The following is a 113,232-nucleotide window of genomic DNA, read 5'->3' as shown; positions in this document are numbered from 1 at the left end:
TACTTTCGTCGATACGCTTTTACGCACAGATTTCGCCATACGCAAGTATCCTAGCTACGCGGGGACTTGGCTCCTCCCGCGACCGGACTTTCACCGGCTAGAAGATGCGTGCTTAGCTGGGCACGCCGGAAAATAAAAAAACACCGACCGAAGTCAGTGTTGTGATCTTGTCCGAGCCGTTCAAGGCTCGATGATTTCATCCAGCTCGGAATCTTCCCGATTAGCCTCGGCGATGACGCTGCGATCCAACTCGCTTGGCCCCTGCATAGCCTCGGCCGCCTGAGCCTGGTTGTTCAACTGCTCCTCCGCCTGCCCTATGCCATGGGCTCCTTGATGGTTTCGGCTTGAAGACATGCTGACCCTCCTCTCCGGTTGAATGCTTTTACTTTTTCCTTTTATGGCATGAATTATGAATAGGGAGCATTCCGCCGGACTATACATACGGTTGGGTGAATGTGTACAATGGATGGGAGATTTCATTGAACCAAGGAGGAGCCATGACCTCTAGAGAGATTTTATTTGCAGGCTTGTTTATTGCAGTCTGGGCCCTTCTGGCCGTCGTCTTCGCTTTTACCGATCTGGAGATTTCCCGGGCGCTTGTCGATCCGAGATCAAGCTGGGCTCATTTTTTCGAAGTCTTCGGTGAACATCCGGCACTGCTGCTTTTATTTGCCGGGGCGAATTTTTTGTTTCATACGGCACGAACCTATTCGCCTGCGATTCGATCCACCCTGATGATCATCAGCGGATCGGCCGCCGTCCTTACAGGCTGCGTGATCGGCTATTTAACAGTCCATCGGTGGTTGGGAATCGAGCTTTCCTTTTCCTCCTTCCCGATCATCCTGCTCATTGCCGGTTTGGCGATGGCCGTCATTCAGCTGCTGCTTCATCACGTCCCGCAGCAGCGGCTGTTAAAGCATCGGAAAGCCGTCTGGATCACACTTGCGCTCATTATCGGAGAACTGCTTCTCGTTCATGCACTAAAGCTGTCTTGGGGAAGAATCCGGTTTCGTGATTTACTGCCCGACCATTCCAATTTCATGGCATGGTATGCTCCGCAAGGTGCCGAGGGGCACCGGTCGTTTCCATCAGGGCATGCGGCCAATGGATGGGTGCTGTTATCCCTTTTGTTTTTCGTACCGCTGAGACAAAAGCTCTGGCGTACGGTCGTTCTTGCCGCCGCCGTAGGATGGGGGGTACTGACCGCCTACAGCCGGATCGTAATCGGCGCCCATTATGCTTCCGACGTCCTCTTTGGCAGCTGTTTAACCGTCAGCTTGTTTTATATTCTGTACCAGTGGTCGTTCGCCCCGGTTCAGCCCGGCAAGCCCGCTTAGAGCATCTGCCGCCCGTCCGGCTTGTCCCCATCTTGTCTGATAGGTACGATAGGATTATAATCGTAAACGTGAACGGCCTTTTCTTAATTTGCATAAGGGTTGTGATTATTGTTTCAATTTCCACATTTTGATTTATAAACTTGAATATGTATGCCATAAATGATTTGCCCCATAAGCTTTTCATGCAGCATTCTGAAAGAACACCACTTGGAGGGGTTTCTGTGGCCTTTGGCGCTCGAGTATTAAAAACAGGTATCGCCGTTACCCTATCTATATTTCTTAGCGGCATGTTCGAAATTACGCCTTCGGTGATCGCTGCGGTCGCGGCTATTTTTGCCATGCAGCCTTCCATCTATCGCTCATGGCGCCACTTATTGGAGCAGATTCAGACCAACACGCTCGGAGCAGCACTCGCCCTGCTCGCAGGCATGTTCTTCTCCAGCGAACCGATTGCCATCGGTCTCGTGTGCATCCTGGTTATTATGATCTGCCTCAAAATGAAAATGGAAGAAAGCATCGGACTGACCCTGGTCACTGTCGTAGCGGTCATGGAAGCTTCAGGACATTGGGAATTCGCGCTCAACCGCTTCCTTCTTATTTTAGTCGGAATCGGCTCGGCGTCCTTAATCAACATCCTGTTTTTCCCGCCTAAGCCCCGAGAGCAGTTCCTTGCTCAAATTCAATCCGTATTTACAAAAATGTCGCTTCTGCTTAGAACCGCGATCTCCGATGAAATCAAAGAGAATGTGTTTCGCGATGAAAAGCAAGGGCTGGAAAAAGCCATGAAGTCGCTGTCGGACAAATACCAGCTTTTTGAAGAAGAACTGAAGAAGCTGCGCCGCGCGAAATACAGCCAGACACGCAATCTCGTCATTTACAAACAGATGCTGTATACCCTTCATAAGGGAATGGAAGTACTCGATGTGGTGGAAGAACACTATTTCCCCGCCGCCCGGACACCGGAGACCGATCAAGCCTTCGATCAGCATTTGGAACGACTGATTAAGTATCATGAGCATGTACTGCTGAAGTTCGACGATAAATTGAAACCGGAGAGTCTTAACGGCTCCGAGTTCGAAGAAGCGAACGAGGGATTCATGAACACGCTGATGGAACGTTACGCGGAGCATCGGGAAGGCAAGCTCCGATTGTCGGTTGTGGCGGGAGCCATGTACGACTACGGATATCAGACGGGCAGGCTGGATAAGCTGGTGGAGCAGTACAAGCGCGGAACTGACGATAAAGAGCCTTTGGAGGCATTAACCGGATGGATGAAGAGGTAAGACTGCAAGCTGCATTGGCCTATCCTTAAAAAAGACACCCGCTCGGGGTGTCTTTTCCTATAACATCAGAAAGTATACATTTGAATCGAAGGTTCACCTTTCTGATATTTCAAGAAAAGCTTCCGCTAAACCAAGAATGTATCTTCTTCGCAAGGGCTTCGATCAGAAGCTTTTCTTCTATTTACCGACTCAGCTCATCCCCTTAGCGGCCAATCGTTCGCTGATTCGTTTCAATTTCAGGTGATATCCCAGCAAATCCTGCCTGGCTTTCTCCGCGTCGCTTCGGCTTGGCTGCAGTTTATCGATGCCCCACACCTGGATCAGATGATCGAAGACTTGATTGAAGTAAGCTACCGGACCATAACCGGCATCCTGGGCAATCGTATCCATCCGGTCTTTAAATAACGGCATGTGCTTGCCCGGCATGGCAAAGCTGGTCATCGCTTTATGGATATAGTACACAAAGTTATGATCTACGCCCAAATACCCCTTGACCACATCGCGATAAAAAGCAAAATGCAGCGTCTCATCCTTAGCCACTCTGCGGAGAAGTCTGGCTAAATCCTTATCGTAAGGGCTTGCCGACTTCGCTACATTATAATAAAAGACCATCGTTGCGAGCTCTTGAACCGCCGTGTAAACCATCGTTTCCATAGCCGTATCAAAATCAGGCACGAAACCGCCTTCAACAACCATTTTGCGTAACCGGTGCAGCTCGTTCGGATCCGCATTTCTGGTAATGATCAAATAGGTTTCTAATACGGAGGAATGCTGGTCTTCTTCCGAAACCCACGTGTGCACAAAATCCTGCAGTACCTGTAACGACCCTTTAAACGTAACCGCTAAATGATGATAGAAAAATGGCAAATTAACTTCCGTCAAAAGCGAGGTTTCCACCGCGGTATAAATAGGGTCAGGAAGCTTTCTTTGCTCAATGGACCATGGGAGCTCTTTAAAGCTGCGGCCTTGTTCCCAGGGGATATATTCGTGGTAGCTCCAATCGATTTGCGCAGCGCGCTCCCGGTGCTGTTTGTATAAATCCGTCAGATACGGCTCTAGCTTGGAGTCAAACACATTCAGTTTGTAATTTTCTGCTGGCATAATAACCTCCTATGCACTAATTCTGATGTGCTATTGCTTATAAAACCAATAAGTCGATATTCCACCTCTACTATAATCGCAATTTTTATGCTATAATAAAAATTCGTATATAATAAGACTTTATATCTCATATTATAATAAAGGAAATGGGGACCCTTCTGCAGCTACACATGTGAACGATCTGCAACAAATTCCCTTCATAGAACTGTCCTGAAGGGCGGTTTTTTTAGTTCAAGCCTGATAAGCCAAGGAGGAACAAGCATGTATTTTTCCAAACGGGGCCTAGAGCCTCTGCAACAGGATGAAACCGCGGTTTGGACGTGCAGCAAAGAAGGGTGCAGTTGTTGGATGAGAGATGATTTTTCCTTTGAGGATCAGCCTGCCTGTCCGTTTTGCTCTTCATCTATGATCCGCGACACCAGGATGCTCCCGGTCCTCGTCAACAGTTATAAAAGGTAAAACCTTAAAAACAGCTCTCCGAATGACCATTGGAGGCTGTTTTTTTTATATCAGCCTTCACTACCCTTTTTCCAATCGTTTCATGAAATCTTCTGCAGCGCTGTAGCCCTGCTGACGGAGATACCAGTTATTGGCCGCCGCCTCCACCAGTCCCGCCACATCTCTTCCCGGCTGAAGCTGAATTTCGATATGAGGAATTCGAATATCCATATATTCGGTGTATTTCGGCTCCAGCTCCAACTCGTTGTTCAAAGCATGCTCCTGCCATTTCGTCAGTTCAATATCAAGAACAATGCGGGTCTCATCCTGAAACGCTTTGCGCCCATACAGTCGGGAAACATTGATCAGCCCGATACTGCGAAGAGCCAGAAACTCCCTCGTTTTGCCGTCATGCGTACCCAAAATCGTCTCCGGACCGATTTTTTGCAAAACGACGATATCATCGGCCACAAGCCGGTGCCCTCGGCGAATCAGCGTATGAGCGGTCTCGCTTTTGCCGACTCCGGATTTGCCGCGAAGCAAAATACCGATTCCGGATACATTGACACAAACGCCATGGACGGCAATTTGCGGCGCCAACGCTTTGGCCAGGTATGCATCGACCAGTTCAAGAAAACGGAATGTGGGCTCATGCGTGCGAAGCAGCGGAATTCCCTCTTCTTCACAATATTTCAGCAAATATTTCAGCCCTTCCTGACTGCGGGTGACGACAAAACAAGGCGGATGATATTTTACGATATTTCCGATGCGATGATTTCGTTCGTGCTCAGTCAGTGTATGCAAATAATTGATTTCTTTTCGACCCAGCACTTGAACATGTGCATGAGAAAAAAAATCGAAATATCCTACAAATTCGAGTCCCGGACGATATGCCCGCGGTTTTGGGATGGTCCGATGCAATTGCGACTCCCCTACAAGCACTTCTAATGAGAAGCGATCCACCAAATCTTTTACTGTGACTGACTTCAACTCGAATCTCTCCTCTCTCACCTTCTACAACCTTCGAACGGTCAGCAGATGAACTCTTCGATCTTTTGTGACTATGCCATATTAATTCTACATGATGACTCGTTTCCCTTCTGATTGCAGATGCCTAGGAAGCATAGAAGTGACGAAATTAGTAAAAATAGCTTGGACTACCAAGGCCCCCACGATTTTAAAGACCAGGGACCATTACTACACCGGCAGGTTTACCTGAAAAAAGGTGAAAAAAGAGGCGAGGGAAGAATGAAATGGGGAGCTTTATGCGGAGTTACACTTGTCGCGGCTCTCATTGTTTTGTATGAATGGCGGAAAATCAATCCTGATCAAAAAAAGGAAAAAGCGGCCTTAATTACGCCGGCTGCTGCCGGATGGGCGCTCGCCGCTCTGCTGATTCTCCCCCCTGAAATCCCGGGTCTTACCCAATGGACCGAAGCTCTATTCAGACCACGGGGTAAGCTTCTTGAAAAGTAAGCATCGTGTGAACGCTTCAGATTCATCAGCGCTCTCTCCTGCTTGCTTTTTGCGCCTGATGCTCCGGCTCCATACGGACGGCATTCAAATAAAGCATCCTCGTTAAAACAATATCCAATAGTTCGGTCTGATCTTCGGTAAATACCCCAGAAATCAGATTGTTTTCCAAATAGACCGCTCCCTTGAAATGACCTGGATAATGAATGGGCATACACAGGATCGACTTGGGCTGTTTTCTTTCCATGTACGGGTCGGATGCAAATAACTCATAGGAGCCTTCGCTTAAAAGCACGGACTCCTGTGTGCGGATCACATATTGAACCACCGCCTTGGAAAAATGACGCCCCTTCTCAAAATCCGCCAAGACACGACCGTGTTCCTCTGGCTCCCATGTTTTATCCAGCTCCGCCAGCACCCTAAATTCCCCGTTGGTATCCTGAAGTATATATCCTCTTTCAGCGCCCGCATAAACCATGGCCAAATCCAAAAATGGCTCCAGAATATTTCTTTCGGCATTTGGGGCCAAGGTTCTGGCTTGGAGAATGGTATTTAAATCAAAATTCCGATTGATGATGGAGACTTCGCTGGATTCATTGGTTTTGATGATTTCCTTTAAGGCGGGAGCATTCCCGCTCGCAGGGCTCCCCTTTCCGGCGATATGCTCATCCAGAACCGCGGCCGGTAACAGCTCAGGATAAGCTTCTCCTAAAGCCTTCACTTTTTCCGTCGCTCCCCAAATACGGTATTGACGAGCGGATTCCTGCATATAAGCCTTAGCCAGCGCAGCATTCCCCCCCGACAAATAATATTTGGCGGCAAGTTCGCTTCCCATCGCCTCATATTGAATCAAGCCTTCTTCCTTTGCAGAAGCTATGGCCAAATTGTACCGCTGCTGTGCCTTAAGATCGTTTCCTTTTAACCGCTCCATTTCGGCATCCATCAAATAATATTTGTGTAATGCGCTTTGAGGACAGCGGCGGGCCCAACGTTTCATTTGTCGAAGCTGCTTTGCAAGCCTTTTTCGCCAGGCACGCTTTTGTTTCCAGTCCGCTTGGGGATACTGGGCCGTGAGAGCCAGAAAATGAAAAAGCCAAAGCTTGTGAATCATGACGGGAGTATACGTTTTTTCGCTTTTGATCTCCGATTCCTTGGCCCAAGCCATCGCTTCCTCGTAATAACCAAATAAATAGCAAACCTCCGTCTTGCAAGCATAATAATAAAAATACTGCTTCTTTTGCGTTACGCTGACCTCCGCTTCCTTAAATAACGATGCCTCGTCAAAATTTTCATTGCTGAAGCTCGTTCGGTCCCGGGTCAATCCTTGAAGCGCTGCAATATATTGAGTTACGATTTGAAGATGTCTCATGATCATGGAATCCAAAAAGCGGGATGCCGTTTCAAAGTATTCCTTGCACAAGACCTTCAGTTGATTCAAATCGCCGGAAGCATTATTGGCAAGCAGGGCCATAGAGAACCCGACATAATTCATATCTCCGGCTTCCAAGCCGTACCGGCTTGAGATTTTAAAATGCTCCACAGAAGCTTTGGGGTCTTGATATTGCAAAATCAGACCGAAAATAAAATGAATTCTGCTTTTCACTTTGGGATGTTCATACGTTTTGGACAGCTCAAGCGCAATCTCCGCTAACCGGTAGCCCGTCTGATACCTTCCGAAGCCTAGACAGAGCACGGTAGCATAAGAACCAAGGATGAACGGGAAGGCTTCTGTTTTCCCGTGGTTCAATCCATGCATCACATAGGATGCAAACAGGATAACCGACAATTCAGGGTCTTCAATCACCGCAGAGGAAGCCACAGCCATCGTCAGCTCAGCCAAAACCTGCTGATAGGGATCCTGGCTTTTCGGCAAATCAGCAAGCTGATCTTTTTTCTTTTTCAATATAAAATTCGCTTGGATGACCTTCCAAAGGACCGAGGCCTTTGCCGCTTTGGCAGGAATATGCAAGCCGAGCTCACTCATGGCTTTCAAGCCTGCTGTCAAGGCTTCTTTTTTCTTCAGATACGCATACATTTCAACTTGAATCAGAGCCACCTTCGCCCGGTCCAATGGATCCGCGGCGCGCTCAAAAAGCACCGCAATCGTCGCTTCCGCCTGTTCAATATATCCGCAAAAGTATTCGCATTCCGGTCTTTCGATCAATAGACGGAAGACTAACGATGCGTTGGCTTCTGCGGTTTCTCCATGCAGGCATGCCATGCCCGCCTGGAGATGACCCAAGGCCGAAGCATAGGCAATAGAGGCTTTGGCCTTGATGGCGGCCTGAAGGTTGAGCCTGGCCAGCTCGTATTTTTCATTAGCATCATGGATGAATTCGCTGCCTTTATTCAAATGATACGCCAGTTCGAATATCCGCTCCGTTTGTTTCTCCGGACTCCAGCTTTGCTGAAGCGTACGGCCGATGTGCAAATGAAGGCGCTTTTGCTCTTCCTCGTGCATCAGGTTGTATACCGCTTCATGAACCCGATCGTGCAAAAAGGTATAGATTTGACTCTGCTCTTCCCATACCCGATCCGTTTCATGGCCAGCTGCTGAATCCGAGCCCCTGACTGCCAAGAGCAAGCCTTCCTCCAGCGCCGGCAAGACATCCCCGGAGGTTTTTTCCACGTCTTGAGCACAGATAAGAGCGAGCGTCCTCACATCAAATGTATTTCCGAGCGTTCCCGCCAGATTCAATACGCGAAGCGTATCTTCGGGCAGCTTATACAGCCTTTCCAGAATCAGCCCAATGACATCATCGCTCAAATCCCGTTCCTTCATCCGATCGAGGTCCCACTCCCATTCCCTTTTTTCCATATGAAACCGAAGAAGCCGATCGCTATAAACGGAATAGAGATATTGTGTGAGATAAAAGGGATTGCCTCCCGTTTTTTGAAACACGATTTCCGCCAAGGCTTTGACCCTTTCCCTGCTCTCCTGCAAGGTGTCGGCCAGCATGTGGGTAATGCTCGATAAGCCTAAAGGATCAAGATGCAGCTTTTGAATACCCGCCTCGATTTCGTTCTGAAACTTGTCCACCGCTTCCTCTATCATAGGGCCCTCTTCCCAAGAGTTCACCCGCCCTACTCCAATCAAAGCTATGTAACGGCTGCCCGGATCTGCGGCAAGAAGCTTAATAAAATCGAGCGAGGCTTGATCGGCCCACTGCATATCGTCAAAGAAAAGAACCAGCGGCCGTTCCTTATCTATAAATACCTTGATAAACCTCATAAAGAGAAATTTAAACCGGTTCATCGCATCGACGGATGGAAGAGCCTCCAACCGGTTGGGTTCACCTAAGAGGAAAGCCGCTTCCGGAATGACCTCCGTGATCACCGTTCCGCTTTTACCCAACGCTTCTTTCAGCTTCCTTTTCCACTTAAGGATCCGTCCCGGGTCCTCACTTAACACATGGCGAACCAATTCCCGCAGCACTTGAATAATCGGAGTGTAAGGGATTTCTTTTTTCATTTGATCGAATTTGCCCGAGATGAAATAGCCTTTATGCTGGACGATCCTGGATTGAAATTCCTTGATGAGCGCCGTTTTTCCGCTGCCGGAACGTCCGCTGATATACAGTAATTCCTTGGAGCCATTGCAGGTCCGTTCAAATAAGGCAAGGAGCTGTTCCAGCTCAACTTCCCGTCCATATAACGTCTGCGGCAGCTTAAACCGGCTTTTTTCGTCCAATTCACCTAAAGGAAAAGGAATAATGGCGCCGGATTCATTCCATTCCCTGCTGCATCGCTGCAGATCAAGCTTGAGACTAAGTGCGCTCTGATACCGCTCTTCCGCATTCTTTGAAAGCAGCTTCATGACCAGTTTACAGACAACCTTTGGAACATCGGGACGTATTTCCCAAAGCGGTTTAGGACGGACGGCCAAATGCATATATACCCATTCATTATTATCCTTGGCTTCAAAAGGGAGATGTCCCGCGAGTATTTCATAGAAGGTGATGCCTAATTTGTACAAACCGCTGCGGTGATCGACATAACGTCCGATCCGGCCGGTTTGCTCCGGTGATATGTACGCATCCGGGCTTTTTAAGCTCAAGTCGATCACCTCTATCTGTCCGGATTGCGGATCATACGATATATTCTCCGGACTCACGTTAAGCTGATCAATGCCTTGCTGATGAAGTCCTCCGATCAGCGCAGTCAGCTTAAGCGCTGTTTGTAAAAAAAAGGGCATATCCACTTTGTTAGATGTTAGGTACAATCCAAGTTGAATGGGAGCCATAGCAGAGGATCCTCCGTAACAGATTTTTTCTACCCACATCATACTATGAAGTAACATAAAATGAAATTAATATTTTAATCTATTAATTATTACTCAAGCTAAATGCATATGTTCCAAAAATAAAGCCGCAAAAGAAAAAAAGCAGTCATCCAGAGGCCTTCTCTGCGATCACCGCTTTATCTGATGAATGTCGAATTTATCATCCTTGCAGCACTAGATCTTAACCAGCGTTCTACCTTGCGCACGGCCCTTTAGAATGCTTTGAACGACGTCAGGAATTTGCTCCAATCCGATTTCCGTATACATGCCGTTCAACATATCCGGCTTTAATTCCGAGGCCAAGCGATTCCATATGCGAACCCGTTTGTCCATCGAAGCCATGACGGAATCGATGCCTACCAGTCGTATGCTGCGGAGGATAAAGGGAAACACGGTCGTTGCCAGCTCTGAGCCTCCCGTTAAACCGCTGATGGCTACCGTTCCGCCATAACGCGTGCTGCTGAGAATATACGAAAGCGATTTCCCGCCGACACAATCGATAACGCCGGCCCACAGCTGTTTGTCCAAAGCCCGAATCTTCTCGGGAGCAAGCTCTTCCCGAGGAATGACCCGCGCAGCTCCCAATTTCATCAAATGCTCTTGTTGGTCGGCTTTCCCTGAACTGGCTACAACTTCGTATCCGAGCTTGGCAAGCATAGCCACAGCCATACTCCCTACTCCGCCTGTAGCTCCGGTCACCAGAACCGGACCTTGGTCAACGTTCACGCCGCCATCCTGCAATTCTTGTACCGATAAAGCGGCCGTAAAGCCGGCGGTCCCGAATATCATCGCTTCTTTGACGGAAAGACCCTGCGGTAATTTTACCGCCCACTTGGAAGGGATTCTGGCATATTCGCTAAAGCCTCCGTAATGGCTCACACCCAGCTCATATCCCGTAACCAGCACCTCGTCTCCCTCTTGAAACCGGCCATCTGTACTGGACTTTACAATACCCGCAAGATCGATACCGGGAATAAAAGGGTAATTCTTGACAACGTTTCCATTTGCGATGCAAGCCAATGCGTCCTTATAGTTGATACTTGAATAGACGACTTGAATCAGAAGTTCACCTGACGGCAAATCCTCGATTGTCAAATTGCGGATAACGCTGGTTACCTCATTGTCCGATTGCTCCACAACCAATGCTTTGAACGCTGAAATCGTAATCACTCCTTAAGCGACGGATGTCCTTTTATTATAATCCTATTGGCCTCAAAGAAAAACAAAACTTTTAGCCTGCCAAGGACAGGTCTTGGTGAGTTAAGCTCAACAGACATGCATAAAAGGAGCCCGTCTTGAGCTCCCTTCCCGCAACTGCTATTTAAATGCCTCCGCCTTCATCGTTCATTGCACGCCTTTCGGCCTGCACGGTATCATAAAGGCTTTTGACCCCTATTATAGAAATGAACACGGCCACCATCACGACCAATAGATACGGCTCCGGCTCCATAAACAGCTTTACCATCGTGAAGGAAACTACAAGGGAAAGCAGTGGAGATACCAGCCAAACCTTTAATATTTTCACGACAATGCCTTTTTGCCATAATCGAAAACCATGGTCCGCCGTACCTATGCCCATAATGGCCGTTGTTGTAATTTGTGTAAGCGGTACGGGAAGGCCAAAGAGGGAGGCAATGATGACCAGCGTACCCCCCGTTCCGGAAATAACTGTTCCTTGCAGCAAAGACATCCGGGTAATCTTTTTTCCATTTGTCTCCAGAACCCTTCCTCCGAGGAGAAGAGCTCCCGCCGCAACGAAAAGTCCTCCCCAGAACACCCCGTTTCCTACGCTCATCAAGCCTGCGCCTACGAGAGGGCCTACGGCATTTGCAACGTTATTCATGCCGGCTGAAAAAGCCTCGATAAATCCGGCGGCAAGCACAAGGAGCATAAGGCCCTTCTTCCACCAGCCGTCCCCTTCGCCTTTCCATCTGGCATCACGGCGCTCCAGCCCCCGAATGACATATCCCATGCCCCAGGCCAGGAGAAAGGCCACAATCGGAATAATGATCCAGAACGACACGATAACGAGTATGTTCTTAACATACAGCACCTCGTAGGCAACACCCACTCCCACGACCGAACCGACGGTGACCTCGCTCGTGGATAACGGGATTCCCATCAAGTTTGCGCTAAATAACGTGACGGTAGCTGCCAGCAAGATGATAATGACCAAATGTACATTCAGCAGATCCGATGGAATAATGCCCGAACCCAACGTTTTGACGACTTCACCTCCGCCGAGATAGGCACCGAGGAATACGCCGACAGCAACCAAACTAAGCGCGATATATTTCTTCTTGACCGCGCCGCTGCCGTAAGCTACGCCCATCGTCGCCGCCGCGCCGCTTGCCCCGATATTCATGGCAAAAAACAATGCAATCGCAATAGCCACTATAGTAATTGACAAAGAAATCCCACATTTCTCCCCGAATTTATATCCAACTATTTAGGTGTGTTTTATTGGTTATGTGCTCATTGTAGCTTAAGCTTGCATATCCGTCAATCCTATTTCACGGCAGCTTGGGATACAATTACAAAAACACCCCAAGCCACCGAAGTGGTTTGAGGTGTTTGGCTTTAGGGGCAATCGTTGTTAATCCTCGTCGTTGTCGTCATTGTCGCCTTCATTGTCGTTCTCAAACTCAGCTTTAACCTTTTTGCCGCTTGAAAATTCGATTTCCAGCTCGAATTTTTTTACATCACTTTCCTCTGCTTGGAGGTAAGTGAGCATGTTTTCTTGAATTTCACTTCGGTCCATCATGTCAGACAGCTTCGCTTGTTCGAAAAGCTCGTTTATCGCTTCGATGGCTTGATCTCCGGATACGTTCTCTTTATCCTTTTCCACTTCGGCTTCGACTTTTCCGTCATCGTCTTTATATTCGAGCTTTAATTTCTGCTTATCGGACAGCTCGACCTCCAGCTTCAGCTTTTCGATCCCGTAAGCATTCGCTTCTTTTTCCGGCCGCTGTCCCTTGTCTTCATTGCCTCTATTCTCTCTATTGTCTCTTTCTCTATTCTCTCTATTGTCTCTTTCTCTATTCTCTCTATTGTCTCTTTCTCTATTCTCTCTATTGTCTTTACGGGACTTCTCTTCTTTGTCGGACTTTTTCTCAGACTTCTCCTCTTCGTGTTCCCATTCTACTTCAACTTTACTGCCGTTAGCGAACTTAATTTCGATTTCCAGCTCTTTTACCTCGCTGGACTCGGTCTCCAACGCTGCTAATACTTGATTGACGATCTCTTCCTTCGTCATTTGAGGCGTAAGCCCAGCCTGCTTAAGGACATCATCTGCGGTTTGAACCGCTTCGTCACCCTTTTGCTTTTCCTTGCCTTTTTCACCTTTGGTTTTCTTTTCAACCTCGGCACGGATCTGGCCATCCTTATTCTTATACTTTAATTCGATCTCACTGCCGTTCTTAAACTCGATTTCCACATTAAACCCATTGATTCCAGCTGTCTTTTCATCGACCTTTTCTTTGTTGATGAAGCTTGCCTCCAACACAACGTCATTCTCAACAGTCAGAGACACCACATCACCTACAAGCAGCTGGGATGCCGGAATAAAACGCTGGTTGTACGCAACGGCCAGGTCCGGCGAAATGCTATAGGTGAACGAATCTTGATTAAAGGTTTGAACCGTTATCGACCCATACGTGCCGGAATAGACGCTGTCCGTCACATTACGGTCGAAATTCAAGGCCGTGATGGTTCCTTTGACGGTAATCGCTCCGGATTGCTCCAGCAAGTTGTCATTGGTTCTTACAAGCAGCGCAGCCATCTCCGCGCGTGTAACGTTATTATTGGGCTTGAACGTTTCATCCGGGTAACCGCTGACAATACCCTGCTGAACGGCTACGTTTACATATCCGACCGCTCCGGCAGGAACATCTCCGGCATCTTTGAAATCCGGCACGGCCGTCATTTGGCTGAGAGCCTCTTTTTGCAGCCCAAGAGCTTTTACCAGCAGGCCTGCTACCCAAACTCGGCTGGCCGGCGTACTCGGTTGAAGCTGGTCTTCCGCAGTATCAAAAAGTCCCTGTTCCAAAGCAACGATGATGTACCCTTTGGCCCAGCTGTAGTTATTGTCGATAACCGATGCGTCTTTAAAATGCAGCTTGCTGTCGCCCGGCTTCGCTTTAGCCTGCTCCTCCAATCCCATGAGCCGTACAGCCGTAACCACGGCTTCTACTCGACTGACAGGCTGATTAGGACGGAAGCTGCCGTCTTCATACCCGGACAATACATTTTTGGATTTCATCTTCCCAATCGATTCGGTTGCCCAAGCCGCTTGTTCCGAGTCATTAAAATCAAGGTCTAACGTGGTGCGGCCCGTATTGGATTCCGCCCCTTCGGATTGGGCAGCCAACCCCGGCCCCGCCAAACTGAATACCAGCAATAAAGTCATGAATACATGCATTGCATAACGAAACTTTCTCATCATACGCCTCCTTTTGAATAGAAACCTTTAAAAACACAAAAAAGCTTATCTTTTCCAGCGCAAAGATAAGCCTGTGTTTTAAGCTTCTCTTGGCAACTGGCTGGCATAGTTTAAAACCTTAGCCCCTTTAGCTTTGCGTCATCACCTTTCGATGATTTTGCCTTTATCAAGTTTTATTAACAATAAAGAAAGTATACAATTTCAGCGGAGCTGAACACTTTCTTTATCTCAAGAAAACCTGCCTATGAATCACGGTCGCTCATCCATGAATGGCTTCGTTAAAGGTTTTCTTATAAAAGCAGCTTCTAGCTAATTATATCAGAATTCCGTAATTTGACAACTAACGACATTTTTTCTGCAGCGCGCTGACTTAGCCCGTATGCAAAAAGCCGTCCCCGCAGGCCCGGCTTTGGCATACTATTTTTAACGCGAATGAAGTTACCGCTGCATTAACCTTGCCGCGCTTGATTTATCCAGTATCGGCTCACTTGCAGTTCCGTGTCACTGCGGCGGGTGACGGGCAGGTGGGACGGAACCGTAACCACTTCCAGATCATACATACCCCTCAGCTCCTCCGCCTTTGTTTTCATCATTTCTATTACGCCTATAATTTGCTTGTATAAACCAAGCAGCTTCTGGACAGTCATTGCGGCCTGATTCCCTTCGCTCAAGGGAATATGTTCCTTTGCCTCAATCGCCTGCCTCAGGCCGTCATTGAATTGCCGGCCTTCTATTATGCGTCCCGTAAGAGGATCTATGAAATGGATCCGGTCGTCCGCTACAATATAATCTACGTCACGCTGCATCAGTACCTTGGCTTGAAGGCTTACCAATAAATAATGATAGACTGTCGTATGGTCGAGCTCATACAGGCTATTGTCCTTCAAAGCCGCTTCGATTTTCTTAGCTTTCGATGGGGTAAACATCACTTGTTTGGATTGGCGGTCCACTTCATAATCGCTTACTTCCTGCATTCCCCGTACAAATTTCTCACAAACAGAGTACAGTTTAGGCGCTGCTTTCACTGGATCCGAGATCATGAGCGGGGTTCGCGCTTCATCAATCAATATACGGTCCATTTCATCCAAGACGGCATAGGCAAACCCTCTTTGAATCCGCTGTTCCGGATGCAGTATCCTCTGATCGCGCAAGCAGTCTAACCCAAACTCCGTATAGGTCCCGTAGGTAATATCCTGTTGGTAGGCCGCTTTCTTCGCTTGAGCCTTCAACCCGGCAAGATTTAGCCCTACGGATAAGCCAAGAAGTTGAAATACTTTACCCATTTGCTCGTGTTCGCGTTTCGCTAAATATTCATTCACCGTGTACATATGTACACCATGATCCTGTAAACCAAACCAATAGGCCGGGAGCAGATGAACGATCGTTTTTCCTTCTCCTATCATCATCTTGGGAATTTTCCCTTCGCATAATAACCAGCCTCCAATCAACTGAGCGTCATACATCGTGATCCCAAACACTCTTCTTACAGCTTCCTTCACTAAAGCAAATGCCAGAAAAAGAGAATCCTGACGATCCTCACCTTGACGTATTCTTCTCCGCAGTTCAATGCTTACTTTATTCAAATCACTATCATGTTTAATCCGTTGGACGTATTTGTCGATTTGGGGCAGGATCGTCTTCCGGATTTTCTTGATTTCTTGATCATCTCTTTGGGCTATCCATTCCTTAATCTTAGACAGCATGCATTCCTCTCCTCTCTTAATGAGGAATGTTGGAGTAATTGAATTCTTTCTCATAGGTAGTAAATACGAGAGCTAAATTCATTAACCGTCCGTTGCCCTCCAGATTGGATGCGTACTCCAAAAAGCTTTCGTGGACAAAAAACAGGGAGCCACCGTCCGGATGGAGGCGGCCCCCTGTTTTATCAAGCTTAAAAATACGGACTCAAAGCATTCTAATCCTTATTTGGCCTGAGCCAAATCCTGTATTCCCGTGTTCGCTTTGACTAATATTTCGTCATACTTCACATCATCCCGCTTCGCGGAAAGGAAGGTTCCCAGGAACGCTCCCAAAAAGCCGAGCGGAATGGAGATGATACCCGGATTCGTAAGTGAAATGAGCGGCGTACCGACGAAAATCGCTTTGCCTGCTACCGGGTCCCAAACGTTAGGACTGACCGCCACAAGAATGAGCGCGCTGAGTACGCCGACAATCATGCCCGTAACCGCTCCGGCGGTATTAAATCTTTTCCAGAATACGGTGAACAGGAGAACAGGCAGGTTGGCGCTGGCTGCGACGGCAAACGCCAAGGCAACAAGGAACGCAACATTCAGCTTCTGTGCAAACAAAGCAAGAATGATTGATATGACGGCTACACCGACGGAAGCCAGCTTCGCTGCCTTAATCTGCTCCTTCTCATTCGCCTTGCCTCTGCGAACAATATGATTATAGAAGTCATGGGCGAAGGCGGAAGCGGCAGAAAGCACGAGCCCCGCTACAACAGCCAGAATCGTTGCAAAGGCTACGGCCGATACAAAGGCGAACAAGAATTCTCCGCCAAGGGCTCTGGCCAGAAGAGGAGCCGCCATATTGCCTGCAGCGTTGGCGGCGACAATGGCATCCTTACCTACGAAAGCCGCAGCTCCAAAGCCGAGGAACACCGTCATCACGTAAAACATTCCGATAATCCAAGTGGCCACAACGACCGATTTGCGTGCCGTAGGCGCGTCTTTTACCGTGAAGAAACGGATCAGAATGTGCGGCAATCCGGCTGTTCCAAGCACAAGGGCTAGGTTAAGAGAAATCGTATCGAGTCCGTTTGAAAACTTGTTGCCCGGATTCAAGAACGCTTCCTTCAACGAAGTGGCAGACCGCATTTGCTCGAACATATGACCGACGCTGAAATCGAATTTGGCAAACACAATGAGCGAAATAATAAACGTACCGGCGACAAGCAGCACGCATTTAATAATTTGCACCCAGCTTGTCGCCGTCATGCCGCCGAAAACAACATACACGGTCATGAGGACGCCGACGATGAGCACGGAGGTCGTGTAATCAAGACTAGGAATCAAAAGAGCGATAAGTCCCCCGGCGCCAACCAGCTGAGCAATCATATAGAAGATGGAAATGACGATCGAATTGATCGCTGCAACGCCGCGAATCTTCTTGGTTTCAAATCGGGCGGCGATCATATCCGCCATCGTATATTTGCCTAAATTCCGAAGCGGTTCCGCAACGAGGTACAGCACGACCAGATAGGCGACAAGGAAACCGATGCTGTAGAAAAATCCGTCAAAGCCGAACAAGGCGACCATTCCGGCGATACCCAAGAAGGAGGCCGCCGACATGTAGTCTCCCGCGATGGCAAGCCCGTTCTGCCAACCGGTCAATCCTCCGCCGGCCGTATAAAACTCACTTGTCGTTTTGGTTTTTTTGGATGCGTAATAGGTAATGACAAGCGTGCCGAAAACAATCACAAGAAAAAGCAAGAAGGCTGTATTCATCGATTATCCCGCCTTTCTTTCCTCATTAGGCAATTGGTCTTTGATCTCTTCGCAAATGGCGTCAAATGTTTCGGATTTCTTGGAATACATCGAGCACAAAACCCACGTCATAATAAATTGCGCAAATGCAAAGACCCAAGCCCATGTGATCGCGCCGACGGCAGGTGCATTTAATACATTAGAGAAAGCCGTAAGAACCGGAAGGGTAAAATAAAATGCCAAAAAGAAGAGCGTCATCGGAATGATAAATCGTTTCTTCTCATCCATCAGCTTGCGAAAAAGCTCAGAACGGGCAACATCGCTGTACGTTAACTGGTTCTTTTTCATTGCGAATCCCTCCATATTATGGGCTGAACCTCGTAAGATCAGGTGCAGCGTACGTTTTGCAAGCGTTTAATGTAAGCGCTTTTATCAATATTATAGCGTCTCTTTTTTGATGCAGTCTTATTTCGGTGTGAAACGTCGAAATCCGTTCCTTAATTGCAGAAAAACAGTCCTCAACAGACTGTTCTTCGGGTGGGTTATTGTCCCTGCAAAAGCCGAATCAAATCCTTCGCCGCAATCCGGGAAACGGGCACCTTTGTCCGGTTTGCATCCTTCAAAACGGCATTGTATGCACCGTTAAACCAGGGCTCAATCTCTTGAATAAAATCAAGATTCACCAGATAGCTCCGGTGAGGCCGGAAAAACGTGGCACCCAGCCTTTCCTCAAGCTCATGCAGCGTTTGCTTCGTTGAATAAGCGCGGCCGTCGGCCATATGGATATGGGTTACCTTTTCTTCCTTGACCGCGTAGAGAAAAAGCTCCGCTTCCAGCACCACCATACGATCTCCGTCATCGACCAGAAGCTTGTTCCTTTTGAAAGCCTGCGGCGCGGCTGCTTCCGTCTGCTTACTGGCGCCGATCGGAATGCCTCCGGCTTCCGTCTTTCTGGCACGGATGCGATCCAAGGTCCGTCTCAACCGTTCTTCATCATAGGGCTTGAGCAGATAATCTACCGCCTCAAGCTGAAACGCTTCCAACGCATACTGATCATAAGCGGTCGTGAAGACAATAAACGGACGGGGATCCAGCTCTTGCAAACGATAAGACGCTTGAATGCCGTTCATCTCGGGCATTTCGATGTCCAGAAAGACGGCGTTCGGTTTATGCTTTTGCGCAATCTCCAGGGCCTCAACGCCGTTTGCCGCCGACGGGAGCAGCACGATGTCCGGCTCCTTTGAGAGCAAATAGATAAGCTCCTCTCTTGCCAACCGTTCATCCTCGGCAAGCATGACGCGAAGTTTCATTTAGATGTCTCCTTCCATTCCCCGTTTCGATAAGGTATGACTAACGTTACCCGCGCCCCGCCCTCCATCCGGTTCTCGAACGAAAGCGCAGCGTCAGAGCCGAGCAAGCTGATTAAACGCTGATTTACATTGTGCACGCCAAGGCCGGTACTCCCGCTCCCGCTCATCGGAGCGCTGCCCAGCTTGCTAAGAAAATCCTCCCGAATTCCAGACCCATTGTCCTCGACTACGATCCTTACGGTCTCGCCTTCCCGTTTTATTTCAATCCGCACCCAGCCGCCGCTCGATTTCTTATTCAGCCCGTGCTGGATGCTGTTCTCCACGAGCGGCTGCAGCGTCGACGGCGGGATTTGCACCATTTCCAATCCTGGCTCGGCTGTGCATTCCACCTTAAGCTGATCGGCAAATCGAACCCGAATGATCGCCAAATAGGTGCTGATATGCTCCACTTCCTGATAAAGAGGAATCAGCGGCGATTGAGTAATCTTCAGGCTCATCCGCATGAAATGGCCCAGCTGCACCGTCACATGACGTGCATGATCCGGATCGATCCGGATTAAAGTCACGATGGAGTTCAACGTGTTGAACAAAAAATGAGGGTTGATCTGCGCTTGAAGCGCTCTCAGCTCGGCATCCTTCATCAGCGCTTCAAGCTTCTCCGCCAACGCAATCGTCAGCTGACTGGAGATCAGCCTGCTGAAGCCGTACGCAAACTCCACCTCCACCTTCCGGATCTGTTTGGGACTGCGGAAATAAATCTTGATCAATCCTGCGGTTTGGCCCGATTGGTTGAACGGCACGATGAGGGCCGCCCCCAAAGCTTCATGATGAGGCTGAATCTGATCGCGGTGTATGGCCTTCTGAATTTTACCGGTTCGGATCGCCTGCTTGGACAACTCCGTTATGAGGGGTTCCCCGGGAACGTGTCGGGATGTGCCGATACCTGCATGGGCAAGGATCCGCTGCGTATCCGTCACGGCCACCGCATCGGCCTGCAGCTCACGCATCAATATGGATGCGGTTGCCTCTGCTGTCGTATAGGTCAGCCCCTCCTTCAGATGGGGAAGAACCATCTCAGCAATCGTCAAGGCCCGCTGCGTCTCCAGCGCCGCCGCGCGTTCTTCTTCTTTGAGCGCAACCTGAATCATGGCGACAAAAATGGCGATCCCGATACTATTGGCAATCACCATGGGAACGCCTACACGATCGACAAGCGTAATGGCCGTTTCCGAGGAGGTGGTGAATACCAGCAGAATGCCCATTTGCAAAATGGGGGCAAATACCCCGATAAACATGGCCTTGATCGGAGCGATGATCCTCTCTTCATAAAAAAACCGGGCCACAAGCCCCGCCAGAAGTCCGATCAAAGGAGTGGAAACCGCATAAGAAGGACCTGCAAGACCTCCGAGCAAAAAGGCATGAAGCCCGGCCACAAGCCCGGCCCCGGCCCCCACGAATGCCCCGCCAAGCAAGCCTGCCATCACCACTCCGATGAGTGCGGAATGCGCCATGATCTCATCCGGTCCTAGGGCGGACACCCAAAACGTCGAATCGATCTCCACCGGGCTTACCACGGCACCCGAATACGTCCCCGCAATCCCGATCAAGCCAAACAACAGGGCAAATACGGTTCCCGTCCGGACATCCATCTCCCGATCCAATATATTCCGAAAAAGAGGAATTCGGGTCAAGGTGAACATCAGGATCAGCAGCATTCCCATACGTTCGAACAATACCAGTAAGAGCTGTTCCAAAAGCATTCCTCCCGCCGCTCAGGCGAAAGCCCATTTTAATGATGATAAAGTGTACATTTTCAACTGCTTTTATCGCAAGAAATGCTTCATCTAAACCACGAATGGTTCATCATCGAAAAGACTTCGATCGGAAGCTTTTCTTATATTAAACATCACCTAATTTATCTCTCACCTATTCAGGATAATCGTTTGTTTTCATTCACGCAATCGGTATTTCCTATTTCGGTATCATGCTGACCGACCTTGATGATGGCCCCTTTCGTCTTGAGCATATTTTTCATTCTCCAAATATAGTATATTATAAAAGAATATCATCTATATATAGTGTGGGGTGGACAAGTTGAAATCGATCTGTGTTTTTGCCGGATCCAATGTGGGTGTGCATCCTGATTACCAAATCAAAGCTGCCGAGCTTGGAGAGGTTATTGCTCAGAAAAAGGTTCGATTAATTTACGGCGGCTCCAGGATCGGGTTAATGGGTGAAATTGCCAACGCCGTTCTGAAGGGCGGAGGCGAGGCGATCGGTATCATGCCCAAAGGATTATTTCGCGGGGAAATGGTGCATCAGGAGCTCACCCAGTTCATCGAAGTAAAAAGCATGCATGAGCGCAAAGCGAAAATGGCGGAGCTGGCGGATGGATTTATTGCTTTACCCGGAGGCTTCGGAACCTATGAGGAGCTGTTTGAGGCCTTGTGCTGGTCGCAAATCGGAATCCACCAAAAGCCTGTCGGCATCCTCAATATCAGAAATTATTTTGATCCTTTGATGAATCTGATTCATCACAGCATTGGCGAAGGCTTCTCCAATGCATCGCATCTCCGTTTGCTCTACAGCTCCAGTGAACCTGCGGAGTTGATCCATCACATGGAAAGCCATGTGCCTCCCTTGCTTGAGCGAAAGTGGAAGCAGCTTGATTAATTTGTAAGAACAAAAATCCTGCCCGCTTTCTCCTGTTGCCAATCGCTCAATTACAGGTGATCCCAAACCATGCCAACAGCCGTCCGTTAATAGAAGGAGTAGATAGAGCAATATTTTCTTGACGATGCCGCGCTTCTCTTGATGCTGCGATTTCCTGGCTAATATACAAAAAGAGGCGGATCCGGATTCAGGGTCGGCCTCTTGCTTCAGTACAAACCTATGTCCTAATGGCTAACGGAAGTTGAATAGTGACCTGCGTTCCGCTCCCCTCCCGGCTGTCTATCAGCAGATCCCCGCCGTAGCTGTCGAGAATCCGCTTGCAAACCACAAGACCCAATCCCGTGCCATCCTCCTTCATCGTGAAAAAAGGCGTGAATATATGTTTAAGATTTTCCGGAGATATGCCTTTGCCGGTATCCCTAATGTTCACCCAGGCATAGTTCCCCGATCTTTCAGAAGATATAAACAGGCGGCCTCCTGATTCCATGGCCTCCAAGGCATTTTTAGTCAAATTGAGTACAATTTGCTTGAGATGGTCCTTTGAAACCATAATATACAACGGTTCTGTCGTTTTCTGAATCGATAGCTGGACATTGTATAAATGGGCTTCCGATTCAATCAGAGGAATGATTTCCCTCAGGATATCATTGACATGATTGATCTCCTTCGAGGCGATCGTCGGTTTTCCAATAACCAGCAGCTCACTTACAATCGAATTAATCCGATCCACTTCGGTTTGTATTAACGAGAGGTAGTATTGGTCCTGTTCGTCCTTATACTTCTTGCCCAGTAATGAGATAAACCCCTTGATTCCGGTAAGAGGATTCCTGATCTCATGTGCCGTGCTTGCCGCAATGGTCCCGATCAGCCTCAGCTTGTCCGCTTCATTCTGGCTGAGCTCTCTGGCCATCTTACGTTTAAGCCTAAAGGCTTGAACGAACATAAAAAAGATATGCGCCACAACCATGCTCAGGATTAACTGCTGCAAAAACGGTTTAACCACCGAATGCTGGTAATCCATACTGATCATTGAATTGACTTTCCAAGGCACAGCCTCCAGCTGGACAAAGGAGCCGGCCCACCGACGATCGCCGGGGATTTCTCTGGTCTGAAACAAAATTTGCCCTTTCTCGTCTATAAGCTGGATCGCCTCATCCCTGACTAATTCCCGGATAATCTCCTCCATGACCAGCAATTGTATGCTTCCAATCAACACACCCTTGATCTGACCCGCTTGATTGGCAACCGGCGTTGCAACGGAAAAAACATATCTTCCCGTCACTCTTCCTAAATGCGATTCCGAAATTTGAGTCTTTCCTGTGCGCAGAGCCTTCTGTAAATAGTCACGGTCCGAAAGATTAACTTTTTCTGTAAGCGGATTCGAACTGCTTAGGATGTCTCCATCCGTATTCACCCAATAGAATCCGGAAAAGCGGCGATCTTTTTCATGCATTTCCTTCAATACATTGGCAAGAAGATGATCATGATTTTCTTGATGATTCAAAACGACGGCCAGACTCTCTAATCTGCCGATCGTTTCACCGATAAAATTTTCGATATACATGGCATGGAAGCTTGCGTATCTATGAGCTTCGTCTTCCAATTGGGAATAGGAGCTCTGAGATTTAAAATGCAAATAGATCAAGCTGTAACCGCATACCGGCAGAACCACAATCAGAATATAGAAAAAGACATTATTCTTTATTATCGCTGGTTTCCATTTCTTATACATCCAAGGTGCTCCTCAAGCAGGTATGTTTTTATACCTATCATAACATACAGACGTTCTCGAAAAAATCTTAATCTCTAGGCCGACACCCGCATATAATGTTAAGGTAACACCGCTGCAGATCGGTTAGGGGGGATGCCATTGTCTACGGTCATTAACATTTTCTCCATGAAAATCAACAGCATCTCCAACAACGGATCGGTCAATATTGGGGAATCCTTCCATAACAGCCACACGGCCAATTCAAAATCGACAGGCTCCAATTCTTCATATGGCGATCATGGAACAACTATGGCGAACATGAAAAATATATATGTCGATCCCGACGTCAATGATCAAACTCAACCGGGTAACGCGGATACAGTCAATGCCAATCAAATTTAGGAGGATGTGCGCATGCCTTATCTCATAAATATCTTCAATATGAAAACCAACGGTGTCACGCAGAACGGAAATATCGATATTGGCGCCACGGTCCATAACAGCCATACGGCCAATACCAAGCTGGTCGGATCGAATTTTGCTCTGGGTGATCTGTCACCCACGTTTTCCAGAATGTTTAACGGTGTGGTAGACCCGGATATCAGCGATCAGGACCAAATCGCCAACCCATCGGCTCCGGTATCCAACCAATTTTAAGGAATTCCTTCGGGAGTGAGCGAGATGAATATGAAAAAAGTAAAGGAATGGATGGAGCTTGCAAACCAATGTGCCAATGGCGACTTTTGGGATACGCTGATGGAACCGAACGAAAAAAACGACTCTCCGCGAATTGCCAATGAGGGGTGGAATCCGCCAATCGACATATTCAATACAAGCGATGAAACCTTCATTCTTGTAGAATTGCCCGGGGTTCGAAAGGAAGAGCTGGATCTGACGATCACTGGAGATTCTCTAAGGATCAAAGGCATAAAGAATAACCGGATCAGCATAGAGGAGTCTATCCGGACCGAACGCTATACGGGCACCTTCGAACGCAGCATCCGCCTTCCTTATCCCGTTCAACTGAATACGGTATCCGCCAAATTGGCCGAGGGCATGCTGATCCTCCGATTCCCTCTCCCTCCTTATAGAGAATCCAAAATATCTGTTGAATAACTTTGAATCTTGTAAAATACCGTGAAAAACCAGAGATCTCAAAATAAAAAGTCTCCTTGGGCGGGCTTTTTGCATAGCTTAGTACGATGAAACGATAAAACGGTAAAGGAGGATAGCCCTTGCTGACTTATGTGGTTCAACCCGGTGACAGTCTATATCAGATTGCCAGACGATTTGGAATCACGGTAGACGCGATCATGAAAGCCAACCGTTTGACTTCAGCCACATTGGTCATTGGGCAAATGTTAACCATCCCGGTCTCCATCCCCTTCATCTATACCGTACAGCCGGGAGATTCGCTTTATTCGATCGCCCTTCGATTCAATACGTCGGTAGAGGCTATTATGCTGCTTAACAAGCTGACTTCAGCCGCGCTGCAAGTGGGTCAAAAGCTGCGTATTCCCGTCTACACAGAGGCCGTTGTCAGTGCAGATACGGCTAATGTACGCAGCGGTGCGGGAACAGGGTTTCCGGTGATCGCCCGTATGGACCGCGGCGCCCGCCTTCCCGTGACAGGTACTGCGGGAGATTGGTTTCGGGTCCGTCTGTATAACGGCAAACCGGGTTGGATATTTCGCGATATCGCAAGAGGGGTCCCGCATGACGGAGAACGTCCGATTCAGGAAATATTCAGTTATTATACGGAAAAAGAAGGCCCTACACTGCCCAGCTCTTACAAGGACTTTGCTGAACACACCGCCCTGCAATCGAATACCGGCATGTTCCATTTCCGCATCGATCGTGAAAGCCCGACCCAGGTAGAGAAATTTCCCGAGTTTGATGATGCGTATATGCGCAACGTCGTCGGCTTTGCACACCGTCACAATGTGAAAATGCTCGCTACGATCCATAATCTGCTGTATGTAAGAGGTCATCAGGAAGTCAACAAAGAAGTGATTCGGAGTATGCTGACCGCCTCCGATACCCGTAAAGCTTTTATCCAAAGCGTCATCAAAACCTTGCAAACCTACGGCTTTGACGGCGTAAATATCGATTTTGAAGATGTTCATTATGAAGACAGGGAGCCGCTTCATTCGTTTTACAAAGAATTGGGTCACGAGCTGAGAAAAGCGGGCTATTATTATTCCGTCGCCGCCCCGTCACGAATCTCTGACAAACCGACAAACCCTTTCTCCGCTCCCTTCAATTATGCGGTGATTGGTGAGGCAGTCGATGAATTTGTAGCTATGCTTTATAACGAGCACGGTTGGCCGGGAAGCGGCCCCGGACCTGTCGTTTCCATCGGATGGATGGAGAGTGTCGTCAAGTATGCCTTAACCAAGATGCCGGGCAGGAAAATTACGGCCGCGGTTTCCGTATTCGGCTTTGATTTTAATTTGACGACCGGACGGAACGCCTACGTGACTTACGATATGGCGATGGAACGGGCCAAAAAATATAACAAGACGGTCATTTTTGATGAGAAAACGCAAACGCCTATGTTCGCCTATACGGATGAATCGGGAAATAAGCATGAGGTATGGTTTGAAAATGCAGCGAGCATTCGCGCGAAGCTGCTCTTAGCCCATCGCTTGGGCATCCGGGGAATTGCCCTTTGGCGTATAGGGATGGAGGATCCCGAGATATGGACCATGCTGGAAAAGGAATTTGTCGTAGTCAAAAGCGTTACCTAGCTTGATTTCGAAACGGTAAAGGGCTGTCTCCTCCGTCGCTATGACAAAGGGACAGCCCATTTTATGTGTACGTTACTTTACCGCGGATCGAGACCTATCATCGTTTTTCTGAAGGCAATTCTCCTTCATCAACCATCTGTGCGTCCACATCAATAACATCCTGGTGCGAAACCGCATCTTCTCCAAAGAAATCCTTCAACTTATTTTTCGCTTTTTGTTTCACATCCTGATCGATGTTCATCGCAACCGCGCCTACAGCTAACATCAGCGCCCCTAAGTCATCTACGTAACCGACGACAGGTAGAAGATCCGGAACGATATCCAACGGCAGGATCAAGTAGCCTAATGCCCCATAAATCTGCACCTTGGCCTTCATGGGTACATTGGGGCTCTCCAGCGCGTAATAAAGCAGCAAGCCGCTGTATACGACTTTCATTCCCGCATCCTTGGCATATTTGCTCAGCTTCGACCATAGGCCCTGCTCCGAGTAATGCCTTTCATACTTTGAATGATCCATTCCTGAAAACCTCCTTTTGGAATAGGTCGGCGTCAGCTTGGCTGGCTATCCTTATTATAGTTGCCGAGCAAGCTCCTTACAACATCGTCGGGCGCGTTCATTGCCGGTTATGACGAACGGTTTACCTGTCTCCGTTCACTGTACAAGCTGGTTCATAATTTAGCGTCGGGTTCCCCTGCCGCCTCTACGGCCGCGTGGGGCGGTTCTTTACTTTCACCGTACAGAGTATATTGGGCGATGTTTTTACAATGATCCCCTATTCGTTCCAAATTACTAAGGATATCGAGATATATAGCACCTGAATCGCCTGTACATAAATTCTGGTTTAACCGGTAAATATGGCCTTTACGGAACACATTTTCCATCCGATCCAATTCAGATTCGTTGGTCAGAACTCGCTCCGCCGCTTTCCTGTCGTTATGCTCCAGAGCCTGCAAAGCTAGCTCTACCGTTTGATCAGCGAGCTCCAGCATCCGTTTCAAATCGCGTTCCGCATCCTCGGAAAACTCAACCTGCTTGCTGATTCTAAGCTCCGACAGCTCGATGATATTTTCCGCGTGGTCACCGATCCGTTCGATATCATTAATGGTCTGCATTAAAATAGACGCTTTTTCCGATTCACCTACCGGCAATCCGGTTTGTTGGATTTTGACCATATACTCGGTAATTTTACGATCCAATTCATTAATCAACTGCTCTTTTTGCAGGGCTAAATTGGCCACCTTCTCGTCTTTGTTAAAAAAGTAATGAGAAGCATCATTCAACGTTTCTCTCGCAAATCTTCCCATACGCACAATTTCATGCTGGGCTTGTCCCAATGCGACCGATGGTGTGGCCAACAGCCTGGGATCCAGAAATTTTGCTTTAAATTCAAGTTCCTGCATCTCGCCCGGAACGATTTTCGTTACAATCCATGCCAATACAGGGACTAACGGAAGGAAAATAAGGGTGTTGGTTACGTTGAAAAGACCATGCGCATAAGCAATTTGCATCCGGATGTTGACATCTTCTCCTAACCACATCACAAGGTTGTACACAATCGGCAAAGCCGAAACAAATATAATCGTACCCGCCACGTTAAAGATAACATGAACCAGAGCGGCACGCTTGGCGGCAACGGTTGCACCGATAGCCGCCAGTACGGCTGTAATGGTCGTACCGATATTATCCCCGAATAAAACCGGCAATGCAGGCCGCAGGGCAATCATTCCCTCATCCGCAATGGTCTGCAGAATCCCGATCGTTGCACTGGAGCTTTGAACGATCATCGTAAACACGGTTCCCACGATGACCCCTAATATAGGATTGTAAGATAATTGCACCATAAAATCGGTGAAGGCGGGCAATTCTCTTAACGGCTTGAGTCCGCCTCCCATAATTGATAACCCAAGGAACAGCGTACCGAATCCAAAAATAATTTGACCGATGTACTGATACATCTTTTTACGCATGAAAAAGAGGAAAAAGGCTCCGACCCCAATAATCGGCAGCGCATAGTTTTCAATTTTGATACCGACAATAAACGCCGTCATGGTCGTACCGATATTGGCTCCCATAATGACTCCGATCCCTTGTCTCAACGTCATTAGGCCTGCATTGATCAAGCCTATGGCCATAACGGTCGTCCCGGTGGAGGTTTGAATGAGAATGGTCACCATGATACCTACAATAACCCCCAAAACCGGGTTGGAGGTATAGGTAGCCAGCAGGTTCCTCATTTTATCTCCCGCTGTTTTTTGCAAGCCTTCCGACATATACTTAATGCCAAATAAAAAAATACCTAATCCCCCGACAAACTTAAATATGATATCCTGCCAATCCATCCTGAAATCCTCCTTTGATTTCGAATTTCTATCTATACCAAAAAAGCAGCAGCTTCAATTATCCCTCCGCATCCTTATCATCTCTTACTTTACATTAAACCATAAATATAGAAACCATAGGTTCAGCCTTCAGTATATACGAACTTTACTTGATTGGTCATGACCTTTTTTACAAAATGTCAACATTTGTCGGATGCTTTAAGCATTTGGATCTGAAAACGTGAAAAAAGCACCCTATAGGGTGCTTTTCCGTGTCTTATCGCGGATAAACCCGGCCTGCCATTAGCTTTGGCCGCAGCTTAAAACCATGTGTTTAACCCCTTTGCAATACCTTCTGCAGCATAGTCCCGGACTGTGTGTAATGGATATGCCAAGACAGCGCCTTTTCCAAAACATGAGGGGTTTGCCCTCCTCTGGTGAGGGCTTCCTTATAGTATTCCATTAAGGACTCGCGGTACATCGGATGGGCACAGCGCTCAATAATGAGCTCGGCACGCTCTCTCGGCGCCAATCCGCGTAAATCGGCATAGCCTTGCTCGGTAACAACCACATCCACATCGTGCTCAGTATGATCCACATGAGAAACAAAAGGCACGATACTCGAGATATCCCCGTTTTTGGCAATCGATTTTGTTACAAAAATCGCGAGACGGGCGTTTCGGGCAAAATCACCCGAGCCTCCAATGCCATTCATCATGTTCGTTCCCATCACATGAGTAGAGTTGACGTTGCCGTAAATATCGAACTCCAACGCCGTGTTGATCGCGATTAATCCCATACGGCGAATCACTTCAGGGTGATTGGAGATCTCCTGCGGCCTTAAAATAAGACGCTCACGGTATTTCTCAAGATGAGGGAACACTTCCTCCATCTTCGAACCGGACAGCGTAATGGAGCAGCAGGAGGCAAAGCGGACTTTATCCGCATCCATCAAATCGAATACGGCGTCCTGCAGCACCTCGGAATAAACCTCCAAATCCGTAAATTCCGATTTTAGGAGGCCATGAAAGACCGCATTGGAGACTGATCCGATGCCCGATTGCAGAGGGGCAAGCCGATTGGTCAGGCGTCCCTCCCGGACCTCCTGACGCAAAAAGGAAATCAGATGCTGGGCGATCATTTCCGTTTCCTTATCCGGAGCCGTGATGGTGGAAGGAGAATCGGTCTGGTTTGTAAAGACAATTCCCCGAATTTTGCTCACATCCACCGGTATTCCTGCGGTTCCGATCCGATCATCCGGCTTCGTTAAAGGTATAGGCAGGCGATCCCCTTGTTTGCCTGGCTCGTACAAATCATGGAGTCCTTCCAATGCCTGCGGCTGCGCCATATTGATTTCAACAATGATCGATTTCGCGTGCTGCGCGAAAACCATCGAGTTGCCCACGGAGGTCGTCGGGATAATCATACCGTCTTCTGTAATTGCAATCGCTTCCACGACAGCGAAATCAATCGGGTCCAGAACATTCCCGCGTACCATTTCCGAGGTCTTCGATAAGTGCTGATCTATAAAGTAAAATTCGCCTTGGTTAATTTTTTTCCGCATCGTAGGATCGGCCTGGAAAGGAAGACGCTTATTCAGCAAGCCGACTTCAGCGAATAATTTATCAATATCCGATCCCAATGAAGCACCGGTGTAAACGTTCACTTTCAATTTTTCAGTTTTCCCGCGCTCCGCCAGCGCCATCGGAACCGCTTTTGCATCTCCTGCACGAGTAAAGCCGCTCAGTCCCAATGTCATCCCGTCTTTAATCCAGGAAGCAGCTTCTTGAGCAGACACGACTTTGTGCTGCAGCAACGGGTTTCTGATACGATGATAAACGCTTTCCAAAGGGCTCTCCCCCAATCGACTTAGGTTTACAATTATTTTAAACGATGGCCGTCAAGGGAGAGGGGTTTTGGGATGAAATCGTTTAAAATCAGGACAGAACACCGGAATCGTCAACTGAAGCAGAGAAATCCCGTCAGAAGCCAAGCAGCTTCCGGAAATAACTGGTGTACGATTGACTGACCGTAATCTTGGTTTGGTTTTTCATGATCAGCACCAGGGTCGAATGAGTATCGGGATAAATTTCCCTGATATGATTGACATTCACGATATATGAACGATGGCAGCGCACGAAGTCATCCTTGGGCAAAAGAAAATCGAATTCATTCAACGTATATTTATGCGTTCCGGACAGCTTTTCGCTTACCACATACGTTTTGCGGTCGCTTGCTTCCAAATACATCACTTCCGAATAAGGAATCGGAACCCAGCCGTCTTGATATTTGACGGTGACAACCGATTTTCCGGTCGTTAAAGTGGGAAAAATCGCAGAAACGCAGCCCGTGAGGGTTCCTTCATGGATTAAAGGAACCGCCATGCCGTAATAAGGCACTCCAAAGATATCGCGGTCAATAAATTCGGAGATTTTTTGTTTCGCGGTTAACGCTTTATGCGTAATGGTTCCCTCTTTAATCGGATCGCCCGGCTTGATTTTCAGATTGATTCTTTTGCTTGGCCGGTAATAGACATATTCCGTTAGGTTTGAAACGGCGATAGAGGTTTCGTCAGAGAATAACTCCCCTACCGCATCAAACATGGAATTCATAATAAAATGTTCCAAGTTACGCACCTTCTTCGAAACCATCATACGATATCGAGGGGAACTTTTCTAGAAGGAGCCGGGAAGACTTCGTCCAGTCGTTTTACCTCCTCTTCCGTTAATTCAATGCGTCCTGCCGCGGCGTTTTGGATAACATGCTCTTCTGTCGACGCTTTAGGTATGGCAATGACTTCGCCGCTTCGGATACACCATGCCAACAGAAGCTGAAACGGTGTAATTTCATGCCTCTCAGCGATGTCCTTGACCACCGGGTTCTCCACCAGTCCTCTTCTTAAAGATCCGGCCTGTGCCATCGGACAGTAGGCCATAATCGGCATGCGGTGCTCTCTTTGCCAAGGCAGCAGGTCGTATTCTATGCCTCGGGAGCCCAAATGATACAGCACTTGATTGGTTACACAATGCTTGCCTTTATTCATACGGGTCAATTCTTTCATGTCTTCCGTATCCAAATTCGAGACGCCCCATCTCAAAATCTTGCCCGCTTCCACCAAACGCTCCATGCCTTCGATCATTTCGCTTAAGGGGACGCTCCCTCTCCAATGAAGCAGATAAAGGTCGAGCCTGTCCGTCTTGAGCCGCTTCAGGCTGTCTTCGCAGCTCTTGGCTATACGGCCCAATCCCGAGTTATGCGGGTATACCTTGGATACCAGAAACACATCATCTCTTATTCCTTCGATGGCCTCTCCAACCAGAGACTCCGATCGGCCGTCACCATACATTTCGGCCGTATCGATCAGGGACATTCCGAGCTCCACGCCGAGTCTTAAGGTTTGAATCTCTTCTTTTCTCTTCGACGGCTCATCCCCGATATACCAGGTTCCCTGACCCAGTCTGGGCAGTAAGGTTCCGTCCGGAAGCTGGACCTGATGTTTGCCGTTAGCGGTTTGAATCTGTTGAATTTGACCACGATCAAGTGCAGCCATATTTCCCATCTCCTTCATTTTGTCGAAGCTATTATTCCCTTATGGACCGGGTTAAACCCCCATCCTTTCTTACCCAACCCTTTCATTGATTTATACCCTTGTTTCAAGGAAACCATAAGGTCATCATTTCAGTTATTTTCCTTTTACACGGGCGTTATTGGGACGATGACCTGATGATGATCAAGCGTTTTTTCAATACACATCCCGTCGGGTAAACGATACGAAAGAAATGATCAGCGCCGCGGCGCCCCAGACCAGCAGCACCAGCAGCGAGGAGCCGAGCGTCATGCCGGCGATCGGCGGAGCCGCGTCCTCCAGGTAATCAATGAGCTGCAGATTGACCATAAACAGATATTTTGCCGATTCCCAAGAAGCGACCATCGCATTCAGGATCGTCCCGGCTATGAGGCACGCCAGCATAATCCCCATGACCGCGGCGGTGCTTCGAACCAGAACAGAGAGCATAAACGTGATCGTAGCGACCACAACCGAAACAAACCACGCCAACCCCAGGGCCATCAGGATAAACTGCCACTGAGGCAGCATATGCACACCCGAGGAATCCAGCTGTCCCTCGCTTACCGAGAAACCGGTAAGAACCGGCGTGGTCCAGCCCTGAAAGCCGAATACCAGACCCGAAATGACGGCTGACAGCAATCCGAACAGCGTAATGATGACCGACACCGATAAAAGCAGCGCCAAATATTTACTGAGTAAAATCCGCCATCTCCTTACCGGTCTGGTCAGCAGTACCTTCATGGTGCCGGAGCTGTGCTCCGAGGATACGAGATCCGCCGCAATCACCATCACCATTAAGGGCAGGAGAAGATGGATGCTGTTCTCCACAAAGCCCCTGACGAACGTCGGGGCTCCCGGTTCGGACGGGTTAATGTCGCGGTCCAGATAATACCGCTGCTGCGCAATGCGAATCTCCAGACTTTGCCGCGCTTCCTCCGTTGTCCGGGGATTTGTCAACCGGTTCTCCCAATTGGCAATCCTCTGCTCCAAAGCCGTACGCCAATCGATATCTCCGAATCGCTTGCGGTTTTCTTCCGCCTGCCGATACTGGGCATACGTAAACAAGGAGATCAAGATCCCGATAATCAGCGTAACGACCAAAAGTCTTCTTTTGCCGGTCAGCTTCACCATCTCGTTATAAACCAGATTAATCAATGCTTTGCCCTCCCGTCAGCTCAATAAACAGATCCTCGAGAGAGGGCAGCTTGCGGCTCATCTCCGTTACGGTTACTCCGGCTTCTACCAGCGCTTGATTCCACTGTCCGACCTCCTGCTCGATATAAGGGGTCGTTACGGTATCGCCCTCTATTTGTACCGAGCCCGTCAGCCCCTGCAAAACCCGAACCCCCTTCGATAAAGGGGACAGCCTCCAGACGATTCTTTCCTGTTGAGCCAGAAGGCTGTGCACCGTGCCCACTTGAACCACTTGTCCTTTAGAAATAATCGCAACCCGGTCGCACATCAGCTGAATTTCACTTAATAAATGACTCGACACCAGGACGCTCAAGCCTTCTTTTTCGGCCAAATACCTGATGAACTCCCGCATCTCCCGAATACCGGAGGGGTCCAGCCCGTTGGTGGGCTCATCCAAAATCAGCACCTTCGGACTCCCCAGTAAAGCTTGGGCAATACCAAGCCTTTGGCGCATTCCCAGCGAGTAGGTCTTCACTTTATCGTGTATTCTTGCGCTGAGCCCGACCAGCTCCACCACTTTCGAAATCCGCGCCTCGTCAATCCCGTCCATCATCCGGGCAAAATACTGCAGATTGCTCCATCCGCTCAAGTAGGAGTACAGCTCCGGATTCTCGACGATACAGCCCAGATTCCTCATCGCCTCCGGAAACTGCTTATCGATATCATAGCCGCATATTCGAATGAAGCCCGCCGTAGGCTTAATCAGCCCAACCAGCATACGAATGGTTGTCGTTTTCCCGGCGCCGTTAGGCCCCAGGAAACCAAATACCTCGCCGCGCTTCAGTTCAAAGTCGAGGCCTTGAATGATTTCCCGCTTCCCGATGACCTTTCTCAGCCCCTGTACCGAAAGTGTAATCTCACTCATGAATCCGCCTCCTGCCAAGTAATTAACGCAGCTACCCTTTCCCCAATTAAACGGTACCCGGCCGCATTAGGATGGAACATGTCGTTGGCCAAAACATTCTGCACCTTCCATTGAAACAAATCGAAGGTCGGAACCGGGACCGTTTGCGGATACCGGGCCGCAACCTCGGCGGCGTTATAGTTCCAGTCCCTTACAATCCTGCTTGTCGCTTCCGAATCCTGCAGCTCAATGAACGGATTGTACAAGCCGATCAGAAAAATCCTCGCGGCGGCGTTCTCCTCCCGAAGCTGCTTCAAAATCCCGTCCAGCTCCTGCAAATAGGCATCCTTAATGTCTTGAATTCTCACCGGTTCCAGATGCCCCAGCGTCTCCCCGCCCCGGAACAAGTCATTCCCGCCTATGCTGATGACAATGACGTCAGCGGCCTTCACTTGAACCTGAAGGCTGCCTTCCTGCAAAAGTGCAGCCAGCTGGCCGGACGTTTGCCCGTTTATCCCGGCATTCTCCATCACAATCTCTTGCTCTGACTTCTCCTTTAGACGATCAAGCAAATAGCCGACATAGCCTTTCCCCTCCGGATCCCCGGTGCCTCTGGTTAACGAATCGCCAAGAGCAAGCACACGGAAGCTCCCGTCATCCTCCACCACAGGTACGGGCGGCTTCGCTTCGGCCGATTCCGGAGCTCTCTGTGCAAGGACAGGAGCTGCCGGCGCATCGCTAAAGTAATGCTGCAGCGTCCAGGCCACCCCCCCCATCCATACCAGTAAGGATACCGCCGATATCATCATAAGCCATTGAATCGATCTCTCTCTCTCATTGCGCTCCCCTTCACCTTCCCCATTTCCGTTTTTTTCCGAACATAGCACACAAAGCTGAAAGGAAGCTGAAAAAGTGAAAAATAGTTAGGCTTAAAGCCCAGCTTTTTATAGAGATCCTTTGAAACGCGGGAGACTCCGATTTTCAAAAAGAAAGGACAGGCCGAATGAAGTCATCATTCGTCTGTCCTTATCGTCATTTGCAAACCTTCATTAATGCTTTTTGCCGCCAAGATAGGCTTCTTTTACCCGGTCGTTGTGCAGTAAATCCTGCGCCTCGCCGCTCAGGACAATTTGTCCGGATTCGAGAACATATCCGTAGTCCGCAATCTTGAGCACCTGGCGAACGTTCTGCTCCACGATCAGCACCGTCGTTCCTTCTTGATTGATCTGCTGAATAACCTTGAAAATATCCGAAACGATGATCGGAGCAAGACCCATAGAAGGCTCGTCGAGCAGCAGCAGCTTCGGACGTGACATCAGCGCACGCGCAATCGCAAGCATTTGCTGCTGTCCGCCGGACATGGTCCCGGCCAGCTGGTCTACCCGTTCTTTGAGAATCGGAAACCAGGCGAACATCTTCTTAATGTCCTGCTGTATGCCTTGACGGTCGTTGCGCTGATAGGCGCCCAGCTCAAGGTTCTCAAGCACGGTCATCGGCGCTAGCACCTGACGGCCTTCCGGCACCAAAGCAAGCCCTTCCTTGACCAGCTGGTGCGGCTTCATGCCTTGCACCTGCTTCCCGTTAAGGGTGATGGAGCCGTTACGGGGCGTAAGCACACCGGCTACCGTCTTCATCGTCGTCGTTTTTCCGGCTCCGTTCGCGCCGATCAGAGAAACGATTTTCCCTTCGGGGACTTCAAGCGAAATCCCCTTTAATGCACGAATATTGCCGTAATACGTTTCGAGATTTTGGATCGTAAGCATCAGTCATCCTCCTTCCCGAGGTAGGCTTCGATGACATCCGGATGGTTTTGAATCTCCTCAGGTGGACCCTCGGCGATTTTCACGCCGAAGTTGATGCACACCACCCGATCGCACAAGTTCATCACCAGCGGCATATCATGCTCGACAAGCAGAACCGTCGTACCGTTGTCGCGGATTTTGCGGATCAGATCCATAAGTGCATGCGTCTCGCTCTCGATCATCCCCGCTGCCGGTTCATCCAGTAACAGCAGCTTCGGATTCGTCGCAAGCGCCCGGGCGATTTCCAGTCTGCGCTGCTGCCCATACGCCAGCGTATCGGACCGGATGTCGGCGACGTCCTTAAGACCGACGAATTCCAGCAGCTCCATAGACCGCTCCGCTACATGAGCCTCCTCTTTCTTCTGACCGGGCAGATGCAGCAGGGAAGCCCAATAGCCGGCTTTCGTTACCGTATGCATCCCGACCTTGATGTTTTCTAATGCGCTCATATGGCCGAATAATCGAATATTTTGAAAGGTACGGGCGATGCCCAGCTCCGTAATTTTATGCGGAGGCAGCTGCAGAAGATTCGTTCCGTCAAACACGATGCTTCCTGTGGTCGGCGGAAAAATGCCCGTAATCATATTGAAAATCGTAGTTTTACCGGCCCCGTTAGGTCCGATCAAGCCAAGAATCTGGCCTTTATCCAAGGTAAAGTTCACGTCCGACAGGGCCTTAATTCCGCCGAATGTTTTACCGATTTGCTTCAATTCGAGCAGCATGTTACTGGCCCCCCTTGCCGGAAGTTTTGCTTTTGCGTTGTTTCCACTTGGCAAATGTGCTGGCCGTAATCAAGCCGTGCGGACGGAAAGCCATAACGAGAATCAGCAGGCTGCCGTAGAAAATCATTTTGTATTCGGCCAAGACGCGCAAATACTCAGGTAATCCGGTCAACAGCGCAGCTCCGAAGAGCGGGCCGATAATGACTTCCGAGCCGCCGATGACGGCAAACGACAAGATTTCCACAACCCGGTGGTAGTTGAAGTCGTCCGGCGTGATGCTCGTCGTAATGTGGGCATAAAGGCCTCCGCCAAGGCCCGCGAGCATGGAACCGATCAAATAAGCTAACATTTTGTAATACGTAATATTGATCCCCATCGCACGCGCGGCGGTTTCATCCGCACGGATGGCGCTGAACGCCCGGCCAACCCGGGAACGGTCCAAACGAATTTGGCATAACAAGATCACGACAAACAGCAGCATCATCGCAATCAAGGTCGATAAGGCTTTCATTTGGGATACGGATATGCCTAAAGCCGATGCATCCAGACCAATCAACTTCTCCAGATCGTATAACCGCGTTCCGATCGATTGCAAGCCGGTCAAGCCCAGCGCACCGTTGGTGATATTCAAGTTGAGCATGATGACCCGGACAACCTCGCCGAAGCCAAGGGTAGCAATCGCAAGATACAGCCCGTGAAGTCTTAATGTGGGATAACCGACAATTAAGGCTATGATTCCGGTAACGATAACCGCTAGGATCAATGCCACAATCAACGGCAAATCGGCCGATTTGGTAGCAATGGAGGCGGTATACGCGCCAATGCTCATAAACCCCGCATGTCCAAGCGAAAGCTGTCCCGTTGACAACGTAATATAAATACTGATAGCCAAAATTAAATTCAGGAACAAGAACGTGAAGACCTGCAGCGTATAAGGATTTAAAAAGTCCATTTTCTTCTCATTATCCCCCTTTACGCCTTTTTCCCAAACAGACCTTGCGGCCGGATGAGCAGGATGACAATAATCATACCGAAGGCAACGGCATCCCTGTAAGAGGAATCCCCATAAGCAACGGCTAATACCTCCGACATGCCGATCAGCACGCCGCACACCATAGCACCCGGAATGCTGCCGACTCCGCCAAGGATCAGCGCAGCCAAGCCCTTGAAGCCCAGTGTAAGACCCATCGTGGGGATTAATGCGGAATAAGCAATACCGATCAGCATACCGGCTATACCGCCCAGCCCAGAAGCAACCACAACCGTCATAATAATGACAGCGTTGGTGTTGATGCCCAGAATCCCTGCGGTTTCCGTATTCTCCGCCGTCGCTCTAAGCGCCTTGCCCATTTTGGTCTTTTGAATCCAATAATTCAGAATGATCATTAAACACAGGGATATGCCAATGATGATCAAATCCGCCAGGCGCATCTGTACGGGTCCGATATGGAATACCGTCGCTCCGACCGACGGTACCGACCGGGAGTCCGCTCCAAAGAAAACATGAGTCAATTCTTCGATGAGAATGGCGAAACCAATCGTACTGATTAAAGGCGCCAAGTGCGGCACGTTCTTTTTCCTGAGAGGCCGCAGCGCGGTAAACTCAAGCACGAGTCCCAAGATACCCGATACAAGGACCGCAACGGGAAATGCGACCATGAACGGCAGGCCGGTATTCATCGTAAGACTTAGTCCGACAAGCGAACCGAAAATAAAGATCTGGCCATGAGCCATGTTGATAATACGCAGCACGCCGAAAATAAGCGTATAGCCGATGGCGATCAAGGAATAGGTGCTTCCGACGGTTAGTCCGTTGAAAAGCTGCTGCCAAATCATGCTTTCTCCTCCTTTTTTCAAAATGGGCTTACGAAACAAGCTACCCGGGCAGCGCCCGGGTAACTTGGTTGGTTTCCCTATTATTCAGGCATTCTTTATTGCAAACAAGCGCCTAACGAAAGAATGATTATTCAAACGTAACAAACTTGCCGGATTTTACCGTAACGACTACAGGCACGCTGACCGGATTACGCTTTTCGTCAAAGGACAGCTTGCCCGATACGCCGTTGAAGTCCTTCAATTGCGCCAGTTCCTCACGCAGCGCATTGCGGTCATCGGCTTTGTTCGTTTTCAAAAGCGATTGAGCCATAATGTGTAATCCGTCATAAGCCTGGGCAGCAAACTGGTCCGGCTTTTTGCCGTATTTTGCTTCAAAGCTTTTTACGAAATTTTGTACATTGTCATCCTTTTTGTCCGGGCTGAACGGAGTGGCTACGATCAGACCTTCTGCGGCCGGGCCGGCGATTTCCAGTACTTGCGGGTTGTTAAAGCCGTTGCCGCCGATAATCGGCACGTTCAGACCAATTTCGCGCGCCTTTTTCACGACAAGAGAACCTTCCTTATATAAAGCCGAAACGAACAGTGCATCCGGATTGGTCGCTTTGATCTTGGTCAGCTGTGCTGCGAAGTCTACATCCCCATTCGAGAAGGTTTCTTCTCCCAGATTGGTCAGTCCCATCTTTTCAGCTGTTGCCTTCATGGTTTTAAATCCGGATACCGAGAAATCATCGTTCTTCGCATAAATGAAAGCCGCTTTCTTAATGCCGTGCTTCTTCACAGCCACTTCCATGGCGGCAGGAATCGCTACAGACTCAGGCAAGGAATTACGGAACACATATTCGCCGATATCGTTAATGCCTTCGGCCGTATTGGAAATTCCGAGAATCGGAGTTTCCGATTCGCTGGCGATCGGTCCTACCGAAAACATTTCGCCGGACAACGTCGGTCCGATAATCCCCACGACTTTGTCCTGATTGATCAATTTATTCGCCGCATTGATTGCGCTTTCTTTCTTTCCACCCGAGTCCTCAACGAGAAGTTCGATTTTTAATTTTCCTTTGTTCGCTTCATTTACCTCGTTTAAAGCGAGCTCCAAGCCTTGTTTTTGGGCTTCGCCATAAGCCGCCCCGCTTCCGGAAAGAAATCCGATATAACCGATTTTAGCTACCTGCTCGCCGGCTGCTGCCCCGGATCCGCCGTTCGTTGCCGCCGGCTGTCCGCCGCAGCCAGCCAACAAGGCTAAGCTCAAAACAGCCGAAAGAACTGTACCCATCCCTTTTTTCATTCTGCATCTCCCTTTTTAATAAGTATTAATAAAGAAGAATGTAACAAATCTATTAACAAAGTGTCAATAATAAATCCCGCACTATTTCGACACTTTCTTTTATTTTTTCAAAATCATAGGATTTTTCGGAGAAATTGAATCCTTCCCAATATTTTCCGACAAAACAAAAGCACCGACCCGGCGGTCCGTGCTTTTCCCAATAGATACGATTGCAGTTATGAAGCCTCTTGTGACTTGTATATTTTCACTTTTAGGATCCGCTTTTCATCCGCTTCTTCCACCTTGAAGACTACTTCGTTCCATTCCAGAACCGGCTTTTCATCCAGCTCGGGAATCCGGCCCAACTGTCCGATCAAAAAGCCGCTTAACGTATCGTACTCATCGGTCGGCAGCTCCATGTTCAGCAGTTTTTCCACATCGTCCAAGCTGGTGTAGCCTTGAACAACATATGTATTTTCATCGACTACGATAATTTCCTTCTCTTCTTCATCATGCTCGTCAAAAATGTTTCCGACGATTTCTTCAAGCAAATCCTCAATCGTCACAATGCCCGCCGTTCCTCCGTATTCATCAATGGCAACCGCCATATGGACATTGTTCTTCTGCAGGTCCTTAAACAGTTCATCGATCCGTTTGGCTGCCGGAACCAGATACGGTTTTCGTATGACATCCTTGATGTCCAGCACATGCTCATGACGGCTCTCCACACACAGGATGATATCCTTCACATGCAAAATGCCCACAATATTGTCGATTCCCTTCTCAAATACCGGGAACCTCGTATATTTTTCCATTCGGATCAATTGAACGACTTCTTTGAGCGACGCCGTAATCGGGATGCCTACGATATTCGTCCGGTGGGTCATAATATCGGAAGCCACTTTGTTGTCAAACTCAAAAATATTGTCGATCATGATCTTCTCGGTTTCCTGAATGGTTCCCCGCTCCTTGCCCACATCCACCATCATCCGGATTTCCTCTTCGGTCACCTGTTCGTCATTCGCATGGGGATCGACGCCGAACAGACGAACGATCACGTTGGTTGAAGCGGTCAGCAGCTTCACAAACGGAGAGGTGACGACCGACAATAAGGTCAAAGGCCGCACCGCGATAAAAGAGATCGCTTCCGCTTTTTTCATGGCCAACCGCTTGGGCACCAATTCACCGAATACTAACGTAAAGTAAGATAACACCAGCGTAATAAAGATCACGGATATCGTTCCCAATGTCTTCTCCGAGATCGGCACTCCCATTTCATGAAGGACGCGGGCCAAGGTTCCGGCAAAGCTTTCCGCCGCAAAGGCGCTCGCCATAAATCCGGCCAACGTGATGCCGATTTGTATCGTAGCCAAAAACCGGCTCGGCTCTTTCAGCAGCTGAAAAAGCAGGTTGGCTGTTTTGTCCCCTTCCTCCGCCATCAGCTTCACTTTGTTATCATTGAGGGAGATCAAAGCGATTTCGGACGCGGCGAAAAAGGCGTTCAGCAAGATGAGTATAATTAGAATGATGATTTCCACGCTTGTCCCTCCGTCAATTCAATTCTATCCGCCATAAAAAGGAAAAGACTCCTTGCATTTCACAACTCTATCCCAACTTATATTTACTAATAAATAACTTACCTGTCAAGTTTCTTGCATGCGGCTCCTTCACAGGATTTCCCAAAGCCAAATTTTCCATCCCGATCATTTGGGAAAATAAGTTCATGCCGCTCCGATGTCGTTACGGCAGCAAATCAATAAGAAAGACCTAACTGCAGCGTTTATTGCAGCTAGGTCCTGGATGATTCATTTATTTCAGCCATTCATGAGCCGGATCAAAATACGGCACCAACGTTCTTCCCTGATCTGCAGCCATTATCCATAAATAATAGATGGGATAGCCTCCCGCCGCACTAAGCGGATGATGTCCTTTATCCACTGCGAAGCTGTCTCCGTTTCTGACGACGTAGGCTTGATCGATGCTGCCATCCTCGGTGTAATGCATTTGGATACCAAACCCCTGCTCCGGGTTGAAAATATAATGGAAGAATGCCTCAAGATGCCGATCGTCTGAAGAAAATGTATGCGGAGGATAGCTTGACCAATGCCCCGGCTGGAGAAAGGTCTCTCCCACAATCATACGATGGACGCGCCCTTCTTTATGATCGCCGATAATATCATTGACTTCCCGCTGCCACGTTTCCTTCCCCCGGGGATGAACAACGACCTCATCCGGCCTGACAACGAACGGGGTAGTTTTGTTTTCCGCTTTTACTTTGCAAACGGCAATTTGTACATCATTCGATTGGGCAACAACCTGATATTCCGATTGGCATGGGACATAAACCGTAGTGGCCTTCCCTGCAAATACATTGTCTCTTTCTCCCAAGCCGCTCCATTTCTCATTCTCGCAAGCCACCGTCACCTTGCCTGTCAAAATGACCAATGCCGTTTCATACCCGCCGGTTTGACTTGAATATTCCTCACCTTCACTTAATGAAATCTTTCCGAACGCCACATATTTTAAATCGTGATTTTCCCCGATGATATCCTGATACCCTGCCGCATCCTTCGCTTTGAATAAATAGGCCACTTCCGCCACTCCTTTTTTCTAATCGATATGAGAATATGATACGATGTATTATTCCTAATGATAGGTTATAAGCGCTTACATTTCAAGGTGATCAGTAAAACAATCGGAATTGAGCCGCACGACCTCATAAAAAAACAGATTCACGTTCCTGTCGTGAATCTGCTTCATATTACCTATAGGACTGCTCTTGATTCTCGCGCAGGCTTAATCCTTGGATAAAGAAGCGCTATTCGTGCTGTACGGGTCTGCCAATTCATTGTCGTTTTTTGTTTTATCCCAAACGTCCGCGAATTCAGGATTCTGCTTGAATTGTTCAAGCGCGAAGGAACAGGAGGGAATAATCTTTCTCCCTTTCTCTCTTGCCTCTTCAACTACCAAATCAAGGAGATGCCTCCCTAAATTGGCGCCGCGGTAACCGGGATCGATATAAGTGCGTTCGATAACCCACGTATCCACATCAACAAATTGATACGTAATTTCTCCTACTTTACCATTTAGTCCGCTGAGTACATAGCTGTTACCCAGCTTTTGCAGCATAAGCTCCTCATCCACTTTCTCATCCCTTGCAAGTTCCTTTTCTTCTCTCATGGTCCCTTGCACCTCCTGAGCAGAGTTGTAATGGCTACCTTCTTCCAGTCAAACCAGAGCTTGAACTTCATTACCCTAAGCGCAAGGTTATGAAGCAGCCCTCATCGGCCGCCCAGCTCGGCGGGGGCTGAACCCGCCTCGCCTTAGAAACGAAAAGGAGCACCGACCCTTATCGATCGATGCTCACACTTATTTAAAATGATATGGATAGCAAATTAGTCCACTACAAAAATTCATGTTATTTTATAGATTACAGTGACTTCCTGTTGGAATGTAATTCATATTTATTACGGTGGAATTCTTTAACCATGTCTTTAAAAAAATGGTTTTCTTGTTCATTCAATCCGTTCTGATTATCTTTAAGAATCAAGTGTCCAATGTGGCGCTTCAAAATTTCACTCCGGCGTCCTAGCATTTCCGTATACGTCAATTCTGTCAGCTCCCTTTTTATTTTATCCGTTTCTTTCCTTTTAAGTATAACAAACCGTGTCATTTATGAAAAACCAGCTCTGGCATTGTAAAGCTAGACAAATCGCCAGTAGGAGGGATAACCCTCAACCAAATACAGGTATTCAGAAACATCCTCGGCTATCCTTTCTTTAACTCCCCAGAATTCCGCGGAGTCCGCTTGTTTCATGAAAAATCCCCTTAAAGTAAATTGTGCATTTCTTACGCACTCGTTTACTTTAAGGGGACCCTATCCATTCATAGATATTATTTGTCCTGAATCAAAGCGTATTTTTTGTCGATTTTGGCTACCAAAGAATAATAAGTGTCTACCATATTGCCCACGTACAGCTTGCCGATTTGGGTTAGTGCCTGGTAAGCCTCCCATCCGTTAGCCATCATGAATGCGATCCACATCGAATGCTCCGGAAGCTCTGGCAGCAGCCAGTGATTCGGTCCCGCCACTTGATATTGATGGGTCAATTGGTATAAACAAACCCCGAGCAATAATGCGTATATCACAACTCCCCAGGTTTGAAATATTTGCTAGGCCTTCATTCCGTACCATACAAATAACAGCTTGACCAAGCCCAAGACCGCAAATATCAAGGTTCCTTCTAGCGTATCAAACTGTACATGAAAATGTAATGAAATGGCATGTGTTATAATCGTGCCTTCAAATAAGAAATAAAATACATAATTGATTCCATAGATTAATGAGGTAACGGCAGAACCCATATAACCGAATCCCATGCCGCGTGTCATCAGATCTATCGTAAGCCCCTCTTTACTGGCTAATCGGATCATCAGCATACCGATCACCGTCGAGCCGATAAAAAAGTAGCTCAGCGGCCACAGCATATTGGGCCATCCTACGACATAACTCAACTGGGCTCCAAAGGTGAAAAAAAACATGGCCGTAGAATTACCAAGCAAAACGGCAATGATGGCCGGAATCGGCCAACGATAATATGAAGGAATTTTACGGATTGCATAGTCTTCAATGTGTTCAGATCGTGTGGTTTGTTTCGGACCTTGAAACCATTTTTTATCGTTTGGTTTAGAGCAAGCTTAGGGAGAAGCTGTATGTAATATAACATATAATAAACGAATTGTAGTTTTTATTCATGTTGATTATTAATCGGGGGCCAGAAATATTTTTAACAAAGATGGTTATATTGTCTATAAGCAGAAAGAAATGATGATTACGGATACATCCCATTCCTTGATATTTAAATATCCAAATCAACGGCCGTTATTGGGAGCAGGAAAACAGTGATTTACGGGGGCTTTAGTGAAAAAGAATGGATATCGAGGTGGTAAATAAAAATTATGAACAAAACCAAACAAAAGATGAAGATTAGGTGTACAAAAGATGAAGATTGGGTGTACAATAGAAAAAGTGGCTCGGATGCATGCATACTCTGTGATTGATTCAATGTGAAGAATTTCACAAAGGGAAGATTACGTTTATGATATAAACTTATCCTTAATTTGCAGCGGCGAGCAAGGTACTATTTATACGATTTAAGGAGGAACGGAGCAATGTTAGAAACAACCATTCAGAAGTCGGAGGAACAAACGGCCTCGGTACAAGGGATCGCCAAGCCGGATGTTCTGGATCAATTGTTGAAGCCTGAGGTGCAGGAATCCTTGACCGTGCTGGTCGACCAGCTTCCCAAGCTGACCGAAATGATGACGCTTCTAACCAAGACATATGATCTGGCGCAAAAGGTTGCTACAGACCGCGTTCTTATTCAGGACATGGTTGGCGGATTCCAGGAAGTCGTCAAGCCGCTCGAAGAAAAGGTCAAAGGGATCGCCTCTGCCGCGATCGAAGCCAACGATCGTGCAGATCAAAGCGAGGCTACCATCGGCCTGTTCGGTATGCTGAAATTGTTGAAAGATCCGGAGCTGCAAAAAATGCTTCGTTTTGCACAAGCCTACCTGGATATTATGAACGAAAGAAAACAACAAGCCTAATTGATGTCACTGAACGGGGGATTGAACGTGAAAAAGCAAATTTTAATTTTGGGTGGCGGCTACGGCGGTTTGTTAAGCGCCCTTTCCGCTCGTGAACATTTATCGGTAGAAGAAGCTACGATTACGGTGATTAACCGCGTGGGAACGCACCAGATTATTACAGAGCTGCACCGCCTTGCTGCAGGCAACGTAGCTGAGAAAGCCGTTGCACTGCCATTGGAAAAATTGTTTAAGGGCAAGGATATCCATGTCAAAGTCGGTACGGTTGAAAATATCGATTTGGAAGCACGTAAAGTGTTGGTCGCTGACGGCACAACCTATAACTACGATGCATTGGTTTTGGCGCTTGGCAGCGAAACCAATTTCTTTGGAATTCCGGGTCTTCAAGAAAACAGCCTTACACTGAAGTCTGTAAACGATGCCAACCGGATTTTCAAGCATGTGGAAGAACGGATCCGTGAATACAGCAAAACTAAAAATCCGGCGGACGCAACGTTTGTCATCGGCGGCGGCGGCCTTACAGGTGTCGAGCTGGTCGGTGAGCTTGCGGATGAGCTGCCTGGCATTTGCCGCAAAAACGGTGTGAGTTTCGAAGAGGTATCACTCTACCTGGTGGAAGCTATGCCGAGCATTCTGCCGATTTTCTCTAAAGACCTGATCGAACGTGCGACAGTAAGCCTGGAAAAACGCGGCGTGCAGTTCTTGACCGGCTTGGCGATTACAGAAGTGAACGGTGCAACCGTAAGCTTGAAAGACGGCAGAACGATCGAAACCAACACGCTGGTTTGGACAGGCGGCGTACAAGGCAGCTCGCTGGTAGCCAACTGCGGTATTGAAGTGAACCGCGGTCGTGCAACGGTCAATGAATTCCTGCAATCCGTCTCCCATCCTGAAGTATTCCTTGCCGGCGACTGTGCGGTTGTCTTCGGTCCGGAAGGCCGTCCGTACCCGCCAACGGCACAATTGGCATGGCAAATGGGTGAGCTCGTGGGCGCGAACATCGCGGCTTCCTTCAAGGGCGGCAAAATGGATGGATTTTCTCCGGTCTTCTCCGGAACGCTCGCCAGCTTGGGACGCAAAGACGGAATCGGCTCCATTGGCGAAAACGGTATTGAATTGAAAGGCACACCGGCTTCCTTGATGAAAAAAGCAAGCAACGCCCGCTACCTTTCCCATATCAATGGCTTATTTGCACTTGCTTATTAATGGAAAGCCGGATTTACCATTAGCTTTAAATCAAGCCTTCGGAACTCCCGAAGGCTTATTTTTATGGAAAAAAGTTAATGGTTCTGTTCGCTCGTCTTCCAAATCCCATTTTCATCTTGGTATAATAAATGAATAAAATTAATATTTAAAAAATGAATCATTAAAGGCGCTGAATGCACGTAATCGGAGATAAGCAAAGAGAAGAGATGCGGGTCATTTTCGAATGAATTCGGAACATATTCCATATTACTCATGCATGCGTCAAAGGAGTGAATAATCCTATGGATGTTGGTATTCCTAATCCATACTATTATGAGCCACAGCAAAGAAACAAGTCGGAAGAAATCGTGCGCTACGCCAAAGTCATGCATCTAAAATCCGGACCTACTTGGCTTCGAGGAACGGACTTTGCTGCAGCAATCCAATACGGCGGAGTTGAAGCCCCTTTTGCCGAGCTCCTGCTTTTTGATTCTTCCGGAGCGAAATATGCCGAATTGTTACAGCGGCTATCGTATTATCCCATGACTGTGGAGATTCGGAATTCAAAACAACAATTTTTACTCCAACTGGGATTGGAGAACCTGATGTCATCAGGCGACGGTAATGATCCACCAACTGGGTCTATGAATTCAAGGAAGATCGATCCCATCCAGGTCCAAAAATTCATGGAGAGGCTGCAAGCCACAAAAGGACTGCTGCTAATGACCGAAGATCAGGAAGCGCTTTGTATAGATGCCCGACTCACCTTTGAATGGATAGGTAAAGACTTATTGGAGCTCATTCATAGGAAAATGATAGAAATGTAGGGCTATCCGCTGCTTTAGCCCTTTCTTTCAGACAAGTCATACTGGAACCATCTATACTTTTGTACTATGGGACGCATTGGAAAGATCGATCTTGGCATTCAGACTTACATGGATTTTGCATAAAACCAGAGTTCCCATGAATAACAACCCTAAGCAGAGAATAACGGTGGAACCGTATCCTGAGAAGGTTTGATACAGCAGCCCCGGAACTAACGCCCCCACCGCAGCTCCGAATTGGTGAAAAAAGGTAATCGACCCAAACGCCGACCCGATTCTGTTTTCCCCGTATATCTGTGTACAAAGTGCCGTAAAAGGCGCTACCGTGGCGATGTCGGTTAACGCATAAATGAAGCAAAATAAGAATATGACCCATGTAAAATCAGCCATGGCCAGCAAGGTCAAGCCGATAATGCGAAGCCCAAATAAACAAGAAATCAATACCGTCGGCTTCATACGGTCCGTCAAATACCCGCCTGCTACGGCCCCTGCAACATTCAACAAGCCGTACAATACCATGGCAGAAGCTATTGTCGCGCCGCTAATTCCTCTTTCTTCCAGAAGAGGGATGAGGTGGGTTTGTATCAAGCCAACATCTGTAAATCCGCAAATAGAATAAGCAATCAAGATCATCCAAGTGATTCGTAATCGAAAAATTGAACGGCTTGGTGTTGAATCCGCCACCGACGTACGTTCATTTGGGACCATTCCATCAACCGCATGTTGGGGGCGGTCCCGAAAGGCGAACCAAAACAGAGGAGTCAGCAGCAAAATGTAAACGCTGCCTAGCAGGAGTACAGTATCTCTCCAACCTATTAGCTTGATCAAATAGATCGTGACAGGAACCAGCACCATCGAACCGGCCGACATTCCGACAATAACAATGCCCATAATCAAGCCGCGTTTTTTTTGAAACCAATGGACAATGGCCACCGATACGGTTACGTTGGAAGCTCCGCCGAACCCAAGAGACGCCACTATACCGTAGAACAGCATCATTTGCCAAACATTTTGCGCAAAATAGCCTGCTGCCATCCCGAGTCCCATAAGAGCCATACTTGCGGTCAATATGGTTCGGGTGCCAAAGCGATCGGTCAGCTTTCCGCCTAACGCAATTCCAAGGCCATAAACAACCAGACTTAAAAAGGAAATGGAGCTAATTTCCAGCCGCGATACGGAAAATGCCTCTTCCCAAGAAATGACATAGGCTCCGAACGTGCTTCGGATTCCCATGGATGAGAATAAAGCTATAAAAGAGAGAACGCCGATCAAAAACCCATAATGATAAAATGGAGCCAGCCATAACTTTAACCTCATACCGCAGTTCTCCTCATCCATTCACTTTATTTGATTTCCACTGCAACAGCTTACTAATAAGCGTTCCCACAATCAATGACCATACGGGTGCACTGATATGTAAAAATGAAAAACCCGACAAAGCAATCACAAAAGCCGCGATAGCGCCAAGGCGATGTTCAGGACTGGAAAATCCATTTTGCAAACTTGTGCCAAAAACGCCGATTAATGCAAGGCCTGCCAACATCGATACAAACACATGAGGCAAAGAATGAATAAAGGGTACCATCTTCCATGATATTAATCCGAAAACGAGAATCAAAACTCCTGAAACGGCCGATGCCATATACCTTTTCGACTTTTCCCCGGCATCCTCATCCGCACAAATGGCTGTCATCATCCCTGCGATGTTCGCCGATTGTCCTCCGAAAACGGCGCTTACTAAAGAAAATATCCCGCTAAACGTAATAATACGGTCCACCGGCGGATTATATTCCGCTTGCTGCAGGGCACCGATACCCGGAGCCACGTCATTGCTTAAGATCAACACAGCTAGCGGCAGAGAGATGGAAATAAAAGCCATAAGGTTAAATTCGGGCAAATGAGGTCTAGGAATGCCAAAGGGGATATCCGAGCCGATCGCACCTGCAGCCCCGGTGATAAACAATACCGCAAAACCGACTCCAACCGCTCCGATGACAGGCGGAATACGCCCGCCTAATTTGGTCAGCAGCAGATAAGCCGCTACCGCTGCACCGCCAACCATCGGGAGCTCCTTAACCGCGTCTACGATATGGACGACATACATGGCAATCATTCCTGCAAGCATCGACGAAATCATCTCTTTCGGAACCCATCTGATGACTTTAGTAAAAATCCCGGAGACGCCGACCAGCAAGATCAGAATGGCAGACAGCATGTAAGCCCCTATTAAATGGGGATACGTAAATTGCGGAGTTACGGTGACCAAAAATGCGACACCCGTAATGGAATGGGCCCCGGTAATCGGTTTGCCATAATGCCAAGAGAGAAAAATACCAAAAAGCCCGCCGAAAACATATACGGCGAACATCCAGGAAACCGTCTGTTCTAACGAGAAATGGCCTGCGGCCGCCGCATCAAGAATAATGATCGGCGGCCCCGTCATGGCCAATGTAGCGGAGATGGTTCCGGAAGAACTATTTCTCGATGTCAAGTCACGAAATGACCCGTTCACTCACTTCATTCCCTCCCGTTTCTCCGTTCATCGTTCAAATTTAAAACGAACCGGATAACAAATGTCCTGCATTAGGAACAATAGGTTTCAAATTCAAGCTTTTAAGAATTTTATAGACCGTTGAGGTCGCAGCCGAAAGCACCGGAAGCTGCAGTTGATCTTGAACGGCTTGAATGGCCGGCAGCGAAGGCATTTGTACACATGCGGAAAGTACGACTGCATCTGCTCCGCTAATATTCAGATTTTTGGAAATATCGATCAGATTCATAGGATCCAGCCTTCCTACGGCCAAGTTATCCGACACTTCCAAGCTGATCGAATCCGTGACTTCAATACCGCTTTGATTCAAGTAATCAACAACCATGGCTGTCAGAGGCTTCATATAAGGCGTGATAATGGCAACCTTCTTCGCGCCTATGGTTCGAATTCCATCGATTAAAGCTCCGGCGCTGCTTACCACGGGTGCCGGAGTACCGTTCTCCCTAACCGCTTTCGTCAAGCGTTCCTCCGACAAGCAATGGTAGCCCGCTCCCTGTGACATGATGGCAATCAAGCAAGCATAAGCGAGCACGTCACAACGTGCATCTGAAAGCTCTACGGCACATCGGTCACTGCTTTCATCCATTTTCTTCAACTCTTCTTTGGTCACGTGCATCATCCGCATGCGGCTGGAATGGAACGTAAACATTTCGTTTGGTTCAATCCCCATACGCGCGTTCAGCATGGCCGGAATTTCCGTTTCCATCGTGGTGTTGGAGCTCGGGACAATCAGACCTACTCTAACATTTTTTTGGCTCATGTCATGCCCGCCCTTTCTTTTTTACCTTATTTGTCATTCCTAAGACCCGTCCGTTTTCCCGTTTTCACAATCCCGGTATTTACCGTTTGCTAAAGAATGAAGCTGAGATTGCCAAGGAAGCCGTCGTTATTGATTAATTCCACTTTTTTAAAGCTGATTTTTAATGCTCCTTCCTTACGGATCAAATGATGTTCAAACCGGCCTGCATAAATCGTTTGCACACCTTTTCGCAATTCCACAATCATAAAATTCGATGAAACCATCACTTTATCGTTGTTATTTTCGCGAATATCGACATTGGTAATCAGGTGCCGTGTTTTCGATCTCGGCTCCTGTCCGTAAGCCAACCCGCTTTTTAGACGCCAAACTCTTTCATTCATCCGATCTCGATCATCATAAATAATCGATACGTACCTATTGGGATCATGATGCTCGTCGCTGCAAGGGATCCAGTAGATGCAATCCTCTGTAAACATCGCCAACCATTCATCCAACCGGTTCTCATTAATGAAAGCAGCTTCTTTCTTCAGCAAGCTTTCCACTTCTTTTTCCAAATCAACGAGGGTATTCAATGTTCGCGCTCCTTTCCGGTTGTCCCCTTACTCTGCTGCCATCAACTTATGCCAATATCTATAAAGCGCCCTTGCCGAGACTTCATCGCTGGAGGTAGCCGTAATCACGCCTCTTTCATCGACAACCTCCCGATTGCGTCCTCGGCTGATATGGAGCCAGTCATTGCCTTCCCATTCCGCTTGAAGACCTGTGATCACACGTTCAAACGCAACCTCCAAATCATCCGGTGTACCGAAAGCGGCTGGACCGTAAAAACCTTCATGCTTGCGAAGACGTATCGCATTTTCCTCGGCAGAAGCCCCTTTTAACATGATAGGATATAAGAAAACGCGAGTCTTGTTCGCTGAAATCGGCTGAATGACACGTACATGGGATCCGACAAAGCTAAGAATCGGAAATACGATCAAATTGAAAGGCAGGGCTCCGATTCCGAGATCTCCATCCAATTCGTACAATGAATGTCCGTTTCCAAGATCGGAGATACGTTCGTTATTATGCATTTTATTGAAATTCACTTTTGTTCCGGTTTTTTCGCTAAGAATTTGGAAGAAGCTTCTATGGGTGACGCTCAAGTGATAAGGATCGATCGTATTTTCCACCTGCAGCTTCCAGTTGCCGTCATACTCATACTTGTGAGCCCCTGCTGTCAACTCGATTCCATCAGGCCCCGTGTTTACTACATAGTCAATATATTCTTTAGCATAACCGAGCTGCTCGCTGAGCGTCGGACCTTCCTCACATAATCTTGCGAAAATAAATCCGTTGTAGCTTTCCACTTTGGGTACGCGTATCAGGCCCATTTCTTGTTTATTGAATTGGCCGTCATATCCGTCCTGGAAAGGCATGCCCACCAAGTCGCCCTTGTTGCTGTAGGTCCAACCATGATAGGCGCAGCGGAAAAAGTTGGCATTGCCGCAGTCGGATTGGCATACCGTAGCTGCACGATGGCGGCAGCGGTTGAATACGACATGGATTTCCCCGTCATCGGACCCACGGGAAACAATCACCGGGTTTTTGCCGATATAAGTCGTTTTATAATCACCCGGATTCGCAATTTCACTCTCGTGAGCTACATACACCCATGTCTTTCCGAAAATCTTATCCATTTCCAAGTCGAATATTTCTTGATCCGTATATACTTTCCGATGTATAGCATCATTACCGACATATTGGTTAATATCCAATTTGGCCATGACCGATTCGCTCCTTTCATTATTCGTTGACAACAGCGACGTGGATGCATTGTTCTCTGCCGAACGCATGAGTATCTACCGCTTGACCGGCGTCCTCTAAAGAAAAGGTATGGGTGATCATTTTCTCAAGCGGGTATTTTTGCGACTCGATGATCCGCAAAGCGGTTCCAACCATACGCTTCGGCCGACCGAGCACGCCTTTGATCGTAAGCAGCTTCCATGTGATTTTGCTGGTCATCATGCGATCGGCAAGCCTCTCGTCGGTACCCGAATGTACGATGGTTCCCTTTAGCCCGGCCAAATCCAGTGCCATTACCAATTGTTGAGGTGCTGTCGCCGCATTGATTACCGTGTTCGCCATTTTGCCGTCGGTGACTTCTTTAATCTCTTGGACAATATCTTGAGTATCCGCATAAAAGATGTGATGGGCTCCGAGCTCTTTTGCAATGTTCAATCGATGCTCATCGCGGGAAAGACCGGTGACTATAATGTTTGCTGCTCCGGCTTCTTTCGCGCCGATAATTGCGCCAAGCCCCATGGGGCCGGGTCCTTGAATAACCACAGTATCGCCAACCTGCGTTCTGCCCACTTCCTGCACCCAGTGAATGCCGTTCGAAATCGGAATGAATAGCTGAAGCAGCTCGGCTGGTGTGGTTTGATCGACCTTATGCACAATGGATCGCGGATGCAGATACATATATTCTGCAAATCCGCCCCAGAGTGCTGTCGTCGGATGATCGACGGACATGGCCCCGTAACGCAGGTCAAAACATAATTGATAATTCCCTGTCAAACAGTTATCACATACCCCGCAAGGAATATATTCTTCCACTACGACGCGGTCTCCGGCCTTAAGCCCCCACCTAGCCGCAGTTTCCTCGCCAATTTCATCGATACGGCCAACGATTTCGTGCCCAATCACACAAGGCAGCTGGAATACTCCATTACCTCCGTAAAGGTACGCTTCACTATCGAACCCGCACACGCCGCAGGCGTCGACTTTAAGGATTCCGCCTTGCTTCCCAATCGCAGGAAGAGGAAACTTTCGGATTTCGATTTTTTGTTTATCCACTAAAACGGCAGCCTTTGATTCTCTGAGCGCCATGTGATCTCCCCCTGTTTATCATTATTCATTGATTTCATTGCTCGGACTTTTGCGGATCCTTCCAACGAGTCAGGGACGGATCCAGAAATTGCTGCAAATCCTCATGAGTACTCCAAGCCAAGCTTTCCAGCTCCAATGGATCCAAATAAATCACTTTACCCGTTCGGATATCCTTAATCATCAATCTCATTCCATTTGCACTAAGGTCCAGCTTAACGAATACATGAGAAAATTCATTCCGGATGACAAAGCCCTCACTCATCGCAATCACCCATTTCTATCTCTTCCTCATCAACCGGCAACAATTCGCCAATTGAGCCATTCTTGCTTTTCATTCGATAACGTATGGCGAAGGTCTTCTTGGGACTCATATACTCGATCAGGAATCGTTTTGCAAGGAACGTTAGCGTCAAATTCGGAGGCAAACGGGAACGGTCCAACCCATAATTTGCCGTCTCCATTTGATTTTACCGTCAGATTCACAAGCTCCCCTTTTTGGGAGGTTCTTACCGGCCCCAAGACCACTTCGTTTTTCTTTTCGGGATCGTTCATGGACATGAACAACGAAAGGCGGTCCATGACTTGCACAAGCTCGTATTGATTCCACAACACATCTTCAAATTCACTGCGCGGACCCTTCTTATTCCACAGCCGTTCTTTGATTTCCACCCAATTTTTTTGCTCTTCCTTAACAACCGAGTCCATAAAGGACACCAAGTCTTGAGGGATTGTATACGTAAACGTAGGATCATACCCGAATCTACTGTTGTATAACCCAATCCAATGCATCCCCACAAGCAGTCCGCCATGCGGGTCCTGTTCAGATACCTTCAGAAAGCCACTGCGATAAAAATCGACGTGCTGTCTCAAATTTACGTTAATAAAATTGACCGGTGATCCCGTTTCTGCATTGTAGAGAACCTCATCATCGGGATTTTTCCACCCGATATCATGCAGCCTTACAGCTGTTGTGACGGAATCATGAGTTGCCGTCCTCTCAAATTTGCTGTTCCCCCACTGGTGTGTGACTCCACCCGCGTGAACACCATGTTCATCTTGTCGAACTAAACGAAGACGTCCATCATGCTTCGTAATAATCATATAATGCCCCTCCTATTTTGAATTGAAGACCCATTACTTAACTGAACGTTCCTGAAGCTGCCCGATGATACTGTCAACCGAAACCACATCCGCGTACTTCTGCTGCATGTCGAACAAATTAATGGCATGGGAAGCAATGCCTCTATCAAACACGCATTCCTCCGGCACAACGACTTTAAAATCATAAGAGAAGGCATCGATTACAGTTGCTCGAACACAACCGCTTGTCGTGGTTCCCGTCACGATGACGGTATCGACTCCCCAGGAAATCAAGTAGGTGCATAATGGCGTACCGAAGAAAGCACTCGGCTTTTTCTTGGAAATCACGATTTCCCCTTCGAGCGGCTCCAGCTCTTTGACAACCTGAGAGCCTTTTTGCCCTTCCATCAATAACGGATGATTGAACATGCTGCCTTTAACAGCCACTCTCTCATTAGAAATGTTAGGAATCCCTTCAATGATCGTGTAAAATACAGGAATCCCCGCTTCTCTTGCAGCGTCCAGCAATCTGCGGATGTGCGGAATCGCTTTCCAGCTATCCTTACCGCAGCTAAACGGATAGGTTTTGATCGAGTCCTCGATCTTTTCGGAAACATCGCCCGCAAATCCATAAGTCACATCCACAATGACTAAGGCCGGCTTATGGCCTATACCGTATTGCGAGCCAAAACCTGCATTCGAGTAAAGCTTGCTATCACGCTCATCCAAAAATCGATCCCATATTCTCCCGGACATTTGTTTATACCTCCCATCGGCCTTTCCTTAACCGTAAGTGATGACTTTGTCATGATCCACCGTAAGCTGAACAAGCAGATTTGGAGGACCAAGCTCAATCGGCTTGCCTTTAAGATCACCTTCCGTAACGCCACGGGCCCCACAAGAAATTTGTGAAAGATAAATTTTGCCTCCGCCTTCGGTTATTTTATTCATGCGGTCTCTTAAGCTTTTCACTCCAGCCCCCACCCCTAACGTTGAGTCCATAGAACGATCTTGGATAAGCTGCACTGCACTGCCTGCTAAGAACATCGAGACAAAGTGTCCTTCCTCCAATGCCGCTTCAGCAATTAAAAATGCGCGATCAGCTTGTGTAGGCGCTTCAGGTCCATGTGTGGAATGAATTAAGATTTTCGCCATGACTATACACCTCTACTATTTAATGTTTTTTAAAATTGTTTGTTAGTACTAACTAACATATTTCCCATAGGAAGGATGCGTTCTATTATGGGATAAGAACGTTCTTAAAAAGAATCTTAAGCTCTCCCCTATCCCATAACAACACTCAAGTACATTAGGCCATCACTGAGTCTATATCTGAGGCGTCAACTGTCCGCAAAACAAAGTTACGCTATTTTTTATAAACTCCTCTTCCGACAGCGATGTAATCGTTTCGCCAGATACAAACGAGCGCGATATGAAAAGACCGTAGTGCATATACAAAAAGCTCATGGCGTACATTTCCACATCGCATTCAATCATTTTCTTCTCTTGCTGCATGCGGGTAAAGTAGTTAATCATCAGCTCTTTGAGCTGTCTCGGATGCTTGTTGACTTGTTCCAGCAGCCCCTCAATATTCTCTCCTTCTTTGAGAGCGAGGTGAATCACGTAGCGATTGCGTTTCATAAGCTCATGATACGTCCGGGCGATTAATAATAGATCCTTTTCCAGGTCCCATACGATTTTGTCTACGAATAGCTTTTTAAAGGAAATGGTGTAATAAAAACGATCGACCGCCTCCTCCAATAGCTTCTTCTTTGTTCCGAAGTGCCTGAACAACGTCATCTCGCTAACCGATGCTTCCTTAGCGATCTCTTTTGTTGTTACCGCGTTAAAGCCCTTCTTGGCCATTAATTCTATCGCGACTTGTAAAATCTTCTCTCCTGTATCCACATAATGCAATGGAGTAGTCTCCTTTATTTGATGTTAGTGACAACTAACAAATGATTTAAATAAATTATAAAAATCATTCGTGTAATTGTCAATAACGGATTCCATATATTTCTAACTTCTCCTGTGGGATCACGTTCTAAAATCCTAATATTTTCGGCAACCACAACGTAAGCCAAGGAATATAAGTAATAAACAGCAGTGCGGCTAAGGAAATCCATATAAACTTCTGAAGCCCCGGCAAGATCTCCATGAGGTTGAGCTTTGTTATGCTGTTGCTGACAAAGATGTTTAAGCCAAAAGGCGGCGTGAAGGTCCCGATTGCCAAGTTCAATACGGTAATTATTCCCAGATGAATCGGATCAATCCCCAAAGCGACAGCAGAAGACAAAATAAGAGGTGCGATAACAATCAAGGCGATCGTTGAGTCCAGGAACATACCGATCAATAGCAGCAGAACATTTAAGAATAACAGGAATGTCCAAGAGCTATGGAAATTGTCCGTCAGGAACGAACTCATTTGCTGCGGAACTTGACCAACTGTCAAAATCCAAGAAAAAGCCGAAGCTCCCGCCACAAGAATCATGATCTGGGCCGACGTGATCGCCGAGGTTACGCATAGTTTGTAAAGCTTTTTCAGATCTATTTCCTTATACACGAACATACCGATGATGATTGTATATACAGCCGCAATGGCTGCCGCCTCAGTCGGAGTAAATAACCCGCTAAAAATACCTCCCATTACGAGAACCGCAACAAGCAGTGCCCAGAACGCATCCTTTGTCGCATCGATAAATTCCTTGGTTGTTGCACGTGCTTCTGCGGAAAGCTGATTCTTCTTCGCATACCACCAAATATAAGCGAGAGTAAAGAATCCGAAAAACAAGCCTGAGCTAGTGCCTGCAGCGTATAGCGCACCGACCGATACATTGGTGGCAGCCGCATAAAGAACCAAAGTGATGCCGGGCGGAAGGAGCAGAGAAACCGCTCCGGATTGGATGATCAGTCCGCTGGCAAATGATTTATTGTACCCTTGTTTAATCAATTCCGGATACAGGATTTTTCCAATAGCAACAACCGTTGCAGGACTGGAGCCGGAAAGGGCTCCAAAAAACATTGCAGCAATTTGTGTAGTCATCGCCAATCCGCCTTTAAAGTGTCCGATGACCGCTTTACACCAGCGAATCATACGGCTCGCCAATCCCCCTACGTCCATCGCATTGGCGCCCAAGATATATAAAGGCAAACACATCAGCACAAACTTATCGATTCCGCCGAACGTACGCTGCAAAACGATCATTGGCGAAACATCGGCAAAGAAATATATTCCTGCAAAGGTGCTTAAGCTTAAAGCCATAAAAATCGGTATGCCCATAAACAGCATCCCTAAAACCATTATAATAACGGCTGTAATCATAATGCTCCATTTCCTTTCCGAGTATCCGTTAACACTGCAGTCGGTGTTTTGAACAAAGCAATGAGATTTTGGACATAACGGAGCGTCGTTAAGAGTCCGCCGATCGGCATTACAACATAAACAAGATACATCGGGATTCCGAGCGACGGAGCTTTCTGGGTTGTATTCTGAACAAACTGGACAAGCTCAAAGCCGTACCATGTAAATACGATGCTGAAGATGATCGCAATCACGTAAATGATGGCATGGACAGCGATTTTTAGATTCCCCTTCAATAACATTGGCACCAAGTCAATGCTCACATGATTGCTATACCGTGCGCACACACTCATACCAATAAAGGTCATGGCCACGAGAAGATACCGCGTTAATTCTTCGGACCAAGACGTACCTAAATCCATCCAACGCATGGCTACGTTCAAAGTTACAAGGAGAGTAGCAGCTAGCAGTGTAAACGCAATAAAAGCTTCTTCCATTCTATCAAGTATTTTCATTGGCCCAATTCCCTCCCGACCCCGATCTCGTTGCAACTTGATTCCAATTATTGATTAGCAGCAACTTCATCACGGATCGTTTTGAGAAGCTGCTTCATTGAATCTGTTGTGCTTAATTTATCCTGGAGCGGTAAAGACAAATCGACAAACGGTTTAATTTGTTCAGGTGTAAGCCTATACTCAACCATGCCTTTTTCCTTCAAACCATTTAAGTGCTCGGCTTCTTTCTTCGTGTTGTAATCACGTGCAAAAAGCCTTGCTTCCTTTTCAGCCTCGTTCAAAACTTGCTTAAGTTCAGGACTCAGGCCGTCAAACCATTTTTTATTAGCAACGAGCATATGGAATTGGTAGCCATGGTTCATGATCATCAAATTCTTCTGAACTTCATGATGGTTTTGTGTGGCAATCGTTTCGAGCGGATTTTCCTGGCCATCTACCACATTCGATTGAAGCGCTGTATACAATTCTGCGAAATCGACCGGTGTCGGATTTGCTCCCCATGTTTTATATTGTTCGATTAAGGTCGGGGAAGGAATAACCCGGAATTTCATCCCATTCATATCTTCAGGAGACAAGATCGGGCCCTTTTTCCCTGTTGTGAGTGCCTTAAAGCCGCCTGCCCAAATACCGAATGCATGAAAACCGTGGTTTTCTAATGATTTCATGGCCTCCTCGCCAGCCTTGCCGTCAGCTACTTTCCACAACTTCGTTTCATCTGTTGGCCATAGATAAGGGAATTCGAGCACCTTTAAATTTTCATCAAATGTGGATAACGTAGACACAAGCGACAAGGACATCTCTACGCTGCCGAGCTGAGCCATTTCCGTCTGTTCGCGAAGCGACCCGAGCTGGAGATTAGGGTATACTTGAACCTCTACATTTCCTCCGGTTTTATCTTCGACAATTTTTTTAAATTTATAAGCACCCTGGATTTGTGAGCTAGATTCCGACGTAGTACCCGCAAGTCTGATCTTCATGGCCGGAAACTCCGTGCCCGACGCCCCGTTCGTACTAGAAGCTATCGTCTCCGTTCCTTTGGAGCCACTTCCACAAGCTAACATGGATACAGACAATAATGCAGTCATGCTCACAACCGTTAATTTTTTAGCTATACTCTTCATTCAAAACACCCCGCCTAATTAGTAGTGGTTCATTCAAAAAGCAGAACAATCGCTTACGGTGTTAATGCTAGTCCTTATCCTTACTAGTAAATAATGACCTGCTCTTTAGATCACCACCTTAAGTTAATTCAATCGCCTTACGTTAGTTAGTACAAACTAACATTTAGGGCTCAGTTCAACCTGGGGTTTATTTCTTTCATTGGAATCCATAACTTGATTGTTATTATAAACATCATTTCATAGCCTGACAATCCTATTTTTCTGAAAATTATAAAAGTAATCAAGCGATGTATTTGTGTTATGTTTAATAACATATTATAAAGCTATTAGTGTTAGTATAAGTATTTTTCGGGAATTTTGCAATATAATCCAGTCGAATTTTCCTAATAATATGACATTATATAACATAAATATGACATTAAATTTACGTTTTTGACCATGGATTAAATTTGAAAGAAAATGATGTCATGCTTCTGCATATGAAGGACATCCGTACCGGCTATAACTCGGAAGCCCCTTAATTTGAAGGCTTGTATAACCGCAGAGACATCCAAGCACCAATTTATCTAAACTCAACGGAAAGGATATGATCGATTTTTAGAATTTCCCGGATCATTTTCTGTTCCTCAACATCGTATTTACAAATGATCTCCATCGTGGTTGTTGCAAATTCACCGTTCACCCGTATGGAAACGTTCGTAATATTTATATTATACTTTACCAAGATTTGAGAAACCTGCGCGATAAGTCCCGGACGATCAATCGAGGCATAAGATAATTGTTTTTTGATCTGACCTGAATTTTCGACCAAAAAATGCTCCAGCTCAAGAAGATATTCTTTTATATATCCGTAGAAATGGTAAAACCCCTGAGAGTCGACCGCATCCTTCCATAAGTGATTTCTCTTTTGATCCAATACCCGATTAAGTAATGTAAGATTCAATCTCTTCCCTTGAATAATCTTTTCTTGCATGGAAATCAGAATATGAAGCGTTTTTTTCGAAAAGGCAAGCTCATCATCAACTATCTCTACATTCGTAAGAGCCTTTGACATGTCATGAATACGCTCCAGCATCGTTTCGAACGACTGGAATATTTTGGACGTATTTTTAAAGCTGCTTTTACGAAACTTTCGGTCTTCATTAATCAGACCTGAAATTTCCTTCCCCTTTTTTATATACATTCGGATTTCATCCAATTGATTTTTCATGGATAAATATGGCGTTATGCGGCGTTTTTCCAAATCGAGAGAGAGATAATGAAGAAGCGCCCGAAGCATGCCTTCCGCCTGATGGAGGATGACTTCAGCTCTTTCCTGGTGAACAGGCTTATGTATTAAATTGATTAGGGCTCCGACGCCCGTCCCGATGATGACCAAGGCGATTTGATTGTACGCCGCTTCCCAAAAATCAAGCCCTATCGTTCCCATCGTATTGATGGCGATGACGACGGACACTAGCAGGGAATTGGTCCACTTGATGTAAACATGGAGTGCCATCAGCAGGAATGCAATGAACCCCATGGCTAAAAAAGAGTCCCCGAGAGTAAATAAGGCTACAGCCCCGAGCACAGCTCCTATTACAGCGCTGGCGGTTTGTTGAACGCCATTTCGTAATGAACGGTATAGTGACGGCTGTACAGATAATACAGCAATGATTCCGGCAAAATGATATGCATACAAATCCAAGCTTTTAGAAATAAGAATGGATATGGCAACAGCCAAGCAAGTCTTAATGACCCTCGCACCAATCATGGCAAATCCCCCTATTATGACAGCCAAGTATGAGTAATATTATATGACATAAAATCATTTTTTGTTGATTGATTTTCAATTTTTACAGCTTTTTATTTTGACTAGCTAAACGTATGTCAATAACATTTACATAAAATGAAAAAAGCAGTAACCCATCGGGTTGCTGCTTTTGCTTTTTTTGAAACCTACCGCGACTGTACAATGCTTCAATACGCCGCTTTAAACGGTCATGAAGTCGGGGATATATAGGTTAGTGATCGGAATTAAGCTTGGAACGACTCTAGCGCTGCCCGTACCTCCGCCGGCGTATCCATATCTAGGATCCGCTCGGCAAGCTTGCTGCATGACTCGCGGTCCAACTGGGTCACGATACGTTTGACCTTCTGCATGGAGGATGGCGCCATGCTCCACTCATGCAGCCCTAATCCGACTAGCAGCGGAGCCGCCAGGGGATCGCCGGCCATGCTTCCACACATCCCCGTCCATATGTTTTGACGGTTGGAGGCGTCAATGACTTGTTTAATCAAGCGGATAACCGCCGGATGGAAATAGTCATACAGATCGGATACACGTTCATTCATCCGGTCCACGGCTACCGTATATTGCACCAAATCATTCGTTCCGATACTAAAGAAGTCGACCTCTTTGGCAAAGCGGTCCGCTTGGAGCGCTGCAGAAGGAATTTCAATCATGATTCCGATCTCAACCTTGTCAGCGGTTGGAATACCTTCTTGCTGAAGCTGCGCCCGTACATCCTCGTAGATGGCCTTCGCCTTTCTCCACTCTGCCAAGCCGGAAATCATCGGAAACATAATTTTGAGGTTTCCATGAACATTCGCACGCAAAATGGCCCGAAGCTGAGTGACCAGCAATTCTTGACGGTCCAAACAAAGTCGAATCGCCCGATATCCAAGAAACGGGTTCATTTCCTGCTCAAGCTCCAGATATGGCAGCTCTTTATCTCCGCCGATATCCAGCGTCCGAATCACTACAGGACGTCCCTGCATGGCCTCGGCTACCGATTTATAAGCCATATATTGTGTCTCTTCATCCGGCATCGAGCTTCGGCTCATGAATAAAAATTCGGTGCGGTATAGCCCTACTCCTTCGGCTCCCTTTTCGATCAGGTCACGCGCCTCTTCCGGGGTGCCGATATTCGCCGCCACTTCAATACGGAACCCGTCTGTGGTGACCGCCTCTGTATTCGCATAAGCCTGCAGCTCTTTGCGGGTTTCCTCTTGAAGCTGCATTTTTTCCCGCGCGGCGGCGATCGTCTGCTCATCGGGATTGACCATACAACTGCCTGTTGATCCGTCAATAACGAGAAAATCGCCGCCTTGAATCGTTTCGATCGCTTTTCCCGCTCCAAGAATGGCCGCGATCCCCAGTGAATTGGCCAAGATCGCCGTATGCGACGTCTTTCCTCCGACACGGGTAATGAACCCACGCACAAACCGGGTATCCAATTGAACCGTATCCGAAGGAGTTAAGTCATCGGCGACGATGATCACTTCTTCCCGAATATCGGATAAGGAGCTCTGGTGGCCTCCTCTGACATGCATCAGCAGCCGCCCGCCCACATCGCGGACATCCGCCGCCCGCTCCCGCATATATTCATTCGCCATGCTTTCAAATAAGCCGGCGGTCTTTTTCACAATCATGCGAATGGCCGTTTCAGCAGACCACTGCTCTTTAACGATCAGCTTTTCCATAGGAGGGAAGAAGGTAGGGTCGTTCAACATGCTGACTTGTCCTTTAAGGATAACCGCCTTCTCCTCCCCCAGAACCTCCTGGGCACGTTGGATCAGCGCCTCCAGATCCTTCATGCATTGCTCCTTGGCCGTTTGAAGCAAAGCCGCGTCATGCTCCGGACGATCGGTTTTGCGGTCTTCGACAGCATCCAGGGAAACGGGGGCATAGACGAATGCCTTCCCCATCTGTACACCTTCAGAAACGCCTAAACCTTGGATCATTAAACCCGTCGTCATGAACTCCACTCCCTTCTCTTCTCCCCTGTTGTCTTCCTTTTACGCTTCGCCAAATCCGCTCTCAACCAATGCCGCTAATGCTTCTACGGCTTCTTTCTCATCAGGACCTTCTGCCGAAATGGAAATTACGGCTCCCTTTTCTAAACCTAAAGCCATTAATCCCAAAATGCTTTTGCCGTCGGTTTCCGCTTGCGGTTCCTTCACTTGAATGGTAATTGTGGATTCAAACTTCACTGCTTCTTCTGTAAATAATTGTGCCGGTCTGACATGAAAGCCCGACTCATTGCGGATCGTCGTTTCTTTGGTGTACATACTCTATTCTCCCAACTATCTTTAGATGGTTTGCAGTAAATTGATTAATTGCTTTGGTTCTTCGACTGCCAGCAGTTGGCTGCGGAAATCTTCATCGATAAGCTTGCGGGAAATCCCAATCAAAATTTTCAGGTGCTCATTAGCCGCCGCTTCTTCAGGTACGGCAATCATGAATACAGCTTGTACTGGCGCGCCGTCAAGCGATTGCCAGTCTAACGGCTTGGATAATTTCGCAAAAGCCAAGCTTGGCTTTTTGACACCCGAGGATTTACCATGCGGGATCGCAACCCCGAATCCGATTCCCGTAGAACCGGTCTCTTCCCGCTTCATGACGGCTTCAAGATACGCAGCCTTGTCGGACAAAACTCCGCCTGCATCCAATTGATCGACCAACGCTCTCATGCATGCGGCTTTATCGGAAGCATCCAACGGGATAATGATGGATTGTTCCTGTAACAGAGCACTTACGTCCATTTATTTAACTCCTCCTTAGGATTGAGATACTGGTTTTTTTAGAATCGTTAGCATAAGCGCTGTAACCAGCGTTCCAATTACAATCGCTAATGCGTATAGCCCTACTTGTCCTACAGCATTAGGTATGGCCAAAACGAAAGCCCCGCCGTGGGGAGCCCTGAGTGTAGCTCCAAATACCATGGAAAGCGCCCCGGTTACTGCCGAACCGACCATAATCGATGGAATAACACGGATAGGATCGCTTGCCGCGAAAGGAATGGCTCCTTCCGTAATAAAAGCAAGTCCAAGCACGCCGGCAGATTTCCCCGCTTGCCGTTCCTCATTCGTGAATTTCTTCGGCGCCAGCTGAGTAGCAAGCCACAATCCGAGCGGAGGTGTCATTCCCGCCGCCATGACTACGGCCATCGGACCATAAACCCCAGTAGACAAAAGGCCGATAGCGAAGGTATACGCCGTTTTGTTGAACGGTCCACCCATATCGAAAGCCATCATTGCGCCAAGCACCACGCCAAGCAAAATCGCATTGGCAGAGCCCATATTTTTCAGCCATAACGTAAGACTGTCCATTATATATTTTACAGGTTCGCCAATTACATACACCATGGCCAGACCGGTAACCGCCGAGGCAATCAGCGGAATTAACAGAATCGGTTTCAGCCCTTCCAGATTTCTAGGCAGCTTAATACTTTCTTTTAACCATTTGGCGGTGTAACCGGCCAAAAATCCTGCTATGATACCGCCCAAGAAGCCGGCGCCGGTTTGCGAAGCCAGCATTCCTCCGATCAAGCCCGGAGCAAGACCTGGCTTCTCCGCTATGGAGAACGCGATGAAACCGGCAAGCACAGGAACCATCAAAGCAAAGGCCGCACCCCCGCCGATACTCATTAACGCTGCTGCCAGCGTGCCTTCTTCTTTAAAGGCTTCAATACCAAAAATAAAGGAAATCGCAATAAGCAATCCGCCGGCAACGACCAGCGGAAGCATGCTCGAAACACCGGTCATCAGATGCTTATAGGCACCTTTTCTTGATGCGCTTCTTTCAGCCTTGGATTTTTCCACTTCCTGAATCAGGTCTGCGGGAGCTGCTGTTGCCTCTTTATTCAACGCCTCTTCAAGCAATCCGTTCGGATCTTTAATCGCTTGGGCGACAGGGACCTTTACCACCGGTCTCCCTTGAAACCGGGATTCCTGTACGTCAATTTCCGCAGCTACGATAATGGCATGCGCCCCTGCGATTTCCTCCGGCGTAATTTCATTTTCCACGCCAACGGCACCGCGGGTTTCGACCTTAAGGTCGATCCCCTTCTCTTTCGCTGCTTTAAGAAGGGATTCGGCAGCCATATAAGTATGAGCTACCCCCGTCGGACAAGCCGTGACCGCATAAATCTTTTTCATATTGAACCCTCCCTTGATGTAAGACTTTCTTAAACGGTAAGCGGGCAAATATCGACTAGTTCAAGCTTTTCCTGCACTTCGTCTAACGTGCATACCTCAGTGCCCGGCTTGGAAGCCGTCACGGTTCCCGCCGCGGACGTCCATCTGGCCGTTTCTTCTAAAGACTTGTTATGCAAGTAACAATAGACCATCGCGGCCACCATGGAATCTCCCGCCCCTACGGTGCTCTTTGGTTCTATCGGAAACGGTTTGACACGGAATGCCTGCTCGCTGTTCACTAGAATCGAGCCGCTTCCGCCCATGGAAACAATGACATTGGCAATGCCTCGTTGGACCAGCTCTCTGCCCGCGGCAGCGATAGCTTCGTCCGAAGTCAAAGGTGAGCCGATGAGCGTTTCGAGCTCATGTATGTTCGGTTTGATCGCATACGGAGCCGCTTCAATTCCCTTCGCCAGCGCCTCACCGTCTGCATCCAGGATAGTACGTACGCCTTGGCCTTTCGCAGTCTGAATCAACTGCTTGTAAAAATCGACCGGGGTGCCGGGAGGCAGGCTTCCTCCTAAAACAACAAGGGAAACCCCTTCCAAGCCCGCTTCAAACCTTTGAACAAACTCATCGAGTAATGTCGGGCTTGGCGAGAACCCCGGCTCATTTAATTCCGTCGTTTGTTTCGTATATTCATCTACAACCTTCAGGTTGATGCGAGTGTGCCCTTGCGCCTCAAGAAAATGGGATGGAATCCCGTACTCCTGAAGCTTCGTCATCAGCATTTGCCCTTCGGGTCCGGACTGTAATCCCGAGGCTCTGACATCGACTGAAAAATGCTTTAACACCTTGGCAACATTAATTCCTTTGCCGCCCGCATCCAAGCGCACCGCTTTAATCCGGTTTAACTGACCATACGAAAACTTTTCCACCGTAACCGTTTTATCTACGGCCGGATTCATGGTTACCGTAAGGACTGAGCTTATCATGATGCTTACCCCCTAGCCAATGTGACCTTGATGCCTTCTAGCTCCATTTCCTTTGCAGCCTGCTCCGTTAAAGCGTCATCATTGATAATGCAATGATGAATTTCCGAAAGATCCGCTACCTTGGCAAAGGTTATTTTTCCGTATTTGCTGTGATCCGTAACCAAAATCACCTGTTTCGCCGAACGAATCATCGCCCGTTTGACTTCTGCCTCCAATAAATTCGGTGTGGTCAACCCGGCTTCCGGATCTATGCCGTTGATGGCAAGAAACAGCTTGTCCACACGGATCGAACCGATGGATTGATTCGCGATCGGACCAACCATCGCCTGGGTTTCACGCCTTAAAGTTCCGCCCGTCAGCAATACATCGATATGATTTATGCTCTTCAGCTCATGTGCAACCATGACTGAATTCGTAACTACGGTAAGCTGCCTAAATGATTTCAACTGTTTGGCTAAGTAATACGTTGTAGTACCCGAATCCAAAAAAATCGTATCTCCTTCATCAATGAAGGATACCGCTCTTTTGGCGACAGCCTCCTTTTGAGGACGTAACCGATCCTCTTTTTCCTCGAAAGAAGGCTCGAAAGGCTCCAGATTCTGAATGGCGACTACGCCGCCATGTGTTCTCCGCAGCGGTTTGGTCTCTTCAAGATCGCGTAAATCCCGGCGGACCGTCGATTCGGATACTTGAAAGAGTGCTGCAAGCTCCTGGACCGATGCCCGGCTTCGACTGATCACATATTCAGCAATCTTTTGTTTACGTTCCTCTTCAAACAACACGGCCATCCCCTTCAAAGTCCATGCCCACTTTTGGCCATTTATCCAGTTATTCATGATCATTTATGACTGTATAATCTTATTTATGATTATATATGCTCGTATTTTTTTTGTAAAGCGCTAGCATGAGCAATATATTGACAGTTTTACTGCAATTCATTCACAAATGTGCAAGTTCAAAATGAAATGAAGGCTCGTGGCAAGGAGAGGTTAAACGGATTGCCGCTGTTTTTGTATTTTTCCCAAAAAAGATGGTTCTAACTCTGATCGACGACCGCCTTACCATGCCCGCTTGCCTCAACGTAGGCCAGGATGCCTAGCTGTTGCAGAAGCTTCACATGCCCAACAGGATGAGTAGATAATCACTAGGAAAGCGGTCGCGATCCACCAGCGGCTTCAATAAAAAAAGCGTCAGTTCCGTCAATCGCGTCACCAAGACGCAACTGCCAGTACTGACACAATGGATGCTCACACCAGGGTATGAGCTTAAAACGTAAGAAGCCCTGTCCAGCATCCCAAACCCGATGCCGATTATAGATTCATAATACTTTTAAATTCTTTTATTTTTCCTCTGCTTACCGGAACCTTTGTGCTACTCGCATCATTCATTTTTACTAAATACGTACTGTTAAACCAAGGAATGATTTCACTTATGCATTTTAGGTTGATCATATAATTTCGGTGAGATCGAAAAAAATAACCCGTTTCATATAAAGCCAATTCCAATTCATGTAGAGACATTTCGCATTTTTCTATGGAATCTTTAGTGGAAATGTATACTTCTTTGTCTTTGACAAACGCAAAACTGATTTCGCTTACATCAATCGGTTTGATGATGTTGTTTTTCCGTATACAGATGCGGCCTTCGAGCGTTGGCGGCGCTTTTTCCCATTTTATCTTTGTTTTAGCTTGAAGAGATTTCACTTTTTTGATGGCATCGTCCAACCCGGATTCCGATATAGGTTTTGTAAGATAAGCGATAGCGGGCGTATTAAAAGCTTCTAACGCATGTTCATAAAAAGCGGTTGAAAAAATAATGAACGGAGCATTCGTCATTTGATTTAACCTCTTAGCGAAATCCAGGCCACTCATCTCGGGCATTTGGATATCCAGAAAAAGCAGATCAGGCTCATCATGAATCACTTTTGAAAGGGCTTCAACGGGATTATGATGGATGGAGACAATTTGAATATCTATATATTTTTGAAGCAGGAATGCCAGCTCGGAACAAATCGCAGGTTCATCATCGACAATGATTGTTTTTATAAACAAGTCAGATCACTTCCTTTTTTAGACCGGTCATTGGAATTTCAAAGGTTACGATCGTACCGGATCCCGGTTCGCTTTGAATATGCAGACCATAATCTTTCCCGTATATCGACTGTAATCTACGGTGAATATTAGAAAAACCTATTCCCTTGGTTTGGTGATTTAAAATTTCCGCTAACCTCTTCTCGTGAATTCCGATGCCGTTATCTTCAACACGGATTTGTACATGATTTCTGTTTTGACAAACCTTAATCCCTAACAAGCAGTTATTTATTTTTGGAAATAAACCATGATGAATCGAATTTTCAATAATAGGCTGCAAGGTAAGCACCGGCAATTGGATATTCAATAAGGATTCGTCAATTTCCATCGTCACCTTTAATCGGTTGGCGAATCTGACCTTCTCAATCTCCAAATAAGATTTTATCCCATCCAGCTCTTCTTTCAAGCTGTTGAAGTTGCTTTTATGATTCAGATTCCGCCTGAAAATGTCGCTCAGATTGCCCAGCAGGTTTCTTGCAAGCTCAGGATTGGTTCTGCAGTAGGACATGATGGTGCTTAGCGTGTTGAAAAGAAAATGCGGTTTAATTTGCGCCTGCAGCGCATTCAATTCCGCCTGCTGCCGCATTTTCGTTTGTTCTGCTATCTCCGCAAGTTCAATTTGTACCGAAAGCAGCTTGGCTAGTCCGTCAACAAGATTAATGTAGGTTTGGGTTTCTTTAAATGAATTTTTATAGTAAATTTGCAATGTTCCAACCGGCTTATGGTTATGAACCAATTTTGCGCCTACTGCTGATTTTAAGGGAAAATGACGATGGACATGCACAAATTCTTTATCCAAAGAAAGGAGCCTCATCTTATTTTGTTTGAGGACGGCTTCTGTTACCTGCGCATAAATCGCCCCTCCATGAAGACCGCTATCGCTTCCAACACCTACAATGCTTAATATTTTATCACAATCCGTGATGACGACAGCATCTACATTTGCAATTTCATGAATGATCTCTGCCGTTTGCTTCGCGGACGTTTCATTAAGACCTGTTCTAAGATGGGGAAGAGTACGACTAGCGATGCTAAGAGCAAGCTTGGCCGCCATAGCACCGGATTGGTCCTGTAAAAGTTTAATGTTCATAAAAATCCGGATGAAAATCATCAATCCCAAGATTGTCATAATCGTAGTAGGTATAGCTATTTTCAATTCTAATGCCAGCGCTGCCTCAAATGGTTTGGCTATGAGCAGCACTAAAATCTTTTGAATCAATTCCGCCGCAAGCCCTAACATCACGATATGCTGCCATTTCATTCTTAACATATCGTATTTCATGCCTGCCACCCCTCCCAATAAGCCGCAAAGCACGGTAGAGATGGCACAGGCCTCGGCGGTAAATCCACCGATAGAATATCTATGAATGCCTCCTATGATTCCGGAGAATATCCCAACCACAGGCCCTCCTACAAGCCCTCCAACCACGGCACCGACCATCCTCGTGTTGGCCAATGCATCATTGATTTGAATTCCATTTTCTGTCCCAAGGATGGATACAAAACCAAATATGGCTGAAAGGATAACGGTTCGCTTCCAATCATTTTTTCCATAAATTAAAAGTCTAAAATAATTCAATTGACCAATGAATAAAGAGATGAGAGCAACGACGACGACATTCTCAAAGAGCCTTAGCAGGATGGTTAAATCCATTGGTCCTCCTCCTCTTGCATTTCAGAATAAACAGACGGCAAATCAGGTGCTATTTTTGAATACTTGGAAACAATGAATGGCTTTAATTCAAAGCGGGAGATACTATTTTGTAGTATAAAGAACACTTCTAATTACTTCAACCGGATGGGTGTAAGCGTTACACAACATTTCGATAAAGGGGCTCATTCATGCAAGCAATGACTCATAAAAATAATGTGCCTATCGAAGAAACCGGTTACTTTCTGGAGGAGGAATCACATCATGTCTCAGTCCGTTGAGTCGACAAGAAAGGGAAGTATTGCAGGCAACATCTTTAAAGGCTCGGTTGGAAATCTGATCGAATGGTACGACTGGTACGTTTATGCTGCATTCGCCGTCTATTTCTCATCGCAGTTCTTTCCTAAGGGCGACCCGACAAGCCAACTCCTCAACACGGCGGCGATCTTTGCCGTAGGCTTCTTAATGCGCCCGATAGGGAGTTTATTGCTGGGCCGGTATGCCGACCGACATGGCCGCCGTGCCGCGCTGACACTTTCCATCTCTGTCATGGCCGCCGGTTCCCTGATCATTGCCGTCACCCCTAGTTATAGCTCCATAGGGATCATGGCTCCCATTATTTTGGTTCTCGCCCGTTTACTCCAAGGATTGTCGCTTGGAGGAGAGTATGGAACCTCGGCAACGTACTTGTCCGAGATGGCCAGCAGTGGCCGGCGCGGCTTCTACTCCAGCTTCCAATACGTCACACTGATTGGAGGCCAGTTGATTGCGCTGGGCGTCCAAATCATTCTTCAACAACTGCTCAGCGAAGCCGAAATGCAGGCTTGGGGCTGGCGTGTTCCTTTCGTCATTGGAGCACTCGGGGCACTAGCTGTCTTGTGGCTTCGCCGTTCGATGGACGAATCTGAGCAGTATACCAAAATGGATTCCAAAAGCAAGGAAAAGGCCGGTACTATTCGAGCTCTGATGAAGCATCCTAAAGCGGTGCTGACCGTTGTCGGATTAACACTCGGCGGAACGGTCGCCTTCTATACCTATACAACGTACTTACAAAAATTCATGGTGAATACGGTAGGCCTTCCCAAGGAGATCGTCAGCTGGATCAACTTTATCGCCCTGCTGGTATTCATCGTGCTTCAGCCGCTTGCCGGCATGCTGTCCGACCGGATTGGACGGCGTCCGCTATTGCTCTGTTTCGGTGTCCTTGGTACTTTGCTGACAGCGCCGCTGTTCTTTCTCATGGAGAGCATGAAAAGCCCTATCGGTGCTTTCTTGCTCATGCTGGCTGGTCTTATCATCGTTACCGGTTACACTTCGATCAATGCCATCGTGAAAGCCGAGCTCTTCCCCACAGAAGTCCGCGCCCTTGGCGTAGGCTTCCCGTACGGACTTACCGTCGCGATATTCGGCGGGACCGCGGAGTTCATCGCATTGTGGTTCAAGAGCATTGGAATGGAATCGCTTTTCTACTTTTATGTAGCAGCCTGTATTGCGGTAAGCTTCATCGTCTACTGGCGTATGGGCGAGTCTTCCAAAACGTCCCACATCGAAGCCGAGCTTAATCGCAAATAAAGGCGATCTTAAGCAGCCAACTGTATTCGAAAGTGCAGTCTCTTCCACGGAAGAGGCTGCACTTTTTTATACTTATCGCTGCTTCATAAACCATCACAATCTATAGGAGATTAAAAATTTCTAACGAAAATGACTCAAATCGATTTGTCACAGACATTTGTCCTCATCGAGAAAAATATAATGAAGCAGTGACCGCTCCCTTCCGCCTGTCAGGATGACTTCGGCTCGTTCTTGACAATCACAGCAACATATGATAATTTTCTTTTTATCGATAATCGATTAACGATATGTAAATGTGATTAATATCTTATAGCTTAAATTTGTTCTCATCTTGATTAAGTTTGTAAGCGCATACACTTTTCTTTCTTAAAGGTTTCTAAAGGGGGTGAACAACGATGACCGGGTACAGACGAAAATACTGACTTCGATATGGCGAAGGGCAGCACGATGCCACACTGTTTAAGCATCAAAATAAACAATTTGGAGGATCTGAACATGGGGAAAAGCATCGTTCAATGGCTTCTGGCTGGTATTTTGGCATGTGTGACAGTCGTTTCCGGTTGTGCTAACTCGAATCAAACAACAAGCAGTACAGACTCTGCCGCAAATCAAAAAACAGAGATAGATTATCCTACTAAGCAAATTGAATATGTTGTTCCTTTTGACCCGGGCGGCGGTACCGATCTTGTGGCAAGGGCAGTAGCCGATTATTTAAGCAAGGCATGGGGGCAGTCGATTATCGTGGTGAATAAACCGGGTGCGGGCGGTATGGTCGGCTCACAAGCGGTTTTAAAACAAGGAGCAAAAGACGGATATACGGTTTTAGCCGTCGGCGGTACCAATACCACCCTTCCCAATGCCAATATGACCGATGTTCCGGTTAAACTCGATGAACATCTTTTTACGAACCGGTTCGCTGAAGATTTTATCGCCTTTACCGTAAAAGCCGATGCCCCATGGAAAGATTTCAAGGAATTCTGTGAGTGGGTAAAACAAAACCCGGAGCAGCTGACTTGGACAGCCGTTGGGTCGGGGGGCCTTTCCGTACTTGCCGTAGCGGAATGGTTAAATACCATCGGTGCCGACTACAGCAAGACAAGAATGATTGTGACTAAAGGAGTGGCTGAAGCGATGCCGAAAATTGCCGGAGGACACGCCGTTCTCGGTGTTCACTCGATCAACGAGGTCAGTTCTATGGTTAAGGCCGGCAAAGTGAAAATATTGGCGGTTTCCTCTCCAAAAAGAAGCTCTTATTTCCCCGACGTGCCCACGGTAGAAGAGCAAGGCATCAAAGGTTTGAGCATCAAATGGTGGACTGGCGTTTCTATGCCGCTTGGCACTCCGGAAGAGGTGGTTAAACGATGGGAAGATACGACCGAGAAGATGGTGAAAGATCCGGCTTTTATTGAAAATCTGAAAAAATTGACCTTAGAGCCATCTTATCTGAATAAAGCTGATTTCAATAAATTCGTGCAAGAGGAAGGCAAATATTACACCGATTTAGCCACTAAGCTTGGAATAAGAAAGTAAGGGCACAGGTATCAACTTAAATCATCCGAGCGATTTCGAGAACGATTTAAGGATTCATTGGGGTGGCGTTACCATTATCCAATCGCTTGTCCAGTAGGCAGCGGCTGTTGACAAAAACTGTAATAGACTACCGTGCAATTCAGCTACAGCGAAAGCTGTTTATACCAGGTTAATTCAAGGCTTTCTGACCATGAATCGGATCAAAGAAAGAGAGAGCATCCATTTGAATGCTCTCTCACACTACTTATGGAGACGAGGGGAGTCGAACCCCTGTCCGAAGATAACGCCACACAGGCTTCTACGGGTGTAGTCACAGTTTTGATGTCACCCGAGCAGCGCCCTCAAACCACAAACTACTTCTCCAAGCTATTACTTAATGCTTTAAGCTCGTCTACCATAGCCACCCGACGAGGGTAATTCTCGATCAATCGCCGAATGATGCCTTTCGCTTGTTCCTTGGCACCAGCCCTGAAATAACTTTTAATCAGCCTACAAACTCCCTTGTACTTTCTTCGATCTGTTGCGGCCGCCGCTTCACTAAAAATATATTCCTCATAGATCGAATAAGCCTCCTCGGGGTACTCTTGTGCCAACTGCTTTCCATAATGCTCTATGTAAATAGGATGGGCTCGTACCACTTCCAGCAGTTTTGCAGTTTCGCCTTCCTGCGACAACAACGCAGCATAATCGTGTGGCATGAGATTTTCAAGAAGTTCGTGCAGGAGAACGACCCGTGTTTCCTCCCAAGTGCCTTCAAGCTGGCAAAGCTCCTTCAATTTCTGAAAATACGATGTATCTCCTCTTAGCAGGATGAGACGAATCATCTCGACCTGCTTCTCTGTAATGCGAAGCTCCGAATAGATTCGTTCCAGATTATAGGCCCACACAGGGGGTCTGTGGTAAAAGCCCTTATCCTCTTGGAGCGCTTCAACGCATAATTGTTCTGCTAAGGAATACTGCTGGTTTCCAATGGCTCGTTCAACCATAATCTTTCTCATTTCGGGAACATCCAAATGCTCCATCACATACTGATCCGCCGCAGCAACACCGTTCAACCGTTCAATGATTCCTTGAGTAATGACGAATCGATCAGGGTATTCCCTTCTTCCATACATCGTTCCGAGCATTGGGAAGATGCTATATACACTCTCGGCATCCTTTTGATCCCGAACCAAATAGACAGCGTTGCTCAGCAAACCGTACCCATGCTCCGCCCATTCGATACAAGCTTTATTCTTCGATGTTTTAATGATCCCACTAAGCATGTGGCTTCGATTCTCAAGGGTTGCCGATCTACTAAGCTCCTCTACTCCAGAGAGGCAATAGTGAATGGCGTCGGTAGCGGCACCCGAGGATGTATCTGCATGGGAGACGAGCTTAAGAATCTCAACAAATATAAATAAATGAATGTCGAAGGATAACTTGCGATCTTCAAGCTCTCTGCTATTTTCCAGCATGTCAATCAATGCATGGCACACCCGATTACAACCGCTATAGGGCAAAAAGCCTCGTTCCTTGTTTTGCCGAATGACCGTTCTGACTTCATTCTTGATTTCTGATAACGTTAACGAATTGGTCACTTGGTTCACCTCTCGATAACATGGCGATATCATCACACCGAACATAAGATCAGTTTCTATTATACACCTCAATAGACACAAACCCAAAAGAGCATCTTCACGAATCGGTAATTCGTCTTATGGAGACGAGAATAGTCAAACCCAGTCCTAAGATGACTTACATTAGTTGCGTTTTGCAATGATCCTATATTTTAATCACCATTGTATTGTATAATTGTTATAACAGTTGAATAGTATAAATAAGGAGTGGAATATGGTGACTAAGGTGATCGATATGGAGCGGAAAGTATCTAAGTTTGGAAACAGCCTAGGAATTACAATGACAGATGCGCTTAAGCAGCTTGGCCTCGAAGCAGGAGACTCAGTGCAAATTGATGTAAGAGAGAAAGATGGCGAGATCGTTATTAGAAAGTTAACCAAGGTGAATTTACCTACTGGACTTAGTCCTGATTTCCTTGAAACTCTTAACGAAGTGATCCATGTCTATGATGAAACATTGAAAGGCCTCAAGGATCGATAAAGGTGAACGCCATTCAATATCTTACTGTTCAAGAGGTCATCGCTGTTAACGTTGCTATGATTCAAAGATACAGCCCAGGAGAACATATAGGTGTAAAAAGCAGTGACATGCTTGAGTCTGCGATTCATCGTCCCATGTCATCCGCCTTTGGTGAGGATGCCTATCCAACGATCTTTGAGAAGGCCGCGTCATTGTTTGAATCCTTGGGACAAAATCATCCATTTCAAAATGCCAACAAACGAACAGCCTTTAGCGCATTGGTCATTTTTCTAAGATACAATGGTTACTTATTTATTATGGACACAAAAGCAGCTGAGGATTTCACCGTAGACATGGTCAATCATAAATATACGCTTTCAGAGTTAGCAGAAGTCATTCAAAGGCATTCACAAAAGAGAGCATGAAAAGAGGCCGTCTTTTTTCTTCGAGTTGCCGTACCGCTTTCTCCAGCTTTTCACCGGTAATCGTGCTGGATTCGCCAAGCTCTGGCAGGTCCCGGCCAGCCTGCTCCACGTCTTCTTGCCGCTCTGCTTCCTCGATGCCGTCAAAGAGTGTTTTTACTTTTTCTTGCAATCGTGCTTTATACTTCACTACCGCTTTGCCCCAAACAAACGTGTCCTTATTGGCGTTTGCTTCGATTTTGGTACCGTCCACGAAGTAATGCTCCAACTTCACGTACCCGGCTTCCACAAGAAAACCAAGTACTGCAGTAAAGATACTTTCTAGCACGTCTTTCATCCTCTCGGAACGGAAACGATTGATGGTGCGGAAATCCGGCCTTTGCCGAGCAGCAAGCCACATGAACGGGATATTTTCTCGTACGGCCTTGGCGATTTGACGGGAGGAGTAGATACGCTGGGTGTAAGCGTAGATGATGATTTTCGTGAGCATCTTCGGGTGGTAGCTGTCTCGGCCTCCACCTGGATAGGATGCTGCAAAGAGGTTGTCATCCAAACGATTCACGGCATCGTTGACCACACGCACTAGATGATTTGCTGGAATGTCCTCCTCTAAATCCATTGGCAAGCATAGTTGATCCATGTTATATTGAAAGTACAAAAGAAGCCTCCTTTGAATGGTTGCTCGTCACTTCCATTTTACCAAGGTTTGGCTTCTTTTTGTTTTACAAATATGAAAACAAGGGCCATCCCAGTCACCTTCGGTGACTTTTGAGACGGCCCCTCTTGTCTTTATGGAGACGAGGGGAGTCGAACCCCTGTCCGAAGATAACGCCACACAGGCCTCTACGGGTGTAGTCACAGTTTTGATGTCACCCGAGCAGCGCCCCGTAACCGGCTATGCGTTGGGTCAGCCTGATTGTCTTCTTCAGCTAGCCGCAGGCGGAGACTAGACAGCGTATCCCACTAAGGTTGAGCCCCTATCCCGCCACATGGGCGATGGAGAGTAGAGGCACGCTCACAGGTTATTAAGCTGCGAAAGCGTAGTTTTGTTGTTGTTTGCCATTTAATAGGCTTTAGCGTTGATAAAGTGGACGCGTCCCCACTACCCGCAACCCATGCTCGAACTATCCCCGTCGAATCCAAGAACGTCCCCGCATAGGGGGGCCCTGTAGACGGGCCCCGTAAGGTTATGAAATAAAACTTATCTGCAATGAGAACGACATATCTGCTGGTCTTGCTGATGATGCTGTGCACTTCCCTGGTGCTCTTTTATTATAACACATTACGAAGTAAAAAGAACCCTCGAATCATGGAAGCATCGCCATATCCTTGACGTAATGGTGCTGTCTGCCGATTATCTGGCAACTTTTTGCTTCTCGCGGAGCGCCCGCTGGATGTCGCGCTGGGCATCGCGTTTGGCCGCAGTATCACGCTTATCGTACTGCTTCTTCCCTTTGCCAAGACCGATCAGCAGCTTCGCATAACCGTTGCGAACATACACCTTCAACGGCACCAGCGTGTACCCTTCCTGCTTGGCTTGACCGAGCAGCTTGCTGATCTCGGCTTTCTTGAGGAGGAGCTTGCGGGCCCGTGTCGGGTCGCTAGGATTATGACGGTTGCCTTGCTCGAACGGACTGATATGCATATTATGCACAAAGGCTTCACCATTACGGATCGTGGCAAATGCATCGCCGATATTCGCCCGGCCCTGCCGCAGCGATTTGATCTCCGTTCCGGTCAGGACTAGACCGCATTCATATGTATCCTCGATAAAATAGTCATGAGAAGCTTTCTTGTTCTGCGCCAGAACCTTGTTGTCGCTTTTCTTGCTCATATCCTACGCCGCGCTCCTTCCTGCCATGATTTCCAAACAGAGGGATGGAGTCCATTGTACCAACTCCATCCCGGGAAATCAAGAGGTTACCGCTTGACGGTTTTTTTGCGCTTCTTCTTGGTAAAGCCAGAGCCGCCCGTTCCTGTACCCGAGCCGCTTTTAACCGCCTCCAGAGCGCGGGTCTTCGCCGCGCCAGGGCCTTTGCCGCGTGCGCTGCGGCTGCTGCTGCTTGAGCTCTTGCCGCTCCGCTCGCTGCGTCCGGCACGGCTGCCGCTGCCGCTGGCGGCAGGCCGCCCGGATCTCCCGCCATCCCGGCCGCCGCTGCCGCCGGACCGCTTGCTGTTCTTGCGGACGTTATTCAGTACGTCCACCAAGCTCATCTTCTGCGGCCTAGGCTTCATATCCACCATCTCAAAGTCGATGGTGCGCTCGTCCTTGTTCACGCGCGCCACACGTACCTTCACTTCATCGCCCAAGCGGTAAATCCGGGAGGTCCGCTCTCCGATCAAGGCATGCTGCGCCTCATGGTAATGGTAATAATCGTCGGTGAGATCCGACAGACGAATGAGCCCTTCCACCGTATTGTCCAGTTCAACGAACATTCCGAAGCTCGTCACGCTGCTGATAATGCCGTCAAATTCTTCTCCGACCTTATCAAGCATAAATTCGGCCTTCTTCAGCGCCTCGGTCTCCCGCTCCGCATCCACCGCCGCACGCTCCCGCTCAGACGATTGCTTTGCGATGTCGTCCATGCGGGAAGCAAGGTATTCATGCCTTGCTTCGCTTAGGGTGCCGCTCTCCAGCACTTCGCGAATCACGCGGTGGATCACCAAATCGGGATACCGGCGAATCGGCGAAGTGAAATGCGAATAATATTCCGCAGCCAGCCCATAGTGCCCCAGGCTCTGGGAATCGTATTTCGCCTGCTTCATGGAGCGCAGCATAACGGTGCTGATGACCGTTTCTTCCTTGGTCCCTTTGATCTCCTCCAGCAGAGTCTGCAGCGCCCGGGGATGAACCGTATTGCCTTTGCCCCGCACTACATATCCGAAGTTCGTAATAAACTCCATAAAATGCTGCAGCTTCTCACCATCCGGATCCTCGTGAATCCGGTACAAAAACGGCACTTTGAGCCAATGAAAATGCTCAGCGACGGTTTCATTAGCCGCAAGCATGAACTCTTCTATGATCATTTCAGCGATGGTCCGGTCTCTTTTGACGATATCCGTCGGCTTTCCGTCCTCATCGACCAAAATTTTCGATTCCTGGAAGTCAAAATCGATGGCGCCCCGCCGCATCCGTTTGGAGCGCAGCTTCATGGCCAGCTCCTCCATTAAGCGAAAATCGTCCATCAGGTAGCCGTATTTCTCTACAAGCTCGGCATCCGGCTCTTCCTCGGTCAGCAGCTTACGCACATTATTGTAGGTCATCCGCTCGCTGGTTCTAATGACACTCGTAAAAATATCATGGCGAACCACATTCGCGTCCGCGTCAAATTCCATCTCGCAGGACATGGTCAGACGGTCTACCCGGGGGTTTAACGAGCATATCCCGTTCGATAAACGATGGGGCAGCATCGGAATGACCCGATCGACCAAATACACGCTGCAGCCGCGGTTATATGCTTCATTGTCCAGCGCGGAGCCTTCCCTTACATAATAGCTGACGTCGGCGATGTGGACACCCAGCACATAGTTGCCGTTGGGCAGACGCTCCACGTTCACCGCATCGTCCAAATCCTTGGCATCCTCGCCGTCGATCGTTACGATCCGTTTGCCTCTCAAATCCCGCCTGCCTTGTCCCTTCAGCTCTTCCTCAGAAATAACCTCCGGAGCCGCTGCAGCCTCATCCATCACTTCATCGGGAAAGCTCTCCGGCAAGCCGTGCTTGCGGATAATCGATAAAATATCGACGCCCGGATCATTCTTATGACCCAAAATTTCGATCACTTCACCTTGTGCAGCCGCCCGGCCTTCAGGGTATGAGACGATCTTGACGACAACCTTATGGCCGTCCATCGCTCCGCCAAACGACTCCTTAGGTACAAAAATGTCACGGACAACCCGTTTATCGTCGGGAATGACAAAAGCATACTCTTCATGAGATTGAAAAAGTCCGACGATCTGCGTATTGCCGCGGGTAACGACACGTACGACCTCTCCCTCCATCCTTCCTCCGGAAGGGCTCTTGGAGTTGATACGCACAAGCACAATATCTCCGTTCATGGCCGTACCCATATCGTTTGCGTGAATATAGACATCGGGGTGATCGCGGTCATCCGGAATGAGAAAGCCAAACCCCTTGGCATGCGCCTGCAGCCTGCCCCGCAGCAAATTCATCCGCTCCGGCACTCCATAGCGATCATTGCGGGTGCGCAGAATCAAGCCCTCGTTCTCCAGCTGGTTGAGCAGCTTTAGGAATTCCTTGAAATCCTGCGCGCTCTCCAGCTGAAAATGCAGCTCCAGCTCGTTATACGTCATTGGCTTATATGCCGTTTCCTTCATAAAATCAAGTAAAACTTCTTTTGTAATCAATGATTCTCACCTGCCTTCTGTGTTCTTAACCGCTTCGTACAATAAACTATGTCAAACGCAAGGCCTCCGTCTGTTTCCTTGTCCCCACTCTCTCCCGCTTCATCAAAAAACAGCATATAATCTTCGTATACCCATTTTGGACTCTGATTAAGCAAGGAAGCATTTGCGTAAGCCCATTGCCATCCATTTTTTTGTACAAGCTTTTCTATAAATCAGCTACAAAGCTAGCATTCCTAGTATAGCCAAAGACACTCCAAATCATAGCCTGCTTAAGGAAAACGCTTCAGAGAATCACTAGACGCCGCTCACGGCCTGCCCAAGAAACAAAAAACAGCAGGAGTTATCTTCCCCTGCTGTCACGTATTTATTAGGATTAGGCTCTTACGAAATAAGCCACAACCACAGACAAAATAAAGAACGCTACTGCGAGCCCCATCGTGAGACGGGATAAAAAAAGCTCCATGCCGCGTGCCTTTTGCTTACCGAACAGGTGTTCCGCACCCCCGGAGATGGCACCGGATAAACCTGCGCTTTTGCCTTGCTGCAGCAGGACCGCCGCAATTAAGCCAAGCGAAGCGATCACCAGTATAATCTTCAATACTACTTCCATGATTCCACCCCCTGCAGGATTACACCGATCTTGTCCGAAAAATAGACAGCATACATATTATAACACACAATAAACCCATTGACAAATCGGAATCGATTCATCCATGGGTTTATATAATCTACACCATATTATTCTTCATAACGCGGTTGAAATGCGGAAGGCTGCGTCCGGTTTCGGATTTTCTTCGATTTACGGCCGCCAAGAAACAATCGAAGCGAACGGGTCGCACACCATAAAGAAAACACCGTGAAAAAGATGGCCCAGCCTATGGCTGGTACACCAGTCGCCTGAGCCAGGTTTGCCGCATCTCCCGCTGTACCCGGATCCTGCAAGGCGTATAAGATCAAAGAGAACGAACCGAAAACAGCTTCCTCCAGCATCAGGAACGATAGAAGAAGATAATAGCCGTCCCGAAGCAACCGCGGCATAAACGCCAGCATGATACCGTTCAGCAGTATAAAGCCGATCAGCCACATGATGCCGTATTCGTTACGGACAAACAGGACCAGCGACAAAATAGCCACCAAGGTCATCATCTGTAAGCCCAAACGCTCTTTGCCCTGCGACCTGGCGTAAAACATATACAAAGCGAAAAGCGATGCAAAAGTGTACCCGGCCAGGGAAATCGGGATCAGGCTCCACGCGCTGGATATCTGTGAATAGGTAACCCCGCTATGGTTAGCATACAGCTCAATGTACATTACATGGCCCGAAAGCGCCAGGGTCATGATCGCATGGGCGAATTCATGAACCATCGTATTCAAGCTGCGAAAAAAATGATTGAAGGGAATCAAATGCGTAAGAAAAGCCGATGCCATCAACAACAATACGGTCTTTATCAGATTACTCATTGGATCCCCTCCAGGTCTGCTTCAGGCTCTGCGCCTTTTTCGTCCCCGCTCATCCGCGCGGGATAAGCAGGAAACAAAAAAGAACAACAGGTCTGACAACTAGGAATATGATGTTATAACGAATTATTTAAAGCTTTTCAGGTTATAAAAAGCCGATTTGCCTGCGTATTGAGCTACATCGGACAGCTGGTCCTCGATGCGGAGCAATTGGTTGTACTTCGCTACGCGGTCCGTACGGGAAGGTGCGCCCGTTTTGATTTGGCCGGCATTGGTAGCAACCGCGATGTCCGCAATCGTGCTGTCTTCACTCTCGCCCGAACGGTGGGAGATGACAGCCGTGTAGCCTGCGCGCTTCGCCATTTCAATCGCATCGAACGTCTCGGTCAAGGAGCCGATTTGGTTAACCTTGATCAGGATCGAGTTGCCGATGTTCTGTTCAATGCCTTGGGAAAGACGGCTGGTATTCGTAACGAACAGGTCGTCGCCCACCAGCTGTACTTTGCCGCCCAGCTTCTCGGTCAGCAGCTTCCAGCCTTCCCAGTCGTCTTCGGAGCATCCGTCTTCGATCGTAATGATCGGATATTTCTCTACCCAAGCTGCGAGGAAATCTACGAATTCAGCGGAAGTGAACGATTTGCCTTCGCCTTCGAGATGGTATTTGCCGTCTTTGAAGAACTCTGTTGAAGCTACGTCCATACCCAGGAATACGTCAACACCCGGTTTATAGCCTGCACGCTCAATAGCAGCAATAATCGTTTGAATCGCTTCTTCGTTGGAGCCAAGGTTCGGTGCGAAGCCGCCCTCGTCGCCTACGGCCGTGTTCAAGCCTTTTTCCTTCAAAACGGTTTTCAAGCTGTGGAAAATTTCCGCGCCCGTACGCAGCGCTTCTTTAAAGGATGGAGCGCCTACCGGCAATACCATGAACTCCTGTACGTCCACGTTGTTATCCGCATGCGCCCCGCCGTTGATGATGTTCATCATCGGAACCGGCAGTGTCTTGGCGTTAAATCCGCCGAGGTATACATACAGTGGAATGTCAAGCGCTTCTGCAGCAGCACGGGCAACCGCCATGGATACGGCAAGAATCGCATTTGCGCCGAGCTTGCCCTTGTTAGGCGTACCGTCGAGCTCGATCATGCGCTTGTCGATACCGACTTGATCCAGCGCGTTCATGCCGATGATTTCCGGTGCGATAATGTCATTGACGTTCTCAACGGCTTTGAGCACACCTTTGCCAAGGTAACGGGATTTGTCGCCATCGCGCAGCTCTACCGCTTCATAAGCGCCTGTCGATGCGCCGGATGGAACGATGGCGCGGCCGCGCGCTCCGGATTCCAGAAATACTTCCACCTCTACCGTCGGATTACCGCGGGAATCGAGCACTTCACGGGCGTACACATTGGAGATAACAGTCATTGCTAGATACACTCCTTGTCTTTGTTTAATCAATTTTAAGTTATGTTAAACACCTGATGTCAAAAGCGTTTTTCCGGTCATTTCCGCCGGTTGGGCTACACTGAGCAGCTGCAGCACCGTCGGGGCGATATCCGCCAAAATGCCATCGTCCCTTAGTGTAACACGATTGTCAGTGAGAATGAAAGGTACGGGATTGGTCGTATGCGCAGTATTGCGCGTTCCGTCCGCATTCGTCACCAGATCGGCATTGCCGTGGTCCGCTGTAATCAGCGCCACGCCGCCCTTAGCCAGAATGGCCTCGACGACTTGACCCAGGCAATCGTCGGTGGCTTCCACCGCTTTGATCGTAGGCTCGAGCAAGCCCGAGTGTCCGACCATATCCGGATTCGCAAAGTTTAAGATAATCACGTCTTGTCTTTCGGCCTCGATTTCAGCAACCGCCGCAGCCGCAACCTCGTAAGCGCTCATCTCAGGCTTCAGGTCATATGTGGCCACTTTTGGCGAATTGATCAAAATCCGGGTCTCCCCCGGCAGCTCGACGTCCCGACCGCCGCTGAAGAAGAACGTAACGTGCGGATACTTCTCCGTCTCAGCGATCCGAAGCTGCTTCAGTCCGTTTTGCACCAGCACTTCGCCCAGCGTATTATCCAGATTCTTCGGCTTATAAGCGACATAGCCGCCTACCGTTTCGCTGAACAAGGTCAAGCAGACATAGTATAAATCCTTGGGAGCCTTTTCCCCCCGGTCGAAGCCGCGGAAGTCGCTGTTGGTAAATACCTGGGACAGCTGGATCGCGCGGTCGGGCCGGAAGTTGAAGAAGATTATCGCATCGCCCGATTCGACCAGCCCGACAGGCGTACCGTCCGGCTTCACGATGACCGTCGGCATGACGAATTCGTCAAACACGGAACGGACATAGGAATCCTTAATCGCGTTCATCGGATCCTCAAACGTCGGCCCGTCGCCATACACCATCGCGCGGTAAGACTTCTCGGTACGCTCCCAGCGCTTGTCGCGGTCCATGGCATAGTAGCGGCCCTGAACGGTAGCGATACGTCCTACGCCAAGCTCCGCAATCTTGTTTTGCAGCTGCTCCATGTAGCCGATTGCGCTGTCCGGCGCTACATCCCGGCCGTCGAGGAATGCATGAATGTACACGTCGGCGAACTGTTCCTTTTTGCAAACCTCCAGCAATGCGAACAGGTGAGCAATGTGGCTATGTACGCCGCCGTCGGACAGCAGCCCGTACAGATGAAGCTTCTTCCCGTGCTCACGAGCATGGCGAATCGCCCCGAGGATCGTTTCGTTCTCGAAAAACTCGCCTTCCCGAATCGATTTGGAAATTCTCGTTAAATCCTGATATACGATCCGGCCGGCGCCGATATTCAAGTGACCCACTTCCGAGTTGCCCATCTGGCCCTCGGGAAGTCCTACGGCTTCTCCGCACGCTGTTAGCGTCGTATGCGGAAACCGGCTCCAATACCGGTCGTAATTCGGTTTTTTCGCTTGCGCTACGGCATTGCCCTGCACATCGCCGCGCAGACCAAAGCCGTCCAGGATTATCAAGGCTACCGGTTTGGGTCTGGCCATCTTACTTGGCCCCCTCAACCAGCGCGATGTAAGAAGCCGGCTCCAGGCTCGCGCCGCCTACCAGGGCACCGTCGATGTTTGGCTGCTGCATGTACTCGGCAATGTTGTTCGGCTTTACGCTGCCGCCGTACTGAATCCGAACCGCCGCCGCCGTTTCCTGACCGTAGAGGCCGGAGACCAGCTCGCGGATGTATCCGATCACGTCTTCTGCATCCGCAGCAGTGGAGGACTTGCCCGTTCCGATAGCCCAAATCGGCTCATAGGCGATAACCACTTGAGCCGCCTGCTCAGCGCTAAGGCCGGCGAATGCCGCTTCGGTCTGCACCTTGCACACCGATTTGGTTTGATCCGCTTCTCTTTCCTCCAGCTTCTCGCCCACGCAAACGATCGGTGTCAAACCGTGTTTGAATGCGGCATGCACTTTCTTATTTACCGTTTCATCCGTCTCTGCGAAATAAGCGCGGCGCTCGGAGTGACCGATGATGACATAATCCACGCCAAGATCCTTAAGCATTACGCCGCTGATTTCGCCTGTGTAAGCGCCGTTGTCATCAAAATGCAGGTTCTGGGCGCCTACCTTCAGCGAGGTTCCTTTTACCGCTTCAACCAGAGCAGGCAGATTCGTGTAAGGCGCGCAAATCACGCTTTCCACCCCGTCTACTTCAGCCTTGCCTTTGACTTCATTGACAAATGCTACGGCTTCCTGCACCGTTTTGAACATTTTCCAGTTGCCTGCAATAATCGGTTTACGCATGTTGACTGCCTCCTTACTTATCGTTCAAGGCTACCACGCCCGGAAGCGCCTTGCCTTCCATAAATTCCAAAGAAGCGCCGCCGCCTGTAGAGATATGATCCATCTTATCTCCGAGGTGGAACTTCTCTACCGCAGCCGCAGAGTCGCCGCCGCCAATGACCGTATAGCCGGAGGTTGCAGCGCAGGCTTCCGCCACCGCTTTGGTTCCGTTCTTGAATGGCTCCAGCTCGAACACACCCATCGGTCCGTTCCATACGATCAGCTTGGATTCGACAATCGTCCGGGCATACAGCTCGCGCGTTTTCGGTCCGATGTCAAAGGCTTCCCAATCGGCCGGGATCTCGTTCACCGGAACAATTTTGGTATTGGCATCCGCGCTGAAGGCGTCGCCTACCACGACGTCCACCGGCAGCAGGAAATGAACGCCTTTTTCCTTAGCTTTGCGCTCAAACTCCTGTACCAGCTCCAGACGGTCATTATCGACCAGAGATTTGCCGATCTCATAGCCTTTGGCTTTAAAGAACGTATAGGACAAGCCTCCGCCGATGATGATGTTATCCGCAATTTCGATCAGCTTTTCAATGACGGCGATTTTGTCTTTCACCTTCGCTCCGCCCACAATCGCCGTAAACGGACGATCCGGGTTATTCAGGGCTTTGCCGAGCACGTCCAGCTCTTTTTCCATCAAAAGACCGGATACGGCAGGCAGATAGTGCGCAATTCCTTCCGTAGACGCATGCGCGCGGTGCGCGGCGCCAAAGGCGTCGTTGACATACAGGTCGGCAAGCTCGGCAAACGCTTTGGCCAGCTCCGGATCGTTCTTCTCTTCCCCGGCATAGAACCGCACGTTCTCCAGCAGCAGCACTTCACCATCCTTCAGCTCGGCAGCCTGAGCCTTCACAGCATCTCCGATCGCTTCATTCGCCTTGGCGACCGGCTTGCCGAGCAGCTCGGACAGACGCTGCGCCGCAGGGGTTAAACGAAGCTCTTCTACAACCTGGCCTTTCGGACGGCCCATGTGGCTGGCGAGGATCACTCTCGCTCCGCGCTCCGTCAAATATTGGATCGTCGGCAGCGTCTCACGAATCCGGGTATCGTCGGTGATATTACCGTTCTCAAGCGGCACGTTGAAATCCACCCTGACAAACACTTTTTTGCCACTAACTTCTACGTCACGAACGCTTTTTTTACTCATCTTCATTCCCCCCAACCGGTTATTATTCTGCCTGCACATAAAAAATGTGGGAATGTCCACATCCTTCAAAGAAAAGCTCGTACCCTATAGGCAGGCAAGGGTGCCGCTGAGCGTCGGATAACATCCTTCGTTCCAACCGAATGGCGGTTATACGAAAACGAATGTTTGGCGAGCCCAACGGACACACTTCACGGCCTACAATGGTGAGTTTCTTTATTAAGCGATGATCAGAGCATTACCACAATTTTATCATTACAGACCTTTTTTAGCGATAAAGTTTGCCAAATCTACAACGCGGTTGGAATAGCCCCACTCGTTGTCATACCAGGATACCACTTTGACCATGTTGTCGCCGACAACCATGGTGGAAAGCGCGTCGATGGTGGAGGAAGCAGGGTCACCGTTGTAGTCGCTGGATACCAGCGGCTCTTCGGAGTAGTTCAGAATTCCTTTCAACGGGCCTTCAGCCGCTTCTCTCAACGCAGCATTCACTTCGTCGACGGTTACGTTCTTGCTCAATTCAACAACCAGGTCCGTAACAGATACGTTAGGCGTAGGCACGCGCATAGCCATACCGTTCAGCTTGCCTTTGAGCTCCGGCAGAACCAGGGATACGGCTTTGGCTGCACCCGTTGTGGACGGAATGATGTTCTCGGCAGCGGCACGCGCGCGGCGGAGGTCCTTATGCGGCAGGTCCAGCACTTGCTGGTCGTTCGTGTACGAGTGAACGGTGGTCATCATTCCTTTGACGATACCGAACTTGTCATTCAGAACTTTCGCAAACGGCGCCAAGCAGTTCGTGGTGCAGGATGCGTTGGAAATGACCGTGTGAGCGGAAGCGTCGTATTTGTCTTCGTTTACGCCCATAACGATCGTGATGTCTTCGTTCGTAGCCGGTGCGGAAATAATGACTTTCTTAGCGCCGCCCTTCAAGTGAAGCTCAGCTTTTTCTTTAGCAGTAAAAATACCCGTGGATTCTACGACGATTTCTACACCGTTAGCTCCCCAAGGCAGGTTCTCCGGGTTGCGCTCGGCAAATACTTTGATCGTTTTTCCGTTGACGATCAATGCGCCTTCTGTGGACTCAACCGTTGCGTCCAATCTGCCGTGCGTCGTGTCATATTTAAGCAGGTGCGCCAATGTGCTTACGTCCGTCAGATCGTTGATCGCTACGATTTCAACCTCCGGATTGTTCAAAGCTGCGCGAAAAACGTTACGACCGATACGTCCAAAACCGTTAATTCCTACTTTTACCATGATTAATAGCCTCCTAAAAATGGGTTGTGATGAGTCGCCAAACGGCCGCGGGCCGCTGCAACATATGTCAAGACAGGCCGAAGCCTATCAAGATAATCGTTGTACAATGTATTGCGCTGCCGCTTCATCGGTGATAAGCACATTCTCGTGTCCATGCTTCAGTATCGAGAGAATCGCTTCGCCCTTGCTTTTGCCTCCGGCGATCCCGATGACCGTATCCATGCTTTGTATGTCTTCCATACGTAAGCCGATGGTCGGCATTTTGTGAAGGATGCGGCCTTCCCTGTCAAAATAATACCCAAACGCCTCGGCAAGCGCGCCGTCTTTTTGCAGGTTCTCTGTCGTTTGGCTGTCTACCTTGCGCCGCCGGGCCATGACCATAGCGTCTCCTATGCCGTGCATGACCATCCGTGCCTTGCGTATAAATTGAATGATTTCGGCAATGTTATGATCCTGCATCAGCGATTGATAAGCTTCCTCGCCCAGATGATCCGGCACGTGAAGCAGCCGATAACGGGCTCCCGCTTTCTTGGCCATCGTGGAGGCGATTGTGTTCGCCTGAAGCTCCACGCTTTCCCCTAGTCCGCCGCGGGCCGGTACAAACCAGCTCCCCTTTATCGGACTCGTCGCCGTCAAGTGATATGCAACCTCGGCCATCGTCGACCCGCCGGTTACGGCAATCACTTCGTCCTCCTTGACCAGCTTGCGAAGCACAGAGGCTCCGGCGCGGCCCAGCTCTTTTTTCGTATGTGGGGATACGTCCGAATCTCCCGGTACGATCACGACCTGCTTCAAGCCAAAATGAGAGCGAATGCGTTCCTCCAGCTCGGTCAGTCCGAAGAGATCCTTCACCAGCGGTTCGATTTTTTCAAGCAGCTCTCTTCCGGCGGCGCTGATCCGCATACCGGATGGATCCACATCGATGAGCCCCTGCTCTTTGAGAAAATCGACTTCCCCGCGAAGCACCCGCTCCGTCATGTTCAATGACAGCGCCAGCGTCCTGCGGCCCACCATTCCCGAAAGAAGGATATAGTGAAGTATGGAATACCGCTTCTTCATCGTATCAACCAAATCCGGTAGAAGCTGCTTTTGAATAGAAAGAATTTCTCTCATGAATTCACTCCGCTCAACTCGTGGACAATTTTTGTCCCGGTGATGCATTTTTAGTCCCACATCATCCAAAAAAAGAACCAAGCACTCTCACTTAGCTGAACTTATTATACTCCATTATGTTCCTTGCTTCAAGAGGCTTCCTTTTCAATTTTTGCCTGTCTGGCCATTGCCTATTCATTTCAATTTTTTTTGTTTTATGGAGTTGCTTTTCTCATTCCAATAGATTATAATAACTTTTGCTGTCACCTTAAAACGGTCAGCCACAACAATACTAAGCGCCCGTGGTCCAATGGATATGACGTAGGCCTCCGGAGCCTGAGATCAAGGTTCGATTCCTTGCGGGCGCGCCATTTACACATAACATCAGCTTGCAGCTGATTTTTTTATTTTCCCGAACGGGCCTTTTTTTTATTTCTTCGTTTGACCTTTCTTGACCTTTGTTTGATTTTCCGTTATGATGGTTATAGTTTAAATATAAGGAGGCTGCAGCTCATGAGTTTTATTCCTATGGTTGTCGAACCGGATGCAAGAGGGGAACGCGCCTATGATATTTACTCCCGTCTGCTGAAGGACCGCATTATATTTCTCGGTAGTCCGATCAACGATGTTGTAGCCAACTCGATCATCGCACAGCTGTTGTTCCTGACGGCAAGCGATCCGGACAAAGACATCCATCTGTATATTAACAGCCCGGGTGGCTCCATCACATCGGGGATGGCGATTTACGACACAATGCAGTTCATCAAGCCGGACGTATCTACGATTTGCGTAGGCATGGCCGCTTCGATGGGCGCATTCTTGTTGGCCGCAGGCGCCAAAGGCAAACGCTTCGCCCTGCCGAACAGCGAAGTCATGATCCATCAGCCGCTCGGCGGCGCAGAAGGTCAAGCCAGCGACATCGAGATCCGCGCAAGACGTATTCTCAAGATGCGCGATAAGCTGAACACCATCCTGGCAGAGCGTACCGGTCAATCCTTTGAGCGTATCGAAAAAGATACGGACCGCGATAACTTCATGTCAGCGGCAGATGCGGTAGAGTACGGTTTGATCGATAAAGTAATCGAGCGCGTATAACCTCATTACAGCGAAAGCCCTGAACGGCGATGAAGCCGAATCAGGGCTTTTTCGTTGTCTTCACTCCGTGGTAAAAGAAAAGGAATGGTTCCGCCGGCCGGCTTCAACCGTAACGATCAGCTTTCTGCCGGAAGCCAGCGGCTTCTCCGGCCTGAACGTCATCCCATGCATACCGGCTCCTGTTTCACCAGGGATATGCACATCAGGCTGATCCGCATAGCGTACCTGCATCCCCAGATTATTGCGCCGTTCCCCCTCCCAGTTGGCGGTGATGGTTAGATCTCTCTCCACTTCCACGGCACCGTCAAGCGGATTCGTAACGGTGATCCAATGCTGACCCTGATACGTATCCCATCCCCACCAGGAGATGCCGGCCGCAGCTAAGATGACGATGAATCCTCCTCCCGTTTTGCGATCAAGCCGCAGCCCTGAATCCAGCCGCCCTCCCAATGCCCTGCCCGCCGTGGCTATCGTTACACAGGCTGTCACACAAAGAAGGGTATGAAGGAGGATTCCCATCAGCAGTCCGATTGGCGCCCATGGCATCCAATGCCCGGTAAACGTCCCTCCATATAGGAGCCAGCTGAAGTAAGCGGGCACCTGTGCAAGAAGAGCGACCCCCATGCCGACCATACAAAGAAGCAGGAGAAATTTCTTTATAGCTGTGCCAGATCCACGGTAAAGCAGCGCACCTCCAAGAACGGAGCCCCCTCCAAGCATAGCGCACAAGCCCCATAATCGGATTTCTTCTTCCCGCACATCCCCCAGGATGTACCAAGGGAACAAAGGGAAATACAGACTGCCGACCGCGATGAAACAGATACCGGCTGACGCCATAAGCGCTTCAGGCTTATTTATCCATGACTTCATATGCATCCCCCCCTGCCTTACGGCTTATTTAACTATATAAACGATAGAAGGTATTCTGAGGTTGCGTATGCCGGACTGATGCTTCGCTGATAAAAGGATAACAGCAGCATGTGCCTGCTATCCATCTTCCCAGCCAAAAAAGACCCTTCCTTCGCCCCATAGTTGTAAGAGCGGAGGAAAGGTCTTTCATAAACGATTACTGTGCCCGATCATCCAGCGGGTAGAAGATCAAATCGAATGGAAGTGCGGAGCCGGCCGGCGGACTGAATTCAATGTCCAGCGACTCTTCCTTTCCGGTCGTTTTGGCCAAAATCTGCATACCGTCGAACGCGGTCATAACGCCGGAGAAGGGAACCATGCGGATTTCGCCGTTGATTTTGATCGGTCCTTTAAATACCCCGCCCTTAGGCAGGATCATGACCGCCATCTTCCGCGGTTTATCCGCATGTATCTTGTACACGACCCCATAGTTGCCGTCATTGCGCACTTCTTGTCCTCGCTGCGGGTCATATCCCGGCTGGAACGGATCCGTCTTCCCATCCCCGATAATCAGCCGTGACGGCGTAGTAAACGAGCTGGCATCGATGTTCCAGTTGACTTCCGATACCGGGAATGTTCCGCGGACATGGCCGTTAAATGCAAGCTTCGGAAGCTGCAAGGTATTTTGCGAAATTTCCGGAGCGGCGGCGAATGTAAATTGCACCTGTCCGCTGGTTTCCACATCGTAGAACAAATTCACCCCTTGATCGGGATAAAAGTCCGGAAATTGCTTATATACAAATGTCTTTTGAGGCGGTATCGTCATCGTCTCGTTATGCGGATCGCCGATCAGGAAATCGACGGTTGCTTCGCTGCCGATCAAATTCGCATAAACGGAAGGCCATACCTCGCCTTTGTTCGTCGTTTTGACCGTCACCGGCTTATCGGTCAGGTTGGTCGCCAAAATCGCCAGCGTCATTTTTTCTTTCGTGCCGTTAATATGATCTGCGTACAGCCGTCCTTTGCCTTCGATACTATCCTGATACAAAATTCCTTGCTCCGTGAAGGTCTCCGGACTGTCGCTGAGAAGCAGTTTGCGGGAACGATCCTCGGTCACCGTCTTCGGCAGCTGGGGAAGCTCCCAGAAATTGCTCCACAGCGTGCTCCAATCGGTCTTAATGTACCCGCCTACCGGCTTCGTGTAAATCGGGTATTCCACCTTGTTCAAGTAGGTTTCATTCGTGATGACAAGGTTGCGGGTATAGGGCTCGCTCTTGTTGCCGTTGCGGTCCCAGACCGTCAGCGTAATCGGATAAGTGCCGGGAGTGAAATAGGCCTCTTCCTTGCCCTTCCACTCGTACTTTGGAAGACCTTCCGCATCCGGGTCGTAGCTCAGGTCTACAAAATTAACCGGTTCCCCGATCTTATATGTCGGTTTGGCAAACGTAAACTTGGCCACGGGGTTGGAATTGCTCTTATCCGGATTATAAATTCCCCGCGGAGGCTTCACGTAGAGCACATCCACCCGTCTCAGCTCATCATTGTAGGTATACTTCGCCCCCATATAGTCTGCAAGCCAGGTCAGCTTGATCATCAGCTTGCCGTTCACAATCGCGGCCACATCATCAAAACGCTGCCAGTACCCGTTAATCCACACGGATTTGTTATCCACATCGAGCATGATATGGTAACCCGGGGTGTCCATTTCAATTTGCCGTTTCTCGGCAATCCATTCCACTCTCATTCCAAAAGCATCGCCCAAAAACTTCGCAGGCACAAATGTCTTGTCTTTCAATATGGTCGCCGGAGCTTCCAGCGTTACCTGCTCCCCGTTCAAGAAAGCCTCCTGCTTATCGAGGTAGAGCAGCACATACGTTGTCCCGGAGGACATTGGAGCTTCCTGATCCGCAGCAGAAGCCGTAGGGACCGTTACAAACGACAGCAGCATGGACATGATCAGTAACAAGGCCAATTCTTTCCTGATTCGTTTCATCTTTCTACTCCTCTTTATGCAGTTCTTCTGGTGCCGTAAGAAAACCTCCAGCTAGGTCATGCAAATGGATCACTCATGATGCAAGGCAAGGGTTTCTCTATGATAAAGAAAGTGTTCAACTACACTGCAAATTTATACTTCCTTTATCATTTAAGAAAAGCTTCCCATCGAAGCCTTTTCTCAAAAAACCGGAACTGCGGGCGTCATAACCCCAGTTTCATAGGCAGAATGCCGCTTCTTCAACCCTTGGAAGACCGCTCCCCCGGATCCTCATTCCTGCGGATTTGTTCGAAAACAGCAAAAAACCTTTTCCGGTTAAAGCACGTCTATATAGACGCACAGACCGAAAAAAGGTTGCACTTTTCCCTAATCCATCTCCTGCTTGTCCGCTTAGGCGAAACAAGATCTCCATGAAGAGAAAAAGCTTCCTTAACGGAAGCCTGTACCCTTGTTATTGGTTCTCCAATTCCTCTTTGCTAACCAATGTAACTAAAGCGGTCACAGCCTGTTCTGCGTCCGAACCTTCAGCACTTATGTGGACTTCGGTGCCCGTACTGATGGCAAGGCTCATAATGCCCATGATGCTCTTAGCATTGACTTTCTTCTCGTCCTTCTCCACAAATATTTCCGAAGAAAATTTATTTGCTTCTTGCACAAATAGTGCAGCCGGTCTGGCATGAAGGCCTGTTTTCAACTTGACGACTACTGGGCGTCTCGACATGCAACCAATACCCCCTACAATCTTTAAATTCCCAAAGGATGAAGGGCAGAACGCCCTAAGAGTAACTGAATTTCACCGTCCCATAAAAGGAAAGATGCTATCCCAAACGATTCAGAGCGGAACTCCCGTCTAGACGGAACCGTTCTGTAATCGTTAAAAATCGATTTGTCAATCATTATATCATTTTTCATCAGTTTACACTAGAATTATTGATAAATTACACAAAAAATCTACATTTAGCCGGAATAGCTCATGATTTTCGAAGCTTTTCTGCCAGTTCATCGATTTTTCTCAAGCGGTGGTTAACTCCGGATTTGCTGACTTGCCCTTTCAGCAGGTCCCCGACTTCCTTCAAATTCATATCCGGATGCTTCAAACGAATTTCCGCAACCTCCCGAAGCTTCTCCGGCAGATTATCCAATCCGATTTCTTTTTGCAAAAGACGAATATTATCGATCTGTCGCACCGCTGCACCGATCGTTTTGTTCAAATTGGCCGTTTCGCAATTGACCAGCCTGTTTACCGAATTGCGCATGTCCTTCATAATCCGGACGTCTTCAAAGCGAAGCAGAGCCTGATGCGCACCGATTAAATTAAGAAACTCGATAATTTTTTCGCCTTCCTTAATGTAGAGGACAAATCCTTTTTTACGTTCGATACATCGAGCATTCAGGTCAAACTCGTTGGCCAATCGGCACAATGCCTGGCAGTGCTCTTCGTACATCGAATAAATTTCCAAATGGTATGAAGAACCCTCCGGATTGTTGACCGATCCTCCCGCAAGAAAAGCTCCCCGAAGATATGCCCTTTTGCAGCAGCTTTTCTTAATAATATCCGGTTCTATGCCCGGCGTGAAAAGAAAGCCCTCGGAGACAATCTGCAGCTCCTTTAGGATCTCCTGCACCTGATTGGGAACTCGCACGATATACACGTTGTTTTTCTTCAACCGCATTTTTTTGCGGACCAGAAGCTCCGTATGCACCGGAAACGATTTTTTGAGAAGAGAATATATACGTCTTGCGATCGCAGCATTCTCCGTTGAAACATCCAATACAATTTTCTGATTGGAAACCTGTACAGCACCATTCATTCGAATGAGTGCCGACAGCTCCGCTTTCTCGCAGCAGCGCTCCGATTCCATCAGGGTAAGTTCTTTTTTCGTTTGGGCGGCGAAGGACATGGTAATCACCTCTTCTTGAACATCCAGCTCTCCACCAGTTGATAAATGTGCTGACTTAGCTTTTCCGCATCGTGACGCAAATAAGTCCGGAACAAAACAAGACGGTCGGCAATGACCTTGTAGCCTCGCTTCGTCACTTCATCCAAATCCAGTTGAACGACCTTTGCGCCTTTTTCGGCATACCGGCTCTGTACCTTCTCGGGAATCTCTTCATTGTTCACAATCACATAATCGAACAAATCGTGCCCGACATGATCTCGAACCGCTTTCAAATGATCGCTGACTTTGTAATCATCCGTTTCACCGGGCTGGGTCATCACGTTGCACACAAACATTTTCAATGCTTTGGAGGATATAATCGTCTCCGTGAGCTCCGGTACCAGCAAATTAGGCAAAATACTGGTATACAGGCTCCCCGGACCTACCAGTATGGCATCCGCCTGCCGAAGCGCCTCCAGCGCTTCCGGAAGTGCGCAAGCATCAGCCGGCTCAATGGATACACGACGGATGACACCGCCGGCCTGCGGGATTTTCGATTCACCCTTCACGACGGTGCCGTCCTCCATCTCCGCGATCAGCACAATCGACTGATCCGAAGCCGGAAGCACGCGTCCGCGCACAGCCAGGACACGGCTCAGTTCCCGTACTCCGGTAACGAAATCCCCGGTAATATCCCGCATCGCCGCTAACATTAGGTTACCCAAGCTGTGTCCGGCCAATCCGTTCCCTTTATCAAAACGATATTCGAGCAGCTGACCGAGCAGCGGCTCCACATCCGCCAGCGCAGTTAATACGTTGCGGATATCGCCGGGTGGAATAATCTCAAGCTCGGAGCGTAAAATACCGGAGCTCCCGCCATCGTCAGCCACAGTGACGATGGCTGTAATATCCATGGGCTTCTGTTTTAGTCCACGGAGCATGACCGACAGGCCCGTTCCCCCACCGATGACAACAATCCGCGGCCTGTAGTTTTCCCTCTCTTGGACGAACGTCATTTCTTCACCTCAACCCGATCACGTTCCGAATCCCGGTGAGTGACTCTGATGACTTCTGTTTCGCTGTTGCCCATCATTTTACCGAGGTATTCCGCAATCGCCACCGATCGATGCTTTCCGCCGGTACAGCCAATACCGACGACGACCTGACTCTTGCCTTCCTTCTTGTACTGGGGAACAAGAAACTGCAGCATATCCAGAAGCTTTGTCAAAAACTCCTGGGTCTCCGACCATTTCATGACATAATCGTACACTTCGGGATCCTGCCCGGTGTTCGGACGTAAATTTTCCACATAATGCGGGTTGGGCAAAAAACGAACATCAAAAATCAAATCGGCATCAATCGGAATTCCGTATTTAAAGCCAAATGAGATTACATTTATAAATATGCGGCCTACCTCAAGGTTGGTGAACCGGGAAACGATCTTTTCTTTAAGCTGAGCCGGCTTCAGATTACTGGTATCAATGACCTGAGTCGCCAGACCTTTTAACTCCTCAAGCAGCTTCCGCTCCTGCTGAATCCCTTCCAGCGGTGCTCCTGTCGGAGCCAGAGGATGCTTGCGCCGGCTTTCCTTATAACGCTGAACCAAAACGGAGTCTGTCGCATCAAGGAATAGTATTTCGTGGGTTAAGGTATAGTTCTCGTTAATGAACCGAAGCGACTCTGAAAGCGAAGTGAAAAACTCGCGGCCGCGCAGGTCGATCACAAGCGCGACTTTACCGATTCGGCCTTTGGATTGCTCAATGAGCTCGGCAAATTTCGGAATCAAAACCGGAGGGAGGTTATCCACGCAGAAAAAACCCAAGTCCTCCAAGCTTTGCACTGCAATGGTTTTGCCTGCTCCGGACATGCCCGTGATGATAACCAGCTTACCGAGGGTTTGCATTTCTTCCATGGGTTCTTCTCCTTCCAATGCCCAGAGGACCCGCCCGGACGGCTCAATACAGATCTATCCCCGCAGATTGAGGCCGGCAGCGCCAACGACGCCGGCATCGTTGCCAAGAACAGCAGGGACGATGTCCACGCCTTCCTGTGCGGCTTCTTGAGCATGCTCTCTATAGTGTTTGCGAATCGCGTCGAACAGGATATCGCCCGCCTTGGATACTCCTCCGCCGACGATAAAGCGCTGCGGATTTAAAACAACGGAAACGAGAGCCATCGATTTCCCGAGATACAAGGCTGCGCGGTTGATAATCCGCAGCGCCGTTTCATCACCGGTTTTGGCTGCGTCAAACACATCCTTGGCCATAATATTCTCTACAAGCGCCAAAGAAGTGCTCTCACCGCGTTCCACCGCTTCCTTCGCCATGCGAATAATACCTGTCGCAGAAGAGACGGTCTCCAGGCAGCCCTTCTTGCCGCAGCCGCATTCGATGGCCTCAAGATCCGGGACCACATCCATATGTCCCAGCTCGCCGGCCATACCGTGAGCGCCTTGATAAATCCGGCTGTGGATGATGATGCCGCCGCCGACACCGGTTCCAAGCGTATAGCAAACGACGTTCGGGATCCCCGTGCCTGCGCCCGCCCATGCTTCGCCAAGGGCAGCCACATTAGCGTCATTGTCAATTTTCACGGTTTTTCCGAGCTTTTCCTCCAGAATCTGCTTTACCGGCACATTGCGCCAGCCCAGATTGGGAGAAAGCTTAATAAAGCCTGAGGGAATATCCATAAATCCGGCGATTCCCGCACCGATTCCCGCAACCTGATCCCACTCATAATCGGATTCCGCCACCAGCTTGCGTACATACTGAGCGATGTTCTCCAGCACCACGTCGGCGCCGTGTTCGGTACCGGTCGGACCTTCGTACGTGCTCAGCAGCTTGCCCTGCTCGTCACACAAGCCCACTTTAATGGAGGTACCTCCCAAATCGACCCCAACGTATACTTGTTGTTCCATCCTTCTTAATCACCTCATAAAAATTGCGATCTATGTTGTCAAATCATCTTCAAATACCTTATGGCATAAAGCTTCTTAGCCTCAACTATAAGCCAACCTGTAACAAGAGGTCAAGCCAAGGCTAAAGAAAAAACGCGGAACGAAAGTTCCACGTTCAATCGATTAAAGAGATTTGCTCCAATCGTGCACCATATGTCCTTCAAGAAACTTCTCGCAGTCCAGCGCAGCCATACAACCGCTGCCGGCAGCCGTTATCGCCTGGCGATATTTGCTGTCCTGAACGTCGCCGCAGGCGAACACGCCCTCCACATTCGTCAGGGAAGAACCCGGCTTAGCCAAAATGTAGCCCAACTCGTCGGTAACGATTTGTCCGCCGAGGAAATCCGTATTCGGCTTATGGCCGATCGCTACGAAGATACCGTCCGCTTCTATAATTTCTTCTTCGCCGGTTTCATTGTTCTTCACTTTCAGACCGGTAACGCCTTTATCTCCGGACATCACCTCAAGCGGTGTACGGTTCAGGCTCCAAGCAATCTTTTCATTCTCGCGGGCGCGGTCCTGCATGATTTTGGAGGCACGCAGTTCGTTTCTGCGATTGACAATACGCACTTCCGTCGCAAAACGCGTCAAGAAGTTCGCTTCCTCCATCGCCGAGTCCCCGCCGCCGACCACGATAATCTTTTTACCCCGGAAGAAGAAGCCGTCACAGGTTGCACAGGTGCTGACGCCGCGGCCCATGCTTTCCTTCTCGTTCTTAATGCCGAGCAGCTTTGCCGATGCGCCTGTGGAGATGATCAGCGATTCCGCAGCAATGTCACCAAGACCTTCTACATTGAGCTTGAACGGACGTTCGGAGAGGTCTACCTTGTTGACCCAGCCAGTTTTAAATTCAGCGCCGAAGCGTTCCGCTTGCTTACGCATATTAGCCATTAATTCCGGCCCCATAATGCCTTCGGGAAACCCTGGGAAATTTTCCACTTCGGTTGTGGTTGTCAGCTGGCCGCCCGGCTCCGGACCTTCGATAACGAGCGGATTCAGGTTGGCGCGCGCCAAGTAAATGGCTGCTGTTAATCCGGCGGGACCGGTTCCGATTACGATCGATTTATACATTATGGTTTCCTCCCAATCAACTGCAACGGCTGGGCCGCTTTGCTGCGGCCGGTTGTCAGAGTATTTTTCTATTTCTTATATTAATGCTAAGACTCCAAGCTTGCAAATTTATCAAAGATCGCGTCCATCTTTTCTTTCAGCCCGCAGGCTGTATCAATCAGCTTTGCATTCTTGCTGACGGTCGCCACCGATACGCCGTAGCGTTCTGCGGTTTCCTGGTAGCTGACAGGGCGGCGATGCATCTTGGCCGTCAGATATTCCAGGGCGGCTGCCCAGCCCTCCGCTTTCGTGATTTTGGGCACGTTGGGAAATACTCTGGACAAATATTCAACCCAGAGCGTTTGTAAATCATACTGCTGTACCAGATCGTAGCGGCGGAACATATGCCGCATGGCCGTCTCCATCACCTGCTGCCATTTGGGATCCCATATCGGCAGCCCTGGAGCCACAGGAGACGGAGAAACCGTCGTCTGATGTCCTTCAAGCACCGCCGTCAGCGGTTCCTTCACGCCGATGCTGCGGAGAACGAAGATCGCCATCTTCTTCAAATAGTCATCTTCGCCCGGTTGTCCGATAAATTCAAGCAGCGCATCCTTCACTTCGTCATCGGCGATCAAGCCGAAGGCTTGAATGACCTGCAGCTTCGTATTCGCATCGCCATGCCGCAGCGCCCAGAAAAACGATGAGCGCACCAACGGATCGCGCTTCAGGTGATCGGGTATACCATTCTCCGTACGCTCAATTCCCCGAAACTGCTCCTCAAACGGCAGATGATAATGATAGCTGACGGGCGGCTTCACCGCTTCGTCCCAATTTTTTTTGAGCAAATTCAGATAAAACTTGGGAATTTCCGAACCGGGGTCCAGCTTCTCCGCCTGACGCCACCAGCGCTCCGCTTCTTCATAACGGCCCGTATTGTACGCGGCTACGGCAGTATAGTGACACAAGCAGGGGTCCGGCCCCGTCTCCCCGGTTTTCAATAAACGCTTGAACAAGAGATAAGCCTTCTCATGCTCGCTTAATATCCCCATCGTGGTCGCCAGCTTAAACGCATGGTCCAGATGAAAAGGATAGGTTTTGCGAAGCACCTCAAGCAGACCGGCCAGACTCTCCTTATCGCCGAAATGCTGGTAGAAAATCGCCAGATTGCACAAAGCGTGCAAATTGCCCGGTTCCAGCTCCAGCACTTGACGAATCATATCGACCGATTTTTCAAAATGTCCCATATAATAATAGGCCAAAGCGAGGTTATTGCGCGCAGCCATGAAGTCGGGATGCTTGCGGATAATTTTCTCCAGTACCCGTACCGCTTCCGAGAAACGCCCTTCTTCCAGCAGCGAGCGTGCCCGATCGTGCTCGAACAGCCCTTCCCTGCTTTTGATCGTTGCCAGCTTGGTCGGACGGTCCAGCTCGTAGCTGAGCAGCTCCATCATTTCCTCGGATTCTTCCAAAAATTGTCCGTTCGGGTCATTCTCCAGGTAATGGATGATCGCTTCCTCGGCCGACTCGTAATTTTCCATATTGGCAAAATTGTTCGCCATATAAAAATAGCATTCCGTCATCGTAGGATCGATCCGATCAAGCACATGCTGCAAAATGCGGTTGGACTCCTCATAATTTCCCATCTCGGATAGAAGCCCGGCCAGATTGCAGTGATTCACCGGGTTTTCCGGTTCATATTCGGCCGCGCGGCGAAAATACTTCAATGCCTTATCATAATGATAACGGTCCAAGGATTGAACGGCTTTTTCGAAAAAGAACGTGGCATCCATTTTCATAGGTACGACATTGCTGCGCTTGGGCGTCGCACGTTTTTTCTTCTCCATGTAATAAGGCACCTCCGTAACCCGACCGAAATTTATGAGAAGCCCTTCCTGAATATCGATTCGCCAGGCGCTCTCTAAATTGCCGGAATGATAATGATTCTTAAGTATACCACAAGATGACCCCAAACCGTTAGTTCCTGTTTGTCGGGGTCATCTGGAAGATGGTTACATATTATACGCCGCCGTACTTAAACAAAGAGCTCAGCGAGCCGCCGGACATGATGATGTTGATGGCATCCGACAGCAAAGTCGCCACAGTCAATACCTGGAATCGGGAAGAATGGTCTTCCGGAATAGCGATGGAGTCCGTAATCACGCATTCCTTGATGTTCGGATGATCCAGACGCTGCAAAGCCGGTCCGGAGAACACCGGGTGTGTCGCGCATACGTAGGCATCGTTCGCCCCGCGCTCCTTGAGGCCTTCGACAACGTTGACGATCGTCGTTCCCGTATCGATCAAATCCTCAATGATGATCGGCGTTCTTCCTTCGACTTCCCCGATGACATGCGTGATCACCGCTTCATTGTGGGCCGGTCTTTTCTTGATCATCATAGCGAACGGCGCGTCGAGAATATTGGCCATTTTCTCTGCGGTCGTCGCCCGTCCCGCATCCGGGGAAACGATGATCGGATTCGGAATGTTTTTCTTCTTAATGTAATCACTGATCAAATCCAGCGCCGTCAAATGGTCCACCGGAATGTTGAAAAAGCCTTGAATCGCCGGAGCATGCAGATCGATGGTGATGACGCGGTCTGCGCCTGCTGCAGTCAGCAGGTCGGCCACCAGCTTCGCCGAGATCGGTTCCCGGGGCGCCGCCTTGCGCTCTTGGCGGGAATAACCATAGTAAGGAACGACAAGGTTGATTGTTCTCGCCGATGCCCGTTTGGCGGCGTCCATCATGACGAGAAGCTCCATGAAATTCTCATTGATCGGATGGGAAAAGGTCTGCACCAGGAACACATCGCAGTTCCGGATGCTTTCTTCATAGAGACAGTAGATTTCCCCGCTTTTGAAACGGGACAGCTTGATTTGGCCGAGCGGTACATCAAGCTCCTTGCAAATGCGCTCCGCCAATCTCGGGTTGGACGAACCCGAAAAAATTTTCATTTTGTCGCTATACATGGTTACCTCCGCTTTGTGCTATGTTACGTGGGTCATCAGACGACGCCGCGAGTATTGCAAAATATGGTATTTTACATCATTTTTATTAAGTTACTATCCTATTATACATCATATTAGGGGAATCCAATAGGCACCATTAGGCGTTTCCGGCCTTTAAATGTGGCTAATTCGTTAAAACCGACCTCACGAAGCAAATCCACCGCCTGGTCAAGATACTGTCCCAGCCTCTCCGGCTGGTGGGCGTCCGAGCCGATCGTAAGCGGAACGCCCAGCTCCAGCGCATACTCCAGCATCCGGCGGCTCGGGAACATTTCGTTCACCGGCATACGCAGACCGCTGGCATTCAGTTCGATGGCCATGCCTGCCGCCTTCACCGCTTCCAATGCCCCGCGCTCGAGATGCTCCACGCTTTGCTCCGGCTTAAAGCCAAACCTCTTGATCACGTCAATATGGCCGATATAATCATAAAAGCCTGTCCTGACAGCTTTGCTTACCGCGTCATAGTACTGTTCATACACCTCGTAAGCATCCCGCTGCTTCCAGCCGTCGGTTTGACGGTAGTCGGTAATATCCCATTCCCCCAGAAAATGCACGGACCCGATCACATAATCCCAGGGGTAGGCCTGAATGATCCGCTCGATTTCCGCCTCATAGCCTTCGATGTAGTCTCCTTCGAGCCCTACACGAATATCGATGCGGTCTTTGTATTTTTGCTGCAGCATGAACGCTTCTTCGGCATACTTCGGAAGTTCTTCCATCGGCATGGCCATGCCGGGATAATACGTGGCCGGATCTACATGCAGCAAGGGCATGTGATCGGACAGCCCGAGCTGGGCGAGTCCGATCTCAATACCCTTAAGCACATATTCCTCCAGCTCACCCGACGCATGCCCGCACCTGACATGGTGCGTATGATAATCAATGCGCATAGAGCGATTCTCCTTGCCCGGCCGGCGGTTTCATGCTCGTCCGCCCGCTGCCGTTAGGTTTATTCCACAGCTCGATTCCAAGCCTATTTATTATGACGGCGGTCCAGCTCTTTCATCAGCTCATCGAGCGGCAGCTTCCTTTCGCGAAGCAGCACCAAGAGATGGAAGATCAAATCGCTCGCTTCGTAACGAAGCTCGTCGTTGTCGCTGTTTTTGGCTGCGATGATGACTTCCGCCGTTTCTTCGCCAACCTTTTTCAAGATCTTGTCGATGCCTTTCTCGAACAGATACGTCGTATAGGCCCCTTCCGGACGCTCGGCATCGCGCTGCGCAATGACCGATTCCAATATGCCCAGCATCGCGAAGCGATCCTTCACCGCTTCTTCAGACGCATTCTTCTCGGCTTGTTGAGCCAAAGCTCCGATTTGTACATCGTTATAGAAGCAGCTGTAGCGCCCCGTATGGCAAGCCGGGCCGGTTTGGTCAACCTGCACGAGCAGCGTGTCTCCGTCGCAATCATATTTCAGCGATTTCACCTTTTGGATATGGCCGCTTGTAGCGCCTTTGTGCCACAGCTCGCCGCGCGAACGGCTCCAGAACCAGGTTTCACCCGATTCAAGGGTAGCTTTCAGGGAATCCTTATTCATATAGGCCATCATCAGCACTACCTTGCTGGCCGCGTCCTGAACGACAGCCGGCACCAATCCGTTTCCATCCCATTTAATCGCCGCAATCAAGCTCTCCAAGTTATCGATCGTCGTTTGTTGTTGTTCACTCACCGGATTTCCACTCCTTTGCCTCTGAGATCGTCCTTAACCTCTTCAATCGTCATTTCCTTATAATGAAAAATCGTCGCGGCCAGACCCGCATCCGCTTTACCTTCCGTGAACACCTCGTAAAAATGCTCCTTCTTGCCCGCTCCGCCCGAGGCGATGACAGGAATCGTCACCAGCTCCGACACCGCCTTCGTCAGCGGCAGGTCAAAGCCGTCCTTCGTGCCGTCCGCGTCCATGCTCGTCAGCAAAATTTCTCCGGCTCCGAGCTGTTCGATCCGTTTCACCCACTCCAGCGCCTTGATGCCGGTCCCGTTTCTTCCGCCGTGAGTGAATACTTCCCACTCGCCCCATTCGGCGTTGTATCGGGCGTCGACGGCAACCACGATGCACTGCGAGCCGAACCGGCGAGCGCCGTCGGATACGAGCTGCGGATTTTTGACCGCGGCGGTATTAATGCCGATTTTGTCCGCACCGGCTCGAAGCAGCCGCTTCATATCGTCCACGCTGGAAATTCCGCCACCAACCGTGAACGGAATCGTGATTTCGCCCGCTGTTTTTTGCACCACTTCAACCATGGTGGCACGCCCTTCATGCGAGGCCGAAATATCGAGGAACACCAGCTCGTCGGCCCCCTCGCGGTCATAGATCGCAGCGAGCTCCACCGGGTCTCCCGCGTCGCGCAAATTTACAAAATTAACTCCCTTGACGACCCGACCGTCCTTAACGTCAAGGCAGGGAATAATCCGTTTGGCCAGCATACCTGTACCCCTTTCTCTGGCGTAAAGCCGCCTCGCTTTCCAGCGGGCGGCATTCGTTGACGTTCAAGCTTATACCAGGCTGTGCGCTTGCTCCAGCTTAATGCTGCCGGTGTACAGCGCCTTCCCTACGATCGCACCGCCGACTCCCTCGGATGCATGCTGCGCAAGACGCTTCAAGTCGTCGTATTGACTGACGCCGCCCGACGCAATCACCGTCTGCCCGGACACCTTGGCCAAATGGACAATCGCTTCCACGTTCGGTCCGCCCATCATGCCGTCACGGGAAATATCCGTAAAGATGAAGGTTTTAGCCCCTTCCCGCGCCAGCTCGACGGCAAGCTCGTCCGCTTTCACCGCAGACGTTTCCAGCCAGCCGCGCGTAGCGACGTAGCCATCACGCGCATCCAGACCAATGGCCACTTTGTCACCGTGCTTGGCCAGTACACGATTTACGAAATCGCGGTTTTCAATCGCTGCCGTACCAAGAATAATACGCGATACGCCTAACGAGAGCACGTGATCTACGTCCTCCTCCGTACGCAGGCCGCCTCCGAGCTGTACCGGTACCTGAACCGACCTTGCGATCTCGCCGACCAGCTTATCGTTTACGGGATAGCCTGCTTTGGCTCCGTCCAGATCCACCAGGTGAATCCATTTCGCGCCCTGGGATTCCCAAGCCTTGGCCACTTCCAGAGGATTTTCATTGTATACCGTTTCCTGATTGTAATCCCCTTGAATCAGGCGAACACACTTGCCGCCGCGAATATCGATCGCGGGATAAATAATAAATGAAGACATGGACGTTCCTCCATCTCAGAATCTTATATGAACAGGCTGTCCTTGAGACATTCGTCTTACAGCGTATAGCAGCCTGCGCTTATGACAGCTATCCTACAGCTTGTTTCGTGCTGCACATCTTCAGAAAGTTGCCGAGCAGTTGCATGCCGACCGCTCCGCTTTTCTCAGGGTGAAACTGCATCCCGTACACGCTGCCGCGGCCGACAATCGCCGTAACCTCCTGATGGTAATCGGTAGTCGCCAGCAGATCTTCCTTCCGCTCAGGAAGCGCATGGTAAGAATGGACGAAGTAGACATGGCCTTCCTCCAGCCCCTGAAGCAGCGGACTCTCCTGTTTAAACGACAGCTTGTTCCAGCCCATGTGCGGCACCTTGTAGCTGCCCCGAAAGCGAACGACTTCGCCCGGAAGCAGATTCAAGCCTTCATGGACGCCGTGCTCCTCGCTCCGGCTGAACAGCAGCTGCATGCCAAGGCAAATTCCTAACAAAGGCTTCCCGCTTTGCGCATAACGGATCACCGCATCGTCGAGCTTGGAAGCGCGCAGATGCTCCATCGCATCGCCGAACGCGCCTACACCGGGAAGGATGGCCCCTTCAGACGCCATCAGCTCGCTCTCGTCCGCCGTCACCAAGGCGCTGTAGCCAAGACGCTCCACCGCCGAACGGACGCTGTGCAGATTGCCCATGCCGTAATCGATGATCGCGATCATGGCTTACAGTACCCCTTTCGTGGACGGAACGCCCTGTACGCGCGGGTCGATGCTCGTCGCTTCGTCCAGAGCGCGGCCGAGCGCCTTGAAAACCGCTTCGATCATATGGTGCGTATTGTGCCCGTAATGCACGATAACGTGCAGCGTAATGCGGGCTTCCAGCGCAAATTTCCACAGAAATTCATGTACCAGCTCCGTCGTGAAGCTGCCCACCGTTGCCGATGGATACTCGGCGCGATATTCCAGATGAGGGCGGTTGCTGATATCAATCGCTACCTGGGCCAGCGCTTCATCCATGGGAACAAACACGCTTGCATAACGTTTGATCCCTTTCTTGTCACCCAACGCTTCACGCAGCGTTTGTCCGAGGCAGATGCCGATATCCTCCACCGTATGGTGGTCATCGATGTCCACATCGCCGCGGGCGTCCACCTTAAGGTCGAACTGGCCGTGCTTCGTAAACAAATCGAGCATATGGTTCAAAAACGGCACATCGGTCTCGATCTCGGAAACACCCGAGCCGTCGACGGAAAAAGCCAGTTTAATGTCGGTCTCATTCGTTTTGCGCGCGATCTCAGCCCGGCGCCCCGCTGCTTGAAAGTCTTGTTCAGCCACGAGAATCCCCCTCTTTCTCCAAACGAATTTGAATTGCCCGCGCATGCGCATCCAGCCCTTCATGACGGGCAAGCGATATAATCTGACCGCCGTCACGCAGCAGCGCTTCCTTGCTGTAGTAGATGACGCTCGATTTCTTGGTAAAATCGTCCACGTTAAGCGGCGATGAGAACCGCGCCGTGCCGTTGGTCGGAAGCACATGGTTCGGTCCGGCGAAATAATCGCCCACCGGCTCAGAGCTGTAAGGCCCAAGGAAGATCGCTCCCGCATTCTCGATCCGGCCTAAATATTGAAACGGCTCGCGCACGATGATTTCCAGATGCTCCGGCGCCAAACGATTAACCGCATCAATCCCTTCCTCGAGGGTGGATACGGTAAGAATCGCGCCATAATCGCGAATCGATTTCGCGGCGATTTCGCGCCGCGGCAGCTCGTTTAGCTGGCGATCCACCTCTTGACGGACCGCTTCGGCCAGGGACTCGGATGCGGTAATCAAAATCGCGGAGGCCATCTCATCGTGCTCCGCCTGAGAGAGCAGATCCGCAGCCACGTATGCCGGGTCGGCGCTGTCGTCGGCCAGCACGACAATCTCGCTCGGCCCGGCAATGCTGTCGATATCCACGGCCCCGAACACATAGCGTTTGGCCAGAGCCACATAAATGTTGCCCGGCCCGACGATTTTGTCCGCCGTGCGGATCGACTCCGTTCCATAAGCGAGCGCGGCCACCGCCTGAGCTCCGCCCACGCGGTAGATTTCACTGACACCCGCTTCGGCCGCCGCTACCAGAATGTGCGGGTTGATGCCCGCAGCCCCTGCGGTTGCCGGCGGCGTTACCATCACGATCTCAGGCACACCCGCTACCTGGGCCGGAATGGCATTCATCAGCACCGAGGACGGATACGCCGCCTTGCCCCCGGGCACGTACAACCCGACCCGACGCAGCGGACGGATGACTTGTCCAAGGATGGTGCCGTCCGCCTGCAAATCCATCCACGAAGAGCGCATCTGCTTCTCGTGGAATTTGCGGATATTGACTGCAGCCGCGCGAATGGCCGACAAAAACTCCTCGTTGACCTCCGCGTAAGCCGCCTCGATCTCTTCTTTGGTCACACGCAGCTCATCCACGCGCACTCCGTCAAACTGCTGCGCGAATTTCCGCAGCGCCGCATCTCCGTCTCTGCGCACCTCTTCGATAATCTGCCGGACACTCTCGTTTTGCTCCGGGGAGCCGTACTCGACCTCCCGCTTGAGCGCAAATTCCGATGCAGGCATAACTCTCATGCTCCCTGCCTCCTTATGACATTCGTTGCGGTTGATTATCCCTTCGCCGTCGCCGCGGCAATGACCGGCTGCAGCCGGTCGCAAAGCCCTTGGATCGCCGCATTTTTCATCCGGTAGCTTACCCGGTTCGCGATCAAGCGGCTTGTAATTTCAAATATCCGCTCATGCTCTGCCAAACCGTTCTCTCTTATCGTTCCGCCGGTTTCCACCATATCTACAATCCGGTCCGCCAATCCAATCAATGGCGCCAGCTCAATGGAGCCGTTGAGCTTGATCACTTCCACCTGCTGCCCCTTCTCACGGAAATACTGCGAAGCCACGTTCGGGTATTTCGTCGCTACCCGGGGATTTAGCACCGGCTGCCACTCCGGCAGCCCGATCACGGACATCCGGCAGCGCGCAATGCCCAGGTCAAGCAGCTCATACACATCCCGGTTTTCCTCCATCAGCACATCCTTGCCCACAACTCCGATATCCGCAACCCCGTATTCCACGTAAGTAGGCACATCGACAGGCTTGGCCATGATGAATTCCATCCGCGCTTCCGGTACGGCGATGATCAGCTTGCGCGAATCATCCGCTTCCTCGGGAATCGATAAGCCCGCTTCGCGGAACAGCTTGGAGGCCTGTTTATAGATACGCCCTTTGGGCATCGCTACTTTCAATAATTCCTGCATGCGGTTCACCGCTCCTTTACTTCACAAACTCAATGACTTCCTGATAAACCGTACCCCGTACGAGGAAGGAGCCGTCATCCAGCGGCTTCTTGTCATTGAGTCCGCCTTGATCATCCAGCAGTTTGGTCTCTACCATCCATCCTTCGCGCGAGCGCAGCCCCGAGGCTTCCTTTAGAGCCGCTTCGCGATGCTCCGCGGTATAAGCGACAAGCACTCTCCGAGCCGCTGCATCCGATCCCTGCTTCCCAACCACTTCCAAAATGCGGTTTGTCTTCAGCGCGAATCCGGTGGCCGGCGCCGGGCGCCCGAACTGTGACAGCAAATTATCGTAGCGCCCGCCGCTGCATACGGGGAAGCCTAGATCCGCAGCATAGCCCTCAAAGGTCATCCCGGTATAGTAGGAGAAATCTCCAATCATCGTCAAATCAATTAATACATGCTCGCTCACCTGATAAGCCTTCAGCACATCCCATATTTCACACAAATGGGCGATGGCCTGCTCGGCTACAGGGTCCTGCGTCACTTGCTGCGCCAGACGGCAAATCTCCTGTCCGCCGCGCAGACGAAGAATTCCTTCGAGCTCCTTTTGCACCTCTGCCGGAAGCCCGAGAGCTTTAATCGTCTCTCGGTAACCTACATAATCCCGGTTCAAGAGACAGTCCTTCAACGCACTCTGCGCATCCGGACGGCCTTCGAGTCTCTCCTGGAACAATCCGTTTAAGAAGCCCACATGGCCAACCGCGATCTTAAATTCCTTCACGCCGGCAGCCTGAAGGCTCGCCACCGCCAGCGCGATCACTTCCGCATCCGATTCGCTCGAATCGTCGCCGACCAGCTCGACGCCGGTCTGGAAAAACTCCGCATCCCGTCCCGCTTCCGCTTCGATCGCCCGGAACACGTTGGCATGATACGACAAGCGCAGAGGAAACGGATGCTCCCTGAGCAGGGACGATACCACACGGGCAATCGGAGCGGTCATATCGGAGCGCATGACCAGTGTTGTCCCGTTGCGGTCGAGCAGCTTGAACAGCTTCTTATCTTCCGTGGAGCTTGCGACTCCAACCGTATCGTAATACTCCAAAGTAGGAGTTATGATTTCTCTGTATCCCCAACGCTCCATACACTTCAGCACTTTAAACTCAATGCTGCGCAGCGCCGCCGCGGCCTCGGGGAGATAGTCCTTCACGCCTGCCGGCTTTTCAAACACCTTCGGTTTGGACATCGGTCTTCACCCTTACTATTCATTAAGTTATAATTGCATTTCATCATTATATAGCTTTTTTATCATTCGCTTTAGTTCGCTAATGTGCTACCATACTACCAAGATAAAGAAGATACTCGCTAGTTTACCACGGAAGCCCTTGTTCGTCAATCACCGAGAAACATGTTCCAACCAGCCATCCGCTTATTATCATATGAAAGGGAACCGAAATTTGCCGGCTCCCTGCTTGACTGCTTTTCGATTGATGGTGCATCGTTGGGAACCCGTTCCCGTAGGCTGCGGTTTGTTCCATGTCTCAGGCAAGCCTATCCCCTCCGCACATCCTCGCGGATGACCTGTAACGGATTACCCGCTACGAAGCTGTACGGAGCCACATCCTTGTGGACTACCGAACCCGCCCCAATCACCGCATGGTCGCCGATCGTCACGCCCGGCAAAATGGTCGTGTTTGCGCCGATCATGACATGGGAGCCGATGCGAACACGGCCAAGCCGATACTCTTTGATTAGATACTCATGGGTCAGAATGGTGGAGTTATAACCGATGATGGTATTGTCCCCTACCTCAATCCTTTCTGGGAAAAATACATCCACCATCACCATCAGCGCGAACGAAGCCTGCTCCCCCACCTTCATCCCCAGCACCCGGCGGTAAATCCAGCGCTTCAGAGGCAGGGATGGAGTATATCTGGATATTTGGATGAATATAAAATTGCGTACGGCCTTCCAGCGGCTGATCGTGCTGTACATTTGCCACAGCGAGTTCGGTCCTTCCACCGGATACTTGTCCGTTTGTCTCACTGGTTACTTCCCCTCGACGCCGGCAAGCGGCAAAATTTCACGAATATCGTCAATGATGTACGTGGGCTCATACCGCTTTAAATAATCGCTCCCCTTCAAAGACCAAGAAACGCCTACGGAACGAACGCCTGCCTTATGCGCCGCTTCGATATCGTAATGGCTGTCGCCGACCATCATCGCCGTCGAGGCGTCCGCTCCAAGGCCGCGCAGTGCCAAGCGAATGCCTTCAGGATCAGGCTTGGGCTTCGTCACATCATCAACGGTCACAATCACGCTAAAAAAGTCGTACATGCCGGTCAGCCTAAGCCCCATCTCCGTCGTCCTGCGGATTTTGCTCGTGACCACACCCAGCTTCACTCCTGCGGCATGCAGCTGAGCCAAGGTTTCCCGCACATACGGGAATTCTTTGACCAGCTCGTCATGACGCCCGATATTAAATGTCCGGTACTTTGCCACCAGGTCTTCCACCTGTTCCCGCCCGGAGAAATACACCATTTGCTCGATCAATGGCCGGCCCATGTTCGGCACAATCCGCTCCCTCGTCAGCGGTTCGCTTCCCACCCCTTCAAAGGTGTGCAGAAAGGATTGAATAATCAGCTCATTCGTATCGATGATGGTTCCGTCCAAATCAAACAGTATGGTTTGAATCATGCTTCTGCTCCTTCGTCTTGCTGTCTTGACTTTGCTCACCGGCCGACGCCGCAGTATTCTCATTACCAGCCGGTATCCCGGACCGCCCTGGCTCTTCCCCAATCCGGTAAATCGGATCCGAGTAGCGTACTGCGGCAGCCCCGCTCCGGCGGCGAGCTGCAATCAGCAGAATCGCTGCGAGAACAATCAATAACGCCAGTAACTGAGATATGCGCACATTACCGCCATAGGTCAAGAAGCCCTGCTCGAAGCCAAGCAGCTTCATCGGGAACCATAGCGCGTTCATCAGCTCGGCAAGCCATACCGGCCCCGTAAAATCAAGGCTGTCGGTCCGAAGCGCCTCGATAAAAAAGCGCCCGATCGAATACCAGATGAAATAACTGAAAAAGAGCTCGCCCGCCCGCAAAAAGGATTGTCTTCGCAGGACGAATAGCAGAAGAAGCCCGACGATATTCCATACCGATTCGTATAAAAAGGTCGGATGGTAATACTGCCCGCCGATCAGCATCTGATTCACGATCCAGTCCGGCAGATGCAGGTTATCCCGCAGGAAGGCTTCCGTTACCGGACCGCCGTGCGCCTCTTGGTTCATGAAGTTCCCCCATCGGCCAATGGCTTGACCGACGATCAAGCCCGGAGCGCAAATATCGGCTATCCGCCAGAACGAATACCCTTTACGCCGAACATAATAAACGGCAGCCGCAATCGCCCCGATGAGCGCGCCGTAAATGGCAATGCCGCCCTCCCATATTTTGAACACATCCCATAGGTTGTCCTTGTAATCCTGCCATTGGAAGGCTACATAATAAATCCTTGCGCCAATAATAGCCGAAGGGACGCCAATCAGGACCAGGTCCATAAAAAAATCGGGCGACATCCCGAATCTTTTCCCCTCTTGTATCGCAAGCACCAGACCCACCAAAGCAGCCGTACCCAGAATAATACCGTACCAATGAACGCTCAGCGGGCCGATAGAAAACGCAATCGGATTAATTGCAAGAAACATGTTAGACTCCTTCCCGTTACCTTCCTAATGTTGAGCAGTACATTTGACATTTCTATTCCATATCGTCCATATCGTCGTTAAGCGACTCTGTAAGCTTATTTGTAAACTGCAGCGCAGCATTATATCCCATTCGCTTGAGCCGGTAGTTCATAGCCGCCACTTCGATGATCACCGCCAGGTTTCGCCCGGGCCGCACAGGGATCGTAACCAGCGGAATGTCGGTATCGATAATACGTGTCGTCTCCTCATCCAGACCCAGCCGATCGTACTGTTTGTCCTGCTGCCAGTTCTCCAGCTTACAGACCACCGAAATCTTCTTCGCCGTCCGTACGGCGCCTGCTCCAAACAGCGTCATGACATTAATAATTCCGATCCCGCGGATCTCAAGGAGGTACCGAATCAGCTCGGGGGCATTGCCGATCAGTAGATTGTCCGCCGTTTGCCGGATTTCCACCGCATCATCGGCAACGAGCCGGTGGCCGCGCTTGACCAGCTCCAATGCTGTCTCGCTTTTGCCAATGCCGCTGGAGCCGGATATCAGCATTCCTATCCCGTATACATCCACCAGTACTCCGTGGATCGTTGTCGAAGGGGCGAGCCGGTTCTCCAGAAATCCGGTCAGTCTGCTGGCCAGGATGGTCGTCGCCAAATTCGTCCGCATCACGGCAATATGATGGTCATTTGCCGCTGCTAGCAGCTCAATCGGCGGTTCCATGCCGCGGCTGATGATGATGCACGGCGTTTCCTCCGGTGAACAGAGCCTCTGCATCCGGTCCATCCGGTCCTCGGAAGACAAACGGTCAAAGAAAGTGAGCTCCGTTTTCCCTAGAATCTGGACGCGGTCATGCGGGTGAAATTCGTAGTAGCCTGCCATCTCCAAGCCCGGCCGGTACAAATCGGCTGTTGTGATCGGGCGCTTGAGCCCTTCTTCGCCGCAAATGATTTCCAAATGGAACTCTCTCACCAAATCCGATACTTTCACTTTTTTCGGCATCGTGCTCTTTCTCCTTTTTATCCCAATATTCTCATCCTAACGAAATCCGGCACATAAATCAACCGGAAGAAGATACCCCTTTGTCCCATGCCTAGAGTAAAGGACTGAATTTTTTTTTTTTTTTTTTTCAGCCCCTCCTCATCAAACCGTACGTGAAGTTTTCCCTCATACGGCTTTCCGATGTTCGTCATTCATGCGCATGCGATTTACAAAAGCGTCTTTAGTCCATACATTTTG

105 protein-coding genes, 1 tRNA gene, 1 other RNA gene, 1 pseudogene and 1 riboswitch are annotated in these 113,232 nt (G+C 49.1%); of the genes and pseudogenes, 18 read left to right on the top strand and 90 right to left on the bottom strand.

The window, feature by feature from the left end; genetic code table 11:
* Nucleotides 1-180: 180 nt before the first annotated feature.
* Nucleotides 181-354 (bottom strand): hypothetical protein, encoded by a 174-nt coding sequence (locus tag ACZYR9_RS17300; protein WP_488979736.1) that lies wholly within the window; start codon nucleotides 352-354, stop codon nucleotides 181-183.
* 143 nt (nucleotides 355-497) lie between these two features.
* Here ACZYR9_RS17300 and ACZYR9_RS17295 point away from each other — a divergent pair, with 143 nt between their 5' ends.
* Nucleotides 498-1,337, top strand: coding sequence for a phosphatase PAP2 family protein (locus ACZYR9_RS17295; protein ID WP_488979735.1), 840 nt, complete (start codon nucleotides 498-500; stop codon nucleotides 1,335-1,337).
* Nucleotides 1,338-1,558: 221 nt separating this feature from the next.
* Nucleotides 1,559-2,620, top strand: a complete 1,062-nt coding sequence (locus ACZYR9_RS17290; protein WP_488979734.1) for an FUSC family protein — start codon at nucleotides 1,559-1,561, stop codon at nucleotides 2,618-2,620.
* 189 nt (nucleotides 2,621-2,809) lie between these two features.
* Here the strand turns inward: ACZYR9_RS17290 and ACZYR9_RS17285 are convergent, their stop codons facing one another.
* Complete coding sequence (locus tag ACZYR9_RS17285; protein WP_488979733.1) at nucleotides 2,810-3,721, bottom strand: acyl-ACP desaturase; 912 nt, start codon at nucleotides 3,719-3,721, stop codon at nucleotides 2,810-2,812.
* A gap of 261 nt (nucleotides 3,722-3,982) precedes the next feature.
* Between ACZYR9_RS17285 and ACZYR9_RS17280 the strand changes: the two genes are divergently transcribed.
* Complete coding sequence (locus ACZYR9_RS17280) at nucleotides 3,983-4,180, top strand: cold-shock protein (RefSeq protein ID WP_488979732.1); 198 nt, start codon at nucleotides 3,983-3,985, stop codon at nucleotides 4,178-4,180.
* 60 nt (nucleotides 4,181-4,240) lie between these two features.
* Here ACZYR9_RS17280 and hprK (ACZYR9_RS17275) read toward each other — a convergent pair whose 3' ends face one another.
* Nucleotides 4,241-5,149 carry an HPr(Ser) kinase/phosphatase gene (gene hprK, locus ACZYR9_RS17275; RefSeq protein ID WP_488979731.1) on the bottom strand — a complete coding sequence of 303 codons (909 nt, stop codon included), beginning with the start codon at nucleotides 5,147-5,149 and terminating at the stop codon, nucleotides 4,241-4,243.
* A 258-nt stretch (nucleotides 5,150-5,407) separates the two neighbouring features.
* On the opposite strand from hprK (ACZYR9_RS17275), the gene ACZYR9_RS17270 reads away from it, so the two are divergent.
* Nucleotides 5,408-5,635 carry a hypothetical protein gene (locus ACZYR9_RS17270; RefSeq protein ID WP_488979730.1) on the top strand — a complete coding sequence of 76 codons (228 nt, stop codon included), beginning with the start codon at nucleotides 5,408-5,410 and terminating at the stop codon, nucleotides 5,633-5,635.
* 25 nt (nucleotides 5,636-5,660) lie between these two features.
* Here the strand turns inward: ACZYR9_RS17270 and ACZYR9_RS17265 are convergent, their stop codons facing one another.
* The 9 genes from ACZYR9_RS17265 to ACZYR9_RS17225 all read right to left on the bottom strand — a co-directional run bounded on the left by ACZYR9_RS17265 (nucleotide 5,661) and on the right by ACZYR9_RS17225 (nucleotide 20,871).
* The gene (locus tag ACZYR9_RS17265) at nucleotides 5,661-9,875 is read right to left on the bottom strand and encodes an AAA family ATPase (RefSeq protein WP_488979729.1); all 4,215 of its coding nucleotides are present in this window, start codon (nucleotides 9,873-9,875) and stop codon (nucleotides 5,661-5,663) included.
* A 213-nt stretch (nucleotides 9,876-10,088) separates the two neighbouring features.
* Nucleotides 10,089-11,075 (bottom strand): acrylyl-CoA reductase family protein, encoded by a 987-nt coding sequence (locus ACZYR9_RS17260; RefSeq protein WP_488979743.1) that lies wholly within the window; start codon nucleotides 11,073-11,075, stop codon nucleotides 10,089-10,091.
* A gap of 160 nt (nucleotides 11,076-11,235) precedes the next feature.
* Entirely contained in the window at nucleotides 11,236-12,324 is a 1,089-nt protein-coding gene (gene cysP, locus ACZYR9_RS17255) for a sulfate permease (RefSeq protein ID WP_488979728.1), read from the bottom strand.
* A 186-nt stretch (nucleotides 12,325-12,510) separates the two neighbouring features.
* On the bottom strand, nucleotides 12,511-14,355 hold the full coding sequence (locus tag ACZYR9_RS17250; RefSeq protein WP_488979727.1) for an S-layer homology domain-containing protein: 1,845 nt from the start codon (nucleotides 14,353-14,355) through the stop codon (nucleotides 12,511-12,513).
* 88 nt (nucleotides 14,356-14,443) lie between these two features.
* Nucleotides 14,444-14,527: riboswitch (cyclic di-GMP riboswitch) on the bottom strand.
* 277 nt (nucleotides 14,528-14,804) lie between these two features.
* On the bottom strand, nucleotides 14,805-16,058 hold the full coding sequence (locus tag ACZYR9_RS17245) for a preprotein translocase subunit SecA (protein WP_488979726.1): 1,254 nt from the start codon (nucleotides 16,056-16,058) through the stop codon (nucleotides 14,805-14,807).
* A gap of 219 nt (nucleotides 16,059-16,277) precedes the next feature.
* A complete protein-coding gene (locus ACZYR9_RS17240) occupies nucleotides 16,278-17,822 on the bottom strand; it encodes a solute symporter family protein (RefSeq protein WP_488979725.1) in 1,545 nt (514 codons plus the stop codon).
* Nucleotides 17,823-17,825: 3 nt separating this feature from the next.
* Nucleotides 17,826-18,149 (bottom strand): DUF485 domain-containing protein, encoded by a 324-nt coding sequence (locus ACZYR9_RS17235; RefSeq protein WP_488979724.1) that lies wholly within the window; start codon nucleotides 18,147-18,149, stop codon nucleotides 17,826-17,828.
* Between the two features lie 194 nt (nucleotides 18,150-18,343).
* Nucleotides 18,344-19,111, bottom strand: a complete 768-nt coding sequence (locus ACZYR9_RS17230) for a LytR/AlgR family response regulator transcription factor (protein WP_488979723.1) — start codon at nucleotides 19,109-19,111, stop codon at nucleotides 18,344-18,346.
* Nucleotides 19,108-20,871: a LytS/YhcK type 5TM receptor domain-containing protein gene (locus ACZYR9_RS17225; protein WP_488979722.1), complete on the bottom strand. Its 1,764-nt coding sequence runs from the start codon at nucleotides 20,869-20,871 to the stop codon at nucleotides 19,108-19,110. The genes ACZYR9_RS17230 and ACZYR9_RS17225 overlap by 4 nt, the downstream gene beginning before the upstream one ends.
* 334 nt (nucleotides 20,872-21,205) lie before the next feature.
* Here ACZYR9_RS17225 and ACZYR9_RS17220 point away from each other — a divergent pair, with 334 nt between their 5' ends.
* Nucleotides 21,206-21,784, top strand: a complete 579-nt coding sequence (locus tag ACZYR9_RS17220) for an LOG family protein (RefSeq protein WP_488979721.1) — start codon at nucleotides 21,206-21,208, stop codon at nucleotides 21,782-21,784.
* Nucleotides 21,785-22,001: 217 nt separating this feature from the next.
* Here ACZYR9_RS17220 and ACZYR9_RS17215 read toward each other — a convergent pair whose 3' ends face one another.
* Complete coding sequence (locus tag ACZYR9_RS17215; protein ID WP_488979720.1) at nucleotides 22,002-23,516, bottom strand: ATP-binding protein; 1,515 nt, start codon at nucleotides 23,514-23,516, stop codon at nucleotides 22,002-22,004.
* Between the two features lie 132 nt (nucleotides 23,517-23,648).
* On the opposite strand from ACZYR9_RS17215, the gene ACZYR9_RS17210 reads away from it, so the two are divergent.
* From ACZYR9_RS17210 to ACZYR9_RS17195, 4 genes are all read left to right on the top strand, one after another.
* Nucleotides 23,649-23,897, top strand: a complete 249-nt coding sequence (locus ACZYR9_RS17210; protein WP_488979719.1) for a spore germination protein — start codon at nucleotides 23,649-23,651, stop codon at nucleotides 23,895-23,897.
* A 12-nt stretch (nucleotides 23,898-23,909) separates the two neighbouring features.
* Nucleotides 23,910-24,152 (top strand): spore germination protein, encoded by a 243-nt coding sequence (locus ACZYR9_RS17205; protein ID WP_488979718.1) that lies wholly within the window; start codon nucleotides 23,910-23,912, stop codon nucleotides 24,150-24,152.
* A 24-nt stretch (nucleotides 24,153-24,176) separates the two neighbouring features.
* Nucleotides 24,177-24,611, top strand: coding sequence for an Hsp20/alpha crystallin family protein (locus ACZYR9_RS17200; RefSeq protein WP_488979717.1), 435 nt, complete (start codon nucleotides 24,177-24,179; stop codon nucleotides 24,609-24,611).
* A gap of 119 nt (nucleotides 24,612-24,730) precedes the next feature.
* Complete coding sequence (locus ACZYR9_RS17195; protein ID WP_488979716.1) at nucleotides 24,731-26,245, top strand: LysM peptidoglycan-binding domain-containing protein; 1,515 nt, start codon at nucleotides 24,731-24,733, stop codon at nucleotides 26,243-26,245.
* Nucleotides 26,246-26,342: 97 nt separating this feature from the next.
* Here the strand turns inward: ACZYR9_RS17195 and ACZYR9_RS17190 are convergent, their stop codons facing one another.
* From ACZYR9_RS17190 to ACZYR9_RS17105, 18 genes are all read right to left on the bottom strand, one after another.
* Nucleotides 26,343-26,762: a YkvA family protein gene (locus ACZYR9_RS17190; RefSeq protein ID WP_488979715.1), complete on the bottom strand. Its 420-nt coding sequence runs from the start codon at nucleotides 26,760-26,762 to the stop codon at nucleotides 26,343-26,345.
* A gap of 152 nt (nucleotides 26,763-26,914) precedes the next feature.
* A complete protein-coding gene (locus tag ACZYR9_RS17185) occupies nucleotides 26,915-28,585 on the bottom strand; it encodes a Na/Pi cotransporter family protein (RefSeq protein ID WP_488979714.1) in 1,671 nt (556 codons plus the stop codon).
* 313 nt (nucleotides 28,586-28,898) lie between these two features.
* The gene (gene scpC / locus ACZYR9_RS17180) at nucleotides 28,899-30,413 is read right to left on the bottom strand and encodes a succinyl-CoA:acetate CoA-transferase ScpC (protein ID WP_488979713.1); all 1,515 of its coding nucleotides are present in this window, start codon (nucleotides 30,411-30,413) and stop codon (nucleotides 28,899-28,901) included.
* A 133-nt stretch (nucleotides 30,414-30,546) separates the two neighbouring features.
* Nucleotides 30,547-31,176: a LytTR family DNA-binding domain-containing protein gene (locus ACZYR9_RS17175; RefSeq protein ID WP_488979742.1), complete on the bottom strand. Its 630-nt coding sequence runs from the start codon at nucleotides 31,174-31,176 to the stop codon at nucleotides 30,547-30,549.
* A 38-nt stretch (nucleotides 31,177-31,214) separates the two neighbouring features.
* The gene (locus ACZYR9_RS17170; RefSeq protein ID WP_488979712.1) at nucleotides 31,215-32,114 is read right to left on the bottom strand and encodes an aldo/keto reductase; all 900 of its coding nucleotides are present in this window, start codon (nucleotides 32,112-32,114) and stop codon (nucleotides 31,215-31,217) included.
* 192 nt (nucleotides 32,115-32,306) lie between these two features.
* Nucleotides 32,307-33,287, bottom strand: a complete 981-nt coding sequence (locus tag ACZYR9_RS17165; RefSeq protein ID WP_488979711.1) for an ABC transporter permease — start codon at nucleotides 33,285-33,287, stop codon at nucleotides 32,307-32,309.
* Nucleotides 33,280-34,191: an ABC transporter ATP-binding protein gene (locus tag ACZYR9_RS17160; protein WP_488979710.1), complete on the bottom strand. Its 912-nt coding sequence runs from the start codon at nucleotides 34,189-34,191 to the stop codon at nucleotides 33,280-33,282. Before ACZYR9_RS17160 ends, ACZYR9_RS17165 begins: the two co-directional genes overlap by 8 nt.
* Nucleotides 34,188-34,946 carry a GDSL-type esterase/lipase family protein gene (locus ACZYR9_RS17155; protein WP_488979741.1) on the bottom strand — a complete coding sequence of 253 codons (759 nt, stop codon included), beginning with the start codon at nucleotides 34,944-34,946 and terminating at the stop codon, nucleotides 34,188-34,190. The genes ACZYR9_RS17160 and ACZYR9_RS17155 overlap by 4 nt, the downstream gene beginning before the upstream one ends.
* A 273-nt stretch (nucleotides 34,947-35,219) precedes the next feature.
* Nucleotides 35,220-35,933 carry an ABC transporter ATP-binding protein gene (locus ACZYR9_RS17150; protein WP_488979709.1) on the bottom strand — a complete coding sequence of 238 codons (714 nt, stop codon included), beginning with the start codon at nucleotides 35,931-35,933 and terminating at the stop codon, nucleotides 35,220-35,222.
* The gene (locus tag ACZYR9_RS17145) at nucleotides 35,933-36,694 is read right to left on the bottom strand and encodes an ABC transporter ATP-binding protein (RefSeq protein WP_488979708.1); all 762 of its coding nucleotides are present in this window, start codon (nucleotides 36,692-36,694) and stop codon (nucleotides 35,933-35,935) included. Before ACZYR9_RS17145 ends, ACZYR9_RS17150 begins: the two co-directional genes overlap by 1 nt.
* 1 nt (nucleotide 36,695) lies before the next feature.
* Nucleotides 36,696-37,646, bottom strand: a complete 951-nt coding sequence (locus ACZYR9_RS17140) for a branched-chain amino acid ABC transporter permease (protein ID WP_488979707.1) — start codon at nucleotides 37,644-37,646, stop codon at nucleotides 36,696-36,698.
* Between the two features lie 20 nt (nucleotides 37,647-37,666).
* Nucleotides 37,667-38,530 carry a branched-chain amino acid ABC transporter permease gene (locus tag ACZYR9_RS17135; RefSeq protein ID WP_488979706.1) on the bottom strand — a complete coding sequence of 288 codons (864 nt, stop codon included), beginning with the start codon at nucleotides 38,528-38,530 and terminating at the stop codon, nucleotides 37,667-37,669.
* A 127-nt stretch (nucleotides 38,531-38,657) separates the two neighbouring features.
* On the bottom strand, nucleotides 38,658-39,815 hold the full coding sequence (locus ACZYR9_RS17130) for an ABC transporter substrate-binding protein (protein WP_488979705.1): 1,158 nt from the start codon (nucleotides 39,813-39,815) through the stop codon (nucleotides 38,658-38,660).
* A gap of 215 nt (nucleotides 39,816-40,030) precedes the next feature.
* Nucleotides 40,031-41,332, bottom strand: coding sequence for a hemolysin family protein (locus tag ACZYR9_RS17125; RefSeq protein WP_488979704.1), 1,302 nt, complete (start codon nucleotides 41,330-41,332; stop codon nucleotides 40,031-40,033).
* Between the two features lie 271 nt (nucleotides 41,333-41,603).
* Nucleotides 41,604-42,386 (bottom strand): 5-deoxy-glucuronate isomerase, encoded by a 783-nt coding sequence (gene iolB / locus ACZYR9_RS17120; RefSeq protein WP_488979703.1) that lies wholly within the window; start codon nucleotides 42,384-42,386, stop codon nucleotides 41,604-41,606.
* Between the two features lie 204 nt (nucleotides 42,387-42,590).
* A complete protein-coding gene (locus ACZYR9_RS17115; protein WP_488979702.1) occupies nucleotides 42,591-42,974 on the bottom strand; it encodes a GNAT family N-acetyltransferase in 384 nt (127 codons plus the stop codon).
* A 714-nt stretch (nucleotides 42,975-43,688) separates the two neighbouring features.
* Complete coding sequence (locus tag ACZYR9_RS17110) at nucleotides 43,689-43,943, bottom strand: hypothetical protein (protein ID WP_488979701.1); 255 nt, start codon at nucleotides 43,941-43,943, stop codon at nucleotides 43,689-43,691.
* A 24-nt stretch (nucleotides 43,944-43,967) separates the two neighbouring features.
* The gene (locus tag ACZYR9_RS17105; protein ID WP_488979700.1) at nucleotides 43,968-44,282 is read right to left on the bottom strand and encodes a hypothetical protein; all 315 of its coding nucleotides are present in this window, start codon (nucleotides 44,280-44,282) and stop codon (nucleotides 43,968-43,970) included.
* A 684-nt stretch (nucleotides 44,283-44,966) separates the two neighbouring features.
* Here ACZYR9_RS17105 and ACZYR9_RS17100 point away from each other — a divergent pair.
* The 3 genes from ACZYR9_RS17100 (at nucleotide 44,967) to ACZYR9_RS17090 (ending at nucleotide 47,416) form a co-directional block, all read left to right on the top strand.
* Nucleotides 44,967-45,404, top strand: coding sequence for a DUF1641 domain-containing protein (locus tag ACZYR9_RS17100; protein WP_488979699.1), 438 nt, complete (start codon nucleotides 44,967-44,969; stop codon nucleotides 45,402-45,404).
* Nucleotides 45,405-45,431: 27 nt separating this feature from the next.
* On the top strand, nucleotides 45,432-46,610 hold the full coding sequence (locus ACZYR9_RS17095; protein ID WP_488979698.1) for an NAD(P)/FAD-dependent oxidoreductase: 1,179 nt from the start codon (nucleotides 45,432-45,434) through the stop codon (nucleotides 46,608-46,610).
* A gap of 281 nt (nucleotides 46,611-46,891) precedes the next feature.
* The gene (locus tag ACZYR9_RS17090; protein WP_488979697.1) at nucleotides 46,892-47,416 is read left to right on the top strand and encodes a hypothetical protein; all 525 of its coding nucleotides are present in this window, start codon (nucleotides 46,892-46,894) and stop codon (nucleotides 47,414-47,416) included.
* A 51-nt stretch (nucleotides 47,417-47,467) separates the two neighbouring features.
* Here ACZYR9_RS17090 and ACZYR9_RS17085 read toward each other — a convergent pair whose 3' ends face one another.
* The 23 genes from ACZYR9_RS17085 to ACZYR9_RS16975 form a co-directional block, all read right to left on the bottom strand.
* Nucleotides 47,468-48,730 (bottom strand): MFS transporter, encoded by a 1,263-nt coding sequence (locus tag ACZYR9_RS17085; protein ID WP_488979696.1) that lies wholly within the window; start codon nucleotides 48,728-48,730, stop codon nucleotides 47,468-47,470.
* A gap of 13 nt (nucleotides 48,731-48,743) precedes the next feature.
* Nucleotides 48,744-49,925 (bottom strand): benzoate/H(+) symporter BenE family transporter, encoded by a 1,182-nt coding sequence (locus ACZYR9_RS17080; protein WP_488979695.1) that lies wholly within the window; start codon nucleotides 49,923-49,925, stop codon nucleotides 48,744-48,746.
* A gap of 40 nt (nucleotides 49,926-49,965) precedes the next feature.
* Complete coding sequence (locus tag ACZYR9_RS17075) at nucleotides 49,966-50,724, bottom strand: maleate cis-trans isomerase family protein (RefSeq protein WP_488979694.1); 759 nt, start codon at nucleotides 50,722-50,724, stop codon at nucleotides 49,966-49,968.
* 89 nt (nucleotides 50,725-50,813) lie between these two features.
* Nucleotides 50,814-51,296: an aromatic-ring-hydroxylating dioxygenase subunit beta gene (locus ACZYR9_RS17070; protein ID WP_488979693.1), complete on the bottom strand. Its 483-nt coding sequence runs from the start codon at nucleotides 51,294-51,296 to the stop codon at nucleotides 50,814-50,816.
* A gap of 27 nt (nucleotides 51,297-51,323) precedes the next feature.
* Complete coding sequence (locus ACZYR9_RS17065; RefSeq protein ID WP_488979692.1) at nucleotides 51,324-52,490, bottom strand: aromatic ring-hydroxylating oxygenase subunit alpha; 1,167 nt, start codon at nucleotides 52,488-52,490, stop codon at nucleotides 51,324-51,326.
* Between the two features lie 19 nt (nucleotides 52,491-52,509).
* A complete protein-coding gene (locus ACZYR9_RS17060; RefSeq protein ID WP_488979691.1) occupies nucleotides 52,510-53,595 on the bottom strand; it encodes a zinc-dependent alcohol dehydrogenase in 1,086 nt (361 codons plus the stop codon).
* Nucleotides 53,596-53,629: 34 nt separating this feature from the next.
* Nucleotides 53,630-53,866: a hypothetical protein gene (locus tag ACZYR9_RS17055; RefSeq protein WP_488979690.1), complete on the bottom strand. Its 237-nt coding sequence runs from the start codon at nucleotides 53,864-53,866 to the stop codon at nucleotides 53,630-53,632.
* Nucleotides 53,867-53,886: 20 nt separating this feature from the next.
* On the bottom strand, nucleotides 53,887-54,696 hold the full coding sequence (locus tag ACZYR9_RS17050) for a DUF3891 family protein (RefSeq protein WP_488979689.1): 810 nt from the start codon (nucleotides 54,694-54,696) through the stop codon (nucleotides 53,887-53,889).
* A 33-nt stretch (nucleotides 54,697-54,729) separates the two neighbouring features.
* Complete coding sequence (locus ACZYR9_RS17045) at nucleotides 54,730-55,431, bottom strand: isochorismatase family protein (RefSeq protein WP_488979688.1); 702 nt, start codon at nucleotides 55,429-55,431, stop codon at nucleotides 54,730-54,732.
* Between the two features lie 27 nt (nucleotides 55,432-55,458).
* Nucleotides 55,459-55,830 carry a DsrE family protein gene (locus ACZYR9_RS17040; RefSeq protein ID WP_488979687.1) on the bottom strand — a complete coding sequence of 124 codons (372 nt, stop codon included), beginning with the start codon at nucleotides 55,828-55,830 and terminating at the stop codon, nucleotides 55,459-55,461.
* Nucleotides 55,831-56,001: 171 nt separating this feature from the next.
* A complete protein-coding gene (locus ACZYR9_RS17035; RefSeq protein WP_488979740.1) occupies nucleotides 56,002-56,583 on the bottom strand; it encodes a TetR/AcrR family transcriptional regulator in 582 nt (193 codons plus the stop codon).
* A gap of 136 nt (nucleotides 56,584-56,719) precedes the next feature.
* The gene (locus ACZYR9_RS17030; protein WP_488979686.1) at nucleotides 56,720-57,997 is read right to left on the bottom strand and encodes a TRAP transporter large permease; all 1,278 of its coding nucleotides are present in this window, start codon (nucleotides 57,995-57,997) and stop codon (nucleotides 56,720-56,722) included.
* The gene (locus ACZYR9_RS17025; protein ID WP_488979685.1) at nucleotides 57,994-58,491 is read right to left on the bottom strand and encodes a TRAP transporter small permease; all 498 of its coding nucleotides are present in this window, start codon (nucleotides 58,489-58,491) and stop codon (nucleotides 57,994-57,996) included. The genes ACZYR9_RS17030 and ACZYR9_RS17025 overlap by 4 nt, the downstream gene beginning before the upstream one ends.
* 47 nt (nucleotides 58,492-58,538) lie before the next feature.
* A complete protein-coding gene (locus ACZYR9_RS17020; RefSeq protein ID WP_488979684.1) occupies nucleotides 58,539-59,468 on the bottom strand; it encodes a TRAP transporter substrate-binding protein in 930 nt (309 codons plus the stop codon).
* 706 nt (nucleotides 59,469-60,174) lie between these two features.
* Complete coding sequence (locus ACZYR9_RS17015; protein ID WP_488979683.1) at nucleotides 60,175-61,365, bottom strand: aromatic acid exporter family protein; 1,191 nt, start codon at nucleotides 61,363-61,365, stop codon at nucleotides 60,175-60,177.
* A gap of 263 nt (nucleotides 61,366-61,628) precedes the next feature.
* Nucleotides 61,629-63,353 (bottom strand): phosphoenolpyruvate--protein phosphotransferase, encoded by a 1,725-nt coding sequence (gene ptsP / locus ACZYR9_RS17010; protein ID WP_488979682.1) that lies wholly within the window; start codon nucleotides 63,351-63,353, stop codon nucleotides 61,629-61,631.
* 39 nt (nucleotides 63,354-63,392) lie between these two features.
* Complete coding sequence (locus ACZYR9_RS17005) at nucleotides 63,393-63,665, bottom strand: HPr family phosphocarrier protein (protein ID WP_488979681.1); 273 nt, start codon at nucleotides 63,663-63,665, stop codon at nucleotides 63,393-63,395.
* A 21-nt stretch (nucleotides 63,666-63,686) separates the two neighbouring features.
* Nucleotides 63,687-64,139 carry a PTS sugar transporter subunit IIA gene (locus ACZYR9_RS17000; RefSeq protein ID WP_488979680.1) on the bottom strand — a complete coding sequence of 151 codons (453 nt, stop codon included), beginning with the start codon at nucleotides 64,137-64,139 and terminating at the stop codon, nucleotides 63,687-63,689.
* Nucleotides 64,140-64,154: 15 nt separating this feature from the next.
* On the bottom strand, nucleotides 64,155-65,534 hold the full coding sequence (locus ACZYR9_RS16995; RefSeq protein WP_488979679.1) for a PTS fructose transporter subunit IIC: 1,380 nt from the start codon (nucleotides 65,532-65,534) through the stop codon (nucleotides 64,155-64,157).
* A gap of 29 nt (nucleotides 65,535-65,563) precedes the next feature.
* A complete protein-coding gene (gene pfkB, locus ACZYR9_RS16990) occupies nucleotides 65,564-66,508 on the bottom strand; it encodes a 1-phosphofructokinase (protein WP_488979678.1) in 945 nt (314 codons plus the stop codon).
* A gap of 5 nt (nucleotides 66,509-66,513) precedes the next feature.
* Nucleotides 66,514-67,296, bottom strand: a complete 783-nt coding sequence (locus tag ACZYR9_RS16985) for a DeoR/GlpR family DNA-binding transcription regulator (protein WP_488979739.1) — start codon at nucleotides 67,294-67,296, stop codon at nucleotides 66,514-66,516.
* 522 nt (nucleotides 67,297-67,818) lie between these two features.
* Nucleotides 67,819-68,559, bottom strand: a complete 741-nt coding sequence (locus ACZYR9_RS16980; protein WP_488979677.1) for a LytR/AlgR family response regulator transcription factor — start codon at nucleotides 68,557-68,559, stop codon at nucleotides 67,819-67,821.
* A gap of 1 nt (nucleotide 68,560) precedes the next feature.
* Nucleotides 68,561-70,252: a LytS/YhcK type 5TM receptor domain-containing protein gene (locus ACZYR9_RS16975; RefSeq protein WP_488979676.1), complete on the bottom strand. Its 1,692-nt coding sequence runs from the start codon at nucleotides 70,250-70,252 to the stop codon at nucleotides 68,561-68,563.
* A gap of 261 nt (nucleotides 70,253-70,513) precedes the next feature.
* On the opposite strand from ACZYR9_RS16975, the gene ACZYR9_RS16970 reads away from it, so the two are divergent.
* On the top strand, nucleotides 70,514-71,821 hold the full coding sequence (locus ACZYR9_RS16970) for an MFS transporter (RefSeq protein ID WP_488979675.1): 1,308 nt from the start codon (nucleotides 70,514-70,516) through the stop codon (nucleotides 71,819-71,821).
* A 495-nt stretch (nucleotides 71,822-72,316) separates the two neighbouring features.
* On the top strand, nucleotides 72,317-73,351 hold the full coding sequence (locus tag ACZYR9_RS16965; RefSeq protein ID WP_488979674.1) for a tripartite tricarboxylate transporter substrate binding protein: 1,035 nt from the start codon (nucleotides 72,317-72,319) through the stop codon (nucleotides 73,349-73,351).
* Between the two features lie 353 nt (nucleotides 73,352-73,704).
* Here the strand turns inward: ACZYR9_RS16965 and ACZYR9_RS16960 are convergent, their stop codons facing one another.
* The gene (locus ACZYR9_RS16960) at nucleotides 73,705-74,931 is read right to left on the bottom strand and encodes a hypothetical protein (protein WP_488979673.1); all 1,227 of its coding nucleotides are present in this window, start codon (nucleotides 74,929-74,931) and stop codon (nucleotides 73,705-73,707) included.
* A 253-nt stretch (nucleotides 74,932-75,184) separates the two neighbouring features.
* Between ACZYR9_RS16960 and ACZYR9_RS16955 the strand changes: the two genes are divergently transcribed.
* Nucleotides 75,185-75,451: an AbrB/MazE/SpoVT family DNA-binding domain-containing protein gene (locus ACZYR9_RS16955; RefSeq protein WP_488979672.1), complete on the top strand. Its 267-nt coding sequence runs from the start codon at nucleotides 75,185-75,187 to the stop codon at nucleotides 75,449-75,451.
* A 56-nt stretch (nucleotides 75,452-75,507) separates the two neighbouring features.
* Nucleotides 75,508-75,855, top strand: a complete 348-nt coding sequence (locus ACZYR9_RS16950; RefSeq protein ID WP_488979738.1) for a type II toxin-antitoxin system death-on-curing family toxin — start codon at nucleotides 75,508-75,510, stop codon at nucleotides 75,853-75,855.
* Between the two features lie 13 nt (nucleotides 75,856-75,868).
* Here ACZYR9_RS16950 and ACZYR9_RS16945 read toward each other — a convergent pair.
* The 12 genes and pseudogenes from ACZYR9_RS16945 to ACZYR9_RS16890 all read right to left on the bottom strand — a co-directional run.
* Nucleotides 75,869-76,510, bottom strand: a pseudogene (locus ACZYR9_RS16945) (transposase); the annotation flags it as partial.
* A 131-nt stretch (nucleotides 76,511-76,641) separates the two neighbouring features.
* Nucleotides 76,642-77,005, bottom strand: a transfer-messenger RNA (tmRNA) gene (gene ssrA, locus ACZYR9_RS16940).
* A 201-nt stretch (nucleotides 77,006-77,206) separates the two neighbouring features.
* Nucleotides 77,207-77,686 carry an SsrA-binding protein SmpB gene (gene smpB, locus ACZYR9_RS16935; protein ID WP_488979671.1) on the bottom strand — a complete coding sequence of 160 codons (480 nt, stop codon included), beginning with the start codon at nucleotides 77,684-77,686 and terminating at the stop codon, nucleotides 77,207-77,209.
* An 86-nt stretch (nucleotides 77,687-77,772) separates the two neighbouring features.
* Nucleotides 77,773-80,220, bottom strand: a complete 2,448-nt coding sequence (gene rnr / locus ACZYR9_RS16930) for a ribonuclease R (protein ID WP_488979670.1) — start codon at nucleotides 80,218-80,220, stop codon at nucleotides 77,773-77,775.
* A gap of 373 nt (nucleotides 80,221-80,593) precedes the next feature.
* On the bottom strand, nucleotides 80,594-80,830 hold the full coding sequence (secG, locus tag ACZYR9_RS16925; protein WP_488979669.1) for a preprotein translocase subunit SecG: 237 nt from the start codon (nucleotides 80,828-80,830) through the stop codon (nucleotides 80,594-80,596).
* 128 nt (nucleotides 80,831-80,958) lie between these two features.
* Nucleotides 80,959-81,681 (bottom strand): M50 family metallopeptidase, encoded by a 723-nt coding sequence (locus tag ACZYR9_RS16920; RefSeq protein WP_488979668.1) that lies wholly within the window; start codon nucleotides 81,679-81,681, stop codon nucleotides 80,959-80,961.
* A gap of 123 nt (nucleotides 81,682-81,804) precedes the next feature.
* Entirely contained in the window at nucleotides 81,805-83,097 is a 1,293-nt protein-coding gene (eno, locus tag ACZYR9_RS16915) for a phosphopyruvate hydratase (RefSeq protein ID WP_488979667.1), read from the bottom strand.
* 45 nt (nucleotides 83,098-83,142) lie between these two features.
* Nucleotides 83,143-84,687 carry a 2,3-bisphosphoglycerate-independent phosphoglycerate mutase gene (gene gpmI / locus ACZYR9_RS16910; RefSeq protein ID WP_488979666.1) on the bottom strand — a complete coding sequence of 515 codons (1,545 nt, stop codon included), beginning with the start codon at nucleotides 84,685-84,687 and terminating at the stop codon, nucleotides 83,143-83,145.
* A gap of 1 nt (nucleotide 84,688) precedes the next feature.
* Nucleotides 84,689-85,441: a triose-phosphate isomerase gene (gene tpiA, locus ACZYR9_RS16905; protein WP_488979665.1), complete on the bottom strand. Its 753-nt coding sequence runs from the start codon at nucleotides 85,439-85,441 to the stop codon at nucleotides 84,689-84,691.
* A gap of 13 nt (nucleotides 85,442-85,454) precedes the next feature.
* The gene (locus tag ACZYR9_RS16900) at nucleotides 85,455-86,636 is read right to left on the bottom strand and encodes a phosphoglycerate kinase (RefSeq protein WP_488979664.1); all 1,182 of its coding nucleotides are present in this window, start codon (nucleotides 86,634-86,636) and stop codon (nucleotides 85,455-85,457) included.
* Between the two features lie 252 nt (nucleotides 86,637-86,888).
* The gene (gap, locus tag ACZYR9_RS16895) at nucleotides 86,889-87,896 is read right to left on the bottom strand and encodes a type I glyceraldehyde-3-phosphate dehydrogenase (RefSeq protein WP_488979737.1); all 1,008 of its coding nucleotides are present in this window, start codon (nucleotides 87,894-87,896) and stop codon (nucleotides 86,889-86,891) included.
* Between the two features lie 84 nt (nucleotides 87,897-87,980).
* Nucleotides 87,981-89,006 carry a sugar-binding transcriptional regulator gene (locus ACZYR9_RS16890; protein WP_488979663.1) on the bottom strand — a complete coding sequence of 342 codons (1,026 nt, stop codon included), beginning with the start codon at nucleotides 89,004-89,006 and terminating at the stop codon, nucleotides 87,981-87,983.
* 275 nt (nucleotides 89,007-89,281) lie between these two features.
* On the opposite strand from ACZYR9_RS16890, the gene ACZYR9_RS16885 reads away from it, so the two are divergent.
* A tRNA-Arg gene (locus ACZYR9_RS16885) sits at nucleotides 89,282-89,356 on the top strand.
* Between the two features lie 142 nt (nucleotides 89,357-89,498).
* Entirely contained in the window at nucleotides 89,499-90,080 is a 582-nt protein-coding gene (gene clpP / locus ACZYR9_RS16880; protein WP_488979662.1) for an ATP-dependent Clp endopeptidase proteolytic subunit ClpP, read from the top strand.
* Nucleotides 90,081-90,140: 60 nt separating this feature from the next.
* Here the strand turns inward: clpP and ACZYR9_RS16875 are convergent, their stop codons facing one another.
* The 23 genes from ACZYR9_RS16875 to hprK (ACZYR9_RS16765) all read right to left on the bottom strand — a co-directional run bounded on the left by ACZYR9_RS16875 (nucleotide 90,141) and on the right by hprK (ACZYR9_RS16765) (nucleotide 112,995).
* Entirely contained in the window at nucleotides 90,141-90,950 is an 810-nt protein-coding gene (locus ACZYR9_RS16875; RefSeq protein ID WP_488979661.1) for an Ig-like domain-containing domain, read from the bottom strand.
* A gap of 196 nt (nucleotides 90,951-91,146) precedes the next feature.
* On the bottom strand, nucleotides 91,147-92,922 hold the full coding sequence (locus ACZYR9_RS16870) for a stalk domain-containing protein (protein ID WP_488979660.1): 1,776 nt from the start codon (nucleotides 92,920-92,922) through the stop codon (nucleotides 91,147-91,149).
* Nucleotides 92,923-93,373: 451 nt separating this feature from the next.
* The gene (locus ACZYR9_RS16865) at nucleotides 93,374-93,643 is read right to left on the bottom strand and encodes an HPr family phosphocarrier protein (RefSeq protein WP_210023150.1); all 270 of its coding nucleotides are present in this window, start codon (nucleotides 93,641-93,643) and stop codon (nucleotides 93,374-93,376) included.
* A 250-nt stretch (nucleotides 93,644-93,893) separates the two neighbouring features.
* Nucleotides 93,894-94,823 carry a DNA-binding protein WhiA gene (gene whiA, locus ACZYR9_RS16860; protein WP_488979659.1) on the bottom strand — a complete coding sequence of 310 codons (930 nt, stop codon included), beginning with the start codon at nucleotides 94,821-94,823 and terminating at the stop codon, nucleotides 93,894-93,896.
* Nucleotides 94,824-94,828: 5 nt separating this feature from the next.
* A complete protein-coding gene (locus ACZYR9_RS16855; protein WP_488979658.1) occupies nucleotides 94,829-95,818 on the bottom strand; it encodes a gluconeogenesis factor YvcK family protein in 990 nt (329 codons plus the stop codon).
* The gene (gene rapZ / locus ACZYR9_RS16850) at nucleotides 95,815-96,714 is read right to left on the bottom strand and encodes an RNase adapter RapZ (protein WP_488979657.1); all 900 of its coding nucleotides are present in this window, start codon (nucleotides 96,712-96,714) and stop codon (nucleotides 95,815-95,817) included. Before rapZ ends, ACZYR9_RS16855 begins: the two co-directional genes overlap by 4 nt.
* A gap of 54 nt (nucleotides 96,715-96,768) precedes the next feature.
* The gene (locus ACZYR9_RS16845; protein ID WP_488979656.1) at nucleotides 96,769-97,719 is read right to left on the bottom strand and encodes an ROK family glucokinase; all 951 of its coding nucleotides are present in this window, start codon (nucleotides 97,717-97,719) and stop codon (nucleotides 96,769-96,771) included.
* A 162-nt stretch (nucleotides 97,720-97,881) separates the two neighbouring features.
* Nucleotides 97,882-98,829: a thioredoxin-disulfide reductase gene (trxB, locus tag ACZYR9_RS16840; protein WP_488979655.1), complete on the bottom strand. Its 948-nt coding sequence runs from the start codon at nucleotides 98,827-98,829 to the stop codon at nucleotides 97,882-97,884.
* A gap of 86 nt (nucleotides 98,830-98,915) precedes the next feature.
* Complete coding sequence (locus tag ACZYR9_RS16835; RefSeq protein WP_488979654.1) at nucleotides 98,916-100,655, bottom strand: tetratricopeptide repeat protein; 1,740 nt, start codon at nucleotides 100,653-100,655, stop codon at nucleotides 98,916-98,918.
* A 172-nt stretch (nucleotides 100,656-100,827) separates the two neighbouring features.
* The gene (locus tag ACZYR9_RS16830; protein WP_488979653.1) at nucleotides 100,828-101,778 is read right to left on the bottom strand and encodes a ribose-phosphate diphosphokinase; all 951 of its coding nucleotides are present in this window, start codon (nucleotides 101,776-101,778) and stop codon (nucleotides 100,828-100,830) included.
* A gap of 113 nt (nucleotides 101,779-101,891) precedes the next feature.
* Nucleotides 101,892-102,707, bottom strand: coding sequence for a histidinol-phosphatase HisJ (hisJ, locus tag ACZYR9_RS16825; protein WP_488979652.1), 816 nt, complete (start codon nucleotides 102,705-102,707; stop codon nucleotides 101,892-101,894).
* 83 nt (nucleotides 102,708-102,790) lie between these two features.
* Entirely contained in the window at nucleotides 102,791-103,486 is a 696-nt protein-coding gene (hisIE, locus tag ACZYR9_RS16820) for a bifunctional phosphoribosyl-AMP cyclohydrolase/phosphoribosyl-ATP diphosphatase HisIE (RefSeq protein ID WP_488979651.1), read from the bottom strand.
* Nucleotides 103,483-104,241 carry an imidazole glycerol phosphate synthase subunit HisF gene (gene hisF, locus ACZYR9_RS16815; protein WP_488979650.1) on the bottom strand — a complete coding sequence of 253 codons (759 nt, stop codon included), beginning with the start codon at nucleotides 104,239-104,241 and terminating at the stop codon, nucleotides 103,483-103,485. The genes hisIE and hisF overlap by 4 nt, the downstream gene beginning before the upstream one ends.
* Nucleotides 104,242-104,310: 69 nt before the next feature.
* Nucleotides 104,311-105,039 carry a 1-(5-phosphoribosyl)-5-[(5-phosphoribosylamino)methylideneamino]imidazole-4-carboxamide isomerase gene (gene hisA / locus ACZYR9_RS16810; protein WP_488979649.1) on the bottom strand — a complete coding sequence of 243 codons (729 nt, stop codon included), beginning with the start codon at nucleotides 105,037-105,039 and terminating at the stop codon, nucleotides 104,311-104,313.
* An 88-nt stretch (nucleotides 105,040-105,127) separates the two neighbouring features.
* On the bottom strand, nucleotides 105,128-105,748 hold the full coding sequence (hisH, locus tag ACZYR9_RS16805) for an imidazole glycerol phosphate synthase subunit HisH (protein WP_488979648.1): 621 nt from the start codon (nucleotides 105,746-105,748) through the stop codon (nucleotides 105,128-105,130).
* A 3-nt stretch (nucleotides 105,749-105,751) separates the two neighbouring features.
* On the bottom strand, nucleotides 105,752-106,408 hold the full coding sequence (gene hisB / locus ACZYR9_RS16800; RefSeq protein WP_488979647.1) for an imidazoleglycerol-phosphate dehydratase HisB: 657 nt from the start codon (nucleotides 106,406-106,408) through the stop codon (nucleotides 105,752-105,754).
* On the bottom strand, nucleotides 106,356-107,645 hold the full coding sequence (gene hisD, locus ACZYR9_RS16795) for a histidinol dehydrogenase (protein ID WP_488979646.1): 1,290 nt from the start codon (nucleotides 107,643-107,645) through the stop codon (nucleotides 106,356-106,358). Before hisD ends, hisB begins: the two co-directional genes overlap by 53 nt.
* Nucleotides 107,646-107,680: 35 nt before the next feature.
* Nucleotides 107,681-108,322 (bottom strand): ATP phosphoribosyltransferase, encoded by a 642-nt coding sequence (hisG, locus tag ACZYR9_RS16790; RefSeq protein WP_488979645.1) that lies wholly within the window; start codon nucleotides 108,320-108,322, stop codon nucleotides 107,681-107,683.
* 16 nt (nucleotides 108,323-108,338) lie between these two features.
* Entirely contained in the window at nucleotides 108,339-109,544 is a 1,206-nt protein-coding gene (locus tag ACZYR9_RS16785) for an ATP phosphoribosyltransferase regulatory subunit (RefSeq protein WP_488979644.1), read from the bottom strand.
* 305 nt (nucleotides 109,545-109,849) lie between these two features.
* Nucleotides 109,850-110,344, bottom strand: a complete 495-nt coding sequence (locus ACZYR9_RS16780) for an acyltransferase (protein WP_488979643.1) — start codon at nucleotides 110,342-110,344, stop codon at nucleotides 109,850-109,852.
* 3 nt (nucleotides 110,345-110,347) lie between these two features.
* Entirely contained in the window at nucleotides 110,348-110,995 is a 648-nt protein-coding gene (gene ppaX, locus ACZYR9_RS16775) for a pyrophosphatase PpaX (protein ID WP_488979642.1), read from the bottom strand.
* Nucleotides 110,973-112,001, bottom strand: a complete 1,029-nt coding sequence (lgt, locus tag ACZYR9_RS16770; RefSeq protein ID WP_488979641.1) for a prolipoprotein diacylglyceryl transferase — start codon at nucleotides 111,999-112,001, stop codon at nucleotides 110,973-110,975. Before lgt ends, ppaX begins: the two co-directional genes overlap by 23 nt.
* Nucleotides 112,002-112,053: 52 nt before the next feature.
* A complete protein-coding gene (gene hprK / locus ACZYR9_RS16765; protein ID WP_488979640.1) occupies nucleotides 112,054-112,995 on the bottom strand; it encodes an HPr(Ser) kinase/phosphatase in 942 nt (313 codons plus the stop codon).
* Between the last annotated feature and the right edge of the window lie 237 nt (nucleotides 112,996-113,232).

This window comes from Paenibacillus sp. F024 (genome assembly GCF_057814255.1).
Note: the sequence above shows the minus strand (reverse complement) of the source record. Positions and strands in the feature narration are given on the sequence as shown.

Excerpts from the sequence above, each read along its gene's own strand:
- ACZYR9_RS17270 (WP_488979730.1), top strand. The coding sequence starts at position 5,408 with ATGAAATGGGGAGCTTTATGCGGAGTTACACTTGTCGCGGCTCTCATT.
- lgt (WP_488979641.1), bottom strand. The coding sequence starts at position 112,001 with ATGTTTCTTGCAATTAATCCGATTGCGTTTTCTATCGGCCCGCTGAGC.
- ACZYR9_RS16920 (WP_488979668.1), bottom strand. The coding sequence starts at position 81,681 with ATGAGTAATCTGATAAAGACCGTATTGTTGTTGATGGCATCGGCTTTT.
- ACZYR9_RS17100 (WP_488979699.1), top strand. The coding sequence starts at position 44,967 with ATGTTAGAAACAACCATTCAGAAGTCGGAGGAACAAACGGCCTCGGTA.
- ACZYR9_RS17015 (WP_488979683.1), bottom strand. The coding sequence starts at position 61,365 with ATGATTGGTGCGAGGGTCATTAAGACTTGCTTGGCTGTTGCCATATCC.
- rapZ (WP_488979657.1), bottom strand. The coding sequence starts at position 96,714 with ATGGAAGAAATGCAAACCCTCGGTAAGCTGGTTATCATCACGGGCATG.
- ACZYR9_RS16955 (WP_488979672.1), top strand. The coding sequence starts at position 75,185 with ATGGTGACTAAGGTGATCGATATGGAGCGGAAAGTATCTAAGTTTGGA.
- ACZYR9_RS17115 (WP_488979702.1), bottom strand. The coding sequence starts at position 42,974 with ATGAGAGAAGAAAAGGAACTTGCAAGGGATGAGAAAGTGGATGAGGAG.
- ACZYR9_RS17170 (WP_488979712.1), bottom strand. The coding sequence starts at position 32,114 with ATGGCTGCACTTGATCGTGGTCAAATTCAACAGATTCAAACCGCTAAC.
- ACZYR9_RS17155 (WP_488979741.1), bottom strand. The coding sequence starts at position 34,946 with ATGGGGGGGGTGGCCTGGACGCTGCAGCATTACTTTAGCGATGCGCCG.
- smpB (WP_488979671.1), bottom strand. The coding sequence starts at position 77,686 with ATGAGCAAGAAAAGCGACAACAAGGTTCTGGCGCAGAACAAGAAAGCT.
- ACZYR9_RS17090 (WP_488979697.1), top strand. The coding sequence starts at position 46,892 with ATGGATGTTGGTATTCCTAATCCATACTATTATGAGCCACAGCAAAGA.
- ACZYR9_RS17005 (WP_488979681.1), bottom strand. The coding sequence starts at position 63,665 with ATGTACACCAAAGAAACGACGATCCGCAATGAGTCGGGCTTTCATGTC.
- ACZYR9_RS17225 (WP_488979722.1), bottom strand. The coding sequence starts at position 20,871 with ATGCTTTTGGAACAGCTCTTACTGGTATTGTTCGAACGTATGGGAATG.
- ACZYR9_RS17025 (WP_488979685.1), bottom strand. The coding sequence starts at position 58,491 with ATGAAAATACTTGATAGAATGGAAGAAGCTTTTATTGCGTTTACACTG.
- ppaX (WP_488979642.1), bottom strand. The coding sequence starts at position 110,995 with ATGATTCAAACCATACTGTTTGATTTGGACGGAACCATCATCGATACG.
- hprK (WP_488979640.1), bottom strand. The coding sequence starts at position 112,995 with ATGCCGAAAAAAGTGAAAGTATCGGATTTGGTGAGAGAGTTCCATTTG.
- ACZYR9_RS16995 (WP_488979679.1), bottom strand. The coding sequence starts at position 65,534 with ATGAAAAAGATTTATGCGGTCACGGCTTGTCCGACGGGGGTAGCTCAT.
- gpmI (WP_488979666.1), bottom strand. The coding sequence starts at position 84,687 with ATGGCCAGACCCAAACCGGTAGCCTTGATAATCCTGGACGGCTTTGGT.
- ACZYR9_RS17150 (WP_488979709.1), bottom strand. The coding sequence starts at position 35,933 with ATGCTTACGATCCAAAATCTCGAAACGTATTACGGCAATATTCGTGCA.
- hisA (WP_488979649.1), bottom strand. The coding sequence starts at position 105,039 with ATGTCTTCATTTATTATTTATCCCGCGATCGATATTCGCGGCGGCAAG.
- hisD (WP_488979646.1), bottom strand. The coding sequence starts at position 107,645 with ATGAGAGTTATGCCTGCATCGGAATTTGCGCTCAAGCGGGAGGTCGAG.
- ACZYR9_RS17285 (WP_488979733.1), bottom strand. The coding sequence starts at position 3,721 with ATGCCAGCAGAAAATTACAAACTGAATGTGTTTGACTCCAAGCTAGAG.
- ACZYR9_RS17140 (WP_488979707.1), bottom strand. The coding sequence starts at position 37,646 with ATGGACTTTTTAAATCCTTATACGCTGCAGGTCTTCACGTTCTTGTTC.
- ACZYR9_RS17280 (WP_488979732.1), top strand. The coding sequence starts at position 3,983 with ATGTATTTTTCCAAACGGGGCCTAGAGCCTCTGCAACAGGATGAAACC.
- ACZYR9_RS17000 (WP_488979680.1), bottom strand. The coding sequence starts at position 64,139 with ATGGACGTAAGTGCTCTGTTACAGGAACAATCCATCATTATCCCGTTG.
- pfkB (WP_488979678.1), bottom strand. The coding sequence starts at position 66,508 with ATGATAAGCTCAGTCCTTACGGTAACCATGAATCCGGCCGTAGATAAA.
- ACZYR9_RS17265 (WP_488979729.1), bottom strand. The coding sequence starts at position 9,875 with ATGGCTCCCATTCAACTTGGATTGTACCTAACATCTAACAAAGTGGAT.
- ACZYR9_RS17175 (WP_488979742.1), bottom strand. The coding sequence starts at position 31,176 with ATGAATTCCATGTTTGATGCGGTAGGGGAGTTATTCTCTGACGAAACC.
- ACZYR9_RS17040 (WP_488979687.1), bottom strand. The coding sequence starts at position 55,830 with ATGGCGAAAATCTTAATTCATTCCACACATGGACCTGAAGCGCCTACA.
- ACZYR9_RS16865 (WP_210023150.1), bottom strand. The coding sequence starts at position 93,643 with ATGTCGAGACGCCCAGTAGTCGTCAAGTTGAAAACAGGCCTTCATGCC.
- ACZYR9_RS17065 (WP_488979692.1), bottom strand. The coding sequence starts at position 52,490 with ATGGCCAAATTGGATATTAACCAATATGTCGGTAATGATGCTATACAT.
- hisJ (WP_488979652.1), bottom strand. The coding sequence starts at position 102,707 with ATGCGCATTGATTATCATACGCACCATGTCAGGTGCGGGCATGCGTCG.
- hisG (WP_488979645.1), bottom strand. The coding sequence starts at position 108,322 with ATGCAGGAATTATTGAAAGTAGCGATGCCCAAAGGGCGTATCTATAAA.
- ACZYR9_RS17105 (WP_488979700.1), bottom strand. The coding sequence starts at position 44,282 with ATGCTGTGGCCGCTGAGCTACTTTTTTATCGGCTCGACGGTGATCGGT.
- ACZYR9_RS16970 (WP_488979675.1), top strand. The coding sequence starts at position 70,514 with ATGTCTCAGTCCGTTGAGTCGACAAGAAAGGGAAGTATTGCAGGCAAC.
- hisF (WP_488979650.1), bottom strand. The coding sequence starts at position 104,241 with ATGCTGGCCAAACGGATTATTCCCTGCCTTGACGTTAAGGACGGTCGG.
- ACZYR9_RS17235 (WP_488979724.1), bottom strand. The coding sequence starts at position 18,149 with ATGAAAAAGAACCAGTTAACGTACAGCGATGTTGCCCGTTCTGAGCTT.
- ACZYR9_RS17230 (WP_488979723.1), bottom strand. The coding sequence starts at position 19,111 with ATGAAACTTCGCGTCATGCTTGCCGAGGATGAACGGTTGGCAAGAGAG.
- ACZYR9_RS16975 (WP_488979676.1), bottom strand. The coding sequence starts at position 70,252 with ATGGATTTAACCATCCTGCTAAGGCTCTTTGAGAATGTCGTCGTCGTT.
- hisH (WP_488979648.1), bottom strand. The coding sequence starts at position 105,748 with ATGATCGCGATCATCGATTACGGCATGGGCAATCTGCACAGCGTCCGT.
- ACZYR9_RS17205 (WP_488979718.1), top strand. The coding sequence starts at position 23,910 with ATGCCTTATCTCATAAATATCTTCAATATGAAAACCAACGGTGTCACG.
- ACZYR9_RS17020 (WP_488979684.1), bottom strand. The coding sequence starts at position 59,468 with ATGAAGATCAGACTTGCGGGTACTACGTCGGAATCTAGCTCACAAATC.
- ACZYR9_RS16875 (WP_488979661.1), bottom strand. The coding sequence starts at position 90,950 with ATGAAGTCATGGATAAATAAGCCTGAAGCGCTTATGGCGTCAGCCGGT.
- ACZYR9_RS17145 (WP_488979708.1), bottom strand. The coding sequence starts at position 36,694 with ATGCTGCTCGAATTGAAGCAAATCGGTAAAACATTCGGCGGAATTAAG.
- ACZYR9_RS16785 (WP_488979644.1), bottom strand. The coding sequence starts at position 109,544 with ATGTCCAAACCGAAGGTGTTTGAAAAGCCGGCAGGCGTGAAGGACTAT.
- ACZYR9_RS16845 (WP_488979656.1), bottom strand. The coding sequence starts at position 97,719 with ATGGAACAACAAGTATACGTTGGGGTCGATTTGGGAGGTACCTCCATT.
- ACZYR9_RS17085 (WP_488979696.1), bottom strand. The coding sequence starts at position 48,730 with ATGAGGTTAAAGTTATGGCTGGCTCCATTTTATCATTATGGGTTTTTG.
- ptsP (WP_488979682.1), bottom strand. The coding sequence starts at position 63,353 with ATGACGACGGGTTTAATGATCCAAGGTTTAGGCGTTTCTGAAGGTGTA.
- ACZYR9_RS16835 (WP_488979654.1), bottom strand. The coding sequence starts at position 100,655 with ATGGAGAAGAAAAAACGTGCGACGCCCAAGCGCAGCAATGTCGTACCT.
- ACZYR9_RS17185 (WP_488979714.1), bottom strand. The coding sequence starts at position 28,585 with ATGGATTGGCAGGATATCATATTTAAGTTTGTCGGGGGATTAGGTATT.
- ACZYR9_RS17075 (WP_488979694.1), bottom strand. The coding sequence starts at position 50,724 with ATGAGCCAAAAAAATGTTAGAGTAGGTCTGATTGTCCCGAGCTCCAAC.
- ACZYR9_RS17060 (WP_488979691.1), bottom strand. The coding sequence starts at position 53,595 with ATGGCGCTCAGAGAATCAAAGGCTGCCGTTTTAGTGGATAAACAAAAA.
- ACZYR9_RS17045 (WP_488979688.1), bottom strand. The coding sequence starts at position 55,431 with ATGTCCGGGAGAATATGGGATCGATTTTTGGATGAGCGTGATAGCAAG.
- ACZYR9_RS16855 (WP_488979658.1), bottom strand. The coding sequence starts at position 95,818 with ATGACGTTCGTCCAAGAGAGGGAAAACTACAGGCCGCGGATTGTTGTC.
- ACZYR9_RS17200 (WP_488979717.1), top strand. The coding sequence starts at position 24,177 with ATGAATATGAAAAAAGTAAAGGAATGGATGGAGCTTGCAAACCAATGT.
- eno (WP_488979667.1), bottom strand. The coding sequence starts at position 83,097 with ATGACTGTTATCTCCAATGTGTACGCCCGTGAAGTGCTCGATTCCCGC.
- ACZYR9_RS16890 (WP_488979663.1), bottom strand. The coding sequence starts at position 89,006 with ATGAGAGAAATTCTTTCTATTCAAAAGCAGCTTCTACCGGATTTGGTT.
- ACZYR9_RS17300 (WP_488979736.1), bottom strand. The coding sequence starts at position 354 with ATGTCTTCAAGCCGAAACCATCAAGGAGCCCATGGCATAGGGCAGGCG.
- ACZYR9_RS17190 (WP_488979715.1), bottom strand. The coding sequence starts at position 26,762 with ATGGATCATTCAAAGTATGAAAGGCATTACTCGGAGCAGGGCCTATGG.
- whiA (WP_488979659.1), bottom strand. The coding sequence starts at position 94,823 with ATGTCCTTCGCCGCCCAAACGAAAAAAGAACTTACCCTGATGGAATCG.
- ACZYR9_RS17135 (WP_488979706.1), bottom strand. The coding sequence starts at position 38,530 with ATGATTTGGCAGCAGCTTTTCAACGGACTAACCGTCGGAAGCACCTAT.
- ACZYR9_RS17215 (WP_488979720.1), bottom strand. The coding sequence starts at position 23,516 with ATGTATAAGAAATGGAAACCAGCGATAATAAAGAATAATGTCTTTTTC.
- ACZYR9_RS17240 (WP_488979725.1), bottom strand. The coding sequence starts at position 17,822 with ATGAATACAGCCTTCTTGCTTTTTCTTGTGATTGTTTTCGGCACGCTT.
- ACZYR9_RS17050 (WP_488979689.1), bottom strand. The coding sequence starts at position 54,696 with ATGATTATTACGAAGCATGATGGACGTCTTCGTTTAGTTCGACAAGAT.
- clpP (WP_488979662.1), top strand. The coding sequence starts at position 89,499 with ATGAGTTTTATTCCTATGGTTGTCGAACCGGATGCAAGAGGGGAACGC.
- ACZYR9_RS17160 (WP_488979710.1), bottom strand. The coding sequence starts at position 34,191 with ATGAGTGAGATTACACTTTCGGTACAGGGGCTGAGAAAGGTCATCGGG.
- ACZYR9_RS17295 (WP_488979735.1), top strand. The coding sequence starts at position 498 with ATGACCTCTAGAGAGATTTTATTTGCAGGCTTGTTTATTGCAGTCTGG.
- ACZYR9_RS16950 (WP_488979738.1), top strand. The coding sequence starts at position 75,508 with ATGATTCAAAGATACAGCCCAGGAGAACATATAGGTGTAAAAAGCAGT.
- ACZYR9_RS17250 (WP_488979727.1), bottom strand. The coding sequence starts at position 14,355 with ATGAGAAAGTTTCGTTATGCAATGCATGTATTCATGACTTTATTGCTG.
- ACZYR9_RS17030 (WP_488979686.1), bottom strand. The coding sequence starts at position 57,997 with ATGATTACAGCCGTTATTATAATGGTTTTAGGGATGCTGTTTATGGGC.
- tpiA (WP_488979665.1), bottom strand. The coding sequence starts at position 85,441 with ATGCGTAAACCGATTATTGCAGGCAACTGGAAAATGTTCAAAACGGTG.
- hisB (WP_488979647.1), bottom strand. The coding sequence starts at position 106,408 with ATGCGCGGGCAATTCAAATTCGTTTGGAGAAAGAGGGGGATTCTCGTG.
- ACZYR9_RS16965 (WP_488979674.1), top strand. The coding sequence starts at position 72,317 with ATGGGGAAAAGCATCGTTCAATGGCTTCTGGCTGGTATTTTGGCATGT.
- ACZYR9_RS16870 (WP_488979660.1), bottom strand. The coding sequence starts at position 92,922 with ATGAAACGAATCAGGAAAGAATTGGCCTTGTTACTGATCATGTCCATG.
- ACZYR9_RS16830 (WP_488979653.1), bottom strand. The coding sequence starts at position 101,778 with ATGTATAGCGACAAAATGAAAATTTTTTCGGGTTCGTCCAACCCGAGA.
- secG (WP_488979669.1), bottom strand. The coding sequence starts at position 80,830 with ATGGAAGTAGTATTGAAGATTATACTGGTGATCGCTTCGCTTGGCTTA.
- ACZYR9_RS17210 (WP_488979719.1), top strand. The coding sequence starts at position 23,649 with ATGCCATTGTCTACGGTCATTAACATTTTCTCCATGAAAATCAACAGC.
- ACZYR9_RS17245 (WP_488979726.1), bottom strand. The coding sequence starts at position 16,058 with ATGCTGTCTAAGATTAAGGAATGGATAGCCCAAAGAGATGATCAAGAA.
- ACZYR9_RS17130 (WP_488979705.1), bottom strand. The coding sequence starts at position 39,815 with ATGAAAAAAGGGATGGGTACAGTTCTTTCGGCTGTTTTGAGCTTAGCC.
- ACZYR9_RS16985 (WP_488979739.1), bottom strand. The coding sequence starts at position 67,296 with ATGGCCGTGTTGTTTGAAGAGGAACGTAAACAAAAGATTGCTGAATAT.
- trxB (WP_488979655.1), bottom strand. The coding sequence starts at position 98,829 with ATGTATAAATCGATCGTAATCGGAACCGGTCCCGCCGGATTAACAGCA.
- ACZYR9_RS16900 (WP_488979664.1), bottom strand. The coding sequence starts at position 86,636 with ATGAGTAAAAAAAGCGTTCGTGACGTAGAAGTTAGTGGCAAAAAAGTG.